Here is a 115343-nt window from a genome sequence, read left to right on the forward strand (position 1 = left end):
CCTTGAATCGATCAGTACTCAGCACTGATCAGCTGTTAGAAGGGTATGTGTCCCCTTCGTCTAGTGGCCTAGGACACCGCCCTTTCACGGCGGTAACAGGGGTTCGAGTCCCCTAGGGGACGCCACGTTTACCCGCTATGCGGGATTTTTAAGGGTCATTCAATCATTGAATGGCCCTTTTGTTTTTCTGGCGTCCGGCCAACTCTTACTTTCTTCCTCAGCCTGCACTTCTGACCGGCGGTCACACTGGCGACTTGCGGAAAATTATTATGAGAATAATATTTTGTCCGTAATATTCGGAGGCAACGATGAACGATAAAAAAGCTCAAACCCGCGAACGTATTCTCCAGGCTGCCAGTTCGGCGTTGATCCAGCGCGGCCCGGCCGAACCGAGTGTGGGTGAGGTGATGGGGGCTGCCGGGCTGACGGTGGGTGGCTTCTATGCGCACTTCGAGAGCAAGGATGCGCTGATGCTTGAGGCGTTCACCCAATTACTCGCCCACCGACGTGGCTTGCTCGATGAGATGGATGCAGGTTTGAGTGGTGAAGAGCGCAGGGCGCTGACGGCAGCGTTCTATCTATCGCGCAAGCACCGCGACTCCACTGAGCAGGCCTGCCCGATTCCGGCATCGGTGGGTGAGCTGGGGCGGCTTCCAGAGAGTTTTCGCAAGGCTTTGAGCGAGCATATGGAGCTGATGGTTGCGCAGTTGGCCGCCAGTCCCGAAGACACGGACAAAGCCCTGGCAGATATGGCGCTGATGGTTGGCGGGCTGTCCCTGGCGCGTGCTCTGGGGCCAGGTGAGTTGTCCGATCGTCTGCTGCGTGCCGCCAAGTCGGCAGTTCTATGACCTGAAGTTCGGTTGCGAGGTAGTGGGTGATGAGCGGATTGAGCTGGATTCGTGGTGTCAATGGCACTCTGGGCTGGGTAGCTCCTCAGTGGGCGGCGAATCGGATGCGCCAGTTGTTCATGACTCCCCGTGAGCTGCCGCCCCGAGAGTGGGAGTTACCCCTGCTGGAGTGTGCTGAGCGTCTGACCTTGCGCTTTGGTCTTTCTGCCTTGCGTTGGGGGCAGGGGCCGACAGTGTTGCTGATGCATGGCTGGGAAGGGCGACCCACTCAATTTGCCAGCCTGATCGAGGCGCTGGTGGCGGCTGGTTATACCGCAGTAGCGCTGGATGGTCCTGCTCACGGCCGCTCTCCGGGAGATGAGGCCAATGTGGTGTTGTTTGCCCGAGCGATGTTGGAAGCTGCGGCGGAATTGCCGCCCTTGCGCGCAGTGATTGGCCACTCCATGGGCGGTGCCAGCGCCATGCTCGCTGTGCAGTTGGGGCTGCGCACCGAAACCCTGGTCAGTATCGCCGCGCCGGCTCGGATTCTTGGTGTGTTGCGAGGTTTCGCCCGCTACATGCGCTTGCCGCCCAGGGCGCGCTCGGCCTTTATCCGTCAAGTGGAGAAGGATGTGGGGATGCGCGCGGCGACCCTGGACGTGGCTCAATATCAGTTGGAGATGCCTGGCCTGATCATTCATGCCGAAGATGATCGGTTTGTATCGGTCAAGGAGTCGGAATTGATCCACCAGGCCTGGTTCGACAGTCGCTTGCTGCGCTTGAGTGAGGGTGGTCATCAGCGGGTATTGGCTGACCCCCGAGTGATCGATGCCGTGATTACCCTGGTCACCGGACGCCATCTCCAGGCGCGCCAATCGGCCTGAGCATCCGTTACACTGCCCCGGTCAAAAATCTGACCGGGAGTTGGGCATGAGTTGGGATCTGGCAACGCCATTCGTTATCGATCTGCAGGTAGTGGCCGAGGATATCGATGGCCTGGGGCACGCCAACAATGCGGTCTACGTGACTTGGCTGGAGCGTTGCGCCTGGCGTCATTCGCAACGACTCGGGCTGGATCTGGCCGAGTACCGTCGCCTGGATCGGGCGATGGCCGTGGTACGGCATGAGATCGACTACCTGGCCGCGGCTTACGAAGGGGATGAGTTGCAACTGGCCACCTGGATCGTCGATTGGGACCAGCGTCTGAAGATGACTCGACGTTTCCAGCTGGTCCGTCCGAGCGATGGCACTACCTTGTTGCGGGCCCAAACCACCTTTGTCTGCATCGAGCTGTCCAGCGGCAAGCCCAAGCGCATGCCCACCGAATTCCTTGAGGGCTACGGTCCGGCCCTGCAGGGCTCGTGATCACCTTTCCCTCTCCGTAGGAACTGGCTTGCCGGCGAAGACGTATTCATGGGGGGCGGCAGGGTCCATTCGCTGGCTAGCGCAACGTCCCCAGGCCGTTCCTACAAAACTCCTGTTGTCGGGTGAAACCCAGTAAACTGGCGGACGTTTTTTCGCCTGATTTTTCGTTGAGTGTGTTTCATGCAAATTGCCTTGGCGCCCATGGAGGGGTTGGTCGACAACATCCTGCGGGATGTATTGACTCGTGTTGGCGGGATCGACTGGTGTGTCACCGAGTTCATCCGCGTCAATGACCGTCTACTGACGCCTGCCTATTTCCACAAGCTTGCCCCCGAGTTACTGCAAGGCGCGCACACTGCTGCCGGCGTGCCTTTGCGCGTGCAGTTGCTGGGGTCCGATCCGGTGTGCCTGGCGGAAAATGCCGCGTTGGCCTGCGAGCTGGGCAGCGAGGTGATCGACCTGAACTTCGGTTGTCCGGCCAAGACCGTCAACAAGTCCCGGGGCGGTGCGGTGCTGCTTAAGGAGCCCGAACTGCTGAATCAGATTGTCGAGCATGTGCGGCGAGCAGTGCCCGCGCATATCCCGGTCACGGCAAAAATGCGCCTGGGTTTCGATAGTCCGGACGGTTCGCTGGTGTGCGCTACGGCGCTGGCCGAGGGCGGCGCGGAGCATATCGTGGTTCACGCACGGACCAAGGTCGATGGCTACAAGCCGCCGGCCCACTGGGAGTGGATTCCACGGGTGCAGGACGTGGTCAAGGTGCCGGTGTTCGCCAACGGCGATATCTGGAGCGTCGAGGATTGGCGGCGCTGTCGGGAGATCAGTGGCGTGGAGGACATCATGCTCGGTCGTGGGCTGGTCTCGCGTCCGGATCTGGCCCGGCAGATCGCTGCGGCTCGGGCGGGAGAGGAGGTGGTGGAAATGTCCTGGGCTGATCTGCAGCCCATGCTCCAGGACTTCTGGGCCCAGGTGGTGGTGCAACTGACACCCCGTTCGGCGCCGGGCCGTCTCAAGCAATGGCTGGCCATGCTGACCCGCAACTATCCGGAGGCAGTTGAGCTGTTTACCGCCCTGCGTCGGGAAACCGATCTGGATCAGGTGGGGCGGCTGTTGGGCATGCCCCACAGCGAGGCGGCGTAAAAAATTCAAAAAGCGCCTCTTGAAATGTCAGGGCCTATCCCTATCTCTTGGGTACGCGACGCCGAATTCGGGTCGCGGAGATAACCACTCGCTGACTATCAGGAGAAATACCCATGAGTACTGCATTTTCCTTGGCTCCACTGTTCCGTTCCTCTGTCGGCTTCGACCGTTTCAATGATCTGTTCGAGTCGGCACTGCGTAACGAACCGGGCAGCAGCTACCCACCCTACAACGTTGAGAAACACGCCGATGATGAGTACCGCATCGTCATCGCGGCCGCCGGCTTCCAGGAAGAAGACCTGGAGCTGCAAGTGGAAAAAGGCGTGTTGACCGTGAGCGGTGGCAAGCGTGACGCCAATGAAGGCGTTACCTACCTGCATCAGGGCATTGCCCAGCGGGCATTCAAGCTGTCCTTCCGTCTGGCCGACCATATCGAGGTCAAGGCGGCGGCCCTGAGCAACGGTCTGCTGAATATCGACCTGCTGCGGGTCGTGCCGGAAGAGGCCAAAGCCAAGCGCATCCCGATCAACGGTGCGCAGCAGCCGGCTCTGCAACACTAAGACCGCTGCAAAAAAAAGGGCGCCCTGGTGGCGCCCTTTTTTGTGGCCGTCACTTCAGCAGTTTCATGAACTCGCTCAAGGGCAGCGGCCGGCTGTGCAGGTAGCCCTGGTACAGGTGGCACTCCAGTCCCTGCAGAAACTCCAGTTGCTGCGGTGTTTCCACGCCTTCAGCGATCACCTTCAGGTTCAGGCTGCGAGCCATGGCAACGATAGCTCGGATGATTTCCGCATCGTTGGGGTCGTGGGTCGCATCGCGGACAAATGACTGATCTATCTTCAGGGTGTCTACCGGCAAGCGTTTGAGGTACGTCAGGGAGGAGTAGCCGGTGCCAAAGTCGTCCATGGCAAAACTGACACCGAGTTTTTTCAGTCGACGCATCTTGTTGATGGTGTCATCCAGATTCTGGATCACGATGCCTTCGGTGATCTCCAGCTTCAGCAATGATGAGGGCAGGGCATGGGCGCTCAGGCTGTGTTCGATTCTTTCGACAAAGTCGTTCTGGCGAAACTGTCGTGGGCTGATGTTGACGCACAGACTGAAGTGGTACGGGTCCACCAGGCCTTGTTCGATCAGTTGGCTGAAGGCCAGGCAGGCCTCATCGAGAATCCAGGTGCCCACTTCAAGGATCAGGCCGCTGTCCTCCAGTACCTTGATGAACTCCGTCGGTGATTGCGCCCCCAGCTCCGGGTGCTGCCAGCGCACCAGGGCCTCGGCGCCGACGATGCGGTTGTCGCGGGCATCCACCTGAGGCTGGAAGTGCACGCTGAATTCGCCGCGGGACAGGGCCAGACGCAGGTCGGTTTCCATGCGCAGGCGTTCGCTGGCGGCCTTTTGCATGGTGTTGTGGTACATCTGCGTGGTGTTGCGCCCGGAGTCCTTGGCACGGTAAAGGGCGATGTCGGCGCGCTTGAGCAGGTCGGTGGGGGTCGAACCGTGATCGGGAATCAGCGCCACACCGATGCTGGGGGTGACTTGCAGGCGCTGGCCGTCGAGGAACATCGGTTCCGAGAGCAGCTCGCGCAGGGTTCCCGCCAGTTGCCGAACTTGTTCGCTGACCTCGTTGCGCGAGCCTTCCAGGCCGCTGAGCAGTACCACGAACTCATCGCCGCCCAGGCGCGCGACGGTGTCTTCCATGCGCACGCTGGCTTCCAGTCTGGCGGTGATGATCTTCAGAACGGTATCGCCCACCGGGTGCCCCAGGGAGTCGTTGATGTGCTTGAAGTGGTCCAGGTCGAGGAACAGCAGGGCGCCCCGCAGGTTGTGGCGCTTGAGCAGAGCGATCTGCTGGCTCAGGCGGTCCATCAGCAGGGCGCGGTTGGGCAGGTTGGTCAAGGGATCGTGGTAGGCCAGGTGGCGGATCTGTGCCTGGGCATTCTTCAGCAGGCTGACGTCCCGGGCCGTGAGCAGCAGGCATGGGGTCTCATTGAGGATGATCGGCTCCACCGAGACCTCGAGGGTGAGGATTTCCCCGCGCTTGTTACGCCCGAGCATTTCCAGGTGATGCACCCGGCCCTTGAGCCTGAGCTCCGCCAGCAGCGTGGCGAGCTGGGCTTCTTCGGCCCAGATGCCGACCTGGTACATGGTGCGGCCGAGCACTTCATCGGTGCGGTAGCCGGTCAGGCGGCAGAAGCCGTCGTTGACCTCCAGGTAGCGGCCGGTGTCGCGCTCGGTGATGGTGATGGCGTCGGGGCTGGAGTGGAAGGCCTTGGCGAATTTCTCTTCGCTGGCCTTGAGAGCGGCCTCGGAACGCTGTTGCTGGGTGATGTCTCGCAGTGTGGTGACGATGCACGGCTGCTTGTCGACGGTAATCAGGCGGCTGGAAATGATGCAGGTCAGCGCCTGGCCGTTCTTGTGATTGACCACCACTGCCACGTTGTTCAGTGCCTGTTCGCGAATCACCTGTTCGATGCGCCGCAGGCGCGGGGCGGAGTCTTCCCAGAAGCCGATCTGCTCGGCGCTGCGGTTGATCACATCTTCCTGGGTCCAGCCGAAGGTCTGGGTGAAGCTTGAATTGATCTCGATGAACTGGCCGGTTTCCAGCAGGGTCAGGCAGATAGGGTCTGGGCTGACCTGGAACAGGCTGGCGAATTTCTCCTCGGAAGTGATCAGGCGCTGTTCGCGTTCCACCTGCTCGGTGATGTCCAGCAGCGTTCCGGCCATGCGCAGTGGACTGCCCTGCTCGTCGCGATAAAGGCGGGCGCGGCTCTCCAGGTAGCGCGAGCTGCCGTCCGCCAACTGCACCCGATAGGTCAGTTGGTAGTTGCCCGCAGGGCCTTCTCGCAGGCTGCGATAGGCATCGCGCATGCTGTCGCGTTCTTCAGTGGGTACACCCTCGAAAAAGGCTTCGAAGGATTCATGGAAGGGCGCGGGCTCCAGGCCGTGCAATTGCGCGGCACGGGCCGAGCCATAGAGCATGCCGCTGGGAATGTGCCAATCCCAGGTGCCCAGTTGCGCCGAGTCCAGGGCCAGGTCGAGGCGTTCCTGGCTGTCCTTGAGGGCTTGTTCGGCTCTTTTGCGTTCGCTGGTATCGAGAAAGGTGCTCAGCAGGTAGGGCTTGCCTTCCAGTTCGATTTTCTGCGCGCTGAGAATGCCGTCGTGGATCTGGCCATTGCTGGCGCGGAATTGGACTTCGAGGCTGGCGGCCTGGCCCTTTTTCTGTACGGCCTTGATCAGTTGGGCTCGCTGTTCGGGATTGACCCACAGACCGATCTCCAGGGTGGTGCGGCCTATCACGTGCTCGGCGGGCCAGCCGAACTGGCTTTCGAAGTATTGGTTGGCTTCGCTGATCAGGCCATCTTCCAGGCGGGTCAGCAGCACCATGTTGGGGCACAGGTGGAACAGGGTGGCGAAACGTTTTTCCGAACTGCTGAGGGCCTCCTCCCGCTGGCGTTGGTGGGTGATCTCGCGGATCACCCCGATCATTCGGGGCTTGCCGTGCTTGTCCGGCAGCACGCTGCCGTTGATCTCCAGCCAGTGCAGACTGCCATCGGGCCAGCGAATGCGGTGGTGCATGGCGTGTTCCAGGGGCGCCCCCGCCAGCACCGAGTGAAAAGCCCGCACGGTCCTGGCCCGGTCTTCGATGGGGAGCAGATCGAGGTATTCGAGGTTTTCCGGCAGGGGTTGGCGCGGATCGAAGCCGAACAGTGCCTGAGTGCCCCGGGACCAGCTGATCTGTCCGCTTTCAATATCCCAATACCAGGCTCCCAGTCGTGCGCCATTGAGGGCGGCGAGCAGCTGCGGCGCGCTTTCCCAGCTTTGTTCCGACTCCCGGGGGTCGACAGCATGGATGCGCGGCATGGGTGGAATACGGTCAGCGGGTTTTGGCATGGGTGTCAGGCCTTGAGCTGAGTCATTCGTTTGGCGCGGGATACTCATGACAGTGCGGCGTGGCACGGGCTATACCCGGAAAAGCTATGCCGGGTTCCCTGGCCAATCGACTTGTGCATCCAGTAAGGCCATGAAAGCCCGCGCAGCATTCGACAGCGTCCGTTCGGTATGCAGGATATAGCCTAGCTGGCGTCGCAGCTGTATGCCCGGTAAAGGAATGCGCGCCACTTGATCGTCGAGCATGGTGCGGGGCAGGACGCTCCAGGCCAGACCGATGGAAACCATCATCTTTATAGTTTCCAGGTAGTTAGTGCTCATGGCGATGTTCGGTGTCAGGCCCTGGGCTTCAAACAAGCGTTGGACAATATGGTGAGTAAAGGTATTGCCGCCGGGGAAAACCGCCGGGTGCAGGGCGATGTCCGCCAGGCTGACCTGGCCGTTGCTGACCAGCGGATGCTCCGGAGCTGCGACGAAGTCGAGGGGGTCGTCCCAGACCGCAGTCGCCTTGATCAGGCTGTGGGGCTCGGGCGCCAGGGTGATCACCGCCAGTTCGGCGCGGCCATGGAGAATTTCCTCATAAGCCACTTCGGAATCCAGAAACTGTATGTCCAGGGCCACCTGGGGGTAGCGTCGGGTAAAGGCCCGCAGCAGCGAGGGCAGGCGATGCAGACCAATGTGGTGGCTGGTGGCAAGGGTCAGGCGGCCGCTGACTTCTCCGGTGAGATTGGTCAGGGCGCGGCGGGTGTCGTCCAGCACGTTGATGATCTGGTAGGCCCGGGGCAGCAGCGCGCGTCCGGCTTCAGTCAGGCCGATCTCGCGGCCCAGGCGATCGAACAGCCGTACATTGAGTTGCTGCTCCAGCCCGGCGATACGCTTGCTGATGGCTGGCTGGGTCAGGTGCAGGCGTTCGCCGGCGCCGGAGAAGCTGCCGGTCTCGGCGATGGCGATAAAGGCGTTGAGATTGGCCAGGTCCATGATCGTATTCCAGTTGGTTATCCAAAGCATGAAAAATATGAATTTGAGTTATTTAATCTAACGCCATAGCATCAGCCTCACAAGCCAAGGGGTTATTGATCGGCCGACGATCAGGGCCCGGGGCATAGAAACAAGCTGATGAGGAATGGTCCGATGGCCGGCAAGACGCTCTACGACAAGCTCTGGGATTCGCATTTGGTCAAGCAGCGCGACGATGGTTCGGCGCTGATCTATATCGATCGTCACATCATCCATGAAGTGACCTCGCCGCAAGCGTTCGAAGGCCTGCGTCTGGCCGGGCGCAAGCCTTGGCGCATCGATGCCAACATCGCCACCCCGGACCACAACGTACCGACCACCCCTGAGCGCAAGGGTGGGATCGAAGCGATTGCCGATCAGGTCTCCCGTCTGCAGGTGCAGACCCTCGATGACAACTGTGACGAATACGGCATCGTCGAATTCAAGATGAACGACGTGCGCCAGGGCATCGTCCACGTGATCGGTCCGGAGCAGGGCGCGACCTTGCCGGGCATGACCGTGGTCTGCGGTGACTCCCACACCTCGACCCACGGCGCCTTTGGTGCCCTGGCCCATGGCATCGGCACTTCCGAGGTGGAGCACGTGCTCGCCACCCAGTGCCTGGTGGCCAAGAAGATGAAGAACATGCTGGTGCGCGTGGAAGGCACCTTGCCGTTTGGCGTGACCGCCAAGGACATCGTCCTTGCTGTGATCGGCAAGATCGGCACCGCCGGTGGCAACGGCCACGCCATCGAGTTCGCCGGCAGCGCGATTCGTGAACTGTCCGTTGAAGGCCGCATGACCATCTGCAACATGTCCATCGAAGCCGGTGCCCGTGTCGGGCTGGTGGCGGCGGATGAAAAGACCGTGGCCTACGTCAAGGGTCGTCCATTCGCCCCCAAGGGCGCTGAATGGGATCTGGCCGTCGAGGCCTGGAAAGACCTGGTGTCCGATGCCGATGCCCAGTTCGACACCGTGGTCGAGCTCGACGCCGCGCAGATCAAGCCGCAAGTCAGCTGGGGCACTTCGCCGGAAATGGTTTTGGCCGTGGATCAGAACGTGCCGGACCCAGCCAAGGAAATGGATCTGGTCAAGCGCGACTCCATCGTCCGTGCCTTGAAGTACATGGGTTTGAGCGCCAACCAGGCAATCACCGACATTCAATTGGATCGCGTGTTCATCGGTTCCTGCACCAACTCGCGGATCGAAGACTTGCGTGCCGCGGCGGTGATCGCCAAGGGCCGTAAAGTGGCCTCCACCATCAAGCAGGCGATCGTGGTCCCGGGTTCGGGGCTGGTGAAGGCCCAGGCCGAATCGGAAGGCCTGGACAAGATCTTCCTCGAAGCCGGTTTCGAATGGCGTGAGCCGGGCTGCTCGATGTGCCTGGCGATGAACCCGGATCGCCTGGAGTCCGGTGAGCATTGCGCGTCGACGTCGAACCGCAACTTCGAAGGGCGCCAGGGCGCTGGTGGGCGTACCCACCTGGTCAGCCCGGCCATGGCCGCCGCCGCCGCTGTCAGCGGTCGTTTCGTCGACGTCCGTGAATTGATCTAAGGAGCGCAGCATGAAAGCTTTCACCCAGCACAATGGTTTGGTCGCGCCTTTGGATCGTGCCAACGTAGACACCGACCAGATCATCCCCAAGCAGTTTCTCAAGTCGATCAAGCGCACCGGCTTCGGTCCGAACCTGTTCGATGAGTGGCGCTACCTCGACGTGGGCCAGCCTTACCAGGACAACTCCAAGCGTCCGTTGAACAAGGATTTCGTCCTCAACGCCGAGCGTTACCAAGGGGCCAGCGTGCTGCTGGCGCGGGAGAACTTCGGCTGCGGCTCGAGCCGTGAGCACGCGCCCTGGGCCCTGGAAGAGTACGGTTTCCGCAGCATCATCGCGCCGAGCTATGCCGACATCTTCTTCAACAACAGCTTCAAGAACGGTTTGTTGCCGATCATCTTGAGCGATGCTGAAGTCGACGAGCTGTTCCAGCAGGTCGAAACCACTCCGGGTTACCAGCTGCACATCGACCTCGAGGCACAGACCGTGACCCGTCCCGACGGCAAGGTACTGAAGTTCGAGATTGATGCATTCCGCAAACATTGCCTGCTCAATGGTCTCGACGACATCGGCCTGACCTTGCAGGACGGCGACGCCATTGCCGCCTTTGAAGCCAAGCATCGGGCCAGCCAGCCCTGGTTGTTCCGCGACGCCTGATCGCTTGATCGCCGGCAAGCCGGCTCCTACAGGTTTGTGTTGTAGGAGCAGGCTTGCCAGCGAACGCTGTTCCCCCAGATCAAAAGGACCACAGCATGACCAGCAACGCCCATAGCCAGGTGGTACAGAAGCAGTTCGGTGAGCAGGCCTCGGCCTACCTGAGCAGTGCCGTACACGCTCAAGGCGCCGAATTCGCGCTGCTACAAGCCGAAGTGGCGGGCCAGGGCCATGCCCGAGTCCTGGACCTGGGCTGCGGCGCCGGTCATGTCAGCTTCCACGTTGCGCCGCTGGTCAAGGAAGTGGTGGCCTACGACCTCTCCCAGCAGATGCTGGATGTAGTGTCGGCAGCCGCGCAGGAGCGTAATCTGCACAACGTCCGCACCGTTAAAGGTGCAGCCGAGCGCTTGCCGTTCGCCGACGGCGAGTTCGATTTCGTCTTCAGTCGTTACTCGGCTCACCATTGGAGCGATTTGGGCCTGGCCCTGAGAGAGGTGCGCCGGGTGCTGAAGCCCGGTGGCGTGGCGGCGTTCATTGATGTCTTGTCGCCGGGCAGTCCACTGCTGGACACTTACCTGCAAAGCGTCGAAGTGCTGCGTGATACCAGTCATGTCCGTGACTATTCGGCAGGGGAGTGGTTGCGCCAGGTCAGCGAGGCGGGGCTGCATACCCGCAGTACCGCTCGTCAGCGCCTGCGTCTGGAGTACAACTCCTGGGTCGAGCGCATGCGCACGCCAGAGGTGCTGCGGGTGGCGATTCGCGAGCTGCAGCAGGCGATGGGCAATGAAGTGCGCGAATATTTTGAGATTGAGGCCGATGGTTCGTTCAGTACAGATGTACTGGTGCTGTGGGCCGAGCGATAGAACTTTTCCGGGTGCGCCTGCGGGCGGGCCGACAGAGCAAATGAGGAACGCATGAGCAAGCAGATTCTGATTCTTCCAGGTGACGGTATTGGTCCGGAAATCATGGCCGAGGCGGTCAAGGTGCTGGAATTGGCCAATGACAAGTACAGCCTGGGCTTCGAGCTGAGTCACGACGTCATCGGTGGCGCTGCCATCGACAAGCACGGTGTGCCCCTGGCCGATGAGACCCTGGATCGTGCTCGTGCCGCCGATGCCGTGCTGCTGGGTGCGGTGGGTGGACCCAAGTGGGACAAGATCGAGCGTGACACCCGTCCTGAGCGCGGCTTGCTGAAGATTCGTGCGCAGCTGGGCCTGTTTGGCAACCTGCGCCCGGCGATCCTCTATCCGCAACTGGCCGATGCCTCGAGCCTGAAGCCGGAAATTGTCTCGGGCCTGGATATCCTCATCGTTCGCGAGTTGACCGGCGGCATCTACTTCGGCGCGCCTCGCGGCACCCGTGAGCTGGAAAATGGCGAGCGTCAGTCCTACGACACCTTGCCGTACAGCGAGAGTGAAATCCGCCGTATCGCCCGGGTCGGCTTTGACATGGCACGGGTACGTGGCAAGAAGCTCTGCTCGGTGGACAAGGCCAACGTCCTGGCTTCCAGCCAGCTGTGGCGCGAAGTGGTGGAGCAGGTGGCCCTGGACTACCCGGATGTCGAATTGAGCCACATGTATGTCGACAACGCTGCCATGCAGTTGGTGCGCGCCCCCAAACAGTTCGACGTGATCGTCACCGACAACATGTTCGGCGACATCCTCTCCGATGAGGCTTCGATGCTCACCGGTTCCATCGGCATGCTGCCGTCGGCTTCCCTGGATGCCAACAACAAGGGCATGTACGAGCCTTGCCACGGTTCGGCGCCGGACATCGCCGGCCAGGGTGTTGCCAACCCGCTGGCGACCATCCTCTCGGTGTCGATGATGCTGCGTTACAGCTTCAACCTGAACGACGCGGCGGATGCCATCGAGCAGGCGGTGAGCCGGGTGCTGGATCAAGGTTTGCGCACCGGTGACATCTGGTCGGCCGGTTGCACCAAAGTCGGTACGCAGGAAATGGGCGATGCAGTAGTCGCCGCGCTGCGGAATCTGTAATCTTTCGGGCCCACCGCACAGACGGTGGCCCACTTTTGTATAGGTGTAGTTGCGATGAAACGTGTAGGTCTGATCGGTTGGCGCGGTATGGTCGGTTCCGTGCTCATGCAGCGGATGCTTGAAGAGCAGGACTTCGATCTTATTGAACCGGTGTTTTTCACCACTTCCAATGTCGGTGGCCAGGGGCCGTCGGTGGGCAAGGACATTGCTCCGCTGAAGGACGCCTACAACATTGAAGAGTTGAAAACCCTCGACGTGATTCTGACCTGCCAGGGTGGCGACTACACCAGCGAAGTCTTCCCCAAGCTGCGTGAAGCTGGCTGGCAGGGTTACTGGATCGACGCCGCTTCCAGCCTGCGCATGCAGGATGATGCGGTGATCATCCTTGACCCGGTGAACCGCAAGGTCATCGACCAGCAACTGGATGCCGGGACCAAGAACTACATCGGTGGCAACTGCACCGTCAGCCTGATGCTGATGGGTCTGGGCGGCCTGTTCGAAGCCGGTCTGGTGGAGTGGATGAGCGCCATGACCTACCAGGCGGCCTCCGGCGCCGGCGCGCAGAACATGCGTGAGCTGATCAAGCAAATGGGCGCGACCCACGCGGCCGTCGCTGATGACCTGGCCAACCCGGCCAGCGCCATCCTCGACATCGACCGCAAAGTGGCCGAAGCCATGCGCAGCGATGCCTATCCGACCGAGAACTTCGGGGTGCCGCTGGCCGGCAGCCTGATCCCGTGGATCGACAAGGAACTGCCTAACGGCCAGAGCCGTGAAGAGTGGAAGGCTCAGGCCGAAACCAACAAGATACTCGGTCGCTTCAAGAGCCCGATCCCGGTGGATGGCATTTGCGTGCGTATCGGCGCCATGCGCTGCCACAGTCAGGCGCTGACCATCAAGCTCAACAAGGATGTGCCGATCGCCGATATCGAAGGGCTGATCAGCCAGCACAACCCCTGGGTCAAACTGGTGCCGAACCAGCGCGACATCAGCATGCAGGAGCTGAGTCCGACCAAGGTCACCGGCACCCTGAACATCCCGGTTGGCCGTCTGCGCAAGCTGAACATGGGCTCGCAGTTCCTTGGTGCCTTCACCGTGGGCGACCAGTTGTTGTGGGGTGCAGCCGAACCGCTGCGCCGCATGCTGCGGATCTTGCTGGAACGTTGATTCTCTGAACGTTTGAAAAGGCCCGTCCCTTGCACAAGGCGCGGGCTTTTTCATGCCCATGCAGGTGCCGGCTTGCCCGCGAAGAATGCTGCCGCCCAACCACGACTTCCCCCCAGCGAATTGCCTCGTCACCCCGTGCCGGGTAAAGTGCCGCTCCCCCCGTTCCGCCTGAGGTAGCACCATGACCCCGTCCTTTGATATTGCCGTGATCGGCGCCACCGGCACGGTTGGCGAAACCCTGGTGCAGATTCTCGAAGAACGTGATTTTCCCGTTGCTAACCTGCACCTGCTGGCCAGCAGCGAGTCGGCCGGTCACTCGGTGCCGTTTCGCGGCAAGAACGTCCGTGTGCGGGAAGTCGACGAGTTCGACTTCAGCAAGGTCCAGCTGGCGTTTTTCGCCGCGGGCCCGGCGGTGACCCTGAGCTTCGCTCCCCGTGCCACAGCGGCCAATTGTGCAGTGATCGATCTCTCCGGTGCCTTGCCGTCGGCCCAGGCGCCCAATGTGGTGCCTGAGGCCAATGCCCGGGTACTGGTCGGCCTGAAGAAGCCCGTGCAACTGAGCAGCCCCAGCGCGTCGGCCACGGCGCTGGCAGTGGCGCTGGCGCCGTTAAAGGACTTGCTGGATATCCAGCGGGTTAACCTGACTGCCAGCCTGGCGATTTCCAGCCAGGGACGTGAGGCCGTCAGCGAGCTGGCTCGGCAAACTGCCGAACTGCTCAATGTACGTCCGTTGGAGCCGCGTTTCTTCGACCGCCAAGTAGCCTTCAATCTGCTGGCTCAGGTCGGTACGCCGGATGCCCAGGGACACACCCTGTTGGAAAAGCGTCTGGTGAGAGAGTTGCGGGAAGTGCTGGGGCAGCCTTTATTAAAGATTTCTGTCACTTGCATTCAAGCGCCGGTGTTTTTTGGCGATAGCTATAGCGTGACTTTGCAGTCAGGTGCCGACGTCGACCTGGCCGCGGTGAATGCGGCATTGGAGTCGGCTCCCGGCCTGGAACTGGTAGACGCCGGTGATTATCCCACTGCCGTGGGTGACGCCGTGGGCCAGGACGTAGTCTATGTGGGGCGGGTTCGTGGTGGTGTCGATGATCCGGCGGAATTGAATCTGTGGCTGACCTCGGACAACGTCCGTAAAGGTGCGGCCTTGAACGCTGTGCAGCTGGCTGAATTGTTGATAAAAGACCTGCTGTAAAAGATACTTGGCAACAATTTGCAGAATGAATCTAGCTGGGCGCTATGCTTGGCAAGTTGCTGGAGGTGAGTGGCCGTCAGGTGCTCCCGGGGCATGCAGTAAATAATCCCGCGTGGCGGTCGTTCATGATCCCGCGCAGTGCCTTATGGCAGCCGCTACAAAACCTTCTCGCTGGCCGAGGAATGTTCAAACAAAGGATGAGGCTATGGTTCAAGTTCGCAAACTGGTGTTAGCAATAGCGGCCGCCTCGGCGCTGTCCTCCGGTATGGCGCAGGCGCTTGGGCTCGGGGAGCTGACCCTGAAGTCGAGTCTGAACCAGCCTCTGGTAGCAGAAATCGAATTGCTCGATATCAAGGACCTTACTGCTGCGGAAGTGGTGCCCAGCCTGGCCCCGGCAGAAGAGTTCGCCAAGGCCGGTGTTGATCGCCAGGCCTTCTTCAATGACCTGAGTTTTACTCCAGTTCTCAATCCTGGCGGCAAGAGTGTGCTGCGGGTGACCTCGAGCCAGCCGTTGTCTGAGCCGATGGTCAAGTTCCTGGTGCAGGTGATGTGGCCCAACGGTCGTCTGCTGCGTGATTACAGCGTGCTGCTGGACCCGTCGAAGTTTTCCCCGCAAGCCGCTGCTGCTGCCCAGGCTGCGCCGGTCAGTGGCCCGGCGGTGAATGCCCCGGTCACTCGCGCCAACAAGGCCAGTAAACCTGCGCAGTACACCACTTCGGCCCGTGACACGCTGTGGGAGATCGCTGCCAGGAATCGCAATGGCGCATCGATTCAGCAGACCATGCTGGCAATCCAGGCCTTGAACCCGGATGCCTTCATCGATGGCAACATCAACCGGTTGAAGACCGGCAGGGTTCTGCGCCTGCCTGACGTGGTGCAGAGCACCGCGTTGCCGCAGCCCAAGGCCATTGCCGAAGTTGCCGCGCAGAATGCCGCCTGGCGTCAGGGGCGTCGCGCCGGTGCCCGAGGCCAGCAACAGGTGGATGCGACTCGTCGTGCAGGGGCCGACAAGGCGCCCAAGCAGGTCAACACCAAGGACAACCTGAGCCTGGTTTCTGCGGAGAACGGCAAGGCTCGCGGCAAGGGCGCCGCGGGTGACAGCAAGGCCCTGAACAACAAGCTGGCGGTGACTCAGGAAAGCCTGGACGCAACCCGCCGCGACAATGCCGAACTCAAAGAGCGCATGGCGGATCTGCAGAGCCAACTGGACAAGTTGCAGCGCCTGATCGAATTGAAGAACAACCAGTTGGCCAAACTGCAGGCTGAAGGCGCGGCCCCTGTCGCTCCGTCAGCGCCGGCGATGCCTGCTGAGCTGGTGGCCAAGCCTGAGGTTCCTGCGGCGACGCCAGTGGTTCCGGCGGTCCCGGTCAGTGAGCCGGCTGCCAGTCCGGCTCCGGATGTGCCAGCGGCCCAGGCTGACGAAGATAAATATGGTGATCTGCTGACCAATCCAATCCTCCTCGGGCTGGTCGGCGGCGGTGCGATAGTGGCTGTGTTGCTGCTGTTGCTGTTGCTGGCACGTCGTCGCAAGGCTCAGCAAGAAGCGGAAAAGCATCTGCGCATGGCTCGGGCGTTGTCCGAGGAAAATAGCGATTTCGCCGAGGAGCTGGACCTTCCTGAAGGTAGCTTCGAAGGTCTTGAAGTCCCTCCGCCAAGCGTCAAGCTCGCTCCAGCTCCAGCTCCAGCTCCAGCTCCAGCTCCAGCTCCAGCTCCAGAACCGGCTCCGTTGGTGACGCCAGTTCCGGCGGCGCCGGTTGAGCGAGCCACCGATGTGCTGGGGCAGGCGCAGAACCATATCGACGGAGGCCGCCTGAACCAGGCAGCGGCCATTCTTGAAGAGGCAGTCAAGCTCGAGCCGCAGCGCAGTGATCTGCGCCTCAAGCTGATGGAGGTCTATGCGCATCAGGGTGATCGCAGCGCCTTTGTCGCTCAGGAGCGGCAGCTGGTAGCCAATGGCGATAACCACGCTCAGGTCGAACAGCTCAAGAGTCGTTTCCCGGCGATGGTGGCGGTGGCGGCGACAGCGGGTCTGGCTGCGGCGGCAGCGGCTGCGGAGCTGGATGCCCAGTACGTTAAAGAGCTGCTGCTGGATGAACCTCAGCCCGCTGAGCCTGCAGCGCCTGTGGAAGGCCTGGATGCGGATTTCGATCTGAGTCTGGATGACCTGGAGGCTGCCTCGCCAGCGGTGGTGGCGGCCGAACCTGAGGTTGAGCTGGAGGAGTTCCCTCTGGACGACGACCTGAGCTTCGGCTCGGTTCTTGAGCAGCAGACTGCGGCCCAGGAAAGTCTGGATGATCTGGGGGATTTCGACCTGGATCTCGGAGCGGACCTGCCGATGGCGACCCAGAGTGATGACGACTTCCTGTTGAGTCTGGAAGACGATCTTAAGGATCTGCCGGCCGGCGATGTGCCTACCGTCACCGAGTCGACCCTGGATGATCTGGATCTGTCGGCAGATTTCGATTTGTCCCTGGCTGATGAGATGGATGCGGCGGCGGAGCCCAAGGACGCCTTTGCCTCCGAGCTGGATGATGTCAACGCCGAGCTGGATCGTCTGGCCCAGAGCCTGGATCAGCCGGAGCCGGAAACGCCAAGCTTCACGGCTGAAGATGCTGCGGCGGCACCTGAGGAGGCGGATTTCGACTTCCTTTCCGGCAGCGATGAAGTGGCCACCAAGCTGGACCTGGCCCAGGCCTATATCGATATGGGTGACAACGACGGCGCGCGGGACATCCTGGGCGAAGTGCTCAGCGAGGGTAGCGAAGGGCAGAAGAGCGAAGCGCAGGAAATGCTCGCACGACTGGCCTGAAGCAGCCCGATGCTTGAGCAGAACGGCAGCCGATAAGGCTGCCGTTTTTGTTTGTGGCACTTTTGGCGGTCATTCAGACCAGCAGGTCTTCGTAAAAGGCGCCAAAGGGGCGGGTAGGGTGGGCGATCTGGATTTCCAGGATCCACAGGCCCACTTGTGGACAGTCGGAGAAGTCCCCCAAGTCTCCGGCGCGATAGATCGCGTGGGGGAAGTCGCTGACCCGATGTCCCTTGATCTCCAGATTGAGCACCCAGCCCACTGCGCGGGCCTGCTCTTCGGCGTAGCGGTACAGCTCGGGGCCGGCCACTCGATGGGTTTTCCAGTGATCGTGCACCTGATCGAACAGGCTCTTGGCGGCAGCGGCGCAGGCGTGCATTTCCTCGTCGCGACCTACGACGAAAGTCGCTCCGCAATCGCCTTCGTGGCGATCCCAGACGACTCCGAGGTCAATGAAGAACAGGTCGTTTTCCTCCAGTTGAGGATCGCCGTCGGAGCGTTGCTTGAAGGTCTTCAGGGTGTTGGCGCCAAAACGAATCAGCAGTGGGTGCCATATACGGTCCATGCCCAAGTCCTGCAGTACTTCGAGGCCCATCTCCCTGGCGGCGGATTCGTGCATGCCGGGCTTGATCCGTCGGGCTATTTGCGCAATGGCCTCCCAGGTCATGCGCTTGGCGTGGAGCATGCCTTCCAGGCTGTAGGCCAGGCCTACGGCTTCTTTGTTGGTTGCGATCATTCATCGGCTCTCGGTCGGGGTGTTGGGTTCTCTATCGTTATGTAGATTGCTATATAGCGGCGACCTGAGGGTTGATGCAATCGTTGTCGATGGGAATCAATCTGCAACTAAACCGCGGCAGCGCATGGCGTCTGCCCCCAGCAGCCTTATAATGAGCGCCTTTGCGCATATCAGCAGGCTGCAAGTTCTTGGCAAATATAGATAACCCGGCTGCCGAAATGGCGGCCGCAGGCTTTTCCCGCATCGCTCTGGGTGTTGAATACAAAGGTTCGCGCTATCGCGGTTGGCAGCGTCAGGCTTCTGGTGTGCCCAGCGTCCAGGAAACCCTGGAGAAGGCCTTGTCCAGGGTCGCGGACTCTCCCGTGGTGGTGGCCTGTGCGGGGCGTACCGATGCCGGCGTGCATGCCTGTGGTCAGGTGGTGCATTTCGATACTCGGGCCGTGCGTTCGATGAAGGCTTGGGTCATGGGGGCCAATATCAACCTGCCTCACGACATCAGTGTCAGTTGGGCCCAGGAGATGCCGGCGCATTTTCATGCTCGGTTCAAGGCCATCGCCCGCCGCTATCGCTATGTGATCTACAACGATCAGATCCGTCCGGCCCATCTCAATGAGGAGGTCACTTGGAATCACCGGCCGCTGGATATCGAACGGATGGCTCAGGCTGCCGCGTTTCTGGTGGGCACCCATGATTTCAGTGCGTTCCGGGCCGGCCAGTGTCAGGCCAAGTCACCAATCAAGGAGATTCACCACCTGCGGGTCACCCGGCACGGCAAGATGATTGTCCTGGATATTCGCGCCAGTGCGTTCCTGCATCACATGGTGCGCAATATTGCCGGGGTCTTGATGACCATCGGTGCGGGCGAACGGCCGGTTGAGTGGGCGCGGGAAGTGCTGGAGAGCCGGATTCGCCGCACGGGTGGGGTCACCGCCCATCCTTTCGGCCTGTATCTGGTGCAGGTGGAATACAAGGATGAGTTCCAGTTGCCGGAGCGATACATCGGGCCACATTTCCTCACCGGTTGGTCTGAACTTGACGGCTGACGCCCGGAAAAGCATTTGCTACCATCCGGAACTTTCCGAATTTGCCCCCGAGGTTCAAACGACATGTCAGCTGTTCGCAGCAAGATTTGCGGGATTACCCGCATAGAAGATGCGTTGGCAGCGGTGGCGGCGGGGGCCGATGCCATCGGTCTGGTGTTCTATGCCAAGAGTCCGCGGGCGGTCAGTGTGCAGCAAGCGCGGGCGATCATCGCCGCCTTGCCGCCGTTCGTGACCACGGTCGGGCTGTTCGTCAACGCCAGTCGCTGCGAGTTGGGGGAAATCCTCGATGCTGTGCCGCTGGACCTGCTGCAGTTTCACGGCGATGAGTCGGCGGCGGATTGCGAGGGTTATCACCGTCCCTATATCAAGGCGCTGCGAGTCAAGGCCGGGGATGACATTGCCGCGGTCTGCCAGGCTTATCCGCGTGCCAGCGGGATTCTGCTGGATACCTATGTCGAGGGGGTGCCGGGGGGAACTGGCGAGGCTTTTGACTGGTCCCTGGTTCCTCAGGGGCTGAGCAAGCCGATCATTCTGGCCGGTGGGCTGTCAGCGCAGAACGTCGCCGAGGCCATCGCTCGGGTTCGTCCCTATGCGGTGGATGTCAGTGGCGGTGTGGAACAGAGCAAGGGCATCAAGGATTCGGCAAAGATTCAGGCATTTATGCAGGCAGTGCGTCGCAGCAACGAGTCGATGTGACGGCTGGCAGTCTGCCGCCGTCCATAACACCACTGTACAAAACAGGCAGGCGCCGCCTTCAGGCGGGGTCGGAATCGAGTGGCAACCGCTCTATCGCGGGTTGTCGAGATGGCTGAGGAGCATTTCGTTGCAGGCAGGTCGAGCCCGGTGCTGACCGCGGTAGCGAAGTGATCATCGCCGCACACATGAATTTAGCTCAAGGGCATACGCGGGGTTGCGAACCAGAGCGTTCGGGCCGCCGGTACTGGAGAAAGAAAGCATGAGCAACTGGTTAGTAGACAAACTGATCCCTTCGATCATGCGTTCCGAGGTGAAGAAAAGCTCGGTGCCTGAAGGTCTTTGGCATAAGTGCCCGTCCTGCGAGGCAGTGCTTTATCGGCCGGAGCTGGAAAAGACCCTGGATGTTTGCCCCAAGTGCAATCACCACATGCGCATCGGTGCTCGCGCCCGTATCGACATCTTCCTCGACGCCGAAGGCCGTGCCGAACTGGGCGCTGACCTGGAGCCGGTTGACCGTCTGAAGTTCCGTGACGGCAAGAAGTACAAGGACCGCCTGACAGCGGCGCAGAAGCAGACGGGCGAGAAGGACGCTCTGATTTCCATGAGCGGCACCCTGCTGGGCATGCCGGTCGTGGTTTCGGCCTTTGAGTTCTCCTTCATGGGCGGGTCCATGGGCGCCATCGTTGGCGAGCGTTTCGTCCGCGCGGCCAACTACGCCCTGGAAAACCGCTGCCCAATGATCTGCTTCTCCGCCTCCGGTGGTGCGCGGATGCAGGAGGCACTGATCTCCCTGATGCAGATGGCCAAGACCTCCGCCGTGCTGGCGCGTCTGCGTGAAGAAGGCATTCCATTCATCTCCGTGCTGACCGATCCGGTCTACGGTGGTGTTTCCGCCAGTCTGGCGATGTTGGGTGATGTGATCGTCGCTGAGCCTAAAGCTCTGGTGGGCTTCGCTGGTCCGCGAGTGATCGAGCAGACTGTGCGGGAAAAACTGCCGGAAGGTTTCCAGCGCAGTGAGTTCCTCCTGGAGCACGGTGCCATCGACATGATCATCTCCCGTCAGGAGTTGCGTCCACGTCTGGGTAACCTGCTGGCCCAGCTGATGGGGCTGCCGACGCCGGAGTTCGTGGCTGCTCCCGTTGAGCCAATCGTGGTTCCGCCGGCTCCAGCAAACCTATGACCCAGCGTACCCTGGGCGATTGGCTCGCCTACCTTGAGCAGTTGCATCCTTCGGCCATCGATATGGGGTTGGAGCGCTCGCAGCAGGTAGTGGCCCGGATGGGGCTGGGCAAGCCGGCGCCTCGGGTGATCACGGTCACCGGTACCAACGGCAAGGGATCTACCTGTGCCTTTGTCGCTTCCCTGTTGCGGGCCCAGGGCCTGCAGGTAGGGGTCTACAGCTCGCCGCATCTGCTGCGTTACAACGAGCGGGTGCAGATCAACGGTCTTGAGGCCACTGATCAGCAACTGTGCGAGGCCTTCGCTGCGGTGGAGGCGGGGCGTGGTGATGTCTCCCTGACCTATTTCGAGATGGGCACCCTGGCGGCGTTCTGGCTGTTCCAGCGCGCGGCACTGGATGCAGTCGTCCTGGAAGTGGGGCTGGGTGGGCGTCTGGATGCGGTCAATCTGGTGGATGCCGACTTGGCATTGGTCACCAGCATTGGTGTCGATCACATCGAGTACCTGGGAGATTCCCGGGAGTCCGTGGCTTTCGAGAAGGCTGGAATCTTCCGTGCCGGCGCGCCGGCGTTGTGTGGCGACCTGAATCCGCCGCAGCCATTGCTGGACAAGGCGCGGGAGCTGGGTTGTCCGCTTTTCCTTCGGGGGCGAGATTTCGACCTTGGGCTCACCGAAGAATATTGGCAATGGCGCGGTCTGGATGCCGAGGGCAATCAGGTCGAGCTGCGGGATCTGCCGCTGCTCGATCTGCCCATGGAAAACGCGGCATTGGCCTTGCAGGCCTACCTGCTTACCGGGTTGCCCTGGCAGCCTGAGCTGATCGGTGCCGCTCTGCAGCTGACCCAGGTGACCGGTCGTCTGGATCGTCGGCAGATCGAATGGCAGGGCAAGCGTCTGAACCTGCTGCTGGATGTGGGGCACAATCCCCATGCCGCGCAGTATCTGGCTGAGCGCCTGGCGCGTCGACCCGTAGCAGGCAAGCGCTTGGCGGTATTTGGCCTGCTGGCGGACAAGGATCTGTCAGGGGTGGTCGGCAGTTTGCAGTCCTCGGTCCAGCACTGGGCGGTAGCCCCCCTGGATTCGCCTCGGGCGCGTCCAGTGGAAAATCTGCAGGCCGCATTGGAGAACCTTGGTGCTTCGGTAGCGTCTTATGCCAGTGTCGCTGCGGCGTTGGATGCGCAATGTGCACAAGCGACCGCAGATGACGAAATTCTGCTGTTCGGATCTTTTTATTGTGTTGCCGAGGCGCTTGAGTGGCTCGCCCGGCGCTCCACGGAGGAAGCTGCACATGGCAATGCTGGATAAGGTCTACAAGCAGCGAATGGTTGGAGCGCTGGTGTTGGTGGCTTTGGCGGTGATCTTTCTGCCGATGCTGTTCTCGCGAGAGGATGAGCAGCGCCACGTAACGGTTGAGGCGCCGCCAGCGCCACAGGCCTCGGCCATGCCTCAGGTTCAGGTTGAACCGGTGGTTGTGCCTGAGCCCCAGGTGTTGCCTCAGGAGTCGGTTCCTGTCGAGGAGCCCGTGGTCCAGCAGGTTGCACCGTCGATGCCGATTGCTCCGAGTACGCCAGCGGTTGCACCGGCACCTGTAGTGGCTAGCAAGCCTGCGCCAAAGCCTGCTCCTGTGCCGGCCCCGGCCCAGCCGATTGTCGCTACCAAGCCTGATACCAGTCAGAGTCGGGTCGATGCCAATGGTCTGTCCATCAGTTGGTCGGTGCAGTTGGCCAGCCTGTCGAGCCGTGAAAGTGCGGAAAACCTGCAGAAAACCCTGCGCAGCCAAGGCTATAACGCTTATATCCGTTCCGCTGAAGGTAAGAATCGGGTATTTGTCGGGCCGTTGATCGAGCGTGCCGAGGCCGACCGTCTGCGTGACCTGTTGGGTCGTCAGCACAACCTCAAGGGGTTTGTGGTGCGCTTTCAGCCGGAGCGTGGCTGAGGCTATCTGGTTGATTTCAAAAGCACAGTGAATCGCAGCTTACCGACAGCCAAGCGCTCTGTTAAAATGCGCCGCCTTATCCGTCTGTAGGCTGCACTGTGCCATTTACCTGGGTTGACTGGGCGATCGTTGCAATAATCGCCATCTCCGCTTTGATCAGTTTGAGCCGCGGTTTCGTCAAAGAAGCCTTGTCGTTGCTTACCTGGATCATCGCAGGAGTCGTTGCCTGGATGTTTGGTGGCTCACTGTCCGAGTACCTCGGCGGTTATATCGAAACTCCTTCGGCTCGCGTGATCGCGGGCTGCGCAATCATGTTTGTCGCCACCTTGCTGGTGGGGGCAATGGTCAACTATCTCATCGGCGAATTGATTCGCGTCACCGGCCTCTCCGGGACCGATCGATTTCTCGGCATGGCCTTCGGCGCGGCGCGTGGCGCGTTGCTGGTGGTCGTGGCAGTCGGGCTCTTGAGCCTGGGGCCGGTTCAGCAGGATTCCTGGTGGCAACAGTCGCGACTGGTGCCACAATTTCTATTGGTTGCAGACTGGTCCAAGAACCTCATTCTGGGGTGGAGCAGTCAGTGGCTGGCCAGCGGTATCAGCGTACCCGCTGATATACCGTTCAAGGAGCACCTCTTACCGGCCAAAACGCCTCAGTAAGATGTGTTCAGTTCAGTTTCATTAAGTAGGGGTTGCGTCGCATGTGTGGCATCGTCGGTATCGTCGGTAAGTCGAACGTCAATCAGGCGCTGTATGACGCGCTAACCGTCCTCCAGCACCGCGGCCAGGACGCTGCCGGTATCGTGACCAGTCATGAAGGCCGGTTATTCCTGCGCAAGGACAATGGCCTGGTTCGTGATGTGTTCCAGCAGCGGCACATGCAGCGTCTGGTCGGTCACATGGGTATTGGCCATGTGCGTTACCCGACTGCGGGCAGCTCGACTTCGGCCGAGGCTCAGCCGTTCTACGTCAACTCGCCGTACGGCATCACCCTGGCGCACAACGGCAACCTGACCAACGTCGAGCAGTTGGCCAAGGAGATCTACGAGTCCGACCTGCGCCACGTCAACACCAACTCCGACTCCGAGGTGTTGCTCAACGTGTTCGCTCACGAGCTGGCCCAGCGCGGCAAGCTGCAGCCTACTGAGGAAGACGTGTTCGCCGCGGTGACTGACGTGCACAACCGCTGCGTCGGTGGCTACGCAGTGGTAGCGATGATCACCGGTTACGGCATTGTCGGTTTCCGTGATCCCCATGGTATCCGTCCGATCGTCTTCGGCCAGCGTCATACCGACGAAGGCGTGGAGTACATGATTGCCTCGGAAAGCGTTTCCCTGGATGTGCTGGGTTTCACCCTGATCCGCGACCTGGCGCCCGGCGAGGCGGTCTACATCACTGAAGAGGGCAAGCTCTACACCCGCCAGTGCGCGACCAATCCAAAGCTCACTCCGTGCATCTTCGAGCACGTTTATCTGGCTCGCCCCGACTCGATCATCGATGGTGTCTCGGTGTACAAGGCGCGCCTGCGTATGGGTGAGAAGCTGGCCGAGAAGATTCTGCGCGAGCGTCCAGAGCACGATATCGACGTGGTGATCCCTATTCCGGACACCAGCCGCACCGCGGCGCTGGAACTGGCCAACCACTTGGGGGTCAAGTTCCGCGAAGGCTTCGTGAAGAACCGCTACATCGGTCGTACCTTCATCATGCCGGGCCAGGCTGCGCGGAAGAAATCCGTGCGCCAGAAGCTCAATGCAATTGAGCTGGAGTTCCGTGGCAAGAACGTGATGCTGGTGGACGACTCCATCGTTCGTGGCACCACCTGCAAGCAGATCATCCAGATGGCCCGTGAAGCTGGTGCGAAAAACGTCTACTTCTGCTCGGCGGCCCCGGCTGTGCGCTACCCGAACGTGTATGGCATCGACATGCCAAGCGCTCACGAACTGATTGCCCATAATCGTTCGACCCAGGATGTGGCTGACCTGATTGGTGCCGACTGGCTCATCTATCAGGACCTGCCGGACCTGATCGAAGCGGTCGGTGGCGGCAAGATCAAGATCGAGAGCTTCGATTGCGCCGTGTTCGATGGCAAGTACGTCACTGGCGATGTGGATGAGGCCTATCTGAACAAGATCGAGAGCGCTCGTAATGATGCGTCCAAGGCCAAGACTCAGGCGGTCAGCGCCATCATCGATCTGTACAACAACTGATCCAGAGCATTTAAGAAGACATTAGGAGTAGGCGGCATGAGTCAGGATTGGGATGCCGGTCGGCTGGATAGCGACCTTGAAGGCGTAGCGTTCGATACCCTGGCGGTGCGCGCCGGCCAACACCGCTCGCCGGAAGGCGAGCACGGTGATCCGATGTTCTTCACCTCCAGTTATGTGTTCCGTACAGCCGCCGATGCGGCTGCGCGATTCGCTGGCGAGGTCCCCGGTAACGTCTATTCGCGCTACACCAACCCCACGGTGCGCTCGTTCGAAGAGCGAATCGCAGCGTTGGAGGGGGCGGAACAGGCAGTCGCCACGGCCACCGGCATGGCGGCCATTCTTTCGGTGGTCATGAGCCTTTGCAGTGCTGGGGATCATGTGCTGGTGTCGCGCAGTGTATTCGGCTCGACCATCAGCTTGTTCGAGAAGTACTTCAAGCGTTTTGGTGTTGAGGTTGATTACGTTCCCCTGGCGGACCTGTCCGGTTGGGATGCGGCAATCAAGAGCAACACCAAACTGCTGTTTGTCGAGTCGCCATCCAATCCCCTGGCCGAGTTGGTGGATATCGCTGCGCTGGCCGAGATAGCTCATGCAAAGGGCGCGATGCTTGTGGTCGACAACTGTTTCTGTACCCCTGCGTTGCAGCAGCCGCTGAAGCTTGGCGCGGACGTGGTGGTGCATTCGGCAACCAAGTTCATTGATGGTCAGGGCCGTTGCATGGGCGGTGTGGTGGCTGGCCGCAGCGAACAGATGAAAGAGGTGGTGGGTTTCCTGCGTACTGCAGGGCCGACCCTGAGTCCGTTCAATGCGTGGGTTTTCCTCAAGGGCCTGGAAACGCTGAGCCTGCGGATGCGTGCCCACTGCTCCAATGCCCTGGCCCTGGCGCAATGGCTGGAGCAGCAGGACGGTGTCGAGAAGGTGCACTACGCAGGTCTTGCCAGTCATCCGCAGCACGAGCTGGCCAAGCGTCAGCAGCGTGGCTTCGGTGCGGTGGTGAGCTTTGAGGTCAAGGGTGGTAAAGAGGGCGCCTGGCGCTTTATCGATGCGACTCGGCTGATTTCGATCACTGCCAACCTGGGCGACAGCAAAACCACGATTACCCATCCGAGCACCACTTCCCATGGGCGTCTCGCGCCTCAGGAACGCGAGGCTGCCGGTATTCGTGACAGTCTGATCCGCATTGCGGTGGGGCTGGAGGATGTGGCTGACCTGCAGGCCGACCTGGCTCGCGGTCTGGCAGCCTTGTGATCGAGTTGTCCACGCCTCAAGGCGGCAATGGTCGTGTTGCGCTGGTCACCGGCGCGGCGCGGGGCATTGGCCTGGGGATCGCTGCTTGGCTGATCAGTGAAGGTTGGCAAGTGGTGCTGACCGACCTGGATCGGGAGCGGGGTTCCAAGGTGGCCAAGGTGCTGGGTGAAAGCGCCTGGTTCATCACTATGGACGTGGCTGATGAAACTCAGGTGGCTCAGGGAGTGGCTGAGGTACTGGGGCAGTTCGGGCGCCTGGACGCCCTGGTCTGCAATGCTGCGGTGGCCGACCCCCACAACATTACCCTGGAAAGCCTGGATCTGGCCTATTGGAATCGGGTGCTGGCGGTGAATCTTGGCGGGCCCATGCTGCTTGCCAAGCATTGCGCGCCTTATCTGCGTGCCCATGGCGGTTCTATCGTCAATCTGGCTTCTACCCGTGCTCGGCAATCAGAGCCCGACAGCGAGGCCTATGCGGCGAGCAAGGGTGGTTTGCTGGCCTTGACTCACGCTCTGGCAATCAGCCTGGGGCCGGAAATCCGGGTCAACGCAGTGAGTCCTGGCTGGATCGATGCTCGTGATCCGGCAGCGCGACGTGCCGAACCATTGTCTGATGCGGATCATGCCCAGCACCCAGCGGGCAGGGTGGGGACGGTGGAAGACGTGGCGGCGATGGTGGCCTGGCTGTTGTCGCGCAACTCGGGATTCGTTACTGGCCAAGAGTTCGTGGTGGACGGTGGTATGACCAAGAAAATGATTTATCAAGGATGATGCGGTCTCGGCTTTTGCCTGAGCCTCGCAGCGTGTCGCTTGCTGCTGTTTTTTTAAAAAAACTTCAAGCCTGCTATTGACTTAGCTTCGTTACCTGCGTAAATTTCGCGGCCTCAGCGAAGCAAAGGGTGATTAGCTCAGCCGGGAGAGCGTCTGCCTTACAAGCAGAATGTCGGCGGTTCGATCCCGTCATCACCCACCATTTCCTGAGTGTCTTTCGCAAGAAAGACGGAAGCTTCCACGGAAGCCTCCAACCGACGCGCAGCGGTAGTTCAGTCGGTTAGAATACCGGCCTGTCACGCCGGGGGTCGCGGGTTCGAGTCCCGTCCGCTGCGCCATATTTTCCAGATCAGGCTTACCTGGTTTGAGACTGAAAAGTTTTAAGGCTTTTTAGTCAGACGATTTAAACGGTTCACATGGACGCAAGTCCAAGCGATACGCAGCGGTAGTTCAGTCGGTTAGAATACCGGCCTGTCACGCCGGGGGTCGCGGGTTCGAGTCCCGTCCGCTGCGCCATATCAGCCTCAAGGATCACTGAACACCTTGAGGCAACGGAACAAGCCTTTGGTTTGATTCGCATCGATAGCAAAGACCCTGGTCGAAAGACCGGGGTTTTTTGTTTTTGCGATCAGCGTGGGGTGGTTGTGCTGTTTGAGTGGCAATGTCCGAGCATAAAAAAACCGCCTGTTGGGCGGTTTTTTATTGGGGGGCAGAAAGGTCTTTTATCAGAAACCGAACTTGTCTCGCAGGCTGTAGTACCAGGCTCCTAGTGCCGTGAATGGGGTGCGCAGCAACTGGCCTCCAGGGAAAGGGTAGTGGGGTAGGTCGGCGAAGGCGTCAAAACGCTCTGCCTGGCCGCGTAGGGCCTCTGCCAGGACCTTTCCCGCCAGGTGGGTATAGGTCACGCCGTGTCCGCTGCAGCCTTGGGAGTAATAGATGTTGTCTCCCAGGCGGCCAACTTGTGGCAGGCGCGACAGGGTCAGCAGGAAGTTGCCGGTCCAGGCGTAGTCGATCTTCACGTTTTGCAGCTGCGGGAAGGCCTTGAGCATCTTCGGCCGGATGATCGCTTCGATATTGGCCGGATCACGGGCGCCATACACTACTCCGCCGCCGAAGATCAGGCGCTTGTCGCCGGAGAGGCGGTAGTAGTCCAGCAGGTAGTTGCAGTCCTCGACGCAGTAGTCCTGAGGCAGCAGGCTGGCTGCCAGCTCATCGCCTAAGGGCTCGGTAGTGATCACCTGGGTGCCGCAAGGCATGGATTTGGCTGCCAGCTCTGGAATCAAGTTGCCCAGGTAGGCGTTGCCGGCGACGATAATGAACTTGGCGCGGACTTTACCCTGCGGGGTATGCACTACAGGGCTGACGCCTCGTTCGATGCGTACTGCTGGGGATTGTTCGTAAATGGTCCCGCCCAGGGATTCCACGGCAGCCGCTTCACCCAGGGCCAGGTTCAGTGGGTGGATGTGGCCGCCACTCATATCGAGCATGCCGCCCTTGTACTGGTCGCAGGCTACGACTTCACGAATCCGCCGCTCGTCCAGTAACTCCAGCTGAGTGTGCCCATAGCGCTCCCAGAGACGCTTTTGCGACTCCAGGTGGTCCATCTGCTTGCCGGTCAGTGCGGCAAACACGCCCCCATCTTTCAAATCGCACTGGATCTGATACTTGGCGACGCGCTCGCGGATGATACGGCCGCCCTCGAACGCCATCTGGCCCAACAGTTGTGCTTGCTTGGGACCGACACTGCGTTCGATCACATCGATGTCGCGGCTGTAGCTGTTGACGATCTGTCCGCCATTGCGGCCGGATGCGCCGAAGCCGACCTTGGCGGCCTCGAGCACGGTCACCCGGAAACCGTTTTCCAGAAGAAACAGGGCGCTGGACAGGCCGGTGTAACCTGCGCCGATCACGCAGACGTCGGTTTCAACCTCGTCTTGCAATTGTGGGCGTTCCGGGGCCGCATTGGCGGAAGCAGCGTAATAGGACTGTGGGTAAGGAATGTTCGCCATCCTGCGACCTCATGTGTTTAATATATTTTACGAGTGCGTCGATGCTACCTGAGTTGAAAATCCGCTACCAGACAGGAAGAAAAACTTCTTCGCAGCCCCGGAATTAAAAAATTCGCATATTCATAGGCTTAGCTGCAAAAAAGGTGTTGACACCCCTTTGGAATTCCGTAGAATGCCGCCTCACAGCAGGCACGTAGCTCAGTTGGTTAGAGCACCACCTTGACATGGTGGGGGTCGTTGGTTCGAGTCCAATCGCGCCTACCAAACAAAATCCGCTCTGCTGGGCGGTCTAGAAGGGCTCACCGAAAGGTGGGCCCTTTTTTGTTGTCTGCGATTTTCAAGGCTTTGCAAAACGCCCACCTCAGAACGCCAATTCGGCGCCTACCTCCAGGTACTTGATCTTCTTTTCGCCGTGCCCCTCTTGATAGTGTTTTGTCATCTTCTCGTCCGAGTGCCCATAAACGTCTGGATGTATTCCTGGGGGAATTGCTGCTGCTCATACAGCCAGGCGCCCAGTGCGCGGATCTGATGAAAAGTGGGGCGCTCACCGGCTGGAACTTGGTCGTGTGCGTACGCTGCGTCCCTGGCTTTACTGCGCTTCTTGGTCGGGTAGTCAGGTGTGACCGACGTCTAGTGGTTCTTGGCGTCGATCTGTTCCCGCCGGCGGGCCTTGGGCTTGTAGTGGATGGGTATGGCGAGCCCAGTTGCGAGCGCAGGCATTCCCTGACCACGTCCCGAAGCTCAGCGTCCATGGTGATTTTGAGGTGCGCAGGGTTTTCATTGTCCTGGGGCTTTCCTGGCGAAACGGTTGGCGTGTTCTTCTCTATGTCGGCAGCCGACTTCAGCCAGGTCACGATGTCGTCCCGGCGCTGAAGGCTGGCTAGGGGACGCGGATTGCGCGCTTCAGCCAGGGCGGCGAGGTCGCGGCGTCGATGATCAGCTTTCCCATGGCGCACAAGTAACGCGACACGCGCACGTATGTCCGAACCCGAACATTGAGTCGGGTTTTTATTACCTGAAATTCATCCACGGCAAAGTCGGCCTCACAGGCGATCTGGATACTTATAAGCTGATAGCGCAGTGCTAAGGCAGTTTGTCTGTCTTCGTCTTATATATTTGCTGGGCGGGGTGATGTTGGCGCCGTTGGTCGAGTTTTTGATATCGACAATCTAGGTGATGGCTTACTAATTTATTTGAGCAAAGCTCTGCTTTAGTGCTTAGGCACTATCTGATCCGCTTTTGGTACAGATTTGCACAATGATTGATGCGGTAAGTTAGGTTTTTTGACAGCTATCGATAAATTTGCTTTCAAGAAAAAGTGCTGCTCTCAAGTTTTCGTCAGGATTGTTTGAATGGAGTTAGGCGGATAACTTATACAAAAGGAGTGTTGTTATGGCGAATGTTGATACTGGAAACGCTGCTGGCTTCAAAGATATCAATGTCTTGGTTGTGGTGGATGTTGAGAATGCTTTGGCAACGAAAAACCTACAAGATAATGCATATTTGGTAGATAATAATAAAAGCTCAGGGTCTGTTTCTGAAGGCCGGTCAGGGCTCATTACAGCCTGTCTGAATGGGCAGTTCGTCAACTGGCGTGTGGCCCCGGTTGTGCCTCAGAACCATGTAAAAATCATCAGCTTTTACGGGCCGATGATTGCCGAAGAAATCTGCGTGCCAATGGAAATAAAGAGCCCTGGCGATCATCACTTTCGCGGTCAGATCCAGTCGCGGAGTAAAACGGGTCGGTGGGAATACGAAGTTGCTCTTGAAATGAATGGTGCGGTTCTGAAGTGCAAGGCATTCATTCAGGTGAGCCAGAAATTGTGAGGAGCGTAGTCACGGCGTAGATAAACTACAGGTAAATTGCTTTTGCTTGTAGGCAGTTTGTTTGGTTGCCTCAGTATGAAGTTTAAAAAAGCCCAGTCATCGAACTGGGCTTTTTTGTGTTTTTTATCTGTCTGTATCCAGGATAGCCCTCGGGAAGATCTAGATGTCGAGAGCCGTATGGTGCAGTGAACTGAATCAACACTGACAGCCCGCGCACCCTTGCTTCACCTGCTTTCGGGGTAGCGCGAGACTGGAATGGCGAGATCGATGCAGTGGGGCGTCGACGTTGTGGTCCTCCTCGGCGGACAGAGGGAAATACTGCGTATCTAATTCGATTGCAAACCATAGAATCCGCTCGCTCTCCGGTCACGAATGTTTGATTGAACCTGGCAGTTTTCCGTTGCCTTTACTGTGAGTAGATGGTGGCTCAGGCAGATGTGATAACCATTAGGATTGCTCCTGAGCGTCAGCTAAATGTGTCTATTGGAGTGCGCATGATAAAGGACTGCTTCGGTTGCGCTCCTTGGTAATGTCTGCAGCGAGCTTTTAAAGATGCCCGCTCTTCAGTAATCCATTTGAACTCAGTTCGAGGGTGGGGAGCTTTAGTAAGCAGATCATCGTTTTGCTGCTGTTCGTCTTTGGGCTGGTTGTAGTGGCTTTTTAACAGTATGTGCCGCCATGCGCTTTATGGTGAGAGTGGACTTGGCGGCTGGATTCAGGAGGTATGAGTTATCAATTTTTCTTGTGTTGTTGGCCTGGTTCTTATTCTCGTCCAATTTTAAGGGGCTTGGATACAATATTTCTTGCGTTATTATCAAGGATGCTAATTATCCGGCGCTCAGTCTCAGTGGGCCTTCCATTGGAAGATGTAACGTGAAAGTATTCGTCACTATCCGGAGCGGTTTTAGAGAAGTAGTAATTTGAAACGCAGCAGCGTGGAAAATCGATATTTACTCCGCTGGCTGAGTGTCAGGAAGTTTTATTTGTTTCCATTGCGACTAGTCGATTGAGTTTTGAAGTAATAGTCTTTTGGGTTTTTACTTTGTCATCCCAGTGCTCAAGGTTTTCTCCACTTTCAAGTGTTCAGTCTGGAGGGGCGTAATAAAGCAAGTTTAAGCGTCGGTAAAGATTTCTCGAGCTGTCATGGCTGTTGTCAATGTGAGAGTTTAAGAAGTCGTCTTTAAACATCATTGAGAGCCCTCCGACATAGAGGGTCGGGTCTGGGACTATATTTCAAATCCCAGAAGTGAGGCGATTTTATTGACGACCGAAGGGTGTTGCATTGCATAAGTGATGGTTCCGAGGACTTCGGAGCGATTATCCTATGGCACGTGGTCTTGAGGGGTGAATCCGTTGCCGTTGAAGCTGCGTACCGGGTTGCCGCGCTCCACTCGATGGTGGGCGTCGCGGCGTTGCAGGCGCAGTGCTTCCTCGGATTGTTGTTGCCGATCTGCCAAGCGCTGCAGGATTAGCAGGCGTGCTACGCGCTTGTTGTCGTGCTGGCTGCGTTCGGACTGCACTTTGACGCTGATTCCGGTTGCCAGGTGCGTGGCGCGTACGGCGGAGTCGGTGGTGTTCATGTGTTGCCCGCCCGGACCTGAGGCGCGCATGGCTTCAAAGCGGATTTGGCCGTCCATGCTGTCCTGTGGAGTCTTGAACAGTTGTCCGGCGAAATACCAGTTCTTGCGTTTGTGTCCAGGCCGGAACGGGCTCTTGCAGGTCCAGAGCAGGGTGCCGGTCCAGCGTTCGGCCAGTCTTGCAGCCTGTTCGCCATCGAGGCTTATCAGGACCGACTTGTGGGTGTCCCGGGCGTGGCCAGCTACCTGCTCGACGAGGCTGGTAAGCACGCCTTGTGCCTCGGCTTCGCGATACAGGAGACGCAAAGCCTTGGTCACCGCCAGCTCGCACTCGGCAGGCCCCTGGGCAGAGGACAGTTGTAAGAGCAGCATCAGCAGCACCCCCGGCGTTTGTAAGTCAGTACCGGCTTGAGCCGGGCGATGATCTGTACCAGGCCGGCGTCCCGCAGGCTACCGACTACGCTGTCGATGCTCTTGTAGGCTTCGGGTGCTTCCTCGTACATCAATCCGCGGTCCTCGCAGATCACTCGGCTGCCCAGTTGAGTGCGCTTGAGCTGGTCGAAGCTGAAGCGGGTCGCCAGCCGGCCCTTGCAGTCGCTGCGCAGCCATTTGCGTCCGGCGCCGTGGGCCAGGGAGAACAGGCTGACAGGCGTCGGATTGGGCTGTACCAGGTAGCTGTAGTCACCCCGGGAGCCCGGAATGACCACCGGACCCTGGTCCGATGGTGTGGCGCCCTTGCGATGCAGCCAGCCCGCGACGCCATCGATATTCGCCGGGGACACCAGGTTGTGGTTGATGTCCAGAGTGGCGTGCCCCTTGGCTCGCAGGTTGTGCAGCAGGCGTTCGGCAATCAGTCGTCGGTTGGCTTCGGCGAAGCGCAGGGCTTCGTCGTGCTCTTGCAAGTACCGGATGCCAGCGGCGCTGGTCATCTCCAGACCGTTGTGCCTGTGCTGATCCACATGGCGCCGCAGGATGGCCTCTCCCAGGCCTCGAGAGCCGCTATGCACTAGCAGCAACAAGGTTTTTGGATTCAGTTCCAGAGCCTGCAAGGCTGCGGCGTCATACACCTGATCGAGCTGCTGCAGTTCGGCGAAGTGATTGCCGCCGCCAATGGTGCCCAGTGAGTGCTCGTGGCCGGTGAGGGGCAGTCCCAGTTGCGCTCGTTCTTCATCCCACTGTTCATCCAGAGGGAGGTCGATATTGCCAATTTTCTTTTCCAGCTTGTCGAGGTTGAGGCGGCTGCTGGAGAGGTCGGTTTGCCACAGCGCCATGCCGCAGCCGATGTCATTGCCCACCAGGGCCGGGTAGGCCCGCTCGGTGGAAAAAAATGCCGCACCCACCGGGTAGCCCCGGCCTGGGTGCAGGTCCGGCATGCCGACAACCTGGCGCATGCCGGGTAGTTGGGCGGTGGTGTGCAGTTGTTGGAGCGCTTTGTCTTCGATCCAGGTGGTGTCGGAGGCGATAAGAGAGACGCCATTCGACAAATGACGGATGCAAGTGTCCATGTCCAATTCCTGATTGGAAAAAAATATTCAGGTAGTGGCAGGACGGAACGGGGTTAAGCGAAGACGCTAACGGGTAGCGGATACAGCGTTTAAACCAGGCACGTCCTGCAAGGGGTGATCAGCTGTTGCATGGTGGATCTCCTTGGCAAAAGTGTGGGAAGGGGCGCGAAGATTAATCCTTTGCCTGAGGCCTGGCAATGGGGTTTGTAAACAAAAGGCATCTGGCCTCGCGGCATTTTTTCTTCTGCCCAAACGGCTTTTTCCCGCCGTGTAAGCGATACTCTCGCGTTTTATGGACGAGGTGGCAGCATGCGGGTTTTGATGGCAGTGATGGTTGCAGTGTTATTGGCTGGCTGTGCGAGTTCCACCATGGACGATGCCCGGACAAGAACACCCAACAAGACCCTGACCTCGACCAAGGCCGATCAACTGGTGGCGCAATGCGTACAGTTCGCCTGGCAGGATGAAGCGGTCTTTGGTGTGGATGCGGCGGCCTACCTGCAACCTGGCAAGGTAGGCGGATATACGGTGTATACCCGTTCTGCGGAAGTCTTCGTGGATATCAAGGCCGAGCCCTCGGGCACCGCTGTCCACTATTTCGCGATCGAGGACAACTCTGTTTCGAAGCGTCGACTGGCGGCGTTGGCGACCTGTCTGTAAGCCCAGGCAGCGCTTCAGGCGCAGGCACTCAGCCTTTCTGGCAGCAAACCCGGCAATCGCCGGGTTTTGTTGTTTCTGGGTGTCGTGTTTTCAACGCAAGTTGTGCGGCTTGATATTTTATCTCGGTAGAAAGTATGAGTTTTAGTGTAGAAAAGCGTGTAATACATTGACTCTTTAAAGTGTCAGTTCAAATAACGAAGCCTAGGGTTTAATAGGGCTGGCGCTGAGTTGTGCAAATTGTTCTGAATGGTTAGTTTGTGGCGTGATGAAAAAAGTCGAGAAAAGTGCGCTAAGTTAAAGGTGCTCAACAAGGAGCAAGACTTAATTAATCAATGGAGTGAAATATATGAACAAGCCACAAGCTCAACTTAAACATGGTCGCGTCGTTTCGCCTTCCAGTCGTGGTGCGGTTGCTGTAGAGCTGGGATTGCTGGGAACCTGGCAGGTGAATGAAATGGAAGGCGGGAAAAACTTCCCGGCTCTGACCGCCGGGCCTTTCCCGAAACCTTACGACAGCGATGTAGGGAGCGCCGTACCACCCGCAGATGGCCACATTCTCAGTGGTGGCAAGGTGGATGAGCGCGACTGCATCAACTTCACCAATGAGGAAATGTCGAAGAAAATCAATCGTGCCTTCAGCTGGCCGCTGCTCAATGTGGACCCCGGCCAGGTATTCCAGGTGCAATGGGAGTACACCGCGCCTCACGTCACTCGTGGCTACAGCTGGTTCATCACTAAAGATGGTTGGGACCCTAAGCAGCGCATCAGTCGCGCGCAGCTGGAGCCTCAGGCTTTTTATCAGGATTTTTATACCGAAGTTCCATTCGACAAGTTCGGCTCGGTATTGAAGGCCAAAACTAATCATGAAGTTGTGCTGCCAAAAAACAAGAAAGGCCACCATGTTGTGGTGCTGGTGTGGGTTGTCGCCAATACTGGCAACGGGTTTTATCAGGCCTTCGATCTGGACTTCAAGTAAGTCTCGGTCGTACAGCACCCTTTAACAGTTCTGAAGGATTAGAGCGTGAATAAAATCGACTTTGCATTAATCAAGAGTCAAGCAGCAGATGCGGCATCCATGATGCCGAGCATTGCCGGCAAGAAGATCCTCATGGGTTTCTGGCATAACTGGGCCGCCGGTCCTGCCGATGGTTATCAGCAGGGGCAGTTTGCCAACCTGAACCTGTTGGATGTCCCCAAGGAATACAACGTGGTGGCGGTAGCCTTCATGAAGGGCAACGGCATTCCCACCTTCAAGCCCTACAACCTCTCGGACGCCGAGTTCCGGCGTCAGGTCGGTGTGCTTAACAGCCAGGGGCGGGCCGTGCTGATTTCCCTGGGCGGTGCTGATGCGCATATCGAGTTGCACAAGGGCAACGAGCAGCCTTTGGCCAACGAAATCATCCGCCTGGTGGAGACATACGGCTTCGATGGTCTGGATATCGATCTGGAGCAGAGTGCCATTGATTACGCCGACAACAAGAGCGTGCTGCCGGCAGCCTTGAAGCTGGTGAAGGATCACTATGCAGGCCAGGGCAAGCATTTCATCATCAGCATGGCGCCGGAGTTTCCGTACCTGACCAGCAACGGCAAGTACGTGGCTTACCTGCAAGCCCTGGAGGGCTATTACGACTTTGTCGCACCGCAATACTACAACCAGGGTGGCGATGGACTCTGGGTGCAGGAGGCCAACGGCGGGCAGGGTGCATGGATTGCCCAGAACAATGATCAGATGAAGGAGGACTTCCTGTTCTACCTGACTGATAGCCTGGCTTCGGGCTCTCGCGGTTACACCCGAATTGCGGCGGACAAGCTGGTAATCGGTTTGCCCAGCAACGTCGATGCTGCGGCCACTGGCTATGTCATCGATCCTGCGGCTGTGAGCAATGCGTTCAAGCGCCTGCAGGATGCTGGTCACGCCATCAAGGGCTTGATGACCTGGTCGGTGAACTGGGATGCCGGAGTCAGCCGGCAGGGTGTGCAGTACAACTGGGAGTTCCGTAACCGTTATGCGCCGCTGATCCATGGCGATGGCGCAGAGCCTGAGCGTCCCGGGGCGCCGGGCAATCTGCAGGTGGTGGGCACCAGTCGCAGTAGCGTCAGTTTGAGTTGGAGCGCTTCCAGTGGTGTGCGTCCGGTGGAGTTCTACACCCTGTACCGCGATGGCAATGCAGTGGGGCAGGCGACTTCCCTGGGCTTCGAAGACAAAGGGTTGAGTACCGATACCCAGTACAGCTACTTCGTCACGGCCACTGATACTCAGGGTCGTGAATCGTTGCCCAGTCGTAGCCTGAGTGTCAGGACCGCGGGTGGCGTCGTCGATCCGAGTTTCCCTGAGTGGCGTACCAACCAGCGCTATCTCCGGGAGGACGGAGTGAGCTATGAGGGTAATCGCTATCTCTGCCTTCAAGAGCACACTTCAAACCCGGCATGGACGCCCTCGGTGGCTTTCACCCTGTGGAGCAAGGTGTTGCTGGAGCGTCATGGCTGAACAGTGACGTCATTGTTCTGCTCAATGGCAAGGCGACCCGCACGGATGTTGTCGATCCGAATGCGGGTCGCCTTTATTTGTCTCCTGAAGGCTGTCCATGGCTGACCGGCGGCAGGTGTGTGGGCATGGCGCGGGGTGTGACTTTGGCCCAGTTGTAATCATTGGTAAGCGGGGGGTGCACCTGGGGGCGGCTTGGGAGTAGTCTCGCGGCTCGATCAATGAGCAATGGAAGCTTGCGATGTTTCAAATGAATAACCTGGTTCCGGAAATGCTGGTCACGGACCTGGAGCGCAGCCTGTCTTTCTATCGCGATACCCTCGGCTTCAAGGTGGAGTATCAGCGTCCGGAACACTTCTTTGCTTTTCTCTCTTTCAATGGCGCTCAGTTGATGCTGGAACAGGATGATCAGGAGGAGTCCGCGTGGCGCGTCGGCCCCTTGCAGGCGCCTTTTGGCCGAGGCATGAACTTGTCCATCGAGTGCCCGGACATTCGCCAACTGGCTGCCGCTCTGGCGCATGCCGGTTTCGCCCTGCGCAGGGAGATCCAGGAGTGCTGGTACCGGCATGATGAGTTGCTGCACGGTGAATTGAACCTGCTGGTGCTCGATCCGGACGGCTACTTGCTGCGGTTCACTGAGGATCTGGGGTTCAAGCCAGTGGTCAGCGCCTGACCGCCGAACCCCGGTGCGACGCCTGCATTGCTGAGGCGCCGCGTACCGGGAGGCCGCGGTCGGTTATTTGCCAGAAAAGGGCGATAGTCAGTGCTTGACGATAATCCAGTGGGCGGGAATCTGTTGTAGCCGCAATCCGGTCAGAGCATGCAGGTGTTCTGTGGGAGAAGCTCAAGGCAAACAGGGCACGCGCCGCGCCAGCTGTTGGGCACAGGCAGGGAGCGGGTGCTCATTGGATTCATGGGGTTTCGCGTTTGTCCGGGGCGGTCAGTCCGGCTTGAATGCGTTGATAGATTTCCTCGCGGTGTACCGCGACGTCTTTTGGCGCGTTGATACCGATGCGGACCTGTTGGCCGCTGACGCCAAGAATGGTGATCGTAATGTCGTCACCGATGTTTATGCTTTCACCGACTTTGCGGGTGAGTATCAGCATGATCTTCTCCTTGATGGCTTTGTAGGGCACCAGATTCAAACAGTGCAGAGGTCGGTCTTAGGTATAGATTAGTGCGAAGTTCCACTGAGTGGGTGCCTCTTTCTGACGCGCATACGATCTATTAATTCCCAAGGCGCAACTATACAGAGCCAATAAATATCATTCTTCCTGTTTCGACCTGATTTTGTGACGAGGTCTCTCGTGCCTTGAGTGCTAAAATCGCCGCCTCAGACTTTCTAGGGGTAGGTTGTGCGCACAGTAGCGATGATGATGGCGGCGTTGGCATTGGCCGGTTGCGGCGAAGGCAAGCAAGTCGAGGCGAACAAGAGTGCTTCAGCGGCGGCGCAGGTTCAGCCGGTTCAGGCCTCCACCACGCCGCAATGGGATGTGTGGGTGGGCAGCGAACTGCCCCTGGCGGTAAGTGATCTCACCGGTTGGCTGATCGAGCACGGGATCATGTCCAATGTGGTGACCGTGGAAGGCAAGAAGCGGGTGCTGCTCGGGCCTTTTGCTTCCCAGGCCGAGGCCGAGGCGAAAAAGACTGAAGTGGTCGAGAAACTCGTGAAGGCCAAGAAACGTGACATCGATGTCACGGTCATCGAGCACCAGGCTGCGCAGTAAATCCTCTTCCCGCCACATCGAGAGGCGCCCGTATCCAGGGGGCGCTTCTGGGTCAGCCGCAGCTCTTGAGGTTGACGGCTCCGACAAACTCGTTTCCGCGCCCCATCACGCAAGCCACGCTTTGATTGCGTTGGCGTTCCCAATCCTGCACCGGATAGGTTTTGTTCCAGGCCTCGAAGAGCTGTCGATCCTGCTTCGACAGGCGCAGACCGTATTGCTTGCTCATGTAGAAGTAGGTGCGGGCGATCATGCCGCGAATCGAAGGGCGGGGCATGACCTTCTTGGCCTTGAAGTCCACCTGGGTCAGGCATGAGCCATATTGCCCCGATTGCTCCGGCAGCCAACCGAAACTGAAGTTGCTGCGGTCGCCATTCACTTCGCCAATGCTTGGTACCAGGTTGTGCAAGTCGGCTTCGGCGCGCTGATAAACCGAGTCGGTACGGGTGCAGTTCTTGCGCCCGCCTTGCTGCCAGCATTGGCGCTGATGACCGATTTGCCAGGCCGGCACTATGTGTTCCCATTCGATGCGTTCTGCGCGCTTGGCGTTCTTGCGCGGTACGTAGCCACAAGCGGCGAGGTTTACCCGGTTGCCGTTGTATTTACAGCCGCAGTAGAACTCGGTTGATTGAGGGGCATAGAGTTTCCAGGCAACTTTCTTGGCTTCGCTGAAGGTGCGTGGGGCATCGGCTTGGGCGGTGAAGGTGACGAAAAACAGCAGTACGGCAAAACAGCGGACACTCATCAACTCAGTCTTCCTTCGGTACGACCCAGAAAATTTGCACGCCACCATCGTCGCGATAGGCGAGGGTGACGTTGTCGTTCTCGGCGATTTCCTCCAGGAGCCGTTCCCACTCGTCCTGAGGCTCATCGGCGAGACGGAAAATCAGGGCTGCCTTGGCTTTCTGTGCGGTAGGGGAGTTGATGATTTTCTGGATGCGTACTCCCAGGCGTTCGTAGGAGCTGAGGGGCGTTTGGGTCGTGGCCACGGAACAATCCTTAATAAGCTGTACGTGTATACAGTATTTAACTGTAGGACATTTCGCAACTGCTTAAGATTCAAGAAGTTCCTCTGACCACGCTTTACGCATTTGTCTCGCGGGTGGGGGAGAATTTTTACGGGGGGAGGGTGCGGCGAGGCTGTCAGGGGGGGGGCGGAACCACTCGCCCGGAGGGGGCGAGTGGTTGACGCCTGCTCGACCGGAACCGGTCGAGCGGGGGGCTGTCAGTATTCCCAGAACATGCGTTGCAGTTCTTTACTGTCCTGAGTCTTGGTCAGGGCGACCATGGCCAGGATGCGGGCTTTTTGTGGGTTCAGGTCGTGAGCCACAACCCAGTCGTTCTTGTCGTCAGGCTGTTCGGCGTTGCGCAGTACGAAGCCGCCAGCATTGACGTGGGAAGAGCGAATGATCTGCACGCCATTCTTGCGCAGCTCTTGCAGGGCTGGCACTACGCGGGAGGACACAGAGCCGTTACCGGTACCGGCGTGAATGATGGCTTTGGCGCCGCTTTGCGCCAGGGCCTTGTAGGCAGTGTCGCTGACGTTGCCGTAGCCGTAGGCGATTTCTACGTCAGGCAGGCTCTTGATGTTCTTGATGTCGAACTCCGAATCCATGGTGTGACGCTTGGCAGGCAGGCGGAACCAGTAGGATTTGCCTTCCACTACCATGCCCAGTGGGCCCCATGGGCTCTTGAAGGCTTCGGTCTTGATGTTGATCATCTTGCTGACATCGCGACCGGATTGGATTTCGTCGTTCATGGTAACCAGCACGCCTTTGCCGCGGGCGTTCTTGCTGCCGGCTACGGCTACTGCGTTGTACAGGTTGAGCATGCCGTCAGCCGACATGGCGGTGCCTGGGCGCATGGAGCCGACGACCACGATCGGCTTGTCGGTCTTTTCCACCAGGTTGAGGAAGTAGGCGGTTTCTTCCAGGGTGTCGGTGCCGTGGGTGATGACGATGCCATCGACGTCTTTGCTGTCGGCCAGCTCGGCGACGCGGCGACCCAGTTGCAGCAGGTTCTCGTTGGTGATGCTTTCCGAGGCGATCTGCATGACTTGCTCGCCACGCACGTTAGCCAGTTGGCTCAGCTCGGGGATGCCGGCGATCAGTTGTTCGATGCCGACTTTGGCTGCTTGGTAGGTGGCGCTGTTGGCGGCGCTGGCGCCGGCGCCGGCGATGGTGCCACCGGTGGCGAGGACCACGACGTTGGCGAGTTTCTGTTGGGTTTCAGCCTCTTTGGCCTGCACGGCCGCAGGCAGAAGCAGGAGGAGGGCCAAAGCGCCCGGAACGAAGGTTTTGAAGGCAGATTTCATTATTTTCTCTCTAGTAGTGAGACGGTGCTGATGCAGGTTCATCTAGAAACACCTCGGCCGCAGATCTGTATGCGGCGAGGCAGTGAGGATTGAGCAGGATCTGTACCAGCGCTACCTTGGCCTGATAAGTATTTTAAGTTACTGATTTATATCAATTTTATTTCTATTTTTGATGGCGGCGGAGTGGTGCGCGTCCGGGTTTCCGAACGTTTGCGCGGGTGGGCGTTCGGCAATCCGAAAATGCCCGTCAGTGGTTCGGCACAAGGGGGGAGGGGCCGTCATTAAAGAATGTCGCGGGGCGGTCGATGACCCGACAGGATCTTTTTTTTCAGGAGTTCATATGTCTCTGTCAGTCGGATTTCCTGGCGCAGGAGCGATTTTGATCAATGGCAAATCGCCGGCGACCATTGATGCATTGAGTAAGGCCGCTGCCGAGGAGGCATCCACGGCGCTGGGTACCGATGAGTCGGGCACCCTCCGGGTTGGTTCCAGCAAGCAGGCCGAAAAGTCCGAAGCCGCAGACTCGGGTGGAGATAATCAGAGTATCGTCGTCAAGATGCTGCTCAAGCGCATGCAAGAGTTGCAGGAGCAGCTCAAACAGCAGCAACAGCAACTGGCTGCCGCCCAGGCCGCCGACTATCCGACCCCTGAAGCCAAGCAGACCGTGGTCATGGGGCTTCAAGGGCAGATCGCCCAAACCAACGGGGCCCTGGCAGAGGTATCGGGCAATCTGGTTCGTGAGCTGGCCAAGGACTCCTCCTCCTCCTCAGGCGGCCTGTTAAACACCTCTGCATGACCCTCAGAGCCTGTTCGCCGCTACGGTGCGGACAGGCTTCTCCTCTCGTACAGCTGGGTTTTGCCCGCTGTCTGTGTCCTTTTTCCAGGCTCTGATCGGCGTTGACAAACTCTGGCGAGGTTCGCATAGTTCGTTTTACGCAAACGTTTGCGCGGCCTTTGGATAACGACAATCGTCTATCTTTCCAGGGTGCGGCACCGGCCTCCCATCCATGCCGATGACGGCCTGCTCACCCTGCCGTGCGAACGCTGCTCACAATAATCATAAGATCGGAGTGAATTCATGAAGCTGCCCTTCGCTGGACGTTTACTCGCTGTTGCTGTTCTGGCTGCTGCATCCGCTGCCCTCCCTCTCTCATCGGCCTATGCCGAGACCTCGCAGAAACCCAAGGTCGCCCTGGTCATGAAGTCCCTGGCCAACGAGTTCTTCCTGACCATGGAAGACGGCGCCAAGGCTTATCAGAAAGAGCATTCCGCCGATTTCGACCTGGTGTCCAACGGCATCAAGGACGAAACCGACACCGCCAACCAGATCCGCATCGTCGAGCAGATGATCGTCTCCAAGGTCAATGCCCTGGTGATTGCACCCGCCGACTCCAAGGCCATGGTGCCAGTGATCAAGAAGGCGGTGGATGCCGGGATCACGGTGATCAATATCGACAACCAACTCGATCCCGGTGTGCTGAAAAGCAAGAACATCAGCGTACCTTTCGTAGGTCCGGACAACCGCAAGGGGGCTCGCCTGGTGGGTGAGTACCTGGCCAAGCAACTGAAGGCCGGCGACGAAGTGGGGATCATCGAAGGGGTCTCCACCACCACTAACGCACAGCAGCGCACTGCTGGCTTCAAGGACGCAATGGACGCCGCGCAGATCAAGGTGGTCTCTCTGCAATCCGGCGACTGGGAAATCGACGCAGGCAACCGTGTGGCTTCGGCAATGCTCAGTGAATACCCGAATCTCAAGGCATTGCTGGCCGGTAACGACAGCATGGCAGTGGGGGCGGTCTCCGCGGTGCGGGCTGCCGGTAAGGCAGGCAAGGTCCAGGTGGTGGGCTACGACAATATCAACGCCATCAAACCAATGCTCAAGGATGGCCGGGTCCTGGCCACTGCCGACCAGTTCGCTGCCAAGCAGGCGGTGTTCGGCATCGAGACCGCACTGAAGATCCTCAAGGGCGAGAAAGTCGACAGCGGTGCCAACGGCGTGATCGAAACTCCAGTCGAGCTGGTCACCAAGTAGTCCTTCCGGCGGCACAACGGCGCTCGCCCGTTCAGGCGAGCGCATGGAGAGTTTCTTATGTCAGTTTCCGCTGCGAACGCTGTCCTCTCGGTCAGCGGTATCGGCAAGACCTATGCACAACCGGTATTGACCGGCATCGACCTGACGCTGATGCGCGGGGAGGTGCTGGCCCTGACCGGTGAGAACGGCGCCGGCAAGAGCACCTTGTCGAAGATCATCGGTGGCCTGGTCAGCCCCACCACCGGCCACATGCAGTTCAACGGCCAGGACTATCGTCCTGGTAGCCGGACCCAAGCGGAAGAGGCGGGGGTTCGCATGGTCATGCAGGAGCTCAACCTGCTGCCGACCCTGTCGGTGGCCGAGAATCTGTTTCTCGACAACCTGCCCAGCAACGGTGGTTGGATCAGCCGCAAGCAATTGCGCAAAGCGGCAATCGAGGCCATGGCCCAGGTCGGCCTGGACGCTATCGATCCCGACACGCTGGTGGGTGAATTGGGTATCGGTCATCAGCAGATGGTGGAGATCGCCCGAAATCTGATCGGTGATTGTCATGTGCTGATTCTCGATGAGCCGACGGCCATGCTCACTTCCCGTGAGGTGGAGATGCTCTTTGAGCAGATCACCCGCCTGCAGGCCCGGGGCGTGTCCATCATCTATATCTCCCATCGCCTGGAAGAACTGGCCCGCGTAGCCCAGCGCATTGCTGTGTTGCGTGATGGTTGCCTGGTGTGTGTCGAGCCCATGGCCAACTACAACAGCGAACAGCTGGTGAACCTGATGGTGGGGCGCGAGCTGGGCGAACACATTGATCTGGGTGAGCGCAAGATTGGTGCGCCGGCGCTGACGGTGAACAACCTCAGTCGCTCGGACAAGGTTTGTGATGTGTCCTTCGAGGTACGCAGTGGCGAGATCTTCGGTATTTCCGGCCTGATCGGGGCAGGGCGTACCGAGTTGCTGCGGCTTATCTTTGGTGCCGACGTCGCCGACAGCGGCAGCATTGCCCTGGGCACGCCGGCCCGGCCAGTAAGCATTCGCTCCCCGGTGGATGCGGTGGCCAACGGCATTGCGTTGATCACTGAAGATCGCAAGGGCGAAGGGCTGCTGCTGACCCAGTCCATCAGCGCCAATATCGCCTTGGGCAACATGCCGGCGATTTCCAGCGGCGGCCTGGTCAATGCTCAGGACGAAGAGCAACTGGCCCAGCGGCAGATCGATGCCATGCGCATTCGCAGTTCCAGTCCGGCGCAATTGGTGTCCGAATTGTCCGGCGGCAACCAGCAGAAGGTGGTGATCGGCCGCTGGCTGGAGCGCGACTGTTCGGTGTTGCTGTTCGACGAGCCCACTCGCGGTATCGACGTCGGCGCCAAGTTCGATATCTATGGCTTGCTGGGGGAGTTGACCCGCCAGGGCAAGGCCCTGGTAGTGGTGTCCAGCGACTTGCGTGAGTTGATGCTGATCTGCGATCGCATTGGCGTGCTCTCGGCCGGGCGTCTGATCGACACCTTCGAGCGTGACAGCTGGACCCAGGATGAATTGCTTGCCGCCGCCTTTGCCGGCTATCAAAAACGAGATGCGTTGCTCAGCGAAGCGACGCCTAGGAATGCATCATGAAAACTGCACCTGCAAGCGGCAAGCGAGGCGGCCATTACTACGGCCTCGGCACCTACCTGGGTCTGGCGGGGGCGTTGTTGGGGATGATCGTTCTGTTCTCCCTGCTCAGCAGCCACTTCCTTTCCTATGACACCTTCAGCACCCTGGCCAACCAGATTCCCGACCTGATGGTGCTGGCGGTGGGCATGACCTTCGTCCTGATCATCGGTGGTATCGATCTGTCCGTGGGGTCGGTGCTGGCCCTGGCGGCCTCGACGGTCAGCGTGGCAATTCTCGGCTGGGGCTGGAGCGTGGTGCCTGCGGCGTTGCTGGGCATGGCCTGTGCGGCGCTGGCGGGAACCATCACGGGCTCGATCACTGTGGCCTGGCGCATCCCGTCGTTCATCGTTTCCCTGGGGGTGCTGGAAATGGCCAGGGGCGTTGCCTACCAGATGACCGGTTCGCGCACGGCCTATATCGGTGATGCTTTCGCCTGGTTGTCGAATCCAATTGCCTTTGGCATTTCGCCGTCGTTTATCATTGCCCTGCTGATTATTTTCCTGGCCCAGGCGGTGCTGACGCGCACCGTGTTCGGCCGCTACCTGATCGGCATCGGTACCAACGAAGAGGCGGTGCGTCTGGCGGGGATCAATCCCAAACCCTACAAGATCCTGGTGTTCAGCCTGATGGGGTTGTTGGCGGGCATTGCAGCGCTGTTTCAAATTTCTCGCCTGGAAGCGGCAGACCCGAATGCGGGCTCCGGTCTGGAGTTGCAGGTCATCGCCGCGGTGGTGATTGGCGGCACCAGCCTGATGGGCGGACGCGGTTCGGTGATCAGTACCTTCTTCGGCGTCTTGATTATTTCCGTGCTGGCTGCAGGCCTGGCGCAAATCGGCGCATCAGAACCGACCAAGCGCATCATCACCGGTGCGGTCATTGTGATTGCCGTGGTGCTGGATACCTATCGCAGCCAGCGCGCCAATCGGCGGGTTTGATTCATGGCAACAATCAAGGATGTGGCGGCGCTGGCGGGGATTTCCTACACCACGGTGTCCCATGTACTGAACAAGACGCGGCCGGTCAGTGAAGAAGTGCGGGTCAAGGTCGAGGCGGCGATCAAGCGCCTCGACTATGTACCCAGTGCAGTGGCTCGTTCACTCAAGGCCAAGACCACCGCGACCATCGGCCTGCTGGTGCCCAACAGTCTCAACCCTTACTTCGCCGAACTGGCACGAGGGATCGAGGACTACTGCGAGCGCAACGGTTACTGCGTGATCCTCTGCAACTCCGACGATAACCCGGACAAGCAGCGCAACTATCTGCGGGTGCTTCTGGAAAAGCGCATTGATGGACTGATCGTGACATCCGCTGGTGGCGACAGTGGCCTGGCTCAGGGCCTGGCCGGGGTGCGCACGCCGATGGTGATTGTCGACCGCGGGCTGGAAGGGGTGGACGCCGATCTGGTGCGTATCGACCACCATTACGGTGCCTACCTGGCGACCCGGCACCTTCTGGAGCTAGGTCACCGGGACATCGCCTGCATCGGCGGCCCGGCCAACACCAGTGTGGCGCAAATGCGCCTGGCGGGGTTTCGCCAGGCATTGCAGGAGGCCGGTGTCGAGGTGCCGGCAGGGCGCATCCTGGAAAGTGACTTCAGTAGCACCGGTGGTTATCGCGCTGCGGCGCAGTTGCTTGAGGGGCGCCGGCCAAGCGCAATTTTCGCCGCCAACGACATGATGGGCATCGGTGTGTTGCGGGCTGCGGCGGAGCGCAATATCCGTGTGCCCAGTGAACTCTCGGTGATTGGCTTCGACGACATCCTCATGAGCCGTTATGTCTACCCGGCGCTGACCACGGTGGGTCAGTCGATCCTGCAACTGGGTGAAACCGCGGCAGAGTTGCTGCTGCGCCGTATTGCCTCGCGGGATTTGCCGGTCGACCAGCGCATCGTTACGCCGAATATTGTCTTGCGGGAATCGACTGCGCCGCTCAGCAGCGCATTTGCCGAGTTCCGCTGAATCCAAACGATTGAGTATCGATGTATGCCAGCAAAAGTAGTGGTAGTGGGAAGCCTCAATATGGACCTGGTGACCCGGGCCGAGCGCCTGCCGCGAGGGGGCGAGACGCTGATTGGCAAATCCTTTGCCACGGTATCCGGTGGCAAGGGGGCCAATCAGGCAGTGGCGGCGGCCAGGCTGGGGGCGCAGGTGTCGATGGTCGGCTGTGTCGGCGATGACGCCTATGGCGAGCAATTGCGCAGTGCCTTGCTCGCCGAGCAGATCGATTGCCAGGCGGTGAGCGTGGTGGAGGGTTCCAGCGGCGTCGCTCTGATCGTGGTGGATGACAGTAGCCAGAATGCAATTGTCATCGTCGCCGGTGGCAACGGCCTGCTCAGCCCCGAGAAGGTTGCGGGGTTCGATCGGGTGTTGCAGGAGGCCGACGTGATCATCTGTCAGTTGGAGGTGCCCTTGGCAACGGTGGGGTACACCCTCAAGCGCGGGCGTGAACTGGGCAAGACGGTGATTCTCAATCCGGCGCCGGCCAGTGGCCCGCTGCCGGCGCAGTGGTACGGCTCGATCGACTACCTGATCCCCAATGAAAGCGAGGCGTCCGCGCTCAGTGGCGTGGCGGTGGACTCCCTGGCGAGTGCCGAGACTGCGGCAGGTCGCTTGATCGCCGCTGGAGCCGGTAAGGTCATCATCACCCTGGGGGCGCAAGGTTCGCTGTTTGCCAATGGCCGCAGTTTCGAGCATTTTCCGGTGCCTAAGGTCAAGGCCATCGACACCACGGCAGCGGGGGATACCTTCGTCGGTGGTTTTGCCGCCGCCCTGGCTGCCGGCAAGAGTGAGGCCGAGGCGATTCGCTTTGGTCAGGTCGCCGCAGCGCTGTCGGTGACTCGTGCCGGTGCACAACCTTCCATTCCCACGCTGTCCGACGTTCAGGCCTTTGTCCCTTCATGAAAAAGACACCTTTGCTCAATATTGCCCTGTCACGCTTGATTGCCTCTTTGGGCCACGGTGACATCGTGGTGATTGGTGATGCCGGCCTGCCTGTGCCTCCTGGCGTCGAGTTGATCGATTTGGCCCTGACTCACGGCGTTCCCGATTTTCTCGGCACCCTCAAGGTAGTGCTCAGCGAGATGCAGGTGGAGAGTCATGTGCTGGCCGAGGAGATTCTGCTCAAGCGGCCGCAGCCCTTGTTGGGGCTGGACGTGCTGAACCTCGGTGGCGAACTGGGGACCCGGAGATTGATGAGTCACGAAGATTTCAAGGTGCTCAGTCGTCAGGCTCGTGCGGTGATTCGCACGGGAGAGTGCCAGCCGTATTGCAACATCGCCCTGGTTGCCGGGGTGACCTTCTAGGCCGCTGTCCGGCTTTTCCTTATCTTGCACAAGGAGTGCGCCATGCACCGCTATGCTCTGCTGTTTCAACACTGGTTCCGGAGTCTGCTGCTCTTGTCTCTACTCACTGCTACCGGCGCTCAGGCGGCGGAAAAAATCGATCTGATCATCGACACCGATCCGGGGGCCGACGATGTGGTGGCTCTGTTGTTCGCCCTGGCCTCACCCGAGGAGTTGCATATTCGTGCCTTGACCACGGTGGCGGGCAACGTGCGCCTGGACAAGACCTCGCGGAATGCTCGTCTGGCCCGTGAGTGGGCTGGTCGCGATGAAGTCCCGGTCTACGCCGGGGCGCCAAAACCGCTGCTGCGTACGCCAATCTATGCCGAGAATATCCACGGCAAGGAAGGCATTTCCGGGGTAACTGTGCATGAGCCCAAGGCGCCACTGGCCAAAGGTAATGCGATCAACTATCTGATCGATACGTTGCGGGCGGCCAAGCCCCACAGCATCACCATCGCCATGTTGGGTCCGCAGACCAACCTGGCACTGGCATTGATCCAGGCGCCGGATATTACCCAGGGCATCAAGGAAGTGGTGGTCATGGGGGGGGCGCACTTCAATGGCGGCAATATCACCCCGGTGGCGGAGTTCAACCTGTTCGCCGATCCTCAAGCGGCCGAAGTGGTGCTCAAGAGTGGCGTCAAGCTGACCTACCTGCCACTGGACGTGACCCACAAGGTGCTGACCAGCGAGGCGCGACTGCAGAAGATCGCCGCCTTGAACAACAATGCCAGCAAGGTGGTAGGGGATATCCTCAATGAGTACGTCAAGGGCGACATGGAGCACTACGGTATTCCTGGTGGCCCGGTGCATGACGCGACGGTGATCGCTTATCTGCTAAAGCCTGAGCTGTTCAGCGGACGTCAGGCCAGCATGGTTGTCGACAGTCGTGAAGGGCCGACGTTCGGCCAGACCATCGTTGACTGGTACGACGGTCTGAAGCAGGAAAAGAACGTGTTCTGGGTTGAGAGCGGTGATGCTCAGGGCTTCTTCGACTTGCTCACCGAGCGTCTGGCTCGCCTCAAGTAAGCAGAGCCCCCGCAGGCTCCTGCCTGCGGGGTTCTATTCTCGTTCCGGGTCCTGTGCGCCCGGGTGATCGGCCGGGTACTTCTCGAAAACCTGCTCGATGAACGCTCGGGCGGACTGGGTTCCCAGTTCCTTGACCAGCAGGTCTATGCCAATGATCGCCAACTCTTCCGGGCTCCCTGGGCTATAGGAGCACTGGCCCTGTGGCCATTTGGCTTTGATGTCGGCGTCGATACTCACGGTGGCCATGAAAGTCTCACGAATTCGGATAAGGCGGGCACCAGGGCTGGGCCTGGGCGGGTGTTTGCTGCGTCGCAGAGTTAACCATGTTGCCGGACGTTTGGCACTCCGACTTAGGCATCAAGCGGGGGGCTATGCGACACTGGCGCTTTTCCTGCGCTCAAGGAAGCTTTTGTGCAAATCGATTTGAATCAGCCTGATGCCCTGACTCTGGAGGCGGTGCGCCAGCTTCTGGCGTCGGCCAGTGACAACGTTCATACCCAGTTGCGTGTCACCAAGACCGGGATTGCTTACATCTCTTCGGGAGTTGTGGGAGGTGTCGAGATCGAGGGTTTGTTGTTTCGCCTGGAAACCTGGGCCGCTGGGTCCGGCTATGTCGGAAACGTGGCGGCCAGCGATGAGGTCTGGGTAATGCAGATATTCAATGCGCTGAAGCAGAACTGGCCGAAGCCGGCGTTCGACTACATCGATGTCTATTGATTCTTGTTCATATTCAGTGACGATTGTCCTGTGAATATGTCGCAATGCCTGAGGCAGACTTATCCGCTGTCCGTGGCATAGGGCAAAAGGCCATTTTGTTTTGAAACCAAAAGGCTAATCGGCTGTCGCACGATCTCTGCTTAATTTTGAAAAGGAGGCTTCATGCCTTGGAAGCTCGCTTCATTCGGAACCTTGTTGGCCGCTGTTGTACTCAGTGGATGCAGCGCCACCGGGTCGACAAAGGAACCTGTGGCCTCTGAGTCCGGGCACACTCGTTGTGAAGCAACAGCTGCCGAATTTGCCGTCGGCAAGAAGGCTTCTCCCGAGCTGTTGGAGCAGGCCCGTACTCGCGCAGGAGCGCAATATGCGCGTTTCCTCAAGCCTAATGACATGATTACTCTGGAGTACCGCTCCGACCGCCTGAACCTCAATACCGATGCTGGTCTGGTGGTTACTCGGGTCAACTGTGGTTGAGGCTTAGTTTTTTTTCCCGCCCATAAAAAACCCCGTCACATGGACGGGGTTTTTTTAGCTCGCTGAGAACTTACTCAGGGCGAACTTGTGCAGCTTGCATACCCTTTTGGCCTTTCTCAGCCACGAAGGAAACGGTTTGGCCTTCTTTCAGGCTTTTGAAACCGTCGCTTTCAATAGCTTTGAAGTGTACGAACAGGTCGTCACCGCCACCTTGAGGAGTGATGAAGCCGAAGCCTTTTTCATCGTTGAACCATTTTACGGTGCCGGTTTGGCGATTAGACATGGTGTATCTCCAAGAAACATATATTTTCAGTAGTGCTGTGCTGCTCAGGCCAACTGGGCACACCGAGCTATCATAGTCGAAATGTTCGGCTTGGGAGCCCCCTGTAGGTGCTCTTTGCCCGATGTGTCCGTGTATTTTACCGTTCGAGTTGGCTGCAGGCCCCGGTTTAAGGGGCTTTCACGGAAAACAAACGGTGATAAAAAAACCCGTAAAAGCTGCGTAAATTGTGAAAAAAACCGCGTTTCAGGCCTCCTGACAGGCGTTGGCACAGACTGTTTCGAGCCTTGTCAGGTTATTTGACCACTCGGCAAGCAGCGATGGCGTCCAGAGCTCGGGTTCTCAGCTCAGCACTAGGCTGCTTGGATTTGCTCATCAGCTCCTTGATTTCCTCGGTGGTGAATTTTTCATTCAGCTTGTCTGCACCGCAGGCGCAATGTTTCTCGGCGCTTTTGGCGTCGATGCTTTGGCTGGCTGCTGCAGTGCAGTCCTTCATATAGTCGGCACGAGCTCCGGCAGGCCATGCAGCTTGTGCGCTCAAGGGCAGGAGCAGGGCGAGTGGGGTGGCAAGGGCAAATAATTGGGTAAGGCGCATGAGTCGAGTTCTCCTGAGGTCGATAGCAAGGACGACGATTCTCCGGGTATTTGAGGTTCGGCGTACATCGCAAGTTCACTTTCCTCAATAAAAGACTGGAAAGTATCTTTTGGGAAACTTGCTGCGCGGTGATTGCGATTTATCTGTGCTAGCATGCCCGGCTTGGGTGTTTTCAAGCTTTGGGTGTTTCATTTCTCCCTCGCGGTCTATGCCTCATTAATTTTGATTTGAACCCCAGTCACTCTGGTTCGGTTTATCGGTTGGCCGCAAGGCTCTTGCCACTGTGAGGCAGGCGTTTGTTACAGAACGGCCGGACTGAATCGCGTACTGGCTCATCCCAACCCACGTGACCTTTGGTAGGGGTCACCACTAGGAGAGGAGGCGCCATGCCCACTATTACTCTTCCCGACGGCAGTCAACGTTCATTCGATCATGCGGTTTCCGTAGCTGAGGTCGCTGCATCCATTGGCGCAGGTTTGGCTAAAGCCACCCTGGCCGGCAAGGTCAATGGCAAGCTGGTCGACGCCTGCGATGTGATTGACGGCGACGCAACCCTGCAAATCATCACGCCAAAGGACGAAGAGGGGCTTGAGATCATTCGCCACTCTTGCGCTCACCTGGTAGGGCATGCGGTCAAGCAGCTGTATCCGACCGCCAAGATGGTCATCGGCCCGGTCATCGATGAAGGTTTCTATTACGACATCGCTTATGAGCGTCCCTTCACGCCCGAAGACATGGCCGCTATCGAGCAGCGCATGCAGCAGCTGATCGAGAAAGACTACGACGTTATCAAGAAGGTCACTCCGCGAGCCGAAGTGATTGATGTGTTCAAGTCTCGTGGCGAGGACTACAAGTTGCGCCTGGTGGAGGACATGCCGAATGAACAGGCAATGGGCCTCTACTATCACGAAGAATATGTCGACATGTGCCGCGGTCCGCACGTGCCGAACACGCGTTTCCTGAAGTCGTTCAAACTGACTAAGCTGTCGGGTGCCTACTGGCGCGGCGATGCCAAGAACGAGCAGTTGCAGCGGGTTTACGGTACTGCCTGGGCGGATAAGAAGCAGCTCGCTGCCTATATCCAGCGTATCGAAGAGGCTGAAAAGCGCGACCATCGCAAGATCGGCAAACGTTTGGGGCTGTTCCATACCCAGGAAGAAGCGCCGGGCATGGTGTTCTGGCATCCCAATGGTTGGACCCTGTACCAGGTGCTTGAGCAGTACATGCGCAAAGTGCAGCGTGAAAACGGCTATCTGGAGATCAAGACTCCGCAAGTGGTCGATCGCAGCCTTTGGGAAAAGTCCGGGCATTGGGCCAACTATTCCGAGAACATGTTCACCACCGAATCGGAAAGTCGCGACTACGCGATCAAGCCCATGAACTGCCCGTGCCACGTGCAGGTGTTCAATCAGGGCCTGAAGAGCTACCGCGAGCTGCCGATGCGACTTGCCGAATTCGGTGCTTGCCACCGTAACGAGCCTTCGGGAGCGCTGCACGGCATCATGCGTGTGCGTGGTTTTACTCAGGACGATGCTCACATCTTCTGTACTGAAGATCAGATGCAGGCCGAGTCCGCTGCGTTCATCAAGCTGACTATGGATGTCTATGCCGACTTCGGCTTCAAGGACATCGAGATGAAGCTTTCCACTCGCCCTGAAAAGCGCGTGGGTTCCGATGAGTTGTGGGACCGTGCGGAAAATGCGCTGGCTGCGGCTTTGGATAGTGCCGGGTTGCCGTATGATCTGCAGCCGGGTGAGGGAGCGTTCTATGGTCCGAAGATCGAGTTCTCGTTGAAAGACTGCCTGGGCCGTGTATGGCAGTGTGGTACCTTGCAGTTGGACTTCAACCTGCCGATCCGCCTGGGTGCTGAATACGTATCCGAAGACAACAGCCGTAAGCATCCGGTGATGTTGCACCGGGCGATTCTCGGCTCATTCGAGCGTTTTGTCGGGATTCTGATCGAGCATTACGAGGGTGCGTTCCCTGCGTGGCTGGCTCCGACTCAGGCCGTGGTGATGAATATCACTGATAAACAGGCAGATTTTGCCCTTGAAGTAGAAAAAACACTCAATCAAAGCGGATTTCGTGCCAAGTCCGACTTGAGAAATGAAAAGATCGGCTTTAAAATCCGCGAGCATACTTTGCTCAAGGTTCCCTATCTCTTGGTTATTGGAGATCGGGAGGTCGAGATGCAGACTGTCGCTGTGCGTACCCGTGAAGGTGAAGACCTGGGCTCGATGCCTGTGGACCAATTCTCGGCGTTCCTCGCACAAGCGGTTTCCCGGCGTGGTCGCCAAGATTCGGAGTAATTATTATTAAGCGTGATATGAGACAAGATAAACGAGCTGCACCGAAAGCCCCGATCAACGAGAATATCTCGGCACGCGAGGTTCGGTTAATTGGCGCTGACGGCGAGCAGATTGGCATCGTCTCGATTGATGAAGCGCTTCGTATAGCTGAAGAAGCCAAGCTGGATCTGGTGGAAATTTCCGCCGACGCAGTCCCACCTGTTTGCCGGGTGATGGATTACGGCAAATCGATCTTCGAAAAGAAGAAACAGATTGCTGCTGCGAAGAAGAACCAGAAGCAGATTCAGGTTAAAGAAATCAAGTTTCGTCCAGGGACGGAGGAAGGGGATTACCAGGTAAAACTGCGCAACCTGGTACGTTTCCTGAGTGACGGGGACAGGGCCAAGGTATCCTTGCGATTCCGCGGCCGTGAGATGGCCCACCAGGAGCTGGGGATGGAACTCCTCAAGCGGGTTGAAGCTGACCTGCAAGAGTACGGTTCGGTCGAACAGCATCCTAAGATGGAAGGACGCCAGCTGATCATGGTCATCGCCCCGAAAAAGAAGAAGTAATCAACAGGGCACGGCAGGCCTTCTGATTATGTTTATCAACTGAATGCGGAGTATCCGAACATGCCAAAGATGAAAACCAAAAGTGGTGCTGCTAAGCGGTTTCTGAAAACTGCTAACGGTATCAAGCACAAGCACGCTTTCAAGAGCCACATCCTGACCAAAATGTCGACCAAGCGTAAGCGTCAACTGCGCGGTAGCAGCTTGCTGCATCCGTCTGACGTGGCAAAAGTCGAGCGCATGCTGCGCCTTCGTTAATTTTTGGATCAAGAATAGAGGAAGTAACTCATGGCTCGTGTAAAGCGTGGCGTCATTGCCCGTAAACGTCACAAAAAAATTCTGAAACTTGCTAAAGGCTACTACGGTGCACGCTCGCGCGTATTCCGTGTTGCCAAGCAAGCGGTAATCAAGGCAGGCCAATACGCCTACCGTGACCGTCGTCAGAAAAAGCGTCAGTTCCGCGCTCTGTGGATCGCTCGTATCAACGCTGGTGCTCGTATTAACGGTCTGTCTTACAGCCGTCTGATCGCTGGCCTGAAAAAGGCTTCCATCGAGATCGACCGTAAGGTTCTGGCTGATCTGGCAGTGAACGAAAAAGCGGCGTTTGCTGCGATTGTCGAGAAAGCTAAAGCCACCTTGGCTTAAGTACCCCCGACAGTCATCCGGGCTCACCTTTCGTGGGCTCTGGTGTTAAACGTCATAAATAGGGGAAGAGCCTTCAAGCTCTTCCCCTATTTTGTATCTGGAGTCTGTACATGGAAAACCTGGATGCGCTGGTTTCTCAAGCACTTGAGGCCGTGCAACACGCTGAAGACATCAATGCCCTGGAACAGATCCGGGTTCACTTCCTTGGCAAGAAGGGCGAACTGACTCAGGTGATGAAGACCCTGGGCAACCTGCCTGCCGAAGAGCGTCCGCAAGTCGGAGCGCTGATCAACGTTGCCAAGGAGCGTGTAACAGAGGTTCTCAATGCGCGCAAAGCGGCTTTCGAGGAGGCGGAACTCAGCGCCAAACTCGCTGCCGAGTGCATTGACGTAACTCTGCCGGGCCGTGGCCAGACCTCTGGCGGTCTGCACCCGATTACGCGGACCCTGGAACGTATTGAGCAGTTCTTTACTCACATTGGCTACGGCATCGCCGAAGGCCCTGAGGTCGAAGACGACTATCACAACTTCGAGGCGCTCAACATCCCAGGCCATCACCCGGCCCGGTCGATGCATGACACCTTCTATTTCAATGCGAACATGCTGTTGCGCACCCATACCTCGCCGGTACAGGTCCGCACCATGGAATCGCAGCAGCCGCCGATTCGCATCGTCTGCCCAGGCCGTGTCTATCGTAGCGACTCCGATATCACCCACTCGCCGATGTTCCATCAGGTCGAAGGCCTGCTGGTGGATCGCGACATCAATTTTGCCGACCTGAAAGGCACCATTGAAGAGTTCCTGCGGGTGTTCTTTGAAAAAGAACTGGCCGTGCGTTTCCGTCCTTCGTACTTCCCGTTCACCGAGCCATCCGCTGAAGTTGATATGGAGTGCGTGATGTGCAGCGGTAAAGGTTGCCGCGTCTGCAAACAGACCGGTTGGCTGGAAGTCATGGGTTGCGGCATGGTTCACCCAAATGTGCTGCGTATGTCCGGGATCGATCCGGAAGAGTTCCAGGGCTTTGCCTTCGGCATGGGCGCCGAGCGTTTGGCCATGCTGCGTTACGGTGTCAATGACTTGCGCCTGTTCTTCGACAACGACTTGCGGTTCCTTGCGCAATTTCGCTAGTCGCGCGTCCGTAACGAATCTATTAGGAGAGCAGGATGAAATTCAGTGAACAATGGCTGCGTGGCTGGGTTAGCCCGCAGGTGAGTCGTGACGAGCTGGTTGCTCGTCTGTCGATGGCCGGTCTTGAGGTTGACAGCGTAACGCCAGCCGCCGGTGATTTCAGTGGTGTAGTGGTGGGCGAAGTGCTCGGCACCGAGCAGCACCCAGATGCCGACAAGCTGCGCGTATGCCAGGTCAGCAACGGCGCAGAGACCTTCCAGGTGGTCTGCGGTGCACCTAACGTGCGTCCAGGCTTGAAGATCCCATTCGCGATGATTGGTGCCGAGCTGCCGGGCGATTTCAAGATCAAGAAAGCCAAGCTGCGTGGCGTTGAATCCAACGGCATGCTGTGTTCCCAGGCCGAACTGCAGATTGGCGAAGGCAGTGATGGTCTGATGGAGCTTCCGGCCGATGCTCCAGTGGGGGAGGACGTTCGCGTCTATCTGAACCTGGACGATGCCAGTATTGAGGTCGATCTGACGCCAAACCGTGGTGACTGCCTTTCGCTTGCTGGTCTGGCCCGTGAGGTCGGTGCGCTCTATGCCGCTAAAGTGCAGCGCCCTGAAGTGAAAGTGGTTGCCGCAGTGCACGACGAAGTACGCCCTGTGGAAGTACTGGCTCCGACGGCCTGCCCGCGCTATCTGGGTCGGGTTATTCGCAATGTCGATTTGTCCAAGCCGACCCCTCTGTGGATGGTTGAACGCTTGCGTCGTGCCGACGTGCGCAGTATCGATGCCGCAGTGGATATCACCAACTATGTGATGCTCGAACTGGGCCAGCCGCTGCATGCTTTCGATCTCGCCGAAATCAACGGCGGTATTCGGGTGCGCATGGCTGAAGAGGGCGAGAAGCTGGTACTGCTCGACGGCCAGGAAGTTACCCTGCGTAGCGATACCCTGGTGATTGCAGACCACACCCGTGCTCTGGCAATCGCTGGTGTTATGGGCGGTGAGCACAGTGGTGTTACCGCAAACACTCGCGATGTGTTTTTGGAAAGCGCCTTCTTCGACCAGATTTCGGTGGCTGGCAAAGCCCGTTCCTATGGCCTGCATACCGATGCTTCTCATCGCTATGAGCGTGGTGTGGACTGGCAGTTGGCTCGCGAGGCCATGGAGCGTGCAACTGGCTTGTTGCTTGAGATCACTGGCGGTGAAGCTGGTCCGATCATCGAAGCGGTCAGCGAGCAGCACTTGCCATCTGTTGCACCTGTAACGCTGCGCGCTGAACGCATCACTCAGATGCTGGGCTTGGAAATCGATGGCTCCGAGGTCGAGCGTCTGCTCACCGCGTTGGGCCTGGCAGTCACTGCCAATGGTGCAGGCCAATGGCGCGTTGAAGTGCCAAGCCACCGTTTCGATATCAGCCTTGAAGTCGACTTGATCGAAGAGTTGGCGCGTCTCTACGGCTATAACCGCTTGCCGGTTCGTTATCCGCAGGCTCGTCTGGCTCCTCAGGCCAAGGCGGAAGCACAAGGTGATCTGCCTGCCCTGCGGCGCCTGCTGGTAGCCCGTGGGTATCAGGAAGCAATCACTTATAGCTTCATCGATCCGAAACTGTTTGAGCAGTTCAATCCAGGTGTTGAACCGTTGCTGTTGGCCAACCCGATTTCGGCTGACATGGCGGCCATGCGCTCCTCCTTGTGGCCAGGCCTGGTCAAGGCACTTCAGCACAATCTGAATCGTCAGCAGGATCGCGTCCGCATGTTCGAAAGCGGCTTGCGTTTTGTCGGTCAACTGGAAGGCTTGAAGCAGCAGCCAATGTTGGCTGGCGTCGTTTGCGGCAGTCGCTTGCCTGAAGGTTGGGCGCAAGGTCGCGACGGTGTGGACTTCTTTGACGTCAAGGCGGATGTCGAGGCAGTGCTGGGCCTTGCTGGCGCACTGGATGAATTCACTTTTGCTCCGGGCAAGCATCCTGCGCTGCATCCTGGCCAGACTGCACGTATCGAGCGTGATGGTCGTGAGGTCGGTTACCTGGGGGCTATTCATCCGGAATTGGCAAAAAATCTCGGCTTGGATCGTCCGGTCTACGTGTTTGAGCTGGTTCTGGGTGAGGTGGCTCAAGGTCGTCTTCCGAAGTTCCACGAGCTTTCGCGTTTCCCAGAAGTGCGCCGTGACCTGGCGTTGCTGGCGGATCGTGACGTTGCGGCGAGCGCCGTTCTGGACGTAATTCGTGAAAATGCAGGCGAATGGCTGACAGACCTCAGGCTCTTTGACGTCTATCAGGGTAAAGGCATTGATCCGCATAGAAAAAGCCTTGCCGTCGGCTTGACCTGGCAGCATCCATCGCGCACTCTTAATGACGATGAGGTGAATTCCACGACACAAAACATCCTCACCTCGCTCGAACAAAGGTTGAACGCCACGTTAAGGAAGTGACGTATGGGGGCTCTGACGAAAGCTGAAATGGCCGAACGTCTCTACGAAGAGCTAGGCCTGAATAAACGCGAGGCCAAGGAATTGGTCGAGCTATTCTTTGAAGAAATCAGGCACGCTCTCGAAGACAACGAACAGGTCAAATTGTCCGGTTTCGGTAACTTCGACCTTCGGGATAAACGCCAGCGTCCTGGCCGCAACCCGAAAACGGGTGAAGAAATCCCGATCACGGCTCGCCGTGTGGTCACCTTTCGTCCAGGGCAGAAGTTGAAGGCCCGAGTTGAGGCTTATGCTGGAACCAAGTCATAACGACGAGCTCCCGGTCATTCCGGGTAAACGCTACTTCACCATCGGTGAAGTCAGCGAGCTCTGTGCGGTCAAACCGCATGTGCTGCGTTATTGGGAGCAAGAGTTTCCTCAACTCAACCCCGTCAAACGCCGCGGAAATCGCCGGTATTATCAGCGCCAGGACGTGTTGATGATCCGGCAGATCCGCGCGTTGCTTTATGACCAGGGGTTTACCATCGGCGGAGCGCGTTTGCGCCTTTCCGGCGATGAGGCCAAAGATGACACCACCCAGTACAAGCAACTGATCCGTCAGATGATCTCTGAGCTGGAAGATGTGCTTGTGGTGCTCAAGAAGTAATTCATCGTATTAAATACTTCCACTTTTCAAAAGCTTGCGGTATATTCCTCAACGTTTCCTGAGAAGTGAAACAGGTTTCACGCCTAGTCGGGGCGTAGCGCAGTCCGGTAGCGCACTAGCATGGGGTGCTAGGGGTCGAGTGTTCGAATCACTCCGTCCCGACCATATTTTCTGATGAAAATCAGACACTTAAGCCGATCATCTAGATCGGCTTTTTTGTGTCTGCGCAAAACCCGCGCAAAACTAACCGATAATTTCGCTGATATTTAGGTCTGGAACTGCTTCTGACCAGACAATTTCTGCGTGGTCTTTCTGGTAGTTTTTGGTCATGGCCTCGCTGGCGTGGCCGGCGATCTTCTGACCGTCCTTTCCGGCTTTCTGATACAGGTGCAGCGACAGCGCCCGCACTTCGTGGAAGCCCGGCATTTCCTCCTCTTTCCACCCCTTGTAACAACCCGCCGCCTCCCGAGCCTCTTTGAAGGCCTGCGTCAAATACCGTTCCTCGACCTGCGTCCAGTGGTCCTTCGTTTGCGACTGTTTCTGCTTCTTGCGGTCTGGTCGGCGATGGATCAGGTAAGGCGAGACGATGTCATGCCTCCTGAGGCGAAGATGGATCCTGCTGGGGAGGCATAACCATCTTTCTGGATGGAGTCAGAAGGGGGGCAAATAGGGTACAAAATACTGGTTGTATATACAGTTTTTTGCTGGGATAGTCATTCCACTCCTCGGGTGTATAAGAAGCGAAAACCAGCGTGTCGTTGGTGCATACCTTCCTCGACTCGTGTGAAGGCCTTGAGCTTCGAGTAATCGCCAAGAGCGGCTATATGCGGCATCGGCCGTGATCACTGAAAACTCAAGGAAATCCACACATGCAACCAGTTAAGATCGGTGAAAAATTCTATCAATCGAAAGGCTATATAGAAGCCTATGTCACTGTTGTTGATGCCTCACAAAACACCGCAGGGGTAACTATTCGAACTTGCTCCGTGAATGGCGGAACCCTCTTCACAGGTACGGTAAAGCCCACCAAGCCCAGTGGGTACCTCCAGTATCACGCGTTCTATGTGGGTAAGCTCGAAGCGTGGTCGACTATTCCGTATGAGGTGTTTGTGCCGGCTGGCCAAGGTGTGTACTGGTCGCCAGAAAACGACAGGGCGTCGATTATGATGACCTACGACATGCAGCCCTAAGTAGCCATTTGTGCACGGAACCAAATGAGCTAGTTAGCGGATGCGCTGAATCGAAGAGCCTCGGCATACGCTGAGGCTTTTTCGTTTTTGACTATGCCTGAGCCAACACTGGCCCTTTCTTTGATCATGCCCAAGGAGTCGAGCGCATGGAGTTTCTGTATCGCCTCTTCGAGAGGCTTGATACCTGGTTTACCGCGGGATGGGTTGGTGCGTTCGGCACGTCTTCATGGTCACGTATTGGCAGCGGGTGAAGGTCTGGCTGTGTCGGACATTGAACTGCGAGCACTGCCTGCGCAGTGACAAGGCGCCGGGCGGCATTGAGCGACGGAGGAAGTAGCCCGCGCCACGTTTTCGAATGCGCCAAGTCGTGGTGTGCAATGAGGTTGTTATGAGTATCAAGAAGACGCTGATCCAACTCAATGACATCACGCTCACCTTGTTGGCAGATGATCTGAAGGCTGCGTTCATTGCCAAGTACGGCGATGCTCCCGCAGAGGTGCTGGGTGAGGGCGTGATTCTTCTCCTGCCACTACCCACAGGAGGGCGTGAAGTTTACTTTTGCTCAGCCACTGGAAGGGCACAACACGTGAGCAATGTAACCCGCCTGCGCCACGCGCTACCGATGCGCCAGGACATCAACAAAGCCTTGAATAATTTGGATGGCGCCATTGCCAAGGCAATAGGCGCCGCCAAGACTACCGGTCTCCCTCAGGGGGTTATCGTCGTGGTGCTGCATGGGCAAGCCCACTCGCAAACCGCGATCATGGTGACTTGAATGAGCTTTAGGGGGCTGCGACGTCAGAATCGCTTAAGGTGAATCCGGGCCGTCTAAATGCTATCAACGTGACGCGCTTTCCAGGGCATGCGCTGAAACCAGGACTGCGGAACCGGGTGCACGATGGCCCGCAGCGCCCTGGCGTAATCCATCACCAGGCCTGGGGTCCAGGCCATGGTCAGCGCACGTCGGCGTACCTGCGCCGCAATCCAGAGTTCAGGCATGAACAGGGTCCGCAAACAGCCTCGCCAGCGCTCGCTGCGAAACGCAAGCACGCCGTCGAGGGACGCCTCAAGCGCATAAGCGACTGAGCTTGAACAGTTGCGGTAGGTCAGGTTGTAGCGGTTATCGAGGCTGTAGTTCATCCAGAAATGCTCAAGGGCACCGCTGTTGTAGTAATGGAACACTATCTTACGGTCCGATTCGCACCAATCTGCCGCCTCTTTCTCATAGTCAGGCTGGAAAGTACCCGGCACATCATTGTCCTTGGTCGCTTTGAGTATGCGGAAAAACTCCGAGGGCGAGCGGTCGATATCCGCGGCGGGGTACAGGCTGATATAGATCGAGGGTTGCAACTCCAGGGCTGCGTGCCCGGTGGAAATAACCCCCTGGCTGTCCACTGCGGCGATATAACGATTGATGACCGGTCGCGGCACCGGCGTATTTTCCGCCGTGCCTTCCGGCGTCCAGATATGCACCACCAACGGTTCATGAGTTGGCGGGCTGATAGACACCTGAGCAAGTTGCGGTTTGACTGCCGACTTTTTTGTGACGTTGAGCGCAGGCGCAGTAGGCGTCAGCAACTCAAAGGAGGACGTCCCACGCACCAGTAAGCTGGCGCGCCTGGCCACGCGCAGGGTACTGATAGCGCTGACGATCATCAATGACCCGATGAAAAACGAGACGGTTGACTGGTAACCGACGGGATAGGGCGTGAACAGCAACAGGGCGAAGATCACCTTGGCAGTGCCAGTGACGACTGACAGGCGCCAATGAGGGTACCGGACGACAAACGCGGACGTGATGACCAGCAAACCGAAGATGAAATAGGAGAAGCCGAAAATAATCGCCAGTAACAGGTTGCTGTAGGTCTTGTTGGCCAGAATCAACAGGGACACGAAGAAACACACGCCGCCCTTGAAAAACAGCACGGCCTTTTGCGCACCGATTCCGCTCGAGGCGACACTCAGCGTGACCAGGCTTTCCAGCAACAGCAGGATGCCGAACGCCTTCATCGGGAAATACAACACCCCGTCCATGCCGTCGATCAGCACACCCACGCCAATCAAGCCCCACAGCAAACCGATGCAGCCAATCACTTTGGCTTTGGAGCGGACGAACTCTGCGCCGAATAACATCAATGCGATTTGAATCATGAGATGTTTCCTTGTTGCCAACGTTACCAATCGAGGTCGCGCATCATTACTTGTAGTGACTGATTTGCCAGTTGCCCACGATCACTTCGCCGGTCGAGTCCGCCATCAGGCCTGGGGTGTTGTCGCAGATTACCCGGGTATCCGATCCCTGCGCAGTGATGCGGAACGTCAGCGAGGCGCCGCCCTGCCTGCGCTGTTGAGTCGACCAATGGCGCCGCAGCTTTTCCTGGTCCTTGGGGTGTACGCGTTCAAGCACGTCATTGAAGGTGGACAATACCGGCGCGTCGATGCCCAGTACTTCACGAAGGTTATCGTCCCAGTAAATCTCGCCTGACTCGGGGTGCAATCGGTACATCACCCCTTCACCCGTCTCCCGGCCGGTGTCGAGGTCGTAACGGCGCGCTGACTTGGCCAGCACCCGCAGAAAAATGATCAACAAGGCGGTTGCGCACAAATAGCACTGGGCCAACAGCAGCGGTTCTCCCGGGTTAAGCCCCTGGAGGAAAAACGGCCCTTGGCCGTTGTCGGTGTGATGAATCACCAGCGTTGCCAGGGTCAGCAACGCCAGAGTCGCGCCACGCCCGGCCCAGGTGACCGAAACAACCACGCAGAAGATGATTGGAATGCACGCCAGCGCAAAGTTCATCGCGGAGCCGGCCGAGTCGGTAGCGCCGGACTTCAACCAGGGAGAATTGACGCCGAAGATAAACCAGGTACTTAGGCACATCAGGACAAACGCGGTCACTCCCGTGAGTCTGGCCAGCCACCCGCTGCGACATACATTCAGATCATCATGGAGCAGGCTCATGATCGCAATCGTGGTGAAGATCACCCCGGTAATGTTGGCGATCCAGGTCACCCACAACAGATGTTGCAGTGGCATATCGCGTGTGAACGACACCCAGGTTTCGGTCAATGCCGCTTCCACCGCGCACAGAACCACGGTGGCGACGATCCAAAGCACAATGGCATGCAAATAGTCGTTGCGCCGGGCAAAACGGCGCACCAGCCAGGCAATGCAAATGGCTGTAATCAAGGCCAGGCAGGAATGCACCAGCGTGGAGGCCCAATCGTGCCGCCACTGGAAGTCCAGAAAAATTCGCGTGGTCAGCAGTACCGCAAACAGCAGTGGCCAACGGGAGCGTTGCGAGATGAGGAACGCCGAGACGGCCACGCCCGCCGGGAACCACACCACGGCCACCTGGGTGGCAGGGTCATCGAACTCGAGTGAAATGATGCCCGTCACGTAATAGGCCAGCGCCCACATTAGTAAGCTGGCGGTCTGTAGTAGAGCCCTCGGTAGTATCACTGGGGTTTTTCCGATTCAAAAATGTGGATGTGGATTACGTCATGGCTTATTGCCTGGCAACGGCACCATGACGCTGAGGGTTCAAGCCTGAGGTGGCGTGGGTGTGTGCTGTGTGTGCATGACGGCAAACAGAGTGAACAGAACGCACAAAGCGGCGGTGAGCAGGGGCAAACCGTGCAGACCCAACTGCATGGAGACCCCAGCTAATACCGGGCCCAACAGCGCGCCGATACCCCATGCAACCGACAGTGCGCTGTATACCCCGACCAGTTCGGTGCCGCTGAAACGCTCACCGACCTGAGTCACCACCACCGTATAAATCCCGACAAATACACCGCCCCAGACAAACAACAACCCATACGAAAGCCAGCGCTCAGTGAGTGCCAAGGGCCAGATCAGCGCGCCAACCGCTGAAAGTGCCGACAACACAATGATCAGGCGACGGCGGTCCATGCGGTCGGCGAGCCAGCCAATCGGCAACTGTAGAGCGATTGCGCCAAACAGCAGCATCGACAGCAACCAGGTGGCCTGCTGCACCGGCCAGCCCACGTTGATGGCGTAAATCACCAGCATGTTCATTCCGGCGCTTTCCAGTGCACCGTTCAGTGCGGCCGCCACCAGCGCAAGCGTTGCGATATGCAGATACAGTGAGAGCGGGCGGCCCTTTTCGTGCGCAATCGGGCGGCCATCGGCTTTGATCCCGAGCAGCGAGAGGCCGGCGAGAATTGTAATCAAACTGCCGACAAAGAATGCTGCCGACGACGCATTGCCCAACCAGGACAGAATGAACGGTCCCAGGGCAAATCCCAAAGACAGGCTGGCCACATACATCGCCATCGTTTTTGCCCGGGCCTGCTCGACCGTCGTGTGGTTCAGCCAGGTTTCTGACACCACCATAATGATTTCGCTGAACAGCCCGAGGCCCAGGCGCAGTACAAACCAGGTTTCGATGGGTACGAAGGGGAATGCAGCCAACAACACCACCAGCGCGCCCAGCGAAATGGCCAACAACTGTCTGGGACTGAAACGGCGACACAGCATCGGTAGAAATGGCGCGATGGCAAACACACCTACCGCATGCATGGCGGCATTGATGCCAACGTAAACTTCGCTGAAGCCTGCGGTCGTCAACTTGATCGCAATCAAGGGCGCACTCAAACCGTAGCTCAATCCAAAAATCATCACCGTCAAGGTGATGATCAGCTTGTTACGGTTATCAATCACTGCGTTCATCGGCGTCTTCGTTGTATTGATTGGCAGGCGTCTGTCACGTACCCGTACTCAAGGGTTGCGGCGTTGATACCGCCATCGCTCTCTGGATTTCCTTATTTTACGCTCGGTAAGTGTGCGAAACGAATTTCCCTATGTTTTTAATAGCTTCCAACATGCGCTGCACCTCATTTAATTTGACTCTTACCAACACCGGCATCCCGCCACTATTTCAAGTTTCAGGTGATCAGTGGACAGACCTAGCCCTCCAGTATCTCTGCTTGAGTTGTCCGAACTCTCTGACTACGACATCCGCCTGACACCAGCGCCCGAGGTATGGGAATTGCTCCAGGCCGAGATCCTTGCCGATAGCGGAAGCATCCACAACCAGGCGGGCAGGTTCGGATAATCCGCACCTCTTGCGACCAGTAAGGAATCAACATGAGTGCCAAGCAGCCCGACTGGGAGGTGATCGAACGAGCCTCCCGGACAGGGCTCCAGTCATGTCTGAGATCGTCTTGATTCACGTATGCGACACTGTGCTATCTCACTAGGGAATGGAATGTTTACAAATGGTCCAATTGTTAGCGGTGTCCGGAAGCATTCGCGCAGCATCTTCTAACTCCGCACTGCTACGTGCGGCTGAGGTGCTGAGCCCTGAGGGGGTGTCGATCAAGCAGTATCTGGCGGTCGGTCAATTACCGCACTTCGATCCGGACCTGGCTGATGATCCGCCGCAGGTCGTCGCAGAGTTACGGGCTTTGGTGGGTAAGGTAGATGGCATCCTTATTTCGTGCCCTGAGTATGCTCGTGGAATACCTGGTTCTTTCAAGAACGCCTTGGATTGGCTTGTGGCCAGCCATGAGTTTCCTGGTAAGCCGGTTGCACTGTTTAACGCTTCACCTCGTGCGAGTCATGCCCAAGCGGCGCTTCGGTTGGTGCTGAACACCATGTCCGCAATAGTTGTCGAGCCTGCGTCGATAACGGTGAATCTGCTCGCTAAAGGAATGGATGAGGCGGACATCGCAGAGAGCCCAGAGATCAGTAAGCAGATCGTCTCGGCATTGGTTGCATTCAAGAGCCACATTGAGGTCATGCAGGAATCGCGAAGGTGAGCGAATGAACAGGCCTGTGCCTCCCTTCTCACTGCTTGAGCTAACCGATCTGTCCGACTTCGGTATTCCAATCGACTCAACCGGGCGTTCACTGTCAATGCCCCTCATAAGGCTTGGGTGACCGATATCACGTACATCCAGACGTGGCAGGGCTGGTTATATCTGGCCGTCGTACTGGATCTGTATGCTTGCAAAGTGGTCGGCTGGTCAATGAAGCCAACGCTGGGCAAGGAGCTGGCATTGGAGGCATTACTCATGGCGGTATGGCGCCGTAAACCCAAAACCAGAGTCATCGTGCATTCGGATCAGGGTAACCAATATGGCAGTGATGATTGGAAACGTTTTTGTTTGGCCAACCAACTAGAGCCGAGTATGAGCCGCCGAGGAAACTGCAGGGACAATGCCGTGGCGGAGTCTTTTTCAGCAGCCTGAAAAAAGAACGCATTCGCAAGAGGATCTACAAAACCCGTGACATGGCCCGTGCCGATGTATTCGATTACATTGAAGCGTTTTACAACCGAACGCGTCTTCACGGTTATCTGGGCGGCGTCAGTCCTGAGGCCTTCGAAAGTGCCTCACTTTGAGGCTGGAAAATGTCTATGCCCCAATTGATCTGCTTGCCCATATGGGAACACTGGGTACGGTGCAGGCCGTGCATCGCTACCTTGTTCAGAATCATCAGGCGCTTATTGCTGTTCTTCTGCTGGCATGAGTGTGTGGGTGGTGAAGGTCGGTGGAATTCTCCTGAGCGTACTGCTGTTTCTGGTAGTGGCATTTGGCACGCTGGACGGCGCATATCACTACGGGATGTCAGTGACGGATGAAGAGTTGCAGTCCCGAAGGAGTCTCGCGACGCAGGCGGCCAACAGTCCTGGGGCCTGGCTGAAGCTGCGGAGCGCGAGAAGGAGCAGACCTAGCAACGATCAATCGACAGGGCGGTGTAAAAACTCTTGCACTGCCGCCGCAATCGCGGCAGCTTCCCGCATAGCCCCGGTGCTTGCCAACGTGCTCAGCGCGCTGATCAAAGAGCTCAATACCTGGCAGTAACTGCTGATCAACGCGGTGCGGGGGGAGTGACGTGCGAGCAGGTCTATGATGGCATTGGCCCGTTTAACGAATGGCCAAGAAGCTCACAAGGTTTACATTACAACCCTGTGAGCTTTCTTTTATTTTTGCGTTCTGGTCGATTTGGCCATTTGTTTCAAGAAGAGCTTGTGCTCGATGGCAAAATTTCCAGTGACTCTCTCATGGTCCGGAACATCTCGCGTGACGACCGACCCCAGCGTTACACTAGCATTTCGTCCAATCGATATCCCCGATGAAATGGTGGCATTCGGACCTATCCATACATCTGACCCCACCTTGACGCTGCCAGCAATCATTGCAGATGCCGCAATTAGGCAGCGTTCACCAATAGTTGAAGAGTGAGCTATATGCACAAGGCAGTCAGTCTTAGTCTGACTGCCAATAACGGTGTCTACCCCAAGAAGCCCCCTGGCTATAGTGTTGTTAGCTCCTATCTCAACGTCCTCACCAATTATCACTCTTCCATCATGCACGACAGAAAGAATGCCTGATTCTGTTCTTTTGTGCTCAAACCCTTCAGCGCCTATTGTTGTGCCCGATCTAATCAAGGCCCCTTTTTTTATTGTCGTGCCGGGTAGAATGGTTACCATTGGTTCTATGGTGACCCCATCTTCTATTGTTACCCCTGTTGGGGATACAAAAGAACTACTGTGTATGTATGATGTTGGGCTTATGTTGCTCTCTGCCATTGATGAGTTTTTTATTGTTGCATGTGCGTTGTATGCACTATAAAAGTCATATCTTGGCGAGGAGGATATGTATATGGCGAGGTCTGGTCTTTGGGATGTTAAGAGTGATGATATTTCATCGGTGGTAATTACTACTGATATGTTGCTGTTGCTGATCAGATCTCTGGCGAATTTTATAGAGTCGATAAATGTGACTGCTTGTTTTGATTTGGAAGACACAAGGCCGAACTCTTTAAAGCTGAATTTGCTTTTGAGTTCGTTATAAAGCTCAGAGTTTACTGATCTGTTTTTATTTGTGTCAAATCCAATCACTTTATGCTCTCCAGTGAAATGCTTTCTGCATCAGAACTCACGATGGACTGAAGGAAGGTTCTAGATCCATGGCCTGTATTCATGAACGAGTCAAGACTTTTTCGTTCTACCTTCATCAGAGATATGCCATTTAATGACGATTTCAAATTTCTGTAATGATCGTTGCTGCAGGAGTTTAGATGTATATGTATTGGGTGGAAGTCATAGATGGATATTTTTCCTGGGAAGAACTCTTTTGACCAGTCAAAATTTGGATTGCTAAATTCTGCATCGTCTTCCCAGTTGTAATTTATTCTGTCAAAGCTGACACCGTCAAAGTTCCAGTTGAAACGTTCAACATGTTTTGCTTTGTGCATTAGGATTGAGGCGTCAAGCTTAAGTTGAGGGAACTCTTTGAATATTTGGTAAAGCATTGGAGAAGACTGAACAAGTGCATGTGTTCTCATGGTTGTTGCGTTGGGTGCATATTTTAGGCAGGTGGTTATGATTTCATGAGTGTTGGCACCTTGAGAGCTTCCAGGCAGAAAGTTTGGGTGAATTCCCAAATTGTGCCCTTGTCTTTCAATTTCAGAATTTAAATCTGTCTCGTGAGTTGTAAAAAACGTTGCCTTAACGTTTTTTGATTTAAGAATTTCAAGGCAAAGTTCGATAGAAGAGTCAGGGGCCCAGTCTATATCGAAAGTTACGTGAAATTTATTGGCCATCCTTTTCCCCACCTTAAACAGATTTGATTGGTGTTTCTGAGGGCGCAGATTCTGTAGCTATTGAGAGAAAATATAAAGGAAAACATATTGGCACACGCCACTGATGGCGTACGGGTAGCCTCCTGTCAGCGTCATCCTGAAAAATCCCCAGTCATCTGCAGGACTCTGGATTTTTATACAGTGTTGAGATTGGTATGTATTTGCTGATCGCCTCTCGCCGAATAAAGGGCATAACGATTCCAAAAGATGAACAGATCAAGGTACTGGACAAAGAGTTGGCGGTGCAAATGGGCGCCAGCCGGTAGTTCAGGATCATCAGACGCGACTCTCATCGTGGCGCGCGGCATGCCCTAAAAAACGCCGAATAGATTGAAGTAAGCCAACCACTTCACCCGTTAATCAGTATTGCAAAAAAGGGGAGTGCCATAGATTTTTGTGCCCGAAATAGGCCTAAAGATGGGGCCTCCCTCGGTTCTGGCGCCGGCGTCTGGTTGGGCGGAGCAGGCTCGAAAGGGGGATAGACACGATCGACACAGTACTGGTTGCATGTACAGTATTTTGTTGAGATAGTGTGCTTCACTCTTCGGACGTCCACGGACTGAAGGCCAGCCAGGCGCTGGCTTTGCCCTACATGTTCCGAGTGAGGGCCGTGAGCCTCGAGTCATCGCCTTTGAGCGACATGAAAGCGGAATCCTCCGCGATTAATCATTCGACTCTATAGGTGAACCGATGAATAAAATTATCAGCGTCTCGCTGTTTGGCCTGTTAGCGCTTTTTGCTGTCAGCATGAATGCCTCGGCAGACACTGCCCTGTCATGGAATCTGGCAAGGGATGTAATTCTGGCTAAGGAGACTGCTCCACAAGGCTCTCCTTGGACGTTTATGCAGAATTCTTCCGGAGTGAACAAAGCCGAAAACTACATCCCATTGCCATACTTCAAAGCCGACTCGTGCAATAACCTCCCCGCTACGTGCTGGATGGATCAAGTGTCTGGGGCTCATGTCTCCGTCCACTTGAAACCTTACACCTACACTGCGAACGGCAGCTTTACCATTGCAGCCGGCGACGTGGCGTTTCACCCAGGTCAGAACAGCCAGACGATCATCCGCTGGACGAGCCCCGTGGTAGGCGAGATCAATATTCTTGGTCGGGTCAACAGCATCCACGCTAGCTGTGGTGATGGTGTGGCCTGGTCCTTGAATCTGGGGGACACGGTTCTTCAGTCGGGTAACTTGGTCAGAGGTAACGGCGCAGTGTTCTCGGCCAGCAAAGTGCCTGTCACCAAGTCGTCAGCCATTTACTTGGTGCTCGACAAGAAAGCCAACTACACCTGTGACACAAGCACTATCGATCTGCTCATTACCAAGTAAAAATTCGGTATTCAGTCCTATCAGGTAGTAGCGGCCAGCTCATTGAAAGCCTGGAGCTTCGAACTCATCGCCGTTGAGCGACATGAAAACCGTGTCCTTCGCGACATAACATTCGACTCAATAGGTGAAAAAATGGAATCAGTAAAACTCGGTGCGTTATTCAAAAACGCCTCGATCTTCGGTACGGCTCAGCTCATTAGCCCTGCTGCTAATGTCAATGGTGTAGTAATCCGTACAGGTGCTTTTTCGGCTAACAGTAGCGGTATTGTGACAACGGGTAATGTCGCCCCAACTGGCGTGGGCGACATTTCAAAACCAATTCTGGCTGCTACCGGTCCAGCCGCGTTGACGCTGCCATACCCGATTACTCTTCCTGCCGGTTACGGGTTGTGGATTTCCACGAATAATAACGGTAATGCCTACATCACTTACGATCTGTTGTAAGAAAAGATAGAGGGGGAGGCCATGTTTCTTGGCCTACTCATCTACCAGAGGGAAAGACCATTAGACCTATTGCAAGGCCTCGCGAATGTGCGGGGCCTTTGCGTTTTTAGCTCCTCCACACCCATCGCCTTAAGCTGTGTTGTCCGGCGCTGGCCAGTAATCTGAATCACCTGCGCCAAGAAATGTTAGCGACGCGCTGCCAGGGTACGGGTCGTTGCCCTGGGGGAGGGCCAGGCTTGACCAGGGCGCTGCAAACGCATGGCTGCGGGAGCGGGTCGGATGTTGGCGACCTGATTTCTCCGGCAATGAAGTCTGGCGCTTGTAGTGGGCTTTAGTTGAGGTTGTGTTTGCCCAACGCTTGCCCGGGGAGGGTTGAGGCAACAAGCCCGGCGCTGAACCGGGCTTGTCGAGAGGCGGCCCAATCGAGCTACGCAGCGAGTTTAGAGGCGCTCAGGCTTTTCTTGAGGGCGGCCTTCATTACCAGCATTTGCTCACCCAGTTCTTCGAGCTTGGCGTTGCCCAACAGCTTCTTGGCCTGAGGGAACATTTCGCTTTCTTCTTCCCCGATGTGATGCTCCAGCAGTTCCTTCACCACTTTGACGCGCCCCGCGAATTCGGGTTGGGTGGGGTCGGTGTTCTTCAGGTCAGGAAGGACAAGCGAGTCGACGGTCCGATGCTCTTCCTTGGCCTCGTAGTACATTTCGGCCTGTTCCTTATCTCCCGCTTGCTTGAAGGCGGGGTACAGGATCTGTTCTTCGAGTTGAGTGTGGATGGTGATTTCCAGCTCGAGTTTGTCCAGCAGGTCGGTGCGTTTCTTCACTGCTCGGTCAGTCGATTCACTCAACTGAGTCAGGATGGACTTCACCTTTTCATGGTCGGCTTTCAGCAGGTCGATGGCGTTCATTTTTTTGCCTCACGGTCATGGATAGAAGATCGCCGATCTCTGCCGGCACTTCATGAATGTCCCGTTAGTGGCTGCATTGGCCATGCCAGTGGAGCGGATTTTTAAAGCGTCGAGATTTCAATGAGCTACGTATCTGGCTGGCCAATGGACCTCATGCAGACTGCACGAACATGACCTTTACGCAGTGCAGATCACGGTATTGGCGTGGTGTGGACCCTGCACCCAACGTACTGCATCAGCATGCAAGGCATCGCCGACTGCGATGATGGATCAACAGCTCAGCGCCCATGGCGTAGCGCATCAACCACCACCCGAAAGGCTGATGAATGCTCTCGGCGGTGGGGGGCGGGCGACCCCTTGCAAAATTGTCAGCTCAGCGCCCTGGAATCTGTTGATATAGCGCGCTTTGTGGCCCTCTAGCCATCAGCAAGGGCGGCGGGTGCTATGCCACGCCGCTCGCAGAGACAGGTCGAAAGAGCGGCAACGCTCGCAGCAAATCAATGGACGGTAGAGCAGTAATGAAACGCAACATGATGTTGTTGGCCTGGACCTTGGTGCTGGCCGCGCCTGCCTGGGCAGAAGGCAAGCGGCTGATCCCGAGCAGCGAGCACGCCACGGGCGGCTACCTCTCGTCGCAGTTGTTGCTCAAGCCTTGTGCGGATGTGGCCGCGCTGGGGTTTGCCGATGACGAGAGTGCACAGCGCAGCGCTGCAGAGGCGCGCAAGGCCCTGCCGGCGGGCACCTGTGAGGATGGGGCCCTGGTGGAGAAGCTGTTCAAGGCGCGGTTTCTGCAGCACGCGGCTATCGCCATGGTCTACACCCCGTGGCAGCTCGACGAGAAGATCGCCCGGCAAGACCGGGCCATCAGTCGATGCCAGGACACCCAGTGCCTGGCGCGGGAGCTGGATGGTGTGATTGCCGCCCTGTCACCGGTGTACCTCGGTGCTCCGCGACAATGGCCCAGGGGCCAGGGGCTGTGTGCAGCCGATCCGGTGGAGACGCCTGCAGGCCAGGTGCTGGCACGGTTGGGTGTGGACTCAAGTCAGGCCATCACGGGCACCTGCGCTGAGGACGAAGTGCTGGCGCTGACCTGCCGCGGCCCCCATGGCAAGTGGTTGTTTGTCAGCTGCGGCATGAGCGGCAATCAGGTCAATTCGAGCCAATGGCTATTCCGGGCGAGCAAGGCGCCCCCCCAGCCGTTGCTTGCGGTGGAGGATGGCCCGGTGGCGGTGCTTGAAACGGCCTGCAATGGCCTGCCCGACCTGATGACCAGTGCCCGGGTCAGTGCCGGGGAGCATGACCTGAGTTACTACCGTTACGACGGCAAGGCGTATCGGCAGGTGTATGCCTACAGCATTGAATTCGTGGGCAGCGACGCCAACGGCAACGATCTGCTCATCGCCCGAGGTGGGGCAAAGACTCGGGTGGTTTGCCGCTAGCGCTGCAAGGGGCAGGCCGGTTGACCATGGATTGTCAGCGGCCTGCTCTGGTGGCCGTTACTCGGGGCGGCTGACTAACGCCCTGCAGCCTCCGGTTGCGTCTGCAGCAATTCGTCGAGCACCCCCATGAAGGCTTCCACCAATTGGCTGCGCCCCTGCTTGCGGGTCAGTACCAGCAGTTGCGCCGTGGCGCCGGGGTCCGTCAGCGGCCGGTAGGTCACGCCTTTCTTGGCCAGGGTCTGGGTGCAGCGGGGCACCAGGGCGATGCCCTGGCCGGCGGCGACCAGGGCGATGATCGAGGTGATCTGCCGGCCGCTGGGGCCCGGCCGCAGCGGCAGGCCGTTACGCCGGTAGAGTTGTTCGATCGCCTCGTTGAGCCCCGAACCGTAGTCCGCGGGAAACAGGATCAGCGGGTGTTCGCTGAGCTCGGCCAGGGTCACCTGATCCTGGGCGGCCAGGGGACTGTCGCTGGAGATGGCCGCCACCAAGGGTTCGTCCCCCAGGGACAGGGCCTGGATTTCGCTCTGTTCGCTGGGAGGCTGCATCCGGCTCATGCCGATATCGATTCGTCCATCGACGATCTGCGACCACTGGCTGACCGAGGCACCTTCCACCAGGGTCAACTGTACGTCCGGGAAGCGCTGGGCGAAGGCCTGGATCGCCTGGCTGAACAGGTCCGACAGGGCGATCGAGCTGGCGTAGCCCAGGGCCAGTTGCCCGGCGCAACCCTTGGCCAGCTTGCTGGCCATGACCTGGGTCAGGTCCACCTGCTCCAGCACAGCCCGGGCGTAAGGCAAAAAGTGCCGGCCCTGGGCGGTGAGCGAGACGGTGCGACTGGTGCGGTCGAACAGGCGAAACCCCAGCTCGGCTTCCAGTGCCGAAATCTGCCGGGTCAGCGGCGGTTGCGCGAGGTGCAGGCGCAGGGCGGCACGGCCAAAGTGCAGCTCCTCGGCGACAGTCAGAAAGTAACGCAATTTGCGTAGATCGAGCATCCGGTTCCCTGGGTATTGATCGGTCGTAAATCGGTATTGGTCTTGGAGTTGCGGCGTATTTTATAAAGGCCTTTCGTCATAAAACGAGAGGTTTCATGAATTCGCGCCAGCATTGTGCCCGCATCGCCCTGTTTTTGTGCGGTTGTGCGGCCTTTCTCAACCTGTATGCAACCCAGGGCATTCTCCAGGAGTTCGCCCAGAGCTTTCAGGTGAGCATCAGGGAAGCCGGCTGGAGCATCACCGTGACCACCCTGGCAGTGGCCATTACCGCGCCCTTTGTCAGCCGTTTCACGGGCCGTTTCCAGCAGCGCTCGGTGATCGTCCTGGCCTCCCTGTTGCTGGCGCTGCCGGCGCTGCTGGCGGCCTGTGCCGGCAGCTTCGCCCAGTTGCTGGTCTGGCGCTTCATCGAAGGCATGCTGATCCCGGTGGTGTTCGCCACCAGCGTGGCCTACATCGGCGATCGCTGGAGCGGCGGCACCGTCACCGAAGTCACCAGCCTCTACGTGGCCGGCACCGTGCTGGGCGGTTTCGCCGGACGCTTCGTCACCGGTTTCATGACCGAATACGTCGGCTGGCGCGAGGCCTTCGCCCTGTTGGCCGGCCTGAGCCTGCTGATCGGCGTGGCCATCCATTTCCTGTTGCCGGCCAATGCGCCAGTGGTCAGCACAAGCGCCCAGAACCGCGTGCGGGCCCTGCGCCAGCTGTGCCGCCGGCCCTTGCTGGCGGCCTATGGCGTGGGCTTCTGCGTGCTGTTCTCCCAGGTGGCCACCTTCACCTACGCCGGGCTCTACCTCAGCCTGCCGCCCTTCGACCTGGGCGCCGCGGCGCTGGGGGCCATCTACAGCGTATTCCTGCTGGCACTGGTGGTGATTCCCATCGCCGGTCGCCTGAGCAAGTCCCGGCCCCAGGCCGAGTTGCTCAAGGTTGCGGCCCTGCTCGGAGTCGGCGGTTCGGCCCTGACCCTGTTGCCTTCCCTGTGGCTGATCGTGTTGGGCCTGGCCTTGAGTTCCACCGGGGTATTCCTGGCCCAGGCCGCCGCCAACTCCTTTACCACCGCCACCGCCCGCCACAACAAGGCCGGGGCGGTGGGGCTGTACCTGACGTTCTATTACCTGGGAGGCAGTTTCGGCGCTGTGGTCCCGGCACTGCTCTGGAGCCATTGGGGCTGGCAGGGCTGTGTGGCGCTGATCGTGGTCTTCCAACTGCTGTCGCTGCTGATTGCCTGGGGCGGCTGGAAGCCCCTCGAACCCGAAGCACCGGTTGCCGATCCCAGGCCGGTGAACCCCCTAGATTCATCATCCAACAAGGAATACGTGAGGTGACCATGAATAACGTACTGACCCGGCAGAGCCAGTTGTTGAAGATCGTCGAACCTGTGTTGAACGACATGCCGGCCAGTGTCTTGAAGCATGCGCTGTTCGAGGCGTTCTGGAGCGAAGAGAACGCCCTGGTGGACATCGAGAATGCCTTCGAGAAGCTCACCTCGCGCCGCCACGCGCCTGCCGTGCTGCGCAAGTTCTTCGCCAGCTGGTCGAAGACCAACAATTCCGCCACCAGCGTTTCCGGCCTGGCCAACCGCATCACCTTGCTGGCCCGCTCGGGGCAGGGCTCGGAAGCCGCCGACGGTCTCTATCGCGCCTGTGGCAGCCTGCAGCGCATTACCGATGAAGACCTCGGCGCCCTGGGCAACACCCTGCATTCGGACCTGTTCTACAACATGGCGACGCCCATTTGCGGCGACGACCAGTGGCTGCTCAAGGAAAACTGCCTGCCCTCGGCGCAAGCCTTCAAGGACTGGACCGACTTTCGCCGTCTGCGCGATCGCGACCTGCTCCAGGGCCTGCTGACCACCCTGATCCACGAGGTCTATACCCACGGTGAAGTGGAGTTCATCCACCCGCTGTACAAGCAATGGTTCGTCCGCGACATGGGCGTACCGGCGGAAAAGGCCCGCACCACCGTGGCCTGGGTCACGGTGCACACCGGCGGCACCGAGAGCAATCACTTCGCCCATGCGGTGGCGGCGGTCGAGGGGTTCGTCGATGCCATGCAGGTGCGTGTCGACCCCCACGCGGCGCGGGAGATCTTCTGCGAATACCTGCAGCGCAAGGCCCGGGTGATGCGCGACTGCACTCAACTGTTGCGCTGATGGCGTGCGGCCCGGCCCTGGCAACGGGGCTGGTGGCCGGCCCAGGCTTGCCTATCCTGTGACTGATCCCTATCCCTTCCACCTCGCAGCCTGCCCCCAAGATGAATGACCTGAAACACAGCGCCTCCCTGGAGGCCTCGCCGGCCAGCGACACCTCGGTACGCCGCCGCTCCCTGGTGGCCGGTTGCAGTGCTCATGCGGTACACGACGGCCTCACCGATGTGATCTACGTGCTGCTGCCGATCTGGCAGGCGCAGTTCGCCATGAGCTATGCCCAGATCGGCCTGTTGCGCGGGGTCTATTCCGGGATGATGGCCGGGTTCCAACTACTGGCCAGCCGTGCCGCCAAGCGCTGGGGACGCGAGCGCCTGCTGGTGGGCGGTACGGCCCTGGCCGGGCTGGCCTACCTGCTGGCGGGGCAGGCCGGGGGCTTGAGCGTGTTGCTCCTGGCCCTGCTGCTGGGCGGCCTGGGGGCCAGTACCCAGCATCCGCTGGCGTCTTCCTTGATCACCGACACCCATGAAGCCGGAGGCGGGGTCAAGGAGGCCCTGTCCCAGTACAACTTTGCCGGGGACATCGGCAAGACCCTGATCCCCGGTCTGGTGGGCCTGTTGCTGACGGTGATCAGCTGGCGCGCCAGTGTCACCCTGATCGGCCTCCTGGGGCTGGCCGCCGCGCTGTTGCTGTGGTGGCTGATTCCCTCTCGGGCCGTCACCGCGGCCATGAGCGAGAAGGCGCCCAAGGCGGTCAAGGGCCAAGGCTCCGTCAGCGGGATGCGCGCGTTGATCCTCACCGGCACCCTGGACAGTGCGGTGCGCATGGGTTTTCTGACCTTCCTGCCGTTTCTGCTCAAGGCCAAGGGCGCCGGCACCGCCGGCATCGGCCTGGCCCTGACCCTGCTGTTTGTCGGTGGCGCCTTCGGCAAGTTGCTGTGCGGTTACCTGGGGGCGCGCATCGGCATGATGAAGACGGTGTGGATCACCGAGTTCACCACCGCCAGCCTGATCGTGCTGGCGGTATTTCTGCCCTACAACGGCCTGATGCTGATGTTGCCCTTGCTGGGCCTGGCCCTGAACGGCACCTCCTCGGTGCTGTATGGCGCGGTGCCGGACCTGGCGGGGGCCGGCAAGCGTGAGCAGGCGTTCTCGTTGTTCTATACCGGCACCATCGGTGGCGGGGCGCTGGCTCCGGTGCTGTTCGGCAGCCTGGGGGACCTCACCGGGATACCCCTGGCGGTGATGGCCCTGTCCGCCACGCTGCTGCTGACGCTGCCCCTGTCCTGGTATGTGCAGCGCGGCCTGGACGCGGATGCCCGGTCATTGTCCAGCCCTGGCTGACGCTCGCTGTCGTCCCTTGAATCATCAGGCCCGGGGCTGTTCTGCCCGGGCCTGATGCGTTCTGCGCCTGGGGTCGCGGCAGGGGCCTCGCAGCCATCAGATATTTCTTACTTTTGCAGTATCAATCACGACGCAAACGGTATTGGCCGGACATTCTGACTGTCATCAGAATGTAAGAAGACCTGGCTGGAGCCCTCAGCCAGGTTGGCTGCGCAGGGTGTTTCCCGAATCCGGGGCGCCTTGTTTCCAGATCGTTTTCGCAGGTAAGAACATGAATAACAGCGAAGCCACTGCAAGCCGATTTTCCTTGTCCAAGCGTGCCCTGGGCCTCAGTGCCCCCGGTACGTCCAGCATGCGCAGCAAAGCCAACGCCTTGAAGGAAAGCGGGGTCAAGGTGATCAACTTCGCCGCCGGCGAATTGTCCTTCGACGCCTGCCAGGACATGCGCACCGGGGCCATCGAAGCCATCGAGAACGCGCGCAATCGCTACACCCCGCCCATTGGCCTGCCGGCCCTGCGGGAAAAGCTTGCCCAGCGGGTCAGCCAGCGCACCGGCGTGGCCTTCGCGGCCAATGAAGTGGCAGTGACCGCCGGGGCCAAGCAGGCCCTGTACAACACCTGCATGGTGCTGCTCAACCCCGGTGACGAGGTGATTGTGCCGACCCCGTACTGGGAAACCTTTCCCACCCAGATCCGCCTGGCGGGCGCCACGCCCGTGTTGGTCGAGACCCGTGGCGACGACTACCGGCTGACGCTCGAGGCGGTGCAGGGGGCGCTGACCGAGCGCACCCGGATGATCGTCATCAACACTCCCAACAACCCCACGGGCACCGTCTATCAACGCGAGCAACTGCTGGCGATCGCCCAACTGGCCTTCCATCAGGGGCTCTGGGTGATGTTCGACGAGTGCTATCGCGGCCTGGTGCGCGAACCCCATGCGCATCACAACATCCTGTCACTGTTCCCGGCGCTGAAACCGCAGACCGTGCTGATCGACTCCTTTTCCAAGAGCCAGGCGGTGACCGGCTGGCGGGTGGGCTACGCCTGCGCCCCGGCCGCGGTGATTGCCGCGATGCACAATCTGCAGGGCCACACCACCTCCAACCCCAGCAGCCTGTCCCAATACGCCGCGCTCAACACCCTGACCGCCGATTCATCCCAGTTCGCCGCCGAGGTCAATCCGTTCCTGCAACGGCAGTTGCATGCCGCCCGCACGTACCTGGATCGCCTGGAGGGCATCAGCTATGCGCCGCCAGAAGGGGCCTTCTATCTCTACCTGGATATCTCCTCGCGGCTGGGGGGCTACTACCGGGGCGAGCAGGTCCGGGATGTGGAGCACCTGGCCGACCTGCTGCTGACCGAGGCGCATATCGCCGTGGTCCCGGGGTCGGGTTGTGGCGACCCCCACTGCATCCGGATTTCCTACGCCGTCGAGTACCAGGAGTTGATCGAGGGCCTGGGCCGCTTCACCCAGTTCATGTCGGCCATCGTCATGGATTGAAGGCGCTTCAAGTCGCCCGTCGTTGCACCGTCATCACCGCTGTTCCCGAGTCCCTCAGGTGGCCTGGGTGGCGTCGCTCGTCTTGCTGTCCGTGAAGTGAACAATAAATACAGGAGAGAAACATGGAGAGTTCCCGCAAAGCGTTCATCGGCTACGTGCACCAGGCATTGGTGGATGTCGAAGACCGGAATCTGGTGGAGGCACTGCTGACCGGCTTTGAAAGCCATCCCGACAAGCTGGACGGTTACTGCCAGACCTACCAGCGCATGACGTCCAGCAGGTGGTCCGAGGATTCGCTGTGCACCTTCTTCTGCGGCTGGCGCAGCCCCGATGGCGCGGCCCACGCCGTGTCCAGCATCATCGTGCGGCTGTTGCAGGAGTCCGAGGACCTGCCCGGCGACGACAACAAGCTCAAGCTGCTGGAGGCCGCCCGGCATTGCGGCGAGATCATCGTCGAAGACGTCGGCCTCGGCGAAATGCACGGCCATCCCCACCATTCCAAGCTGTACCACCGCATGGCCTCGGCCATCTGCGGCTCCGACAACTGGCGTTTGCAGGACAAGTACCTGAACCCCATCACCAAGGAGTTCTCCACCTGGGTCGGGGAGAAGCGCCCACTGGCGCCGAACCTGGTGGAAGCCCTGGAGATGATGGCCCTGACCGAGCTGTTCAACACCGGCGAATACAACCTCATGACGCCGCTGTGGAAGAACTGGCTGCGCGAATCCTGCGGTTATCCGGCGGGGGAGGCCAACCGCATCGCCGGCTTCCTCAGCGTCCACTGCGGCGCCGTCGAGGCCCGGCATTTCCGTCACGCCACCGACGCCCTGAAGCTTTACACCCAGGCCACCGGCCAGCAGATCAACTACCGGCGCATCGCCGCGCTCTCCGACGAGTACGTGGTCCGGGCCTGTGCGCACCTGGAAAAGATGGCCTCCGTGCTCAAGGCATAGGGCACCTGCGAACCACGCCGGGCGCGGTGACGGCCCGGCGTCCCATGACTGATCGCGCTGCATAGCAAAGACTGGAGAACCATGAACATGCGTCTTGAATCCGACTCGATGGGTTCCATTTCCGTACCGTCCAACAAGTACTGGGGCGCCCAGACCGAGCGCTCCATCCTCAACTTCCCCATTGGCCGTTCGCGCTTCCAGTGGGGCGCGCCGATGATCCGTGCCATGGGCATCCTGAAAAAGGCCGCGGCCCTGGCCAACCTCAAGCTTGGCGAACTGCCTGAAGCCATCGCGCTGCCCATCGTCAAGGCGGCGGACGAAGTCATCAGCGGGCAGTTGGACGAACACTTCCCGCTGGTGGTGTTCCAGACCGGCTCCGGCACCCAGTCCAACATGAACGCCAACGAAGTGATCGCCAACCGGGCCATCGAGATGCTCGGTGGCGAAGTGGGCAGCAAGAAGCCGGTTCATCCCAACGACCACGTCAACCGTGGGCAGTCGTCCAACGACACCTTTCCCACGGCCATGTACATGGTGGTGGTGACGGAAATCTTCGAAACCCTGCTGCCCGGTGTGGCAAACCTGCGAGACACCCTGTTCGAGAAATCCGAGCAGTATCGCGACGTGGTCAAGGTCGGCCGGACCCACCTGCAGGACGCCACGCCCATCACCCTCGGCCAGGAAATCGGCGGCTGGGTCGAGCAGATCGACTATGCCCTGGGGGCCATCGAACTCAACCTCGGCGGCCTCTACGACCTGGCCATCGGCGGCACGGCGGTGGGCACCGGGCTCAACTCCCATCCGCAGTTCGGCGACGAGTGCGCGCGAATCATCGCCGAGCTCACCGGCTACCCGTTCAAGTCCTGCGCCAACAAGTTCTTCGCCCTGTCGGCCCATGACGCGCTGATCAACACCTCGGCGGCGATCCGCACCCTGGCCATGGCCCTGATGAAGATCGCCAACGACGTGCGCTGGCTGGCCAGCGGACCGCGCTGCGGCATCGGCGAGATCGACATCCCCGAGAACGAGCCGGGCTCCTCGATCATGCCGGGCAAGGTCAACCCGACCCAGTGCGAGGCGCTGACCATGGTCTGTGCCCAGGTCTTCGGCAACGACGCCAGCGTGGCCTTCGCCGGCAGCCAGGGCAATTTCCAGCTCAACGTCTACAAGCCGGTGATGGTGCACAACGTGCTGGAAAGCATCACCTTGCTGGCTGAATCCTGCCGCGCCTTCAACGACCATTGCGCTGTGGGCATCGAACCGAACCGGGCGCGGATCGAGGCCAACATCGAGAAGAACCTGATGCTGGTGACCGCCCTCAACCGGCACATCGGCTACGACAAGGCGGCCATCATCGCCAAGACCGCCCACCACGAGGGCAAGTCCCTGCGGGAGGTGGCGCAACAGCTGGGCTACGTTTCGGCCGCGGATTTCGACCGCTATGTGGTGGCCCTGGACATGACCCACCCCTGACCCCAGGACCCGCAGCCAACCCGCTGTTCCTACTCACAAGAGGCGCGTGAATCCCATGCAGGACGCTGATATTCGCCGAACCAACCTGAGCCAGTTGCTGCGCCGCAAGCGCTGTCTGCGGGTCCTTGAAGCCCACAGCCCGATCTCGGCGCTGCTGGCCGAACAATCCAGGCTGGAGCGCGGGCCCGGGCCCAGCCTGACCTACGACGCCATCTGGTCCAGCTCCCTGACCGACTCGACCCACAAGGGCCTGCCGGACATCGAGATCCTCTCACCGAGCAACCGCCTGCACGGCATTCGCGAGATCTTCGATGTCTGTTCGCTGCCGATGATTTTCGATGGCGACACCGGGGGCAAGGCCGAACACTTCGCCATCCACGTGAAGATGCTGGACCGGGCCGGAGTCTCGGCAGTGGTCATCGAGGACAAGTGCGGGCTGAAGAAGAACTCCCTGTTCGGTACCGCCGTGAGCCAGGTCCAGGACAGCATCGAGGAGTTCTGCGAGAAGATCCGCGTAGGCTGCGCCAGCCGCAGCCATGAAGAACTGCTGATCATCGCTCGCTGTGAAAGCCTGATCCTCGACAAGGGCATGGACGACGCCATCGAGCGTTGCCTGGCCTATGTCGCCGCCGGCGCCGATGGGATCATGATCCACAGTCGGAAAAAGGACGGCCTGGAGATCCTCGAATTCGCCCGCCAGTTCCGCCGCCACTGTCCCCGGGTGCCGCTGATCTGCGTGCCCACCAGCTATGCCCATTTGAGTTTCGACGAGCTGGAAGGAGCCGGTTTCAACGCGGTGATCTATGCCAACCACATGCTGCGCAGTGCCTACATGGCGATGCGTGATGTGGCGGTGGGCATTCTCGAACATGGCCGGACCCTGGAGGTGGAGCCCCGTTGCCTGGGCATCGAGGAGATCCTCGATCTGGTGCCGGGCACCCGTTAGCCGCGGGTGACAGAGGCGGTCCCGAGGGTTCTTGGAAAATTCTGGTTTTATCTCGGCTGATTGCGCGACTGAAGATGCACGGGAATCAGAATTTTCTTACATACGTTGTTGGGGGCGCTGCCTAGAATTGCCCCGTTCGCCCGGCCAGGTACCACAGGCAACATGCTCAGTGGCGGTATCTGGTCAGGGCGGGCTGCAACATCGCAGCACCTGCCTGCCCGGTCCCTGTTTTGCCTACTGCCCTTGGCTGGCCGGGTCGGCGCTTCAAGCCCGACGCGTTCTGCGTCCCCCGCGGTATCTGTACTGTCCTCACCTCCCGTTCTGCCCCTGGTGCTTTACTGCACTATTTTTCACAGAGATTTACAGCACCCGCCAGGGCCCCGCGCTAGCCTGTGGTCGTTGCAGGACTATTCAGTACCTTGCGGCCCGCGCCGAGTGTCGAGTCGAGAGTGGATCGATCGCTTGCTGCCTCCATCGCGCCCGCTTCCATGGCGCCCGTGAACCTTCGAGTACCCGTCAGATGAACCTGAGCAATCTCACTCCCGAGCAGAGTCGTGCCCGGCGTTTGCAGCGTCTTGCCCAACATACCCCGAAGCTGCTGGCGACGGCGCTGTTGACCCTGCTGGTGGCGGCGGTGGCGCTGTGGGTGCCGGAGACCGAGCTGGTGCAACGTGTCGAACAAGCGCCGCAGGAGCTCAAGGTCAGCAGCGTCGTGGCCCGGCCCGGCAATGTCGGGCAGCGCATCTTCATCAGCGGCACCCTGGTTCCCCGGGAGGAGATTGCCATCGGCACTGCCTTGCAGGAACAACGGGTGGCCGCAGTGCGGGTGGAGGAGGGCGACCGGGTGGTGGCCGGGCAGATCCTCGCGGAGCTGGAGACGGCCACCCTGGACGCCCAGGTGCGTCAGGCCGAGGCGGCCCTTGGGCGCACGGCGGCCTTGATCCGTCAGCAACAGGCACTGTACGGGGAAGCCCGGACCAGCCAGGAGCGTTTTGATCAACTGGGTGGTTTCGGCGCGGCCAGTGCGCAACAGGTGGACCAGCAACGGGCTCAGGCACGTTCCACCCAGGCCAGCCTGGCGGCGGCCCGGGCCGAGTATGAACAGGCTCGGGCGCAACTGGCCGATGCCCGCACGCAACGCCAGAAGGCCACGGTACGGGCGCCGGTGGCGGCCGTGGTGTCCGAGCGCCTGGCGCGGGTTGGGGCCCTGAGCGGTGCCGAGCCGTTGTTCCGGCTGATCCGTGACAACCAGCTGGAGTTGGATGGTGAGGTGGCAGAAAGCGCGTTGCGCGCCCTGCAGGTCGGCACCGAGGTCCAGGTCCAGGTCGCGGGGCTGGCGACACCGGTGGCCGGCCAGGTCCGCCTGCTAGCGCCGAAAGTCGATCCCCTGACCCGACGCGGCCGGGTGCGTATCGCCCTGGCCGCCGAGCCGGGGTTGCGCGCCGGCAGTTTCGCCAGCAGCACCCTGGAGCTGCCGCAACAGACCCTGGGCCTGGTGCTGCCACAACGGGCCCTGACCTTCGCCAGCGATGACCAGGCTTCGGTGGTGGTGCTCAATGCGCAGGAGGTGGCCAGCTTGCGGCAGATCCGTGTCGGCCGGCGGGACGGCATCCAGGTGGAGGTGCTCTCGGGTCTGGTGGCGGGGGAGCGGGTCGTGGCACGGGCCTCGGCCTTCGTCCGCGACGGCGATGTGGTGGTCCTGGCCGATGACGAGAGCCTTGAACCATGAGCCTGCAGCTTTCCTCCTGGGCGATTCGCCGCCCGATACCGACCCTGGTGATGTTTCTGGTGCTGGCGGTGGCCGGTTGCCTGGCCTTTGTGAAACTGCCGATCAACGCCAATCCGCGCGTGGACTTCCCGGTGATCACCGTGGTCGTGTCCCAGGTGGGCGCTGCGCCCACCGAGCTTGAACACTCGGTCACCCTGCGGGTCGAGCGCGCGGTGTCCGGCCTCGCCGGGATTCGCCACATCACCTCCACAGTGGCCGACGGCATCTCGGTGACCACTGTGGAGTTCCAGCTCGGTATCGATCCCGGGCGGGCGGCCAACGACATTCGCGACGCCATTGCCCTGATCCGTGCCGACCTGCCGCAGACCATCGAGGAACCGATGATCACCCGCATCGATGTCGAGGGCGGGGCGATCCTCAACTATGCGCTCAAGGGCAGCGAACGGCGCCTGGTGGATCTGTCCTGGTTCGTCGACGACGTGCTCAGTCGCGATCTGCTAGCGGTGCCCGGGGTGCAGAAAGTCCAGCGCCTGGGGGGCGTCGAGCGCGAGGTCAAGGTCGAGCTGCAGGCCGAGCGCCTGCAGGCCCTGGGGATCACCGCCGAGCAGGTCAACAGGCAACTGGTGCAGACCAATATCAACGTTCCCGGCGGCCGTACCCGGCTGGGCAACAACGAGCAATCCATACGCACCCTGGGCAGTGCGCTGACGGTGGAGGCCCTGAGCAACACCCCCATCGCTCTTCCCGAGGGACGCTGGGCACGGCTGGGGGATCTGGCCAGGGTCCATGACGGCGCCAGTGAAGCCCGCTCCCGGGCCCGGCTCAACGGCGAGGAAGTGGTGGGCTTTGCGGTGTTCCGCGCCAAGGGCTCCAGCGACACCCTGGTGGCTGCAGGTGTCGCAGCGGCCCTCCAGCGCCTGCAAGCGCAGAACCCGGACGTGGAGATTCACCCGATCTCGTCCTCGGTGGACTACACCCTGGCCAGCTACGATGCGGCGATCATGACCCTGATCGAGGGCGCGCTGCTGACCATCCTGGTGGTCTTCATATTCCTCAGAAGCTGGCGCGCCACCCTGGTGGCGGCCATTGCCCTGCCGTTGTCGATTCTGCCGACCTTCGTCGTCATGGCCGTCTTCGGCTACTCGTTGAACAGCATCACCCTGCTGGCCCTGACCCTGGTGATCGGCATCCTGGTGGACGACGCCATCGTCGAGATCGAGAACATCGAGCGCCATCTGGAGCAGGGCAAGCGCCCCTACCAGGCGGCCATCGATGCCAGCGACGCCATCGGCTTTGCGGTAGTGGCGATCACCGCCACCATCGTCGCGGTGTTCCTGCCGGTGAGTTTCATCGGCGGCTTCGTCGGCCAGTATTTCACCCCGTTCGGCATCACGGTCTCGGCGGCGGTACTGGCATCGCTGCTGGTGGCGCGTCTGGTGACGCCGCTGATGGCCGCCTACTTGCTCAAGCCCAAGGCGCCTTCCCGGCATGGCCCGCACCCGCCAGCGCCCCGGGGTTTGCTGGCGCGCTACCTGAAGCTGTTGGAATGGGCCCTGCAGCACCGGGGCAAGAGTCTGGGCATTGCCGGGCTGTTCCTGATCGGTTCGTTGGCCCTGGTGCCGCTGCTGCCTTCGGGATTCATGCCGGTCAATGACATCAGCCTGTCGCGCATCGACGTGTCCTTGCCCCCCGGCAGCTCCCTGGCCCGGACCGACACCGTGCTGACCAGCATGGCCGAGCAGTTGCGCCAGCGGCCCGAGGTGCTGTCGGTGTTTGCCACCGCCGGCGGCGAGGACTCCTCCGGGGCCACCGATGTGGCCACTGCCCAGCTCCTGGTGCGGCTGGTGCCGGCGGATCAGCGTGAGCTCAGCCAGAAGGCCTTCGAGCAATCCCTGCGGCCGCTGCTCAACGGCTTTGCCGACTTGCGCTACGCCTTTCGCGGCGAGAGCGCAGCCCGGGACATCTCGATCATCCTGGTGGGCGCCGACGGGCAGGCACTGAGCCAGGCCGCCCATGCCCTGCAGCGAGAAATGCGCGGCATCGAGGGCATCGCCAACGTCCAGGTCAACGAGCCGTTGCTGCGCCCGGAACTGCTGATCCAGCCCCGGGTGGATGAAGCGGCCCGGGCCGGAGTCAGCCCCCTGGCCATCGGCAGCGTGGCGCGGATCGCCACCGTGGGCGAGATCAACGCCAGTTCGGCACGCTTCAATTTCCATGACCGCCAGGTGCCGATCCGGGTGCTGCTGCCGGCCATCGAGCAGGGCGACCTGAATGCCCTGAACAACCTCGGCGTCAGCAGCGACAGCGGCAAGGTGCTGCCCCTCAGCGCGGTGGCCGATATCGGCTACGGCAGCGGGCCGGCGCGGATCGAACGCTTGTCGCGGCTGCGCCGGGTCTCGGTGGACGCCGATCTGGCGGGGCTCACCCTGGGAGCCGCCCTGGAAGCCATCGACCAACTGCCGGCCCTGGACCCGCTGCCCGAGGGGGTACGGCGGGTCGAGTATGGCGATGCGGAGTACATGAACGAGATGTTCGACAAGTTCGGCGTGGCCATGGGGCTGGGCATCATGATGGTGTTTGCGGTGCTGGTGCTGCTGTTTCGTGACTTCCTGCAGCCGCTGACCATTCTCGTCGCGCTGCCGCTGTCCATCGGTGGGGCCCTTGGCGGGCTGTTGCTGTATGGCGCGGCCATCGACTTGCCGGTGGTCATCGGCCTGCTGATGCTGATGGGCATCGTCACCAAGAACTCGATCCTGATGGTGGAGTTCACCATTGAGAACCGCCGCGCCGGCTTGCCCCGGCACCAGGCCCTGATCCAATCGGGAGCCGAGCGTGCCCGGCCGATCATCATGACCACCATCGCCATGGTCGCGGGCATGCTCCCGGCGGTGTTCAGCAGTGGAGCCGACGCGGGATTCCGCGCGCCCATGGCCGTGGCGGTGATCGGTGGGCTGATCACCTCGACCCTGTTGAGCCTGGTGCTGGTGCCGGTGGTTTTCAGCTACATGGACGACCTGAACCAGTGGCTGGCGCCGCGCCTGGCACGACTGACATCGGTCACCCCGGAGGACCGTGCCGCAGCGCGGCCACCGCAGCCTTGAAGCTCAAGCCGAGGCTGGCGTCAGGGTTGTACTTCGGAGCGGGCCAGGCTTGGTGCTTCGCTCCAGGCGCCGCCTAGGGCCCGGTACAGGTCGACCTCGGCCAGCAACTGCGCCAGGCGGTCGTTGATCAGGCCCTGCTGGGCACTGAACAGTGAGCGCTGGGCATCAAGGAACACCAGATTGCTGTCTACGCCGATGCGATAGCGATGCTCGGCCAGGTTGTAGTAGTCCTGGCTGGCCTGCACCAGGTTGCCCTGGGCCATCAGTTGCTGCTGGTAGGTCTGGCGTGCGGCCAGGCCGTCGGCCACTTCCTGGAAGGCGGTCTGAATGGCCTTTTCATACTGGGCGACGCTGATGTCCTTCTGCAGCCGGGCGTAGTCCAGGCTGGCGCGCAGGTTGCCGGCATTGAAGATCGGCAGGTTGATCTGCGGCTGAAAGGTCCAGCCGCCGGCGCCGCCCTTGAACAGCCCCGAGAGCTCCTTGCTGGAGCTGCCGGCATTGGCGGTCAGGCTGACGCTGGGGAAGAACGCCGCCCGGGCCGCGCCGATGTTGGCGTTGGCGGCCTGCAGCTGGTACTCGGCCTGGAGAATGTCCGGGCGTCGCTGCAACAGGCTCGAAGGCAGGCCCGCGGGCACCTGGGCCAACATGCCTTCGGCCAACCTGCGCTGGGGCAGGTCGGCGGGCAGCGGCGCGCCCACCAACAGGGTCAGGTTGTTCAGGTCCTGGGCCACCTGGCGCTGGTAGCGGGCCAGGCTGGCCCGGGCGCTGTCGACGCTGGTGCGGGCCTGGGCCACGTCCAGGGCCGAGATCTTCCCGGCGTTGCCGTTGCGGGTGGTCAAACGCAGGCTCTGTTCATCCGCGGCCAGGGTCTTGCGGGTCAGCTCCAGCAGTTCCTGGTCGGCGCACCAGGTCAGGTAGGCGCTGGCGACATTGGCCACCTGGCTCAACTGCGCGCTGCGCCGGGCTTGCTCGCTGGACAGGTAAGTCATCAATGCCTGTTGGCTGAGGCTGCGGATGCGGCCGAAGAAATCCAGCTCATAGGCGCTGATGCCCAGGTTCGCCGAATAGCTGGAATTGATCAGCGCCTTGCCGCCGGTCATCTGCTCGGGCAGACGCTGGCGCTTGCCGTCGACACTGGCCGACACCGCCGGCAGCAGGTCGGCGCGCTGGATGCGGTACTGGGCCTGGTAGGCCGCGACGTTCAGGGCCGCCACCCGCAGGTCGCGGTTGTTTTCCAGGGCACTGTGGATCAACTGTTGCAGCAAGGGGTCCTGGAACAGGCCCTGCCAGTCGGCCCCCGGCGTGCCTGTGGCCGAGGCGTAGGCCGGGCCTTGAGGGTACTGGGGCGCCACCGGCGGCTGTGGGCGCTGGTAGTCCGGGATCAGCGAGCAGCCGCCGAGGGTCAGGGCCAGGGCCGCCAGGATCGATGGGGAGTTACGCATGATCAGCCTCGTGACAAGGACATCCTGAGGGTGGACGACAGGGGGCGCCGGCACCGCGCCTCAGGCGCCGACCATCCACTTGGCCAGGCCGTGGCGGCCACTGACCCCGAGCTTGGCGGCGGCACGCTTGAGATAGGTTTCGATGGAGCTGTTCTTGACGCTCAGGCGCTGGGCCATTTCCGGCACCGTACCTCCGGTCAACAGCCCCAGACAGACTTCTTTTTCCCGGGCCGACAGGCTGATGTCCCCCAGGGACAGGCGCTCGTCGAACTCCCGTTGCAGGGGTGTCTGCTGGCGCGCATCCAGGGGGCGGGTGCTCCAGCTGCGCAGGTTCTTCAGGGCCTGTTGCCGATGCAGTTGGGCATGGCGCTCCAACAGCGGCAGCAATGTTTCCGACAGGCTCTTGAGAAAGGACAGTTCGGCCAGGGAAAAACCGCCCTGAGAGGGGGCGCGGTAGAGGGTAATGACACAGCGGCGGTTGGCTTTGCGCGAGACCAGATGGCATTGGTGCGGGGTGTTGCGCGAAGGCCCGTACTGGACCTGGGCATTCATCTGAATCAGCAGCGAGTCGTCCATTTCCAGCATCTTGTGCAGCAGGGGATCATGGCGTCGCGGGGGCTCCGGCAGGGGCAGGTCCTCTTGCAGCCCGGCACGCCCCAGCAGGGTGATTGCCAGGGAACTGGCCTGGCGTTCGTCGAGGGTCCACTCGCTGAGCAGCAACTGGCTGACCGGCACCAGCTTGTCCACCAGTTGCAGCATGTCCCTGGCGAATCCGCAATGGCCGGTACTGGAGATCAATTGCCCCAGTTCGAAGTAGAAGGGTGGAGTTTCCATGTTGGCGATACTGCTGGTCAGACCCATATCCTTATCATCCTTGATCGAGACAAATCGCTGATCGAAACGCGGTTGCCACGGTGCCCCGCAGCACAGTGTTCATGCACCTGATCGAGTCGGAAAAATCTGATTTAAGCCTAAGAATTTACTTTGCGTCTGTAGGGGTAAACCGGGACAGACAGGCCGCGCCAGAGCGCTACCGGGGTTTCCCCTATGAGCCGGCAACAGGCTCGCAACGCCCGCCGACGTTCGTCCTCGCGGCTCTGCAAGTCACTGTAAGCACAGGCTCATCCGGCCTTGACGGGAGGGTTGGCCAGGCCATGAGCCTCGTGTACGGATGGTCAATGTCCTACAGCTATTTCAGCTGATCCGCAGCAGCGTTCCGGGGCTGCGGATGAGGCGGTCGAAAGTGCCTGCGTGGGGGATTGTCCGGCGACCTGTCAGGGCCATTCTGAAGGCCCCGATCCGGCCCTGGAATGTCCGGGTTTCGGGTGACATACAGGGGTTGGGGCCGATGCTTAAATCCGCGAACGCCGGTGCCCGGGCCCATCACATGAGAAGGATCTTATGACGCGTTTTTCTGCCTTTGCCATGGCCGACTTCGTCGCGCAAATCACCCTTGCCATCCACGGTGCGCTGCCTGCTGGATGTTCCGCGCCGGTGCTGTCATGAGCGCCGGGCCGGTGCCTGCCCAAGGCTTGCCGCTGACCACCGGGCAACGGGATATCTGGCTGGATCAACTGAGCCGCGGCGACTCGCCGCTGTACAACATCGGCGGTTATGCCGACCTCAAGGGGCCGATCCAGCCCGCGCTGATGCAGCGCACGTTGCAGGAGGTGGTGCGCAAGCATGACGTGCTGCGCACCGTGCTGTCCCTGGAGGGCAGCAGCGACGGCCTGCCGTTGCAGTATTTCGACCGCCACTGGCCGGTGCAGATGGACTTTCATGATCTGTCCGCCGAGGCCGATCCGCGGGCCGCTGCGCTGGCGCGGATTCACTGGCAGATGCAGCAGCCGTTCAAGCTCAGCGGCGAACGCCTGTGCCGTTTCTCGCTGTTTCGCTTGAGCCCCGAGCATCACCTGATGGAGGCCGAGGCCCATCACCTGATCCTCGACGGTTGGGGCTTCGCCCAGTTGTCGCAATCCGTGGGTGATCTCTACAGCGCCCTGGCGCGGGGCGAAGAACCCGGCCCTGCCGCACCGTCCTTTGTCGATTTCATCGAAGACGATGTCCGTTACCAGCAGTCCAGCCGTTATGCCCGGGACCGGGACTACTGGCTGGCCAAGTACCAGAGCCTGCCGGAGCCGCTGCTGCGCCCGCGCTACCGCCCGGGCCAGGACGCCGGGACGCCCGGGGCGACCCTGGTGCAGGCCTTTCCCGCAGCCCTGCATGAGCGGATGAAAGCCCTGGGCAGAAGCACCGGGGCCTCGGCCTTCCATGTGCTGCTGGCGGCCTTGCATGTGTATTTCACCCGCATCGGCCAGCGCGACCAGTGGGTCCTGGGCATGCCGGTGCTGAACCGGCCCAACGCCGCTTTCAAGGTGACCGTGGGCTCCTTCACCCAGGTCAGTGCGGTGCACATGGACTTCGGCCGTGAGCTGAGTTTCGAAGCGCTGGTGGTGGCGGTGCGGGATGTGCTCAAGCAGGATTTCCGCCATCAGCGTTTTCCCCTGAGCGAGCTCAATCGTGCCCTTGGCTTGCTGCGTGAAGACCGCGGGCAATTGTTCGAACTGACCCTGTCCTATGAACTGGAGGACATGCAATACCGCTACGGCGATGCCGTGGCCTCGTCGGTGAAAGTTTCCAATCGTCACGAGCCGACGCCCCTGGCCATTCATCTGCGCAGCAACAGTTTCGACGACAACGCCTGGATGCATTACGTCTACGACTCGGGGTATTTCCAGCCCCACGAGATCGAGGCGCTGGCCGCTTGCCTGATCCATGTGCTGGAGCAGGGGCTGGCGAACGTGGCCTTGCCGGTGCAGCAGTTTTCGCTGCTGACCGCAGAGCAGAGCGCGCGCGTGCAGAGTTGGAACGCCACCTGTCAGCCACTGGCTGGCGAGCAGCGCATCCACAAGCGAATCGAGGCCTGGGCCCAGCGCACCCCGAGCGCGGTGGCCCTGGTCGCCCAGGGGCAAGCGCTGAGCTACGACCAGCTCAACCGCCGGGCCAATGCCCTGGCCGTGCACCTGCAAGGGCTTGGGGTCGGTCCCGATCAGCGGGTGGCGATCCTGGCCCGGCGCAGCCTGGAGACCCTGGTCGGCCTGCTGGCAATTCTCAAGGCCGGCGCCTGTTACGTACCGCTGGACCCGGCGCATCCCCCTGAGCGACTGGCCTACCTACTGGACGACTGCGGGCCGGTGGCGGTGCTGACCCAGGCCGGTTTGCGCGAGCGCCTGCCGGCCCTGGCGGTGCCGCTGATCGAGCTGGACGACCCTCAGTGGCAGTCAGGCTCGGCGCTTGTTCCCCAGGTGCCCGGGCTGACGGCGCAGCACCTGGCCTATGTGATCTACACCTCCGGCTCCACCGGTTTGCCCAAGGGCGTGATGGTGGAGCACCAGAGCCTGTCGGCCCTGGTGGACTGGCATTGCCGGGCTTTCGACCTGCAGGCCGGCAGCCACACCTCTTGCCTCGCCGGCTTCGGTTTCGATGCCATGGCCTGGGAAGTCTGGCCGGCCCTGTGCGCCGGGGCGACCCTGCACCTGGCCCCGGCCAGTGACGGCCCCGAAGACCTCAATGGGTTGCTCGCCTGGTGGCGGGCCCAGCCGTTGCAGGTGAGCTTCCTGCCCACGCCGGTGGCGGAGTACGCCTTCAGCCAGCGGCTCGGTCATCCGACCCTGCGCACCCTGTTGATCGGCGGCGATCGCCTGCGTCAGTTGCCCGAGGAACAGCGCTTTGCCCTGATCAACAACTATGGCCCCACCGAAACCACGGTGGTGGCCACCTCCGGGGTCATCGAGGCCGGGCAGCCGCTGCATATCGGCCGGCCCATCGCCAATACCCAGGTCTACCTGCTGGATGAGCGACAACGCCCGCTGCCCATCGGCATTGCCGGCGAACTCTACATCGGTGGCAACGGGGTGGCCCGGGGTTACCTCAATCGCGACGAGCTGACGGCCGAGCGTTTCCTCGACGATCCCTTTAGCGCCCGGCCCGGTGCGCGCATGTACCGCACCGGCGATCTGGCTCGCTGGCTGGACGACGGCTGCCTGGAGTACCTGGGGCGCAATGACGACCAGGTGAAGATCCGTGGCCAGCGCGTCGAGCTGGGAGAAATCGAAACCCGCCTGGGCGCCCATCCCGTGCTCCAGGACGTGCTGGTCCAGGCCCGGGACGGACAGTTGGTGGCCTGGTTCACGGCCCGCGAGGCCGTGCCGATCAGCGACCTGCGGGACTTCCTGCGCCGGCAGTTGCCCGACGCCATGGTGCCCGTGGCCTATGTACGGCTCGATGCATTGCCCCTTACTGCCAACGGCAAGCTGGATCGCCAGGCCTTGCCCGCACCCGGCCTCGAGGCCCTGGTCAGCCGCGAGTACCAGGCCCCCGAGGGCCCGCTGGAAACCACCCTGGCCCAGCTCTGGGCCCAGGTGCTGCAGGTGGAACAGGTGGGCCGCCATGACCATTTCTTTGAATTGGGCGGCCATTCGTTGCTGGCCCTGCAACTGATCCAGCTGATGCAGGAGCAGGGGCTGCATGCCGATGTGCGGGTGCTGTTCGGCCAGCCGACCCTGGCCAGTCTGGCTGCGGCGGTGGAGGGCCGGCAGGACGTGGCGATCCCGGCCAATGGCGTACCTGCCGATTGCCGGCGCATCACCCCGCAGATGCTGACCCTGGTGGACCTGGACCAGGAAAGCATCGACCGGGTGCTGGCCACGGTTCCCGGCGGCGTGAGTAACGTGCAGGACATCTATCCCCTGGCGCCGTTGCAGGAGGGCTTGCTCTACCACCACATGACCTTTGCCGGGCATGACCCGTACCAGCAGCACGCGCTGCTGGCCTTTTCCCGTCGCGAGGACCTGGACGCCTTCGCCCAGGCCCTGCAGGCGGTGATCGACCGCCATGACATTCTGCGCACCAGCCTGGTCTGGGATGCGGCAGAGCAGCCGCTGCAGGTGGTCTGGCGCCAGGCCCGGTTGCCGCTGGAGGAGTGGTTGCCGCAGGCCGCGGGCGGCTCGCTGGCGGAGCAGTTGCGCGAGCATTACCACCCTCGGCACCACCCGCTGGATATCCGCCAGGCACCGCTGCTGGCCCTGGCCTGGGCCGAGGACAGGCCGAACCGGCGCTGGATCGCCCTGCTGCGCTTTCATCATCTGGTCAACGATGCCACGTCCACAGCGTTGCTGATGGCGCAGATTGCCGACCATATGAACGGCCGGCAACAGCAACTGGCGCCGGCCTTTGCCTACCGCGACTACGTGGCTCGCACGCGGTTGGGGCAGGCAGCCCATGCCGCGTTCTTCCGGGAATACCTGGCCGGGGTGGACCAGCCGACCCTGGCCTTCGAGTTGCAGGAGCGTCCCGGCGAGCAGGTGGATCAGCAACACGCCAGCGGTCTGCTGGACCGCGACCTGAGCCAGCGCCTGCGCCATCAGGTGCGGCAGTTCGGGGTCAGTGCCGCCAGCCTGTTCCACCTGGCCTGGGGGCTGGTGCTGGGACGCTCCTGCGGCCGCGAGGACCTGCTGTTCGGCACCGTGCTGCTGGGTCGCTTGCAGGCCGGCGCGGGAGCGGACCGGGCCCTGGGCATGTTCATCAACACCTTGCCGTTGCGCCTGGAGCTGGCGGGGCTGACGGTGGCTGCCGGACTGCGCCAGACCCAGGAACGTCTCAGCACGCTGCTGGCCCATGAGCAGGGGCCCCTGTCCCTGGCTCAGCGTTGCAGCGGCGTGGCGGCACCGACTCCGCTGTTCAATGCCTTGCTCAACTACCGGCACAACGTCGCCGCCGACGCCCAGGCCCTGTTGCAAGGGGTGCCGGGGGCGCAATTGCTGAGCAGCGAAGAAGTGCTCAGTTACCCCTTGATGCTGGCGGTGGACGACCTGGAACCGGGCTTTCGCCTGGGGGCTCGGGCGCCTCGGCGGATCGGCGCGCAGCGCCTGCTGGACTACCTGAGCTGCGCCCTCGAGGGGCTGGTCCAGGCGTTGGAGCAGGCACCGCAGACCCTGCTGCAGAGCCTGTCCATCCTGCCGGCGGCGGAGTATCGGCAGCAGATGCTGGCGTTCAACGCCACCGGGTCCGACTACCCCAGCGAGCTGACCCTGCACGGGCTGTTCGAAGCCCAGGTCCGCCGCACGCCCCAGGCCATTGCCCTGCAGGCCGGCGAGCAACGCTTGAGTTATGCCCAGCTCAACCAGCGGGCCAACCAGCTGGCCCATCACTTGCGCGAGCAAGGGGTAGGGCCGGACGTGCGAGTCGGGCTCTGCGTCGAGCGCGGCCTGGAAATGATCATCGGCCTGCTGGGCATCCTCAAGGCCGGTGGCGCCTATGTCCCCCTGGACCCGGAGTACCCGCTGGAGCGTTTGAGCTTCCTGATCAATGACAGCCAGCCATTGGTCGTGCTGGTGCACCAGCCCACCCGCGCGCTGCTGCAGGCTCAGGCCGTGCCGCTGATCGATTTCGACCGCGACCGCTGGCAGCACCCGGCCGAGGATGATCCTGTGGTGCCGGGGCTCGGGGTCAGGCACCTGGCTTATGTGATCTACACCTCGGGCTCCACCGGCAACCCCAAGGGGGTGATGGTGGAGCACCGTGGCCTGGGCAACCTGATGCACTGGAGTTCGCGACTGTGTGGGCAATGCCCGGGCGGCACCTTGCTGCAAAAGGCCCCGTTCAGTTTCGACGGCTCGGTGTGGGAGCTGTTCTGGCCCCTGGTCAGCGGCATGCGCCTGCTGCTGGCGCGGCCCGATGGCCAGCGTGATCCAGGCTACCTGGCGCAGCTGGTGCAAGCGCAGCAGGTGACCATGATCAAGTTCGTGCCGGCGATGCTCCTGCAGTTCCTGCAATTGCAGGAGAGCGGACAGTGCCACAGCCTGACCGACGTCTTCTGCGGCGGTGGCGAGCTCACCGAGGCCATCGCCCGGCTGTTCCAGCAACGCCTGCCCAAGGCCCGTCTGCACAACGTCTACGGTCCCACCGAGGCCACGGTGGACAGCAGCGCCTGGACCCTGGAGCCCGGGGCCCCTGTACCGGCGGTGCAGTTGCCCATCGGCCGGGCCATTACCAATACCCGGCTGTATGTGCTCGATGCCCATGACCAGCCGGTACCCCTGGGGGTCAGCGGCCAGTTGCATATTGGCGGCGTCGGCGTATCCCGGGGTTACCTGGGCTTGCCGCTGCTGCAGGCCGAGCGCTTTATCGACAGCCCCTTCGTGGCCGGTGACCGGCTGTACCGCAGTGGCGATCTGGTGCGCTACAACGCTGACGGCGACCTGGAGTTCCTCGGCCGCAACGACTTCCAGGTCAAGCTGCGCGGGCTGCGCCTGGAACTGGGGGAGATCGAGGCACGGCTGGCGCAACACCCGGCCCTGCGAGAGGTGGCGGTGCTGATGCGCGATGAGCGCCTGGTGGCCTATTTCAGCCTGCACCCGGACCAGCCGGCGCCGGGTATCGAGGCGTTGCGGGCCCATGTCCTGGAGCAGTTGCCGGAGTACATGGTGCCGGCCGCCTATGTGCGGTTGGCAACGCTGCCCCTGAGTGCCAACGGCAAGCTGGACCGCAAGGCGTTGCCGGAACCCGGGGAAGACGCGGTGCTGAGCCGCGAGTTCGAGGCGCCCCAGGGCGAGCTGGAAACGACCCTGGCGCGGCTCTGGGCCGAGGTGTTGCAGGTCGAGCGGGTGGGGCGTCATGACCACTTCTTCGAGCTGGGCGGGCATTCCCTGCTGGCGGTCAGCCTGGTGGCGCGCATGCGCCAGGAGGGCCTGCATGCCGATGCCCGACTGCTGTTCAGCCAGCCGACCCTGGCGGCACTGGCGGCCCATACCCTGGGTCAGTTGCAGCGCCTGGAGATTCCCGCCACCACCATTCCCCAGCTCAAGCGCCAGCGGCGTCTCTGAACCAACTCTGGGGCCCGGCAGGCCGGCCCCAGGGCCGGCGCTCGCCGTGGCATCGGCTGGACCGGGACAGCGCCGGGGCCGTGTCCCGACTTCCCATGTCAGACACTCAAGAACGGATGTTTTAGCGTTTCCAGGCTGCCGGGAGCCCTGGCGGGATCAGTGTCTGCGGCGTTTGCCCAAGCCGCTGGCCGCTCAGCGTTCGGGCCCTGCGCCGCCTCTGAAAGGTTGCATCTGAAACAAGGACGTTCTCTTCAACCATTTCCGAATTCTCAGGCAGGTTACGACATGCAGTTCAGCGAATTGATGGCCGTTCTTTCGACCCTCGCGATCCGACTTCAACAGGACGGCGAGGATCTGCTGGTGCAGGGCGATGACGAGGCCCTGGACGACGCACTCTGGGACAGCCTGATCCAGCACAAGGCGCAACTTCTGCAGCGAGTGACCGAGCAGGGCGGCCACTGGCTGAGCCCGGCCTTCAGGATCACCCCGGACATGCTGCCCCTGGTGCAGCTGGAGCAGGCGGCCATCGATCGCATCGTCGCCGGCGTGCCAGGTGGCGCCGCCAATGTGCAGGACATCTACCCCCTGGCACCGCTGCAGGAAGGCATGCTCTATCACTACTTGTCTGCGCCCCAGGGCGATCCCTATGTGCTCCAGGCGCGTTTCGCCTTTGCCAGTCCGGAGCGGCTGCAAGCCTTTGCCGAGGCCTTGCAATGGGTGATCGAGCGCCACGACATCCTGCGCACCGCGATTGCCTGGGAAAGCCTCGATGAACCGCTGCAGGTGGTCCTGCGCCAGGCGCCGCTGCAGTGTCAAGCACTGCAGCTGGACGCTGCCGGGGGCGATGCCCTGGCTCAGTTGCAGCAGCGCTACGACTCCCGGCAATTCCGCCTGGACCTGCGCCAGGCGCCGCTGTTGCGCCTGGTGCACGCCGAGGACCCGGTCAACTCGCGTCAGGTGGCGTTGCTGCTGTTCCATCACATGGCCCTGGACCACGCCGCCCTGGATGTGGTGCGCCAGGAAATCCAGGCCTGCCTGCAGGGGCAGCGCGAGCAACTGCCGCTGCCGGTGCCGTTTCGCAACCACCTGGCCCAGGCCCGTCTGGGGCAGAGCGAAGAGCGGCACGCAGCCTTTTTCCGCGACATGCTCGCAGACATCGACGAGCCGACCCTGCCGTTCGGCCTGGGGGATGTGCAGGGCGCAACCCGGCGCATCGAAGAGCACCGGCTGCCAGTGGATCGCCAGCTCAGCCGGCGCCTGCGCAGCCAGGCCCGGCAACTGGGCGTGAGTGTGGCGAGCCTGATGCACCTGGCCCTGGGCCGGGTCCTGGGCCAGTTGTCCGGGCGCGAGGCGGTGGTGTTCGGCACTGTGCTGCTGGGGCGCATGGAGGTGGGCGAGGACGGTGAGCGGGCCCTGGGCATGTTCATCAACACCCTGCCGTTGCGGGTGGATGTGGGGGCGCACAGCGTGCGCGCCGGCGTGCTGGCGACCCATGCTCGGCTGAGCGCCTTGCTGGCCCATGAACACGCCTCCCTGGCCCTGGCCCAGCGGTGCAGCGGAGTCAGTGCGCCGACCCCGCTGTTCAGCGCCATGCTCAACTACCGCCACAGCCACGGGGCCGATGGCGACGAAGTCCAGGAACTGGTGCCGGGCATCCAGGTGCTGGGCGCCCAGGAGCGCACCAACTACCCGCTGACGGTCAACATCGACGATCTGGGCGAGGACCTGCTGATCACCGCCCTGGTGGACGCCACCCTGGGGGCCGAGCGCATCAGCGGCTACCTGCTGACCACTCTGGAAAGCCTGGCCCTGGCCCTGCAGAGCAACCCCGAGGCGCCGTTGCACAGCCTGGAAATGCTCCCGGCCAGCGAGCGGCGTTACCTGCTGCAGGGCCTGAACACGCCCCTGGGGCAGTACCCCGACAGCCCGCTGATCCATCAACAGGTGGAGGCCCAGGCCCGGGTCCAGCCCGAGGCGCCGGCGCTGCTTTTCCAGGCGCAGCGCTTGAGTTACGGCGAGCTCAACCGCCGCGCCAATCAGGTGGCCCATCGCTTGCTGGCGCTAGGTGTGCGTCCGGACCAGCGCGTGGCGATCTGCGTCGAGCGCGGCCTGGAAATGATCATCGGCCTGCTGGGCATCCTCAAGGCCGGCGGCGCCTATGTGCCCATCGACCCGGCCTATCCCCGGGAGCGCATCGCCTACACCCTGGAGGACAGCGCCCCGGTGGCCGTGCTGGTGCAGGCCGATACCCAGGCCCTGGTGGCCGACCTGCGGGTGCCGCTGATCGACCTCGACAGTCGCACCCTGGCCCATGAGGCCCAGGACAACCCCGAAGTGCCGGGGCTGACCCCGGCCAACCTGGCCTATGTGATCTACACCTCCGGCTCCACCGGTCTGCCCAAGGGGGTGATGGTGGAACACCGCAACGTCGCCCGGCTGTTTTCCGCCACCCGCGACTGGTTCGATTTCAACTGGCGCGACGTCTGGGCGCTGTTCCATTCCTTCGCCTTCGACTTCTCGGTGTGGGAGATCTGGGGCGCCCTGGTGCATGGCGGCCAGTTGCTGGTGGTACCTCAGGTCGTCAGCCGCTCCCCGCAAGCCTGTTACACACTGCTGTGCGAGGCCCGGGTGAGCATCCTCAACCAGACCCCCAGCGCCTTCCGCTCGCTGATTGCGGCCCAGGGCCAGAGCGGGCTCAAGCATTCCCTGCGCCAGGTGATCTTCGGCGGCGAAGCCCTGGAGCCGGGGATGCTCAAGCCCTGGTACGCCCGGCTGGAGAACGTCGGCACGCAACTGGTGAACATGTACGGCATCACCGAAACCACGGTGCACGTGACCTACCGGCCGTTGCAGGCGGCGGACGCGCAATGGGTGGGCAGCAGCCCCATCGGCCGACGGATTCCCGATCTGCAACTCTATGTGCTGGATGCACGCCGGGAGCCCTTGCCCACGGGCGTGGTGGGGGAGCTGTATGTGGGGGGCGCCGGGGTGGCCCGGGGTTACCTCAACCGTGATCAACTCAGCGCCGAGCGCTTCATTGCCGACCCCTTCAGCAACCGGCCGGAGGCGCGGCTGTACAAGACCGGCGACCTGGCCCGCTGGTGCGCCGATGGCAGCCTGGAGTACCTGGGGCGCAACGACGATCAGGTGAAGATTCGCGGTTTCCGCATCGAACTGGGGGAGGTCGAGGCGCGACTGGCCGCTTGCGACGGGGTGGGCGAGGCGGTGGTGATCGCCCGGGAAGAGACTCCGGGGGACAAGCGCCTAGTGGCCTATGTGATTCCCCGGCCGGGAGCGGCCCCGGGCGCCGCGCAGCTGCGTGAGCAACTGCGCCAGAGTCTGGCGGACTACATGCTGCCTAGCGCCTTCGTGCTGCTGCAGGCCTGGCCCCTGACCGCCAACGGCAAGCTCGACCGCAAGGCCCTGCCGGCGCCGGACAGCGCCGCGGTCGCCCGACGCGACTATGAAGCGCCCCAGGGCGAGGTGGAGCAGGCCATCGCGAGGATCTGGCAGGAGCTGCTGCAATTGCCCCAGGTCGGTCGCCAGGACAATTTCTTCGAGCTGGGCGGCCATTCGCTGCTGGCGGTCAAACTGATGGAACGCATGCGGCAGGTGGATCTGTGCGCCGATGTGCGGGTGCTGTTCGGCCAGCCGACCCTGGCCGCCCTGGCGGCCGCCGTGGGTGGGCAGCACGAGGTGCAGGTGCCGGCCAACCTGATCGGCGCCGATTGCCGGCGCATCACGCCCGAGCTGCTGCCCCTGGCGGACCTCGATCAAGCGGCCATCGACAAGGTGTTGGCCCAGGTGCCCGGTGGCGTGGCCAACGTTCAGGACATCTATGCCCTGGCCCCCTTGCAGGCGGGCATCCTGTATCACCACCTGAGCAGCGTCGAGGGCGATCCCTATGTGCTCCAGGTGCAGTTCGAGTTTGCCAGCGACGACGTCTTGCAGACCTTTACCCTGGCCTTGCAGCAGGTGATCCAGCGGCACGACATCCTGCGCACCAGCCTGGTCTGGGAAGGCCTTGACGAGGCGGTGCAAGTGGTCTGGCGCCAGGCCCCCCTGGAGTTGGAAGTGCTGGAACTGGACCCCGCCCGGGGGACGATCCTCGGGCAACTGCAGGCCGGTTTCGACCCCCGTCACTATCGCCTTGACCTGGGCCGGGCACCTTTGCTGCGCCTGGTCTGTGCCCGGGACGCTGACCAGCAGCGCTGGCTGGGCATCCTGTTGTTGCATCACCTGGCCCTGGACCACAGCTCCCTTGAGGTGCTGGTGCAAGAGATCAGTGAGGTGCTGCAAGGCCGCAGCGCGCAGCTGCCGCCTGCCGCGCCTTACCGCAACTATGTGGCCCAGGCGCGCCTGGGGCTCGGCGAACAGGAACATCAGGCGTTCTTCCGCGAGATGCTGGGGGACATCGACGAGCCGACCCTGGCGTTCGGCCTGCAGGACGTCAATCGCGACGGCAGCGGCATCTGCGAGCAGCAGCTGCGGCTGGAGCCGGCACTGTGTCGGCGTTTGCGCCAGCAGGCGCGGAACCTCGGGGTCAGTGTCGCCAGCCTGATGCACCTGGCCTGGGGCCGGGTCCTGGGGCAAGTGTCCGGCCGCGACGACGTGGTGTTCGGCACCGTGCTGCTGGGGCGCATGCACGGCGGCTCGGGGGCCGACCGCGCCCTGGGCATGTTCATCAACACCTTGCCGCTGCGGGTCGGCTTGGGCACCCAGGGCGTGGCCGAGGCCCTGGGCCGTACCCATCAGCAACTGGCGCAACTGCTGGGGCATGAGCACGCCTCCCTGGCCCTGGCCCAGCGTTGCAGCGGCGTGCCGGCGGCGCTGCCGCTGTTCAACAGCCTGCTCAACTACCGTCACAGTCCCCCGGAGGACGCTGACGATCAGGGGCCGGCGACCTGGGACGGCATTCGCGTGCTGGCGTCCGAGGAGCGCAGCAACTACCCGCTGGCGCTGAACATCGACGATGACGGCGAGGGTTTGCGCCTGACCCTGCAGGCGGTGGCCCAGGTCAATGGCGAGCGGGTCTGCCGCTACATGGAATGTGTCCTGGAACACTTGGCCCAGGCCCTGGAACAGATGCCGGGCATGGCCCTGGACCAGATCCCGGCGGTGCCCCCGGCCGAACGCCGGCAGTTGCTAGTGGAGTTCAATGCCACTGCCCGTGAATATCCACGCCGGCAGACCCTGCACCAACTGTTCGAAGCTCAGGCCCTGGCCCATCCGGAGCGGGTGGCGGCGGTGGAGGGTGATGCCCTACTCAGCTACGCCGAGCTCAATACCCGGGCCAACCAGCTGGCCCACCACCTGCTGGAGCTGGGGGTGCAGCCCGGGGACCACCTGGCGATTCTGTTGCCGCGCTCCCTGGACCTGTTGCTCAGCCAGTTGGCCATCAGCAAGTGCGCCGCGGCCTATGTGCCCCTGGACATCAACGCCCCGGCCCAGCGCCAGGGCTTCATGGTCAGCGACAGTCACAGCGTGGTCCTGCTGACCCGCAGTGACGAGGTGCTGGATGGCCCGGCCCGGCGCGTGGACCTGGATCGCCTGCGGCTGAGCGCATTGCCCGCCCACAACCCGGACCTGCCGCAGTCCTCCGAGAGCGTGGCGTACATCATGTACACCTCCGGCTCCACCGGCACGCCCAAGGGGGTACGGGTGCCGCACCGAGCCATCAGCCGCCTGGTGATCAACAACGGCTACGCCGATTTCAACCCCGAGGACCGGGTGGTCTTCGCCTCCAACCCGGCCTTCGACGCCAGCACCATGGACGTCTGGGGGGCCTTGCTCAACGGCGGGCGAGTGCTGGTCATCGATCACCACACCCTGCTGGACCCGGCGCGCTTGGGCCACGCCCTGAGCACCTTGGGGGCCACGGTGCTGTTCGTCACCACGGCGCTGTTCAACCAGTATGTGCAGCTGATTCCCGAGGCCCTCAAGGGCTTGCGGATACTCCTCTGCGGCGGCGAGCGCGGCGACCCGGCAGCCTTTCGCCGGCTCTTGGCGCAAGCGCCGCACCTGCGCCTGGTGCACTGTTATGGCCCCACCGAAACCACCACCTACGCCACCACCCATGAGGTCCGGCAACTGGCGGCCGACGCCGAGCACGTGCCCATCGGCCGGCCGATCGCCAATACCCGGGTGTATGTCCTGGATCAGCGCCAGCAGCCGCTGCCCCTGGGGGCCCAGGGCGAGATCGTCATCGGTGGCGATGGCGTGGCCCTGGGTTACCTCAACCGTCCCGAGCTGAACGCCGAGAAGTTCATCCGCGACCCTTTCAGCGACCACCCGCAGGCGCTGCTGTACCGCACCGGGGACATGGGCCGCTGGCTGGAGCACGGCGTGCTGGAATGCCTGGGACGCAATGACGATCAGGTGAAGATCCGCGGCCTGCGTATCGAGCTGGGGGAGATCGAGGCCCGCTTGCTGACCTGTCCCGGGGTCAAGGAAGGCGTGGTCCTGGCCCGCGAGGACGAACCCGGAGACAAGCGCCTGGTGGCCTACTACACCGTGCAGGCCGACGCCCCGGAACCGTCCGCCGAATCCCTGCGCCAGGCGCTGCAACAGCAGTTGCCGGACTACATGGTGCCCCTGGCCTATGTGCGCCTCGACGCGTTGCCCCTGACCAACAACGGCAAGCTGGAGCGCAAGGGCCTGCCGGCGCCGGATCAGTCGGCCCTGCTCAGCCGCGGCTTCGTCGCCCCCGAGGGTGAGGTGGAGACGGCCCTGGCACGGATCTGGAGCGAACTGCTCAAGGTCGAGCGGGTAGGGCGTCACGATCATTTCTTCGAACTGGGCGGGCACTCGCTGCTGGCGGTGAGCCTGATCGAGCGCATGCGCCAGATCGGCCTCAGCGCCGATGTGCGGGTGCTGTTTGGCCAGCCGACCCTGGCGGCCCTGGCCGCCGCGGTGGGCAGCGGTCGCGAGGTGCAGGTGCCGGCCAACGCCATCGGCCTCGACTGCTTGCGTATCACGCCGCAGATGCTGCCCCTGATCGAACTGGACCAGCAGGCCATCGACCGAGTGGTGGCCAGCGTTCCCGGCGGCGTGGCCAACGTGCAGGACATCTACCCCCTGGCGCCGCTGCAGGAGGGCATTCTCTATCACCACCTGAGTGCCGAGCAGGGCGATCCCTACCTGCTGCAGTCGCGAATGGCCTTCGACAGCCTGGAGCGTTTGCAGCGCTTCGCCGGCGCCATGCAACAGGTCATCCAGCGCCACGACATCCTGCGCACCGCAGTGCTCTGGGAGGGCTTGCCGCAGCCGTTGCAGGTGGTCTGGCGGCAGGCCGAACTGCAGGTTCTGGAGCAGGTGCTGGACCCGGCGGACGGCGATCTGCTCGAGCAGCTGCAGCAACGCTTCGACGCTCGCCACTGGCGCCTGGACCTGGCCCGCGCGCCGCTGATCCGCCTGGTCTATGCCCGGGTCCCGGGGCAGTCGCGGGTGCTGGCGATTCTGCTGTTCCACCACCTGGCCCTGGATCACACCGCCATGGAGGTGATCGGCGAGGAAATGCGCGCGCTGCTGTTCAACCGCGGCGAGCGCCTGGGCACCCCGGTGCCTTATCGCAACTACGTGGCCCAGGCGCGCCTGGGGGCCGGTCAGGCCGAGCACGAGGCGTTTTTCCGGCAGATGCTCGGTGATGTCGACGAGCCGACCCTGGCCTTTGCCGTGGAGGATGTGCAAGGCGATGGCCGGGATATCGAAGAGGCCCGGGTGCCTGTGCCCGATGCCCTGAGCCTGCGCCTGCGGGAGCAGGCGCGGCAGCTGGGGGTCAGTGCCGCGGCGCTGATGCACCTGGCCTGGGGCCTGGTCCTGGGGCAGGTGTCCAATCGCCGGCACGTGGTGTTCGGCACTGTGCTGATGGGGCGGATGCAGGGCGGTGAGGGCGCCGACCGGGCCCTGGGGGTGTTTATCAATACCTTGCCGCTGCGGGTGGATGTGGACGCCGGCAGCGTGCGTGCCGGGGTCCGCGCGACCCATGCCCGGCTCAGCGCCCTGTTGGGCCACGAGCATGCGTCCCTGGCCCTGGCCCAGCGCTGCAGTGGGGTGGCAGCCAGTTCGCCGCTGTTCAGTGCCTTGCTCAACTACCGGCACAGCGTGGCGGACGCCGGACGGGGCGATGGCCTGGATATCTGGCAGGGGGTCGAGCTGCTGGGGGGCGAGGAGCGCAGCAACTACCCGCTGAGCCTGAGCGTCGACGACCTGGGCCAGGGCTTCAGTCTGTCGTTGCTGGCGCTGTCGGCGATGGGCGCACAGCGCATGGGCGGTTACATGCTCCGGGTTCTGGAGCAACTGGCCGATGCCCTGCAATGGACCCCGGAGCTGGACCTGGGGCAGCTCTCGGTATTGCCGGTGGCGGAGCGCCAGCAGTTGCTGGAAGGCTTCAATGCCAGCGGCGCTGACTATCCCCGTGGACAGACCCTGCACGGCCTGTTCGAGGCCCGGGTGCAGGATGCTCCCGAGGCCGTGGCCCTGGTGCAAGGTTCGTTGCGCCTGAGCTACCGGCAACTGAACCAGCGGGCCAATCAACTGGCCCGGCAACTGCTGGAACTGGGGGCCGGCCCCGACGAGCGCGTGGCGCTGTGCCTGCCGCGGGGGCCGCAACTGCTGACGGCCATGCTGGCGATTCTCAAGGCCGGGGCGAGCTATGTGCCCATCGACCCGAGCCATCCGCCGGAGCGGATCGCCTACCTGCTGCAGGACAGCGCGCCCCTGGCGGTGTTGGTGCAGGGCGCGATCGGCGAGCTGCCGGGCATTCCAGGCCTGGCGCAGATCGATCTGGATCGCTGCGTCTGGCAGGAGGCGCCCCTGGACAATCCGCGGGTGCCGGGGCTGACTCCGGCGCACCTGGCCTATGTGATCTACACCTCCGGCTCCACCGGCCAGCCCAAGGGCGTGATGGTGGAGCACCAGAGCCTGGAGAATCTGCTGCACTGGCACTGCGCGACCTTCGACCTGGGCCCGGGGCGCCACAGTTCCAGCGTCGCCGGCCTGGGTTTTGACGCCATGGCCTGGGAGGTCTGGCCGACGCTGTGCAGCGGCGCCACCCTGCACCTGCCACCGGCCGAGGTGGGCAGCCAGGACCTTGAAGCGTTGCTCGGCTGGTGGCGGGCCCAGCCCCTGGACATCAGCTTCCTGCCGACCCCGGTGGCCGAGTACGTCTTCAGCCAGGGCCAGGGGCACCCGACCCTGAGCACCTTGCTGATCGGCGGCGACCGCCTGCGCCAGTTCCCGGCCGATCCGGGGTTTGCCGTGATCAACAACTACGGGCCCACCGAAGCCACGGTGGTGGCCACGTCCGGCCCAATCGCGGTGGGCGGCTCGCTGCACATCGGCCGACCCATGGCCAATGCGCGGATCTACCTGCTGGACGAACAGCAGCGCCCGGTGCCCTTGGGGGTGGTCGGCGAACTCTATGTGGGCGGCGCCGGGGTAGCCCGGGGTTACCTCAATCGCGATGCGCTGACCGCCGAACGCTTCCTCGACGACCCGTTCTGCGCCGAGCCCACCGCGCGCATGTATCGCACGGGCGATTTGGCCCGCTGGCGTGCCGACGGCAACCTCGACTACCTGGGGCGCAATGACGATCAGGTGAAGGTGCGCGGCATGCGCATCGAGCCGGGAGAAATCGAGGCCGCGCTGCTCAGCCACCCGGCCCTCAAGGAGGCCCTGGTACTGGTGCGCGAAGGGCGTCTGCTGGCCTACTTCACCGAGCATGCCGAGGTTTCCAACCACGAGCTGGATCTCCAGGACCTGCGAGATCACCTGCAGGGCCGACTGCCGGACTCCATGTTGCCGGTGGCCTATGTGCGCTTGCTGGCGCTGCCCCTGACCGCCAACGGCAAGCTCGATCGCCAGGCCCTGCCGCAACCGGATCAGGGAGCCTGGCTGAGCCGCGAATTCGAGGCGCCCCAGGGCGAGGTGGAAAGCGCCTTGGCGCGGATCTGGAGCGAGCTGCTACAGGTGCAACAGGTCGGACGCCACGATCACTTCTTCGAACTGGGCGGGCACTCACTGCTGGCGGTGAGCCTGATCGAGCGCATGCGCCAGATCGGCCTCAGCGCCGATGTGCGAGTGCTGTTCAACCAGCCGACCCTGGCGGCCCTGGCCGCTGCCGTGGGCAGCGGCCGCGAGGTGCAGGTGCCGGCCAACCTGATCGGCACCGATTGCCAGAGCATCACCCCAGAGCTGCTGCCGCTGATCGAGCTGGACCAGGACGCCATCGAGCGCATCGTCGCCACGGTGCCGGGCGGGGTGGAAAACGTGCAGGACATCTACCCCCTGGCGCCGTTGCAGGAGGGCATCCTCTATCACCACCTGAGCGCCCGCCAGGGCGATCCTTATCTGCTGCAATCCCATCTGGCCTTCGCCGACCGCCAGCGCCTGGAGGATTTCACCCAGGCCTTGCAGCGCGTGGGCGAACGCCACGACATCCTGCGCACCGCGGTGCTCTGGGAGGGCCTGAAACAGCCGCTGCAAGTGGTCTGGCGCCGGGCCCGGGTGGCGGTGGAGGAGGTCATCCTCGATCCGGCCGAGGGCGATATTCTCGAACAATTGCATGCACGCTTCGATGCCCGGCATTGGCGCCTGGAGCTGACCCGGGCGCCGTTGATGCGCCTGGTCCATGCCCAGGACCCGGTCCGGCAGCGCACGGTGGCGATCCTGCTGTTCCATCACATCGTCCTGGACCACACCGCCCTGGAGGTGGTTCGCGAGGAAATCCAGGCCTGTCTGTTGGGGCAGGAGCCTGTCGGCACGGCGATTCCCTATCGCAACTATGTGGCCCAGGCCCGCCTGGGGGTCAGTCGCGAGGAGCACGAGGCGTTCTTCCGCGAGATGCTCGGGGACATCGACGAACCGACCCTGCCGTTCGGCCTGCAGGACGTGCAGGGCGACGGCGAGGCCATTGAAGAGTTGCAACGGACCCTGGACGCCGACCTGAGCGCGCGCCTGCGGGCCCAGGCTCGGCTGCTGGGGGTCAGCGCCGCGAGCCTGTTCCACCTGGCCTGGGCCCGGGTCCTGAGCGTCACCTCGGGCCAGGAGCGCGTGGTGTTCGGCACCGTGCTGCTGGGACGCCTGCAAGGCGGACTGGGGGCCGACCGGGCCCTGGGCATGTTCATCAACACCTTGCCGTTGCGGGTCGACCTGGACCACAGCGGCACCCGGGCGGCGGTCAAGGCGACCCACGCCCGGCTCAGCGCCTTGCTGGGGCACGAGCATGCCTCCCTGGCCCTGGCGCAGCGTTGCAGCGGCGTGGTCGCGCCGCTGCCGCTGTTCAGCGCCATGCTCAACTACCGCCACGGCAGCGACGCAGTGCCGAGCCCGGCGGTGCAACAGGCCTGGCAGGGCATCCAGACCCTGCACAGCGAAGAGCGCACCAACTACCCCCTGAGCCTCAACGTCGATGACCTCGGCCAGGGCTTCCGGCTGACCGCCATGACCCTGGCGCGGATTGGCGCCGAGCGCATCTGCGGCTACATGGAGCAGGCCCTGTGCGCGCTGGTGGACACCCTGGAACAGGCGCCCCAGCGGCCCTTGCGTCAGGTACCGATCCTGCCGCCAGCTGAGCGCCAGCAACTGCTGCACACCTTCAATGCCACGACCCGGGACTACCCCCTGGAACAGACCCTGCACGGGCTGTTCGAGGCCCAGGTGCTGCGCAGCCCCGAAGCCCTGGCGGTGCAGGCGGGGGAGCAGCGCCTGAGCTATCGCCAGCTCAACCAGCGGGCCAACCAGTTGGCCGGGCACCTGCTGCAACTGGGGGTTGGCCCCGATACCCGGGTGGCGATCTGTGTCGAGCGTGGCCTGGAGATGGTCATCGGCCTGCTGGCGATCCTCAAGGCCGGCGGCGCCTATGTGCCCATCGACCCGGCGTACCCCGCCGAGCGCATCGCCTACATGCTCCAGGACAGCGCGCCCCAGGCCGTGCTGGTGCAGGCTGGCGGCCGGCCTCTTGCGGGCGGGCTGAGGGTGCCCCTGGTGGAACTCGACCGCTGGGTCTGGAGCGAGGAGCCCCAGGCCAATCCCCAACGCCCCGGACTGAGCCCGAGCCATCTGGCCTATGTGATCTACACCTCGGGTTCCACCGGCCAGCCCAAGGGCGCGATGAACGAGCACCGGGCGGTGGTCAACCGCCTGCTGTGGATGCAGGAGCAGTACGGCCTGACGGCCGCCGACGCGGTGCTGCAAAAGACCCCTTTCAGCTTCGACGTTTCGGTCTGGGAATTCTTCTGGCCGCTGTTCACCGGTGCACGGTTGGTGATGGCCCGGCCCGAAGGGCACAAGGACCCGGCCTACCTGCGCCAGGTGATCCGCGACGAAGGCATCAGCACCGTGCATTTCGTGCCGTCGATGCTCGATGTGTTCCTGGCCTATGGCGATACCCGGGACTGCAGCGGCCTGCGCCAGGTGATGTGCAGCGGCGAGGCCTTGCCGGGCAGCCTGGTACGGCGCTTCAAGCAGCAGTTGCCGCAGGTCGCCCTGTACAACCTCTATGGCCCCACCGAAGCGGCGGTGGACGTCACCGCCTGGGATTGCGCCGGACCGTTGGCCGAGACCCCGGACAACACCCCGATCGGCAAGCCCATCGCCAACACCCGGATGTACCTGCTGGACGGGCAGATGCAACCGGTGCCCCTGGGGGTGGTGGGCGAGTTGTACATCGGTGGGGTACAGGTGGCCCGGGGATACCTCAATCGAGATGAGCTGACCGCCGAGCGCTTCCTCAAGGACCCGTTCAGCGATGCGCCCGGTGCGCGTCTGTACCGCACCGGCGACCTGGGTCGCTATCGGGCCGACGGCACTCTCGAGTACCTGGGGCGCAATGACGATCAGGTGAAGATCCGTGGCCTGCGCATCGAGCTGGGGGAAATCCAGTCGCGTTTGACCCAGTTGGACGGGGTCAAGGAAGCGGTGGTCCTGGCCCGGGAGGACGTGCCCGGGGACCAGCGCCTGGTGGCTTACTACACCTGCGCCGCCGGGCACCCGGCCCTGGCCGTGGAGCAGTTGCGTCAGGCGCTGTTGGAGCACCTGCCGGACTACATGGTGCCGGCGCTGTTCGTGCACCTGGAGGCGCTGCCCTTGAGCCCCAACGGCAAGCTGGCGCGCAAGGACTTGCCGGTTCCGGGGCGGGAAGCGGCTCTGGTGCGCGAATACGAGGCGCCCATCGGTGACATGGAGATCACCCTGGCCCGGCTCTGGGCCGAGTTGCTCAATGTCGAGCGGGTGGGGCGTCACGATCATTTCTTCGAACTGGGCGGGCATTCGCTGCTGGCGGTGAGCCTGATCAGCCGGATGCGCGAGGAAGGCATGGAAGCCGATGTCAGGGCGCTGTTCGAACAACCGACCCTGGCGGGCTACGCGGCAATGACCGAACGAATGGAGATCATCCTGTGAGCGTGATCGAACTGTTGGCGACACTGAAGGAAAAGGACGTGCAACTGGTGCTCAAGGGCGAGCAACTGGTGGTCCAGGGCAACAAGCAGGCCTTGAGCGAACCGGCCCTGCTGGCCCGGCTGCGGGAATACAAGCCGCAACTGATCGAGCTGATCAGGGCCGGGAAATACTCGGCGACCAAGGCCGGGCAGGTCGAGGTGCCGGCCAACGGCATCACGCCGGCGACCCGCCACATCACCCCGGACCTGCTGCCCCTGGCCGACCTCAGCCAGGAGGCCATCGAGCGCATTGTCGCCACGGTGCCGGGCGGGGTCGGCAATGTGCAGGACATCTACCCCCTGGCACCGCTGCAGGAGGGGATTCTCTATCACCATGTCAGTGCCGTGCAGGGCGATCCCTATGTCATGCAGGCGCAGTTTGCCTTCGCCAGCCGCGAGCGCCTGGAGGCTTTTGCCGAGGCCTTGCGCGGGGTCATTGCGCGCCACGATATCCTGCGCACCGCAGTGCTCTGGGATGGCCTGGAGCAGCCGATGCAGGTGGTCTGGCGCGAGGCCGGGCTGGTTCTCCAGGAGGTCGAAACCGACCCGGGTGCTGGCGATGTCATGGCCCAGTTGCATGGCCGTTTCGACGCCCGCCACTTTCGCCTGGACATCAGCCAGGCGCCGATGCTGCGTCTGGTGCATGCCTGGGACGACGCCGGGCAGCGCATTGTCGCCATGCTGCTGTTCCATCACATGGCCTTGGACCACAGCGCCCTGGATGTGGTGCGCCACGAAATGCAGGCATTGCTCATGGGGCAGGGCGAGCGCCTGGGGCCGGCCCTGCCGTTTCGCAACTACGTGGCCCAGGCCCGGCTGGGCACCGCGCAAGAGGAGCACGAGGCGTTCTTCCGGCAGATGCTCGGCGATATCGACGAGCCGACCCTGGCGTTCGGCCTGCAGGATGTGCAGGGCGATGGGCGGGCCATCGAGGAAGCCAGCCTGGCCCTGCCGGAGTCGTTGAGCCAGCACTTGCGGGCCCGGGCGCGGCAGGCCGGGGTCAGCGCCGCGAGCCTGTTCCACTTGGCCTGGGGCCGGGTGCTGGCGACCCTGGCGGGCAAGCGCAAGGTGGTGTTCGGCACGGTACTGATGGGGCGCATGCAGGGTGCCGAGGCCACCGACCGGGCCCTGGGGATCTTCATCAACACCTTGCCGTTTCGCCTGGATGTGGACGAACGGCCTCTGGATGAGGCCCTCAAGGCCACCCATGCGCGGCTGACTACCTTGCTGCGCCATGAACATGCGGCCCTGGCCCTGGCCCAGCGCTGCAGCGGCGTGAGCGCGCCAACCCCGCTGTTCAGTGCCTTGCTCAACTACCGCCACAGCGGCGCCGCCGTCAGTACCGAGGCCCAGGCCGCCTGGGCCGGGATCAGCACCCTGCACTCCGAGGAGCGCACCAATTACCCCCTGACCCTGAGTGTCGACGACCTCGGCACAGGCTTCGGCCTGACTTTGCTGGCCAGCACCCAGGTCGATCCGCGACCTATCCTCGACTACCTGCTGTGCACCCTGGAGCACCTGGCCCAGGCCCTGGAACAGACGCCCCGGCTGGCCCTGGAGCAACTGCCGATCCTGTCCCTGGCCCAGCGTCAGCAACTGCTGGAGGGCTTCAACCAGAGCACCGTGGATTACCCCCGGGGCCAGACCGTCCATGGGCGCATCCAGGCCCAGGCGGCCCGCACCCCCGAGGCGGTGGCCGCCTGGCACCAGGGCCGGGCCTTAAGTTACGCCGAGCTCAACCGGCAAGCCAACGGGCTGGCCCGGCAACTGCGCGGGCTGGGCGTGCAGCCCGACGATCGGGTGGCCATCGTCGCCCGGCGCGGCCTGGAGACCCTGGTGGGCTTGCTGGCCATCCTCAAGTCCGGGGCCTGCTATGTACCGATCGATCCGGCCCATCCCGTCGAGCGCCTGGGCTACCTGCTGCAAGACAGCGGCCCGCGGGCGGTACTGACCCAGGCCGATCTGCTGGGGCGCCTGCCGCCGCTGGCGGTGCCGGTGATCGAGCTCGACCCGCGTCTCTGGCAGGACCAGGACCAGGACAATCTCGAGGTGGCGGGGCTGACCCCGGCCCATCTGGCCTATGTGATCTACACCTCCGGCTCCACCGGCCTGCCCAAGGGGGTGATGGTGGAACACCAGACCCTGTGCAATCTGGTGGACTGGCACTGCCAGGCCTTCGACCTGCACGCCGGCAGCCACACCTCGAGCCTCGCCGGGTTCGGCTTCGACGCCATGGCCTGGGAGGTCTGGCCGGCCCTGTGCGTCGGCGCCACCCTGCACCTGGCGCCGGCCCATGACGGCAGCGAGGACGTGGATGGCTTGCTCGCCTGGTGGCGTTCCCAGCCCCTGGAGGTGAGCTTCCTGCCGACCCCGGTGGCCGAGTACGCCTTCAGCCAGGAACTGCAACACCCGACCCTGCGCACCCTGTTGATCGGCGGTGACCGTCTGCGCCAGTTCAGCCATCAGCAGCGTTTTGCCCTGATCAACAACTACGGCCCCACCGAAGCCACGGTGGTGGCAACGTCCGGCCCGATAGCCGCGGGCGGTTCCCTGGACATCGGCCGGCCCGTGGCCAACGCACGGATCTACCTGCTGGACCAACAGCAGCGCCCGGTGCCCATCGGCGTGGCAGGCGAGCTCTATGTGGGGGGCGCCGGGGTGGCTCGGGGTTACCTCAATCGCGACGAACTGACAGCCGAGCGCTTTCTCCCCGATCCCTTCAGCGACCAGCCCGGCGCGCGCATGTACCGCAGCGGCGACCTGGCCCGCTGGCTGGCGGACGGGCGTATCGAGTACCTGGGACGCAACGACGACCAGGTGAAAATCCGTGGCGTGCGCATCGAGCTGGGGGAAATCGAGAGCCGCCTCAACCCGTTCCCCGGGATCAAGGAAGCGGTGGTGCTGGTCCGCGAAGACCAGCCGGGCAACCCGCGGCTGGTGGCCTATTTCACTGTGCACGAGGGTTCTGCGGCGCTGTCGGTGGCGGATCTGCGGGCTCACTTGCTGGCGCAACTGCCGGACTACATGGTGCCGATGGCCTATGTGCAGCTTGACGCCTTGCCCCTGACCGCCAACGGCAAGCTGGACCGCAAGGCGCTGCCAGCGCCGGATCAGGCGGCCTTGTTCAGCCGCGAGTACCAGGCGCCCCGGGGGCCCACTGAAACCACCCTGGCGGATATCTGGAAAGAGGTGCTGCACCTGCCGCGAGTCGGGCGCCACGATCACTTTTTCGAACTGGGCGGCCACTCCCTGCTGGCCATGCGCATGGTGTCCCAGGTACGTCAGCGCCTGGGGGTGGAGCTGGCCCTGGGCGAGCTGTTCGCCAATGCCGAGCTCTGCGCGGTGGCGGCGGTGCTGGACCGGGCCGGACGCAGCCAGTTGCCGGAGATCTTCCCGGCGTCCCAGGACCATGACCTGCCACTGTCCTTTGCCCAGCAACGCCTGTGGTTCCTGGCGCAGATGGACGGCGCCGGCAGTGCCTACAACATCCCCATCGGCCTGGGCCTGCGCGGCCGCCTGGATCGCCCGGCGCTGCAACAGGCGCTGCAGGCCATCGTCGCTCGGCACGCCACCTTGCGCAGCCGTTTTGTCCGCTGCGAAGACCAACCCCAGGTGCTGATCGGCTCCATCGAAGAGGCCCTGGAACTGGGGTTCGAAGACCTGCGGGACACACCCCGGAACCTGACCGAGCGGGTTCGGGTCGAGGCGGCCCAGGCCTTCGACCTGGAGCACGGGCCGGTGATCCGCGGGCGCTTGCTGGCCCTGGCGGACGATCATCATGTGCTGCTGCTGACCTTGCACCACATCGTCGCCGACGGCTGGTCCATGGGGGTGCTGACCCGGGAGCTGGTGGCCCTTTACGAAGCCTTCAGCCAGGGCCGCCCGGACCCATTGCCGCCCCTGGCGGTGCAGTACAGCGACTTTGCCCTGTGGCAGCGCCGCTGGCTCAGTGGCGAGGTCTTGCAACAGCAGGGCGACTACTGGCGCCAGACCCTGGCCGATGCCCCGACCTTGCTGATGCTGCCCTGCGACCGGCCACGGCCGCAGCAACAGGACTTCAGCGGGGGCAGCGTCGAGATTCTCCTCGACGGGCCGCTGAGCGCCCAACTCAAGCGCCTCAGCCAGCGCCATGGCTGCACCCTGTACACGACCTTGCTGGCGGCCTGGGGCTTGCTGTTGGGGCGCCTCTCGGGACAGACCGATCTGGTGATCGGCATTCCCGTGGCCAACCGCATGCGCGCCGAGGTGGAAGGGCTGATCGGCCTGTTCGTCAACACCCTGGCCCTGCGCCTGGACCTGGATGCCGGGCAGAGCGTTGCCGCCTTGCTGGCCCAGGTCCGCGCCCGCAGTTTCGAGGCCCAGGCCCATCAGGACCTGCCCTTCGAACAAGTGGTGGAGATCGTCCGGCCCCAGCGCAGCCTGTCCCACAGCCCGCTGTTCCAGGTGGTGCTGACCTGGGTCGACGATTTCGCCCAGGACCTGGTGCTCGGTGAGCTGAAACTCGAAGGCGTGGCCGGGGCCAGTCAGGTGGCCAAGTTCGACCTGACCCTGAGCCTGGGAGAAAGCCAGGGGCAGATCCGTGGTTCCCTGGACTACGCCAGCGCCTTGTTCGATGCAGCGACCGTGCAGCGCTATGTCGGCTACCTGGTGCAGGTACTGCAGGCCATGGTGGTGGATGAGCAACAGCCTCTGGCCCAGGTGCAACTGCTGGAGGACGGCGAACGCCGGCAAGTTCTGGAGGCCTTCAACGCCAGTACGCAGGACTACCCCAAAGGCATGACCCTGCACCAGCGCTTCGAGGCTCGTGCCGGCCGGCAACCCGATGCCACGGCGGTGCAGGCCGGGGAGCTGCGCCTGAGCTACAGCCAGTTGAATGCCCGGGCCAATCAACTGGCCCACCATCTGCGCGGGCTGGGTGTGGGCCCGGATACCCGGGTCGCGATCTGTGTTCCGCGGGGCCTGGAGCTGGCCGTCGGTCTGCTGGCGATCGTCAAGGCCGGTGGCGCCTATGTGCCCATCGATCCGAGCCATCCGCCGGAGCGTATCGCCTACCTGCTGCAGGACAGCGCGCCCCTGGCCGTGCTGGTGCAGGAAGACACCCGCGCCCAGGTGGGCGATCCACCGGTTGCCGTGATCGATCTGCAGCAGCCGGACTGGCACCAGCAGCCCCTGG

At 61.2% G+C, this 115343-nt stretch carries 85 protein-coding genes, 6 tRNA genes and 3 pseudogenes (1 of these 94 running past the window's edge); 71 read left to right on the forward strand and 23 right to left on the reverse strand.

Annotated features, from left to right (window positions below):
• Positions 1-49: 49 nt before the first annotated feature.
• From FW796_RS29585 to FW796_RS29610, 6 genes are all read left to right on the forward strand, one after another.
• Positions 50-125, forward strand: a tRNA-Glu gene (locus FW796_RS29585).
• 183 nt (positions 126-308) lie between these two features.
• On the forward strand, positions 309-848 hold the full coding sequence (locus tag FW796_RS29590) for a TetR/AcrR family transcriptional regulator (RefSeq protein ID WP_346631708.1): 540 nt from the start codon (positions 309-311) through the stop codon (positions 846-848).
• A gap of 29 nt (positions 849-877) precedes the next feature.
• Positions 878-1711: an alpha/beta fold hydrolase gene (locus FW796_RS29595; RefSeq protein WP_346631707.1), complete on the forward strand. Its 834-nt coding sequence runs from the start codon at positions 878-880 to the stop codon at positions 1709-1711.
• A 46-nt stretch (positions 1712-1757) separates the two neighbouring features.
• A complete protein-coding gene (locus FW796_RS29600; RefSeq protein ID WP_346631706.1) occupies positions 1758-2192 on the forward strand; it encodes an acyl-CoA thioesterase in 435 nt (144 codons plus the stop codon).
• 180 nt (positions 2193-2372) lie between these two features.
• Positions 2373-3332, forward strand: coding sequence for a tRNA dihydrouridine synthase (locus tag FW796_RS29605; protein WP_346631705.1), 960 nt, complete (start codon positions 2373-2375; stop codon positions 3330-3332).
• Between the two features lie 113 nt (positions 3333-3445).
• The gene (locus FW796_RS29610; protein WP_346631704.1) at positions 3446-3892 is read left to right on the forward strand and encodes an Hsp20 family protein; all 447 of its coding nucleotides are present in this window, start codon (positions 3446-3448) and stop codon (positions 3890-3892) included.
• 49 nt (positions 3893-3941) lie between these two features.
• On the opposite strand, the gene FW796_RS29615 is transcribed toward FW796_RS29610, so the two are convergent.
• Complete coding sequence (locus FW796_RS29615) at positions 3942-7220, reverse strand: EAL domain-containing protein (RefSeq protein ID WP_346631703.1); 3279 nt, start codon at positions 7218-7220, stop codon at positions 3942-3944.
• A gap of 84 nt (positions 7221-7304) precedes the next feature.
• Positions 7305-8195: a LysR family transcriptional regulator gene (locus tag FW796_RS29620; protein WP_346631702.1), complete on the reverse strand. Its 891-nt coding sequence runs from the start codon at positions 8193-8195 to the stop codon at positions 7305-7307.
• 153 nt (positions 8196-8348) lie between these two features.
• On the opposite strand from FW796_RS29620, the gene leuC reads away from it, so the two are divergent.
• The 7 genes from leuC to FW796_RS29655 all read left to right on the forward strand — a co-directional run bounded on the left by leuC (position 8349) and on the right by FW796_RS29655 (position 17584).
• The gene (gene leuC / locus FW796_RS29625; protein WP_446440533.1) at positions 8349-9767 is read left to right on the forward strand and encodes a 3-isopropylmalate dehydratase large subunit; all 1419 of its coding nucleotides are present in this window, start codon (positions 8349-8351) and stop codon (positions 9765-9767) included.
• 10 nt (positions 9768-9777) lie between these two features.
• Complete coding sequence (gene leuD / locus FW796_RS29630; protein ID WP_346631701.1) at positions 9778-10422, forward strand: 3-isopropylmalate dehydratase small subunit; 645 nt, start codon at positions 9778-9780, stop codon at positions 10420-10422.
• A 95-nt stretch (positions 10423-10517) separates the two neighbouring features.
• Complete coding sequence (locus FW796_RS29635; protein WP_346631700.1) at positions 10518-11282, forward strand: class I SAM-dependent methyltransferase; 765 nt, start codon at positions 10518-10520, stop codon at positions 11280-11282.
• Between the two features lie 51 nt (positions 11283-11333).
• On the forward strand, positions 11334-12416 hold the full coding sequence (gene leuB, locus FW796_RS29640) for a 3-isopropylmalate dehydrogenase (protein ID WP_102863665.1): 1083 nt from the start codon (positions 11334-11336) through the stop codon (positions 12414-12416).
• 54 nt (positions 12417-12470) lie between these two features.
• Positions 12471-13583 (forward strand): aspartate-semialdehyde dehydrogenase, encoded by a 1113-nt coding sequence (gene asd, locus FW796_RS29645; RefSeq protein WP_102863663.1) that lies wholly within the window; start codon positions 12471-12473, stop codon positions 13581-13583.
• A 181-nt stretch (positions 13584-13764) separates the two neighbouring features.
• The gene (locus FW796_RS29650) at positions 13765-14775 is read left to right on the forward strand and encodes an aspartate-semialdehyde dehydrogenase (protein ID WP_346631699.1); all 1011 of its coding nucleotides are present in this window, start codon (positions 13765-13767) and stop codon (positions 14773-14775) included.
• A 205-nt stretch (positions 14776-14980) separates the two neighbouring features.
• The gene (locus tag FW796_RS29655; protein WP_446440534.1) at positions 14981-17584 is read left to right on the forward strand and encodes a FimV/HubP family polar landmark protein; all 2604 of its coding nucleotides are present in this window, start codon (positions 14981-14983) and stop codon (positions 17582-17584) included.
• A gap of 73 nt (positions 17585-17657) precedes the next feature.
• Here the strand turns inward: FW796_RS29655 and FW796_RS29660 are convergent, their stop codons facing one another.
• A complete protein-coding gene (locus tag FW796_RS29660) occupies positions 17658-18317 on the reverse strand; it encodes a M24 family metallopeptidase (RefSeq protein WP_446440535.1) in 660 nt (219 codons plus the stop codon).
• 218 nt (positions 18318-18535) lie between these two features.
• Here FW796_RS29660 and truA point away from each other — a divergent pair, with 218 nt between their 5' ends.
• The 12 genes from truA (at position 18536) to FW796_RS29720 (ending at position 27908) form a co-directional block, all read left to right on the forward strand.
• On the forward strand, positions 18536-19360 hold the full coding sequence (truA, locus tag FW796_RS29665; protein WP_446440583.1) for a tRNA pseudouridine(38-40) synthase TruA: 825 nt from the start codon (positions 18536-18538) through the stop codon (positions 19358-19360).
• A gap of 63 nt (positions 19361-19423) precedes the next feature.
• Positions 19424-20056, forward strand: a complete 633-nt coding sequence (locus FW796_RS29670) for a phosphoribosylanthranilate isomerase (protein ID WP_346631696.1) — start codon at positions 19424-19426, stop codon at positions 20054-20056.
• 259 nt (positions 20057-20315) lie between these two features.
• Positions 20316-21236: an acetyl-CoA carboxylase, carboxyltransferase subunit beta gene (gene accD, locus FW796_RS29675; protein ID WP_019094939.1), complete on the forward strand. Its 921-nt coding sequence runs from the start codon at positions 20316-20318 to the stop codon at positions 21234-21236.
• The gene (folC, locus tag FW796_RS29680) at positions 21233-22540 is read left to right on the forward strand and encodes a bifunctional tetrahydrofolate synthase/dihydrofolate synthase (RefSeq protein ID WP_446440536.1); all 1308 of its coding nucleotides are present in this window, start codon (positions 21233-21235) and stop codon (positions 22538-22540) included. The genes accD and folC overlap by 4 nt, the downstream gene beginning before the upstream one ends.
• Positions 22524-23171 (forward strand): SPOR domain-containing protein, encoded by a 648-nt coding sequence (locus tag FW796_RS29685; RefSeq protein WP_404938913.1) that lies wholly within the window; start codon positions 22524-22526, stop codon positions 23169-23171. The genes folC and FW796_RS29685 overlap by 17 nt, the downstream gene beginning before the upstream one ends.
• 98 nt (positions 23172-23269) lie before the next feature.
• Positions 23270-23827: a CvpA family protein gene (locus FW796_RS29690; protein WP_025130180.1), complete on the forward strand. Its 558-nt coding sequence runs from the start codon at positions 23270-23272 to the stop codon at positions 23825-23827.
• A 41-nt stretch (positions 23828-23868) separates the two neighbouring features.
• Positions 23869-25374: an amidophosphoribosyltransferase gene (gene purF, locus FW796_RS29695; protein WP_346631693.1), complete on the forward strand. Its 1506-nt coding sequence runs from the start codon at positions 23869-23871 to the stop codon at positions 25372-25374.
• Between the two features lie 36 nt (positions 25375-25410).
• On the forward strand, positions 25411-26622 hold the full coding sequence (locus tag FW796_RS29700) for an O-succinylhomoserine sulfhydrylase (protein ID WP_346631692.1): 1212 nt from the start codon (positions 25411-25413) through the stop codon (positions 26620-26622).
• Positions 26619-27392: an SDR family oxidoreductase gene (locus FW796_RS29705; RefSeq protein ID WP_404938917.1), complete on the forward strand. Its 774-nt coding sequence runs from the start codon at positions 26619-26621 to the stop codon at positions 27390-27392. Before FW796_RS29700 ends, FW796_RS29705 begins: the two co-directional genes overlap by 4 nt.
• A 126-nt stretch (positions 27393-27518) precedes the next feature.
• A tRNA-Val gene (locus FW796_RS29710) sits at positions 27519-27594 on the forward strand.
• A 59-nt stretch (positions 27595-27653) separates the two neighbouring features.
• A tRNA-Asp gene (locus FW796_RS29715) sits at positions 27654-27730 on the forward strand.
• A gap of 101 nt (positions 27731-27831) precedes the next feature.
• Positions 27832-27908: transfer RNA gene (locus tag FW796_RS29720), tRNA-Asp, on the forward strand.
• Positions 27909-28117: 209 nt separating this feature from the next.
• On the opposite strand, the gene FW796_RS29725 is transcribed toward FW796_RS29720, so the two are convergent.
• On the reverse strand, positions 28118-29401 hold the full coding sequence (locus tag FW796_RS29725; RefSeq protein ID WP_346631690.1) for an NAD(P)/FAD-dependent oxidoreductase: 1284 nt from the start codon (positions 29399-29401) through the stop codon (positions 28118-28120).
• A 187-nt stretch (positions 29402-29588) separates the two neighbouring features.
• Here FW796_RS29725 and FW796_RS29730 point away from each other — a divergent pair.
• Both FW796_RS29730 and makC read left to right on the forward strand, forming a co-directional pair.
• Positions 29589-29665, forward strand: a tRNA-Val gene (locus tag FW796_RS29730).
• Between the two features lie 1128 nt (positions 29666-30793).
• Positions 30794-31228 (forward strand): alpha-pore-forming tripartite toxin MakABE regulator, encoded by a 435-nt coding sequence (gene makC / locus FW796_RS29735; RefSeq protein WP_346631689.1) that lies wholly within the window; start codon positions 30794-30796, stop codon positions 31226-31228.
• A 1322-nt stretch (positions 31229-32550) separates the two neighbouring features.
• Here the strand turns inward: makC and prfH are convergent.
• Positions 32551-33177, reverse strand: a complete 627-nt coding sequence (gene prfH / locus FW796_RS29740; RefSeq protein WP_446440537.1) for a peptide chain release factor H — start codon at positions 33175-33177, stop codon at positions 32551-32553.
• Positions 33177-34310: an RNA ligase RtcB family protein gene (locus tag FW796_RS29745; protein ID WP_346631687.1), complete on the reverse strand. Its 1134-nt coding sequence runs from the start codon at positions 34308-34310 to the stop codon at positions 33177-33179. The genes prfH and FW796_RS29745 overlap by 1 nt, the downstream gene beginning before the upstream one ends.
• A gap of 309 nt (positions 34311-34619) precedes the next feature.
• Between FW796_RS29745 and FW796_RS29750 the strand changes: the two genes are divergently transcribed.
• From FW796_RS29750 to FW796_RS29765, 4 genes are all read left to right on the forward strand, one after another.
• The gene (locus tag FW796_RS29750; protein ID WP_346631686.1) at positions 34620-34970 is read left to right on the forward strand and encodes a hypothetical protein; all 351 of its coding nucleotides are present in this window, start codon (positions 34620-34622) and stop codon (positions 34968-34970) included.
• Positions 34971-35316: 346 nt separating this feature from the next.
• Positions 35317-35946, forward strand: a complete 630-nt coding sequence (locus tag FW796_RS29755; protein ID WP_346631685.1) for a lytic polysaccharide monooxygenase auxiliary activity family 9 protein — start codon at positions 35317-35319, stop codon at positions 35944-35946.
• Between the two features lie 45 nt (positions 35947-35991).
• Positions 35992-37458, forward strand: coding sequence for a carbohydrate-binding protein (locus FW796_RS29760; protein ID WP_446440538.1), 1467 nt, complete (start codon positions 35992-35994; stop codon positions 37456-37458).
• A gap of 238 nt (positions 37459-37696) precedes the next feature.
• Positions 37697-38128 carry a VOC family protein gene (locus tag FW796_RS29765; protein WP_446440539.1) on the forward strand — a complete coding sequence of 144 codons (432 nt, stop codon included), beginning with the start codon at positions 37697-37699 and terminating at the stop codon, positions 38126-38128.
• Between the two features lie 238 nt (positions 38129-38366).
• Here the strand turns inward: FW796_RS29765 and csrA are convergent, their stop codons facing one another.
• On the reverse strand, positions 38367-38561 hold the full coding sequence (gene csrA / locus FW796_RS29770; protein ID WP_007920550.1) for a carbon storage regulator CsrA: 195 nt from the start codon (positions 38559-38561) through the stop codon (positions 38367-38369).
• 264 nt (positions 38562-38825) lie between these two features.
• On the opposite strand from csrA, the gene FW796_RS29775 reads away from it, so the two are divergent.
• The gene (locus FW796_RS29775; protein WP_346632066.1) at positions 38826-39182 is read left to right on the forward strand and encodes an SPOR domain-containing protein; all 357 of its coding nucleotides are present in this window, start codon (positions 38826-38828) and stop codon (positions 39180-39182) included.
• A 52-nt stretch (positions 39183-39234) separates the two neighbouring features.
• On the opposite strand, the gene FW796_RS29780 is transcribed toward FW796_RS29775, so the two are convergent.
• The 3 genes from FW796_RS29780 to FW796_RS29790 all read right to left on the reverse strand — a co-directional run bounded on the left by FW796_RS29780 (position 39235) and on the right by FW796_RS29790 (position 41493).
• Positions 39235-39924, reverse strand: coding sequence for an endonuclease I family protein (locus tag FW796_RS29780; RefSeq protein ID WP_346631682.1), 690 nt, complete (start codon positions 39922-39924; stop codon positions 39235-39237).
• 4 nt (positions 39925-39928) lie between these two features.
• Positions 39929-40198, reverse strand: a complete 270-nt coding sequence (locus FW796_RS29785; RefSeq protein WP_102863635.1) for a DUF1654 domain-containing protein — start codon at positions 40196-40198, stop codon at positions 39929-39931.
• 206 nt (positions 40199-40404) lie between these two features.
• On the reverse strand, positions 40405-41493 hold the full coding sequence (locus FW796_RS29790) for an asparaginase (protein WP_123725710.1): 1089 nt from the start codon (positions 41491-41493) through the stop codon (positions 40405-40407).
• 340 nt (positions 41494-41833) lie between these two features.
• On the opposite strand from FW796_RS29790, the gene FW796_RS29795 reads away from it, so the two are divergent.
• The 8 genes from FW796_RS29795 to FW796_RS29830 all read left to right on the forward strand — a co-directional run bounded on the left by FW796_RS29795 (position 41834) and on the right by FW796_RS29830 (position 49550).
• Positions 41834-42289, forward strand: a complete 456-nt coding sequence (locus FW796_RS29795) for a hypothetical protein (RefSeq protein WP_446440540.1) — start codon at positions 41834-41836, stop codon at positions 42287-42289.
• A gap of 282 nt (positions 42290-42571) precedes the next feature.
• A complete protein-coding gene (locus FW796_RS29800) occupies positions 42572-43528 on the forward strand; it encodes a sugar ABC transporter substrate-binding protein (protein ID WP_123725709.1) in 957 nt (318 codons plus the stop codon).
• Between the two features lie 57 nt (positions 43529-43585).
• The gene (locus FW796_RS29805) at positions 43586-45139 is read left to right on the forward strand and encodes a sugar ABC transporter ATP-binding protein (protein ID WP_346631680.1); all 1554 of its coding nucleotides are present in this window, start codon (positions 43586-43588) and stop codon (positions 45137-45139) included.
• Positions 45136-46113, forward strand: a complete 978-nt coding sequence (locus FW796_RS29810) for an ABC transporter permease (RefSeq protein ID WP_102863626.1) — start codon at positions 45136-45138, stop codon at positions 46111-46113. Before FW796_RS29805 ends, FW796_RS29810 begins: the two co-directional genes overlap by 4 nt.
• A gap of 3 nt (positions 46114-46116) precedes the next feature.
• Complete coding sequence (locus tag FW796_RS29815; protein WP_404938932.1) at positions 46117-47136, forward strand: LacI family DNA-binding transcriptional regulator; 1020 nt, start codon at positions 46117-46119, stop codon at positions 47134-47136.
• A 24-nt stretch (positions 47137-47160) separates the two neighbouring features.
• Complete coding sequence (gene rbsK, locus FW796_RS29820) at positions 47161-48078, forward strand: ribokinase (protein ID WP_446440541.1); 918 nt, start codon at positions 47161-47163, stop codon at positions 48076-48078.
• Positions 48075-48479: a D-ribose pyranase gene (gene rbsD, locus FW796_RS29825; RefSeq protein WP_346631677.1), complete on the forward strand. Its 405-nt coding sequence runs from the start codon at positions 48075-48077 to the stop codon at positions 48477-48479. Before rbsK ends, rbsD begins: the two co-directional genes overlap by 4 nt.
• A gap of 42 nt (positions 48480-48521) precedes the next feature.
• Positions 48522-49550, forward strand: coding sequence for a nucleoside hydrolase (locus FW796_RS29830; protein WP_446440542.1), 1029 nt, complete (start codon positions 48522-48524; stop codon positions 49548-49550).
• A 33-nt stretch (positions 49551-49583) separates the two neighbouring features.
• Here FW796_RS29830 and FW796_RS29835 read toward each other — a convergent pair whose 3' ends face one another.
• Positions 49584-49796, reverse strand: coding sequence for a hypothetical protein (locus tag FW796_RS29835; RefSeq protein WP_123725702.1), 213 nt, complete (start codon positions 49794-49796; stop codon positions 49584-49586).
• Between the two features lie 165 nt (positions 49797-49961).
• Between FW796_RS29835 and FW796_RS29840 the strand changes: the two genes are divergently transcribed.
• Together FW796_RS29840 and FW796_RS29845 are read left to right on the forward strand one after the other, a co-directional pair.
• A complete protein-coding gene (locus FW796_RS29840; RefSeq protein ID WP_346631675.1) occupies positions 49962-50267 on the forward strand; it encodes a hypothetical protein in 306 nt (101 codons plus the stop codon).
• A 162-nt stretch (positions 50268-50429) separates the two neighbouring features.
• Positions 50430-50741: an I78 family peptidase inhibitor gene (locus FW796_RS29845; protein WP_221808749.1), complete on the forward strand. Its 312-nt coding sequence runs from the start codon at positions 50430-50432 to the stop codon at positions 50739-50741.
• 70 nt (positions 50742-50811) lie between these two features.
• On the opposite strand, the gene FW796_RS29850 is transcribed toward FW796_RS29845, so the two are convergent.
• Complete coding sequence (locus tag FW796_RS29850; protein ID WP_003179963.1) at positions 50812-51024, reverse strand: cold-shock protein; 213 nt, start codon at positions 51022-51024, stop codon at positions 50812-50814.
• Positions 51025-51316: 292 nt separating this feature from the next.
• Positions 51317-51616, reverse strand: coding sequence for a hypothetical protein (locus FW796_RS29855; RefSeq protein ID WP_346631674.1), 300 nt, complete (start codon positions 51614-51616; stop codon positions 51317-51319).
• A 386-nt stretch (positions 51617-52002) separates the two neighbouring features.
• Here FW796_RS29855 and thrS point away from each other — a divergent pair, with 386 nt between their 5' ends.
• From thrS to FW796_RS29900, 9 genes are all read left to right on the forward strand, one after another.
• Positions 52003-53925: a threonine--tRNA ligase gene (gene thrS, locus FW796_RS29860; protein WP_346631673.1), complete on the forward strand. Its 1923-nt coding sequence runs from the start codon at positions 52003-52005 to the stop codon at positions 53923-53925.
• The gene (infC, locus tag FW796_RS29865) at positions 53925-54476 is read left to right on the forward strand and encodes a translation initiation factor IF-3 (protein WP_169893379.1); all 552 of its coding nucleotides are present in this window, start codon (positions 53925-53927) and stop codon (positions 54474-54476) included. The genes thrS and infC overlap by 1 nt, the downstream gene beginning before the upstream one ends.
• Positions 54477-54536: 60 nt before the next feature.
• Complete coding sequence (gene rpmI / locus FW796_RS29870) at positions 54537-54731, forward strand: 50S ribosomal protein L35 (protein ID WP_002553160.1); 195 nt, start codon at positions 54537-54539, stop codon at positions 54729-54731.
• A 30-nt stretch (positions 54732-54761) separates the two neighbouring features.
• On the forward strand, positions 54762-55118 hold the full coding sequence (gene rplT / locus FW796_RS29875) for a 50S ribosomal protein L20 (RefSeq protein WP_081818697.1): 357 nt from the start codon (positions 54762-54764) through the stop codon (positions 55116-55118).
• A gap of 110 nt (positions 55119-55228) precedes the next feature.
• Complete coding sequence (pheS, locus tag FW796_RS29880; protein ID WP_011060419.1) at positions 55229-56245, forward strand: phenylalanine--tRNA ligase subunit alpha; 1017 nt, start codon at positions 55229-55231, stop codon at positions 56243-56245.
• Positions 56246-56280: 35 nt separating this feature from the next.
• On the forward strand, positions 56281-58659 hold the full coding sequence (gene pheT / locus FW796_RS29885) for a phenylalanine--tRNA ligase subunit beta (RefSeq protein ID WP_446440543.1): 2379 nt from the start codon (positions 56281-56283) through the stop codon (positions 58657-58659).
• Between the two features lie 3 nt (positions 58660-58662).
• Positions 58663-58965 (forward strand): integration host factor subunit alpha, encoded by a 303-nt coding sequence (gene ihfA, locus FW796_RS29890; RefSeq protein WP_002553164.1) that lies wholly within the window; start codon positions 58663-58665, stop codon positions 58963-58965.
• Complete coding sequence (locus FW796_RS29895; protein ID WP_007920509.1) at positions 58946-59302, forward strand: MerR family transcriptional regulator; 357 nt, start codon at positions 58946-58948, stop codon at positions 59300-59302. Before ihfA ends, FW796_RS29895 begins: the two co-directional genes overlap by 20 nt.
• An 88-nt stretch (positions 59303-59390) precedes the next feature.
• Positions 59391-59467, forward strand: a tRNA-Pro gene (locus FW796_RS29900).
• Positions 59468-59545: 78 nt separating this feature from the next.
• Here the strand turns inward: FW796_RS29900 and FW796_RS29905 are convergent.
• Positions 59546-59899, reverse strand: a pseudogene (locus FW796_RS29905) (integrase); the annotation flags it as partial.
• A gap of 272 nt (positions 59900-60171) precedes the next feature.
• On the opposite strand from FW796_RS29905, the gene FW796_RS29910 reads away from it, so the two are divergent.
• Positions 60172-60492 (forward strand): hypothetical protein, encoded by a 321-nt coding sequence (locus FW796_RS29910; RefSeq protein ID WP_346631671.1) that lies wholly within the window; start codon positions 60172-60174, stop codon positions 60490-60492.
• Between the two features lie 586 nt (positions 60493-61078).
• A complete protein-coding gene (locus FW796_RS29915; protein WP_404939066.1) occupies positions 61079-61267 on the forward strand; it encodes a hypothetical protein in 189 nt (62 codons plus the stop codon).
• 53 nt (positions 61268-61320) lie between these two features.
• On the opposite strand, the gene FW796_RS29920 is transcribed toward FW796_RS29915, so the two are convergent.
• From FW796_RS29920 to FW796_RS29930, 3 genes are all read right to left on the reverse strand, one after another.
• Entirely contained in the window at positions 61321-62643 is a 1323-nt protein-coding gene (locus FW796_RS29920) for a hypothetical protein (RefSeq protein WP_346631670.1), read from the reverse strand.
• A 46-nt stretch (positions 62644-62689) separates the two neighbouring features.
• On the reverse strand, positions 62690-63910 hold the full coding sequence (locus FW796_RS29925; RefSeq protein ID WP_346631669.1) for an MASE1 domain-containing protein: 1221 nt from the start codon (positions 63908-63910) through the stop codon (positions 62690-62692).
• A 123-nt stretch (positions 63911-64033) separates the two neighbouring features.
• Positions 64034-65212 carry an MFS transporter gene (locus tag FW796_RS29930; protein WP_446440584.1) on the reverse strand — a complete coding sequence of 393 codons (1179 nt, stop codon included), beginning with the start codon at positions 65210-65212 and terminating at the stop codon, positions 64034-64036.
• Positions 65213-65411: 199 nt separating this feature from the next.
• Here FW796_RS29930 and FW796_RS29935 point away from each other — a divergent pair.
• The 3 genes and pseudogenes from FW796_RS29935 to FW796_RS29945 form a co-directional block, all read left to right on the forward strand.
• Positions 65412-65552, forward strand: a pseudogene (locus tag FW796_RS29935) (putative metallopeptidase); the annotation flags it as partial.
• 181 nt (positions 65553-65733) lie between these two features.
• A complete protein-coding gene (locus tag FW796_RS29940; protein WP_346631668.1) occupies positions 65734-66276 on the forward strand; it encodes an NADPH-dependent FMN reductase in 543 nt (180 codons plus the stop codon).
• A 69-nt stretch (positions 66277-66345) separates the two neighbouring features.
• Positions 66346-66860, forward strand: a pseudogene (locus FW796_RS29945) (IS3 family transposase); the annotation flags it as partial.
• Positions 66861-67442: 582 nt separating this feature from the next.
• Here FW796_RS29945 and FW796_RS29950 read toward each other — a convergent pair.
• Positions 67443-68363 (reverse strand): UDP-3-O-(3-hydroxymyristoyl)glucosamine N-acyltransferase, encoded by a 921-nt coding sequence (locus FW796_RS29950; RefSeq protein WP_446440544.1) that lies wholly within the window; start codon positions 68361-68363, stop codon positions 67443-67445.
• On the reverse strand, positions 68360-69067 hold the full coding sequence (locus tag FW796_RS29955; protein WP_446440545.1) for a polysaccharide deacetylase WbmS family protein: 708 nt from the start codon (positions 69065-69067) through the stop codon (positions 68360-68362). The genes FW796_RS29950 and FW796_RS29955 overlap by 4 nt, the downstream gene beginning before the upstream one ends.
• Before the next feature lie 729 nt (positions 69068-69796).
• On the opposite strand from FW796_RS29955, the gene FW796_RS29960 reads away from it, so the two are divergent.
• Both FW796_RS29960 and FW796_RS29965 read left to right on the forward strand, forming a co-directional pair.
• Positions 69797-70438, forward strand: a complete 642-nt coding sequence (locus tag FW796_RS29960) for a hypothetical protein (RefSeq protein WP_404939076.1) — start codon at positions 69797-69799, stop codon at positions 70436-70438.
• Positions 70439-70570: 132 nt separating this feature from the next.
• The gene (locus tag FW796_RS29965; protein WP_346631664.1) at positions 70571-70882 is read left to right on the forward strand and encodes a hypothetical protein; all 312 of its coding nucleotides are present in this window, start codon (positions 70571-70573) and stop codon (positions 70880-70882) included.
• Between the two features lie 427 nt (positions 70883-71309).
• Here FW796_RS29965 and FW796_RS29970 read toward each other — a convergent pair whose 3' ends face one another.
• Positions 71310-71786, reverse strand: coding sequence for a hemerythrin domain-containing protein (locus tag FW796_RS29970; protein WP_346631663.1), 477 nt, complete (start codon positions 71784-71786; stop codon positions 71310-71312).
• 518 nt (positions 71787-72304) lie between these two features.
• Between FW796_RS29970 and FW796_RS29975 the strand changes: the two genes are divergently transcribed.
• Positions 72305-73225, forward strand: coding sequence for a hypothetical protein (locus tag FW796_RS29975; RefSeq protein ID WP_446440546.1), 921 nt, complete (start codon positions 72305-72307; stop codon positions 73223-73225).
• Positions 73226-73299: 74 nt separating this feature from the next.
• Here FW796_RS29975 and FW796_RS29980 read toward each other — a convergent pair whose 3' ends face one another.
• A complete protein-coding gene (locus FW796_RS29980) occupies positions 73300-74217 on the reverse strand; it encodes a LysR family transcriptional regulator (protein WP_446440547.1) in 918 nt (305 codons plus the stop codon).
• Between the two features lie 95 nt (positions 74218-74312).
• On the opposite strand from FW796_RS29980, the gene FW796_RS29985 reads away from it, so the two are divergent.
• The 9 genes from FW796_RS29985 to FW796_RS30025 all read left to right on the forward strand — a co-directional run bounded on the left by FW796_RS29985 (position 74313) and on the right by FW796_RS30025 (position 87406).
• Complete coding sequence (locus tag FW796_RS29985; RefSeq protein WP_446440548.1) at positions 74313-75539, forward strand: MFS transporter; 1227 nt, start codon at positions 74313-74315, stop codon at positions 75537-75539.
• 2 nt (positions 75540-75541) lie between these two features.
• On the forward strand, positions 75542-76366 hold the full coding sequence (locus FW796_RS29990) for a hypothetical protein (RefSeq protein WP_346631659.1): 825 nt from the start codon (positions 75542-75544) through the stop codon (positions 76364-76366).
• A 101-nt stretch (positions 76367-76467) separates the two neighbouring features.
• Positions 76468-77703, forward strand: coding sequence for an MFS transporter (locus FW796_RS29995; RefSeq protein WP_446440549.1), 1236 nt, complete (start codon positions 76468-76470; stop codon positions 77701-77703).
• A gap of 271 nt (positions 77704-77974) precedes the next feature.
• A complete protein-coding gene (locus tag FW796_RS30000) occupies positions 77975-79204 on the forward strand; it encodes an aminotransferase class I/II-fold pyridoxal phosphate-dependent enzyme (RefSeq protein WP_446440550.1) in 1230 nt (409 codons plus the stop codon).
• Positions 79205-79326: 122 nt separating this feature from the next.
• Positions 79327-80157 (forward strand): hypothetical protein, encoded by an 831-nt coding sequence (locus FW796_RS30005; protein ID WP_346631656.1) that lies wholly within the window; start codon positions 79327-79329, stop codon positions 80155-80157.
• Between the two features lie 87 nt (positions 80158-80244).
• Positions 80245-81630, forward strand: coding sequence for a class II fumarate hydratase (gene fumC / locus FW796_RS30010; protein WP_446440585.1), 1386 nt, complete (start codon positions 80245-80247; stop codon positions 81628-81630).
• Positions 81631-81685: 55 nt separating this feature from the next.
• Positions 81686-82576, forward strand: a complete 891-nt coding sequence (gene aepX, locus FW796_RS30015) for a phosphoenolpyruvate mutase (protein WP_346631654.1) — start codon at positions 81686-81688, stop codon at positions 82574-82576.
• A gap of 520 nt (positions 82577-83096) precedes the next feature.
• Positions 83097-84305, forward strand: a complete 1209-nt coding sequence (locus tag FW796_RS30020; protein WP_346631653.1) for an efflux RND transporter periplasmic adaptor subunit — start codon at positions 83097-83099, stop codon at positions 84303-84305.
• Positions 84302-87406, forward strand: coding sequence for an efflux RND transporter permease subunit (locus tag FW796_RS30025; protein ID WP_446440551.1), 3105 nt, complete (start codon positions 84302-84304; stop codon positions 87404-87406). The genes FW796_RS30020 and FW796_RS30025 overlap by 4 nt, the downstream gene beginning before the upstream one ends.
• 20 nt (positions 87407-87426) lie before the next feature.
• Here the strand turns inward: FW796_RS30025 and FW796_RS30030 are convergent, their stop codons facing one another.
• Positions 87427-88848: an efflux transporter outer membrane subunit gene (locus FW796_RS30030; RefSeq protein ID WP_446440552.1), complete on the reverse strand. Its 1422-nt coding sequence runs from the start codon at positions 88846-88848 to the stop codon at positions 87427-87429.
• Positions 88849-88908: 60 nt separating this feature from the next.
• A complete protein-coding gene (locus FW796_RS30035; protein ID WP_346631650.1) occupies positions 88909-89709 on the reverse strand; it encodes a helix-turn-helix transcriptional regulator in 801 nt (266 codons plus the stop codon).
• Between the two features lie 641 nt (positions 89710-90350).
• On the opposite strand from FW796_RS30035, the gene FW796_RS30040 reads away from it, so the two are divergent.
• From FW796_RS30040 to FW796_RS30050, 3 genes are all read left to right on the forward strand, one after another.
• Positions 90351-96731 carry an amino acid adenylation domain-containing protein gene (locus tag FW796_RS30040; RefSeq protein ID WP_446440553.1) on the forward strand — a complete coding sequence of 2127 codons (6381 nt, stop codon included), beginning with the start codon at positions 90351-90353 and terminating at the stop codon, positions 96729-96731.
• 285 nt (positions 96732-97016) lie between these two features.
• Positions 97017-110132, forward strand: a complete 13116-nt coding sequence (locus tag FW796_RS30045; RefSeq protein ID WP_446440554.1) for an amino acid adenylation domain-containing protein — start codon at positions 97017-97019, stop codon at positions 110130-110132.
• Between the two features lie 107 nt (positions 110133-110239).
• Positions 110240-115343, forward strand: the 5' portion of a protein-coding gene (locus FW796_RS30050) for an amino acid adenylation domain-containing protein (protein ID WP_446440586.1). Its footprint extends 9527 nt past the window's final position; only the first 5104 of its 14631 coding nucleotides appear in the window; it begins with the start codon at positions 110240-110242; the stop codon falls past the right edge of the window.

Source organism: Pseudomonas sp. 910_21, assembly GCF_052850735.1.

What these genes read in the sequence shown, in the direction of transcription:
- fumC (WP_446440585.1), top strand. Translation starts at nt 80,245, where the DNA reads ATGCGTCTTGAATCCGACTCGATGGGTTCCATTTCCGTACCGTCCAAC.
- FW796_RS29965 (WP_346631664.1), top strand. Translation starts at nt 70,571, where the DNA reads ATGGAATCAGTAAAACTCGGTGCGTTATTCAAAAACGCCTCGATCTTC.
- FW796_RS29975 (WP_446440546.1), top strand. Translation starts at nt 72,305, where the DNA reads ATGAAACGCAACATGATGTTGTTGGCCTGGACCTTGGTGCTGGCCGCG.
- FW796_RS29810 (WP_102863626.1), top strand. Translation starts at nt 45,136, where the DNA reads ATGAAAACTGCACCTGCAAGCGGCAAGCGAGGCGGCCATTACTACGGC.
- FW796_RS29590 (WP_346631708.1), top strand. Translation starts at nt 309, where the DNA reads ATGAACGATAAAAAAGCTCAAACCCGCGAACGTATTCTCCAGGCTGCC.
- FW796_RS29660 (WP_446440535.1), bottom strand. Translation starts at nt 18,317, where the DNA reads ATGATCGCAACCAACAAAGAAGCCGTAGGCCTGGCCTACAGCCTGGAA.
- FW796_RS30000 (WP_446440550.1), top strand. Translation starts at nt 77,975, where the DNA reads ATGAATAACAGCGAAGCCACTGCAAGCCGATTTTCCTTGTCCAAGCGT.
- FW796_RS29925 (WP_346631669.1), bottom strand. Translation starts at nt 63,910, where the DNA reads ATGTGGGCGCTGGCCTATTACGTGACGGGCATCATTTCACTCGAGTTC.
- leuC (WP_446440533.1), top strand. Translation starts at nt 8,349, where the DNA reads ATGGCCGGCAAGACGCTCTACGACAAGCTCTGGGATTCGCATTTGGTC.
- FW796_RS29655 (WP_446440534.1), top strand. Translation starts at nt 14,981, where the DNA reads ATGGTTCAAGTTCGCAAACTGGTGTTAGCAATAGCGGCCGCCTCGGCG.
- FW796_RS29815 (WP_404938932.1), top strand. Translation starts at nt 46,117, where the DNA reads ATGGCAACAATCAAGGATGTGGCGGCGCTGGCGGGGATTTCCTACACC.
- FW796_RS29940 (WP_346631668.1), top strand. Translation starts at nt 65,734, where the DNA reads ATGGTCCAATTGTTAGCGGTGTCCGGAAGCATTCGCGCAGCATCTTCT.
- FW796_RS29960 (WP_404939076.1), top strand. Translation starts at nt 69,797, where the DNA reads ATGAATAAAATTATCAGCGTCTCGCTGTTTGGCCTGTTAGCGCTTTTT.
- FW796_RS29725 (WP_346631690.1), bottom strand. Translation starts at nt 29,401, where the DNA reads ATGGCGAACATTCCTTACCCACAGTCCTATTACGCTGCTTCCGCCAAT.
- FW796_RS29700 (WP_346631692.1), top strand. Translation starts at nt 25,411, where the DNA reads ATGAGTCAGGATTGGGATGCCGGTCGGCTGGATAGCGACCTTGAAGGC.
- FW796_RS29790 (WP_123725710.1), bottom strand. Translation starts at nt 41,493, where the DNA reads ATGAAATCTGCCTTCAAAACCTTCGTTCCGGGCGCTTTGGCCCTCCTC.
- FW796_RS29780 (WP_346631682.1), bottom strand. Translation starts at nt 39,924, where the DNA reads ATGAGTGTCCGCTGTTTTGCCGTACTGCTGTTTTTCGTCACCTTCACC.
- rpmI (WP_002553160.1), top strand. Translation starts at nt 54,537, where the DNA reads ATGCCAAAGATGAAAACCAAAAGTGGTGCTGCTAAGCGGTTTCTGAAA.
- leuB (WP_102863665.1), top strand. Translation starts at nt 11,334, where the DNA reads ATGAGCAAGCAGATTCTGATTCTTCCAGGTGACGGTATTGGTCCGGAA.
- rbsD (WP_346631677.1), top strand. Translation starts at nt 48,075, where the DNA reads ATGAAAAAGACACCTTTGCTCAATATTGCCCTGTCACGCTTGATTGCC.
- rbsK (WP_446440541.1), top strand. Translation starts at nt 47,161, where the DNA reads ATGCCAGCAAAAGTAGTGGTAGTGGGAAGCCTCAATATGGACCTGGTG.
- FW796_RS29955 (WP_446440545.1), bottom strand. Translation starts at nt 69,067, where the DNA reads ATGGCCAATAAATTTCACGTAACTTTCGATATAGACTGGGCCCCTGAC.
- accD (WP_019094939.1), top strand. Translation starts at nt 20,316, where the DNA reads ATGAGCAACTGGTTAGTAGACAAACTGATCCCTTCGATCATGCGTTCC.
- folC (WP_446440536.1), top strand. Translation starts at nt 21,233, where the DNA reads ATGACCCAGCGTACCCTGGGCGATTGGCTCGCCTACCTTGAGCAGTTG.
- FW796_RS29920 (WP_346631670.1), bottom strand. Translation starts at nt 62,643, where the DNA reads ATGATTCAAATCGCATTGATGTTATTCGGCGCAGAGTTCGTCCGCTCC.
- FW796_RS29855 (WP_346631674.1), bottom strand. Translation starts at nt 51,616, where the DNA reads ATGCGCCTTACCCAATTATTTGCCCTTGCCACCCCACTCGCCCTGCTC.
- FW796_RS29805 (WP_346631680.1), top strand. Translation starts at nt 43,586, where the DNA reads ATGTCAGTTTCCGCTGCGAACGCTGTCCTCTCGGTCAGCGGTATCGGC.
- FW796_RS29795 (WP_446440540.1), top strand. Translation starts at nt 41,834, where the DNA reads ATGTCTCTGTCAGTCGGATTTCCTGGCGCAGGAGCGATTTTGATCAAT.
- FW796_RS30025 (WP_446440551.1), top strand. Translation starts at nt 84,302, where the DNA reads ATGAGCCTGCAGCTTTCCTCCTGGGCGATTCGCCGCCCGATACCGACC.
- FW796_RS29845 (WP_221808749.1), top strand. Translation starts at nt 50,430, where the DNA reads ATGCCTTGGAAGCTCGCTTCATTCGGAACCTTGTTGGCCGCTGTTGTA.
- prfH (WP_446440537.1), bottom strand. Translation starts at nt 33,177, where the DNA reads ATGCTGCTCTTACAACTGTCCTCTGCCCAGGGGCCTGCCGAGTGCGAG.
- FW796_RS29910 (WP_346631671.1), top strand. Translation starts at nt 60,172, where the DNA reads ATGCAACCAGTTAAGATCGGTGAAAAATTCTATCAATCGAAAGGCTAT.
- csrA (WP_007920550.1), bottom strand. Translation starts at nt 38,561, where the DNA reads ATGCTGATACTCACCCGCAAAGTCGGTGAAAGCATAAACATCGGTGAC.
- FW796_RS29835 (WP_123725702.1), bottom strand. Translation starts at nt 49,796, where the DNA reads ATGGCCACCGTGAGTATCGACGCCGACATCAAAGCCAAATGGCCACAG.
- FW796_RS29685 (WP_404938913.1), top strand. Translation starts at nt 22,524, where the DNA reads ATGGCAATGCTGGATAAGGTCTACAAGCAGCGAATGGTTGGAGCGCTG.
- ihfA (WP_002553164.1), top strand. Translation starts at nt 58,663, where the DNA reads ATGGGGGCTCTGACGAAAGCTGAAATGGCCGAACGTCTCTACGAAGAG.
- FW796_RS29895 (WP_007920509.1), top strand. Translation starts at nt 58,946, where the DNA reads ATGCTGGAACCAAGTCATAACGACGAGCTCCCGGTCATTCCGGGTAAA.
- FW796_RS30045 (WP_446440554.1), top strand. Translation starts at nt 97,017, where the DNA reads ATGCAGTTCAGCGAATTGATGGCCGTTCTTTCGACCCTCGCGATCCGA.
- pheS (WP_011060419.1), top strand. Translation starts at nt 55,229, where the DNA reads ATGGAAAACCTGGATGCGCTGGTTTCTCAAGCACTTGAGGCCGTGCAA.
- FW796_RS29650 (WP_346631699.1), top strand. Translation starts at nt 13,765, where the DNA reads ATGACCCCGTCCTTTGATATTGCCGTGATCGGCGCCACCGGCACGGTT.
- FW796_RS30040 (WP_446440553.1), top strand. Translation starts at nt 90,351, where the DNA reads ATGAGCGCCGGGCCGGTGCCTGCCCAAGGCTTGCCGCTGACCACCGGG.
- FW796_RS29610 (WP_346631704.1), top strand. Translation starts at nt 3,446, where the DNA reads ATGAGTACTGCATTTTCCTTGGCTCCACTGTTCCGTTCCTCTGTCGGC.
- asd (WP_102863663.1), top strand. Translation starts at nt 12,471, where the DNA reads ATGAAACGTGTAGGTCTGATCGGTTGGCGCGGTATGGTCGGTTCCGTG.
- FW796_RS29830 (WP_446440542.1), top strand. Translation starts at nt 48,522, where the DNA reads ATGCACCGCTATGCTCTGCTGTTTCAACACTGGTTCCGGAGTCTGCTG.
- FW796_RS29765 (WP_446440539.1), top strand. Translation starts at nt 37,697, where the DNA reads ATGTTTCAAATGAATAACCTGGTTCCGGAAATGCTGGTCACGGACCTG.
- FW796_RS29990 (WP_346631659.1), top strand. Translation starts at nt 75,542, where the DNA reads ATGAATAACGTACTGACCCGGCAGAGCCAGTTGTTGAAGATCGTCGAA.
- aepX (WP_346631654.1), top strand. Translation starts at nt 81,686, where the DNA reads ATGCAGGACGCTGATATTCGCCGAACCAACCTGAGCCAGTTGCTGCGC.
- purF (WP_346631693.1), top strand. Translation starts at nt 23,869, where the DNA reads ATGTGTGGCATCGTCGGTATCGTCGGTAAGTCGAACGTCAATCAGGCG.
- FW796_RS29750 (WP_346631686.1), top strand. Translation starts at nt 34,620, where the DNA reads ATGCGGGTTTTGATGGCAGTGATGGTTGCAGTGTTATTGGCTGGCTGT.
- makC (WP_346631689.1), top strand. Translation starts at nt 30,794, where the DNA reads ATGGCGAATGTTGATACTGGAAACGCTGCTGGCTTCAAAGATATCAAT.
- FW796_RS30035 (WP_346631650.1), bottom strand. Translation starts at nt 89,709, where the DNA reads ATGGGTCTGACCAGCAGTATCGCCAACATGGAAACTCCACCCTTCTAC.
- FW796_RS29995 (WP_446440549.1), top strand. Translation starts at nt 76,468, where the DNA reads ATGAATGACCTGAAACACAGCGCCTCCCTGGAGGCCTCGCCGGCCAGC.
- FW796_RS30005 (WP_346631656.1), top strand. Translation starts at nt 79,327, where the DNA reads ATGGAGAGTTCCCGCAAAGCGTTCATCGGCTACGTGCACCAGGCATTG.
- FW796_RS29600 (WP_346631706.1), top strand. Translation starts at nt 1,758, where the DNA reads ATGAGTTGGGATCTGGCAACGCCATTCGTTATCGATCTGCAGGTAGTG.
- FW796_RS29670 (WP_346631696.1), top strand. Translation starts at nt 19,424, where the DNA reads ATGTCAGCTGTTCGCAGCAAGATTTGCGGGATTACCCGCATAGAAGAT.
- FW796_RS29615 (WP_346631703.1), bottom strand. Translation starts at nt 7,220, where the DNA reads ATGCCAAAACCCGCTGACCGTATTCCACCCATGCCGCGCATCCATGCT.
- FW796_RS29595 (WP_346631707.1), top strand. Translation starts at nt 878, where the DNA reads ATGAGCGGATTGAGCTGGATTCGTGGTGTCAATGGCACTCTGGGCTGG.
- thrS (WP_346631673.1), top strand. Translation starts at nt 52,003, where the DNA reads ATGCCCACTATTACTCTTCCCGACGGCAGTCAACGTTCATTCGATCAT.
- FW796_RS29620 (WP_346631702.1), bottom strand. Translation starts at nt 8,195, where the DNA reads ATGGACCTGGCCAATCTCAACGCCTTTATCGCCATCGCCGAGACCGGC.
- FW796_RS29755 (WP_346631685.1), top strand. Translation starts at nt 35,317, where the DNA reads ATGAACAAGCCACAAGCTCAACTTAAACATGGTCGCGTCGTTTCGCCT.
- FW796_RS29775 (WP_346632066.1), top strand. Translation starts at nt 38,826, where the DNA reads ATGATGATGGCGGCGTTGGCATTGGCCGGTTGCGGCGAAGGCAAGCAA.
- FW796_RS29605 (WP_346631705.1), top strand. Translation starts at nt 2,373, where the DNA reads ATGCAAATTGCCTTGGCGCCCATGGAGGGGTTGGTCGACAACATCCTG.
- FW796_RS30030 (WP_446440552.1), bottom strand. Translation starts at nt 88,848, where the DNA reads ATGCGTAACTCCCCATCGATCCTGGCGGCCCTGGCCCTGACCCTCGGC.
- FW796_RS29635 (WP_346631700.1), top strand. Translation starts at nt 10,518, where the DNA reads ATGACCAGCAACGCCCATAGCCAGGTGGTACAGAAGCAGTTCGGTGAG.
- FW796_RS30020 (WP_346631653.1), top strand. Translation starts at nt 83,097, where the DNA reads ATGAACCTGAGCAATCTCACTCCCGAGCAGAGTCGTGCCCGGCGTTTG.
- FW796_RS29850 (WP_003179963.1), bottom strand. Translation starts at nt 51,024, where the DNA reads ATGTCTAATCGCCAAACCGGCACCGTAAAATGGTTCAACGATGAAAAA.
- rplT (WP_081818697.1), top strand. Translation starts at nt 54,762, where the DNA reads ATGGCTCGTGTAAAGCGTGGCGTCATTGCCCGTAAACGTCACAAAAAA.
- FW796_RS29980 (WP_446440547.1), bottom strand. Translation starts at nt 74,217, where the DNA reads ATGCTCGATCTACGCAAATTGCGTTACTTTCTGACTGTCGCCGAGGAG.
- FW796_RS29970 (WP_346631663.1), bottom strand. Translation starts at nt 71,786, where the DNA reads ATGAACGCCATCGACCTGCTGAAAGCCGACCATGAAAAGGTGAAGTCC.
- FW796_RS29985 (WP_446440548.1), top strand. Translation starts at nt 74,313, where the DNA reads ATGAATTCGCGCCAGCATTGTGCCCGCATCGCCCTGTTTTTGTGCGGT.
- leuD (WP_346631701.1), top strand. Translation starts at nt 9,778, where the DNA reads ATGAAAGCTTTCACCCAGCACAATGGTTTGGTCGCGCCTTTGGATCGT.
- pheT (WP_446440543.1), top strand. Translation starts at nt 56,281, where the DNA reads ATGAAATTCAGTGAACAATGGCTGCGTGGCTGGGTTAGCCCGCAGGTG.
- FW796_RS29745 (WP_346631687.1), bottom strand. Translation starts at nt 34,310, where the DNA reads ATGGACACTTGCATCCGTCATTTGTCGAATGGCGTCTCTCTTATCGCC.
- truA (WP_446440583.1), top strand. Translation starts at nt 18,536, where the DNA reads ATGGCGGCCGCAGGCTTTTCCCGCATCGCTCTGGGTGTTGAATACAAA.
- FW796_RS29800 (WP_123725709.1), top strand. Translation starts at nt 42,572, where the DNA reads ATGAAGCTGCCCTTCGCTGGACGTTTACTCGCTGTTGCTGTTCTGGCT.